The organism is Lysobacter sp. M15 (genome assembly GCF_022662515.1).
Lineage (GTDB): Bacteria > Pseudomonadota > Gammaproteobacteria > Xanthomonadales > Xanthomonadaceae > JAKPBU01.
In genome coordinates, this window is the sequence record NZ_JAKPBV010000013.1 from 1 (window position 1) to 113,976 (window position 113,976).

A 113,976-nucleotide genomic window follows, 5' to 3' on the forward strand; every position below is an offset into this window, starting at 1 on the left:
TCGGTGTAGGAGCGACGTCAGTCGCGAGCTTCTGCTTCGCCTGCCTCCACGGGAGAAGAGCTCGCGACTGACGTCGCTCCTACGGCTGGCTATCCGCCACCGCTGCCAACGCCTACGCTGTGTTCCGGGCCACGCCGGAAAACGCCATGACCATCGCCTACATCTGCATCCTGCTCGCCGCGCTGCTTCCGTACGTGTGGACGGTGATCGCCAAGACCTCGGCGCCGAAGTTCGACAACCGCGATCCGCGCCGCTGGCTTGCGCGCCAGGACAACCCGCGCGTGCAGCGCGCCAACAACGCCCAGCTCAACGCATTCGAGGCCTTCGCCCCGTTTGCCGCCGGCGTGCTGATGGCGCAACTGGCCGGCGTCGACCCGCAGCGCATCACCTGGCTGGCCATTGCCTTCGTCGCGCTGCGCCTGCTGCACGGCGTGTTCTACCTGACCGGCACCCATCGCGCCCGCAGCCTGGTCTGGTTCGCGGGCCTGGGCTGCGTGATCGCGTTGATGGTGCAGGCGGCACTGAGGATCGCCTGACCACGTGTCGTGTCAGCCGGGACGCGCCTTGTCCCGGCGCACTTCGAAGCGCTTCTCCGCCCACTTCAGCACCAGCAGCACTGCGAGCGTCAGCAGGGTCGCACCAAGTGCGAGCACGTGGACCCGCAGGCCCGCGGCGATGCCGATCGCCGCCACCATCAGCAGCGAGGCGGCGGTGGTCAGTCCCGACACGCTGTTCCCACCGCTGCGGCGGAAGATCGCGCCCGCGCCGAGGAAGCCGACCGCCGCCACGACCGCCTCGATCAGCCGGATCGGATCCACTCGCACCAGTTCGCGATAGTCCTCGGCGCTGAAGTGCACGGCGAGCAGGTCGCCGAGCCCGACCAGCATCGCGGCCGCACCGGCCACGAGCATGTGGGTGCGAAAGCCCGCCGGACGGTCCTTGAGCTCGCGCTCCCAGCCGATCAATCCGCCCAGCACCATGGCGTAGGCAGTGGTCAGCAGTACGGAAAGTTGTTGTGGCCAGTTCGCGAGCAGGTCGGACATCCGGGCATCCTGCCGCGCGCGGCGTCATGGCGACGTCGGCGCCGCTCGTCTGGCGTGGATGCACATCGCCGTGCGCGGCGCCAGCAGCCGGAAGACCGTGGTGCGGACGTGCGACGTGCGTCCGTCGGCGCGCCTGCGCAGCAGCCTGTGGCACTATTTCGTGGCTCGCTGAACGCTCGGGGGGACAATGCGATGGATGCCACGCCGACATTGATTTGGTCGACGCGGCGCCTCGTCAGCAAAGACTTCACTGCACTCGCCGTTCCCCGCAATCGCCGAAGCATCACCGCGAACGACACCCCGATCCCGACGCCACGCGGTCCGGTGGTGCGCTGATGGGCCGTGACGCTGGCGGCATGGGCGATGCGCGGCCCGCGAAACGCGGCGGGATGCTGGCCCTGGCGGGCCTGTCGGCAGCCTTGGTGGCAGCCTGGATGACCGCGTTCGAGCTGGCGCGGGTGCTGGAATACCAGCCGCATGCCAGCCTGTGGTTTCCACCGGTGGCAGTCACGGTAGCCGCGCTGATGGTGCTCGGCTGGCGCGGCGTCCCCGCGATCGCCATCTCGAGCGTGTTGGCCACATTGGTGGGATTCGAAAGGGGCGTGGGTACCGCCCTGGACGCGGCGGTCGCGCAGTACGCGGTGATCTTCGCCGTGCAGCAGCTCGGCGTCTGGGGCGGCCTGGCCTGGGTGCTGCGACGCGCTTCCCGTCACGGCCCTCCCGCCACCAGTCTGCCGCGGGCGGTGACGTTCTTCATCCTCGGGGGTGCGTTCGCCTCGCTGCTGTCGGCGTGCATCGGCAGCGCCGGGCTGCTCGCCACCGGCGCGATCGACGTGCCGACCATGATCGAGCAGGCGATCCCGTGGGCGATCGGCGATTACGCGGGCCTGCTTGCGCTCGGGCCATTGGCGATCGCCGGCGTGCTGCGCTTGGCTGATTGGCTGCGGGTCGCGCCCGAGCCCGGCGTGCCGCGCATGTCGGAGATGATCGCGCCGGCAGGGAGCGCTTCGGCCTATGCGGCCAAGCTCTCGCTCCTGCTCGGGTTCACGCTGGCGGTGATGCTGGCGGCGGCCGCGCTGCCGCAGCAACCTGCGGTGGTGTTCGCGCTGTTCGTCGTGGTGGTGGTCCAGCTGTGGATCGTGCATACCCACGGAACCTTGCATACGTTGGCTGCGATCGCGGCCTTCAGCCTGGTGATCGCCATCGCCACGCCGCTGCTGGGGCTGGGCTCGCAGGCGCTCGCCCTGCAGTTCGCGATGATCAGCCTGGCGGCGAACAGCTATTTCGGGTTGGCGGTCCCGGGGCTGTACGCGGACAACACCCGCTTGCGTCGTGCGCTGGTGCGCGATCCGGTCACCGGCGCGCTGTCCCGGGCCGGCTTCCTGGAGCAGGTGCGCAACGATCTGCGGCTGGCCGCGCCGCGCAATCACGCTGCGGCGCTGATCATCGCCGACATGGACAACCTCAAGGCGATCAACGACGAGCTCGGCCATGCCGCCGGCGACGCGGCGCTGCGCGCCTTCGTGGGGCGCTGTCGCCGCTGCCTGCAGCCCGGCCAGCTGATCGGCCGACTGGGCGGCGACGAATTCGCGCTGTACCTGCCCCACACGACCTCGAAGACGGCGCAGGCGCTGGTCGAAAAGCTCCGTCAGGCGCTCGCCCATCCGCGCGAGGGCGACGAGCTGCCGTTTCCGCTGTCGGCCAGCTTCGGCATCGCCGACTGCGCTCCAGACGATCTGGATCTCGATCGACTGCTCGAACGCGCGGACGCGGAAATGTACGCGGACAAGCGCCAGCGGCGCGCGTCGACGCCGGGACGGGCCTAGGGCCTGCCCTAACCCGCGATCAGCCGCACGCGCGCGAAGTTGCGCTTGCCCACCGCGAGCATCCCTTCGAAGCCGGGCGCGAAGACCTGCGCGGGATCCTCGACCACCGCACCATCCACCTTCACCGCACGCTCCCTGAGCTTGCGCATGGCCTCCGAGTTGCTGGGGGTCAGCCCGGCGGCGGTGAGCAGCGCGCCGATGCGCAGCCCCTCGGCCGGTACCGCCACCTGGCGCAGCGGCACCGCGGCCAGATCGCCCTCGCCGCGCACCGCCGCGTTCCAGCCGATCAGCGCATCGTCGGCCGCGCGCGCATCGTGGAAGCGCGCGGCCAGCTCGCGGGCCAGGCGCAGCTTGACGTCGCGCGGATTGAGCTGGCCCGCGGCGACCTCGGCCTGCAGCTGCCGGGCCTCGTCGACGCCGATGTCGAAGCTGAGCAGCTCGATCCATTTCCACATCAGCTCGTCGCCGATCTTCATGGTCTTGCTGACGATGTCGATGGCCGGCTCGGCGATGCCGATGTAATTGCCCAACGACTTGCTCATCTTCTGCACGCCGTCGATGCCTTCCAGCAACGGCATGGTCAGCACGATCTGCGGCGGCTGTCCGTGCGCCTCCTGCAGGCCGCGTCCCATCAGCAGGTTGAACTTTTGGTCGGTGCCGCCCAGTTCGACATCGGCCTTCAGCGCAACCGAGTCGTAGCCCTGCACCAGTGGATACAGGAACTCGTGGATGGCGATGGGCTGCTGCGCGGCATAGCGCTTGGCGAAGTCGTCGCGCTCGAGCATGCGCGCGACGGTGTGCTGGGCGGCGAGCCGGATCATGTCGGCCGCATCCATCTTCCCGAACCATTCGCTGTTGAAGCGCAGTTCGGTCCTGTCCCGGTCGAGCACCTTGAACACCTGCTCGGCATAGGTGCGCGCATTGGCCTTCACGTCTTCGCGGGTCAGCGGCTTGCGGGTAACGTTCTTGCCGGACGGATCGCCGATCATCCCGGTGAAGTCGCCGATCAGGAAGATCACCTGATGGCCCAGGTCCTGGAACTGGCGCATCTTGTTGAGCAGCACCGTGTGGCCGATATGCAGGTCGGGCGCGGTGGGATCGAACCCGGCCTTGATCCGCAGCGGCCGCCCCAGCGCCAGACGCGCTTCCAGCTCCTCGCGCTTGAGGATTTCGTCCGTGCCGCGGGCGATCGTCGCGAAGGCAGCGGGGTCGACGGAGGGGTGGGCGGGCATGGGTGGGGACTCTCGATGAAAGTGGCGCGGAAGTTCCGATCGCGCGTTGCGACCCAAAACATGAATACGGGAACGAGAACGTGACGAAAATCCCTAACTGTCTCAAGGGTTTGACGCAGGGTGCTCGCGTGATTATGTTACCGCCGTTACGTGCCCGTCACGCGGGGACAGAGGAACGGGACAGATGAGCGCATCCGGCATGGGCCAAGACCAAGGTCAGCGTCTGCATACGCCTTCCAGCCCTGCCCGGGAGCGCATCACACCCCGGATTCCCGCCGGTTTCAACGGCCGCTGGACCCGCAGGCAGTGGGCGCATGCGAGTCTGTTCGCGACCCTTGGTGCGCTGGTCGCCGCCATCGTGCCGGGCTTCGACAGCGCCATGCAGACTCCCGGCCGCCCCCAGACCACGTCGATGTCGCTCGCCCTGCCACAGCTGAGCCTCGGCAACCGCGGCCCCTCGACCGATCACTGGCAGTCGGTGCGGCTCAAGCCGGGCCAGACCCTGAGCGGCGTGTTTTCCGAGCTTGGCATCCCCTACAGCCAGCTCGAACGGGTCATGCAGCACCCGAAAATCAAGCCGGTACTGCGCCGCCTGCGGCCCGGCACCGAACTGGCATTCAACCTGCCGGCCGACGGCAGCGTGCGTGCGATGACCATCACCCTGGACGACCAGCCGATGGAGCTGGAGTTCGCCGCCGACGCATTGCGCGAGAAATCAGTGCCGCAGGAAGTCACCACCCGCACGGTGGTGCTGAGCGGCAACGTGGGCAAGTCGCTGTTCGCGTCCGCACGCAAGGTCGGGCTCGGCCATCGGCAGCTGGCGCAGCTGACCGACGAGATGTTCAAGTACGACATCGACTTCGATTCCGACCTGGACGAGGACGACCGCTTCAGCGTGGTCGTCGACCGGACCTGGAAGAACGGCCAGCTGGCCGAGACCGGCCCGGTACTCGCCGCCACCTTCACCGTCGATGGCAAGCTCAAGAGCGCGTTCCGCCATGTGCGCGCCGGCAAGCCGGAATACTTCACGCCGGATGGCCGCTCCCTGCGGCGCCCGTTCATCCGCATGCCGATCCCGTATGCGCGGCTGTCGTCGGGCTTTGGCGCGCGCCGCCATCCGGTGCTCGGACGCATGCGCATGCACAAGGGCGTGGATTACGCCGCCGGCACCGGCACGCCGATCATGGCGGCGGGCGATGCGCGGGTGCAGTTCGTCGGCTGGAAGGGTGGCTACGGACGCGCGGTGATCCTCGACCATGGGCGCGGCCACACCACGCTGTACGGCCACATGTCTGCGTTCGCCAAGATCCGTCCGGGCCAGCGCATCGCCCAGGGTACGGTCATCGGCCGCGTCGGCAGCACCGGCCTGGCCACCGGCCCGCACCTGCACTACGAGTTCCGGGTCAACGGCGTGCACCGCAATCCGCTGTCGATGACCATGCCGCCGCCCGAGCCGCTGCGCGGCGCGGCGCTGGTGGCGTTCAAGAACGAGACCCGACGTGCGCTCGACAAGATCCGCGAAGTCGAGAACGTCATCTACTACCCGGGCGAAGACAGCCGAGTCGCCAAGGCCGAGCCAGCGAAGAAGCCTGCCCGCAAGGGCTGACGGGCGCCGCGAGATCGTTCCCGTCGCGGCCGCTTCCGGGCCGCCGCAGCGGCCTTGGACAAGGATTCGGTCCGGAGCAGAGGCTTGGGCCTGGACCGTCCGGTCGCGCGGGAGCCGCACTCCTACAATGGGCCGATGGAACAGCTCTTCCTCGGCCTGATCTCCGGCACCAGTGCAGACGGCATCGACGCCGCCCTGGTCCGCTTCGCCAGCGATGCCCCGGATGCGCACTGCGAACTGGTGCTCGGCCGCACCTATGCCTGGCCAGAAACAATTCGCGCGCGACTGATCGAACTCGGCCAGGGGGGCGAGACCCGCTCGCTCGACGAACTGGGCATGCTCGATGTGCGGATCGCCCATGGCTTCGCCGATGCCGTGCTGGCGCTGCTGGAGGACGCCGGGCTTGGCCCGCGCGACGTGCAGGCGCTCGGCTCGCACGGCCAGACCGTGCGCCACCGGCCCGAATCCATCCCGCCTTTCACCTGGCAGATGGGCGACGGCAACGTGATCGCCGAGCGGACTGGCATCACCACGGTCGCCGACTTCCGCCGCCGCGATGTTGCCGCGGGTGGGCATGGCGCACCGCTGCTGCCTGCCCTGCACGCGGCATTGCTGCGCGCGCCGGACGAGGATCGCGCCGTGCTCAACCTGGGCGGCATCGCCAACCTGACCCTGCTGCCGGCCTCCGGCGCGGTGCGCGGCTTCGACACCGGCCCGGCCAACGCCCTGCTCGATGCCTGGTGCGAACGCCATACCGGCGCGGCGTTCGACGCCGACGGCGCCTTCGCCGCGCGTGGAACCGCCGATAGTGGCCTGCTGGCGCAGCTGCTCGACGATCCCTGGTTCGCGCTGCCGCCGCCCAAAAGCACCGGGCGCGAGCAGTTCCATCTCGGCTGGCTCGAGGCGCATCTCGGCGACGAAACGCGCAGGCCCGAGGACGTGCAGGCGACCCTGCTCGAGCTGACCGCGGCCAGCGTGGCCGATGCGCTGCGGGCGGCGCAACCGTCCACGCGGCGGGTGCTGGCCTGCGGCGGCGGCGTGCACAACCGGGCGCTGCTCGCGCGCATCGCCGCGCGCCTGTCCGAAGCCGTGCTCGAATCCACGGCAGTCCACGGCGTCGACCCGGACTTCATCGAGGCGATGGGCTTTGCCTGGCTGGCGCGCGAGGCCCTGGCTGGGCGCCCGGGCAATCTGCCCTCAGTGACCGGCGCGCAGGGGCCGCGGGTGCTGGGCGCGATCTATCCGGCCTAGACAGAACCGGCCGACCCTGTCCGGCCGATGAGGGCAAACCCCGGATCGTCGGGCATCCGCTCCATTGCGGCGATCGCCCCTACCAGCACGTCGGCTTCGCGGCCGTCCAGATCAGGGGCGAGCCCGGCCTCGACCGATTCCAGGCCGGTCTCGAGCAGCCGCGCCAGCGTCTCTGGCACGTCCCAGCCTCGTACCCTGGCCACGCGTTCGATCCGACCCTTCAGCGCAGGATCGATGTCCCTCAGCACGATGTCCGTCATTTTGTGTATCCCCCCGTCGGGAACAACGCAAGCCGTCCCGTGCTGCGGTCAGGCGGTTTGGCTGCTCGCGCCTGCAGCGCGATTGCGTCGGACCAGCAACAGGCACAGCAGCAGCGCGGGAATGCCGGCCAGCGCGGTGCCCAGGAAGAACAGCGCATAGCCTTCCACCAGCGTGCGTCCGACCGCGAGCTGTTCCACCGCCACCCCGGACAGCCCTTTCAGCACCTTGCCCAGCAACGCATAGAAGGAACTGAGCAGAGCGTACTGGGTGGCGGTGTAGCCGATGCTGGTGAGGCTCGACATATACGCCACCAGCGCGGTTCCGGCGAAACCGGTGGCGAAGCCGTCGATCGCCATCGCCGCGCTGAACACGGTCGGGTCGCCACCCGTATAGGCAACCCAGGTGAACGCCGCGTTCGAACCCGGCCCCAGCACCGCGCCGGCCAGCAACGTGGGCACGAAGCCGAAACGGACCGCGCTCAGTCCGGCCGCCGCGATACCGACCAGCGAGGCGATCAGGCCGATCGACGCCCGGATCTCGCCCACGAATTCCTTGGCGATCCCGATATCGGCATAGAAGGGGTTGTTCATCGGCCCCATCACGAAGTCCGGCAGCCGGTACAGGCTGATCGCGGCCAGCATCAGCAGCGCCCAGGTGCCATGGGTCCTGAAGAAGGCGATGAACGGGCCGGCGATGGCGTCAGCCAGCCCCGAGAACGTCCACAGCGGGGCATGCTGGGTGACTTCGGGCGCCTGCGACGCCGCCGGCTCGCGCGCCAGGAACAGCGCCGCCAGTACGCCCACGCCCATCAGCGCCGCCATCAGCCAGTACGAGGGGGACCAGCCGATATAGGCGGCCAGGATCAGGATCAATGCGTCGGTCACCAGCAGCGCGGTGCGGTAGCCGAACTGGGTCCCCGAGGTGAGCAGTCCCAGCTCGTCGCTGTTGTCGGCAATCTCGATCCGCCAGGCATCGATCACGATGTCCTGGGTGGCCGAGGCGAACGCGGCCACCAGCGCCAGCGCACCGAACAGCACCAGCCCGCCCTGCGGCTGCACGATCGCCATGCCCGCCAGTGCCGCCGCCACCACGATCTGCGACAGCAGCATCCAGCCGCGGCGATGGCCCAGGCGCCCGAGCAGCGGCACGTCGGTCTTGTCGATGATCGGCGCCCACAGGAACTTGAGCGAGTACGCCAGGCCCACCCATGACAGGAATCCGATCGCCGACAGCTCGCTGCCGCCCTCGCGCATCCAGTAACCCATGGTGTTGCCGACCAGGTACAGCGGCAGCCCGGACGAGAACCCCAGCAGCAGCATCGCCAGCACCTTCGGCTGGCGCAGCGCGCGCAGCACGTCGCGGGTGCCGGTCCTTCTCGTCGCCGTGCTGCTGTCTGCGGACATCGGATTCCTTGTAGGAGCGACGTGAGTCGCGAGCTTTGGCCTTTCCCTTTCCCTTCCCCTTCAATGGGAAGGCCGGGATGGGGATGGGGTTTGCGACAGTCGCGGAATGCGCGAGGGAACCCACCCCCTCCCAAATACTCCCCTTGAAGGGGAGTGCTTCAAAGCCTGGGATTCACAGATCGTAGTCCACCAGATACGGCGCGTGGTCGGAGAAACGTGGCTCGGGAAAGATGGTCGCGCCGCGGATACGGTCGGCGAGCTTTGGTGTCACCAGCTGGTAGTCGATCCGCCAGCCGACGTTGTTGGCGCGCGCCGCACCACGCTGCGACCACCAGCTGTATTCGACTGCGTCGGGCTTCACCACCCGGAAGCTGTCGCGCCAGCCGGGGTTCGCACGCTGCACCAGGCCATCGCCGCAATCGTCGTCGATCATCGCGTTCATCCACGCGCGTTCGTGCGGCAGGCAGCCGGAGTTCTTCTGGTTGCCGGTCCAGTTGCGGATGTCGTTGCGGCTGCGCACGATGTTCCAGTCGCCGCACAGCACATACTCGCGGCCGCTGGCCAGCCACTCGTCGAGGATCGGTCGCAGCCAGGCCATCACGTCTTCCTTGACCGCCTGCCGGACCTCGCCCGAGCTGCCGGACGGAATGTAGAAGGACACCACCGACAGGTTGCCGAAGCGGGCTTCGATGTAGCGGCCTTCCTCGTCGAAGTCGGCGCGGCCCAGCCCTGTGCGGACCTCGTCGGGTTCGCGGCGGCTGTAGATGGCCACGCCGCTGTAGCCCTTCTTGGTGGTGGCATCGCGGAAGAACGCGGTATAGCCCTCGGGCAGGAACGCGGGCAGCCGCAGCTGATGTTCCTGCGCCTTGGTTTCCTGCACGCACATCACGTCCACGTCCTGCGTCGGGAACCAGTCGAAGAATCCCTTGTTCGCGGCCGAGCGCAGGCCGTTGGCGTTGAAGCTGAGGATGCGCATGCGTGCTCCGCGGGGCGTTCGCGGCGATCATAGCAATCGCGCCAACCCGGTCGCGGACGGATACCGGGGCATGCACACGGCCTCACCGCCATCGGACTATGATCCGCGGATGCCACGATCGCCCGCTCCCGCCGTGGTCAGCGTCCAGCAGGTGACGCCCGAGATTGCCGCGGCGGTACGCGCGCTGCGCGCCGACCCGGCGCAATACGCCTTTGTCGGCGACGTGGCCAGCAACCTGATCGATACCGAGGCCGATCCCGACAGCGAGGCGATGGCCGTGCTCGCGGACGGCAAGGTGGTCGGTTTCTACCGCCTCGACCTGCGACCCGGCGCGGTGGCCGGCTGCGATTACGGCAATGCCTGCGCGGCGCTGCGCAGCCTGCTGATCGACCGCAGCTGGCAAGGTCGCGGGCTGGGCACGCGCGCGCTGAACGCCTGCTACGAGGATCTAGAGCGCAGGCACCCACGGGTGCGCCTGCTGGCGTTGACGGTGCACTGCGACAATCACATCGCCCTCCAGGCCTATCGCAATGCCGGCTTCATCGACAGCGGCCGCATGTATTTCGGCGAGCGGTCCGGCCCGCAGCATGTGCTGCTGCGCACGCTCGGCTCGGACGACGTGGGAAAATCGGCGGCATGACCGACCATCGCTGGCGTTTCCTCCAGCTCGCCCTGCGCGCCGATGCGCTGCGCTTCGGCGAGTTCACCCTCAAATCCGGGCGCACGAGTCCTTACTTTTTCAATGCCGGCCGCTTCGATTCGGGCGCGGTACTGGCGGATCTGGCCGGTTGCTACGCCGATGCATTGGAAGCAGCGCGGCTGGCCGGTTCCCTCGGGGATTTCGACCTGTTCTTCGGCCCCGCCTACAAGGGCATCCCGCTGGCCACTGCGCTGGCCTGCGAGTACGCGCGCCGCGGCCGCGACCTGCCGCTGGCCTTCAACCGCAAGGAGGCCAAGACGCACGGCGAGGGCGGCACCCTGATCGGCGCGCCACTGGCCGGACGCCGCGTGCTGGTCGTCGACGACGTGATCACCGCCGGCACCGCCATCCGTGAGGCGCTGGAGATCATCCGGCAGGGGGGCGGCACGCCGGCCGGCATCGTGATCGCGCTCGACCGCCAGGAGCGGGTGAGCGACACCGACCCCCGCTCGGCGGCGCAGGCGGTCGCGCAGGATCAGAACATACCTGTGATCGCGGTCGCAGGGCTGGAGGACCTGCTGGCGTTCGTCGGCGAAAGCGACACGCTGGCCGCCGAACGCGACCGCCTGCAGGCGTACCGCGTACGCTATGGCAGCACCACACCGGCCGGGGGGACCGGATGAAGACACAGCTCACTCTGGGAGGGGCGGCGCTGTCGCTGGCGATCATGCTCGCCGCGACGCCGCAGGCGTTGGCGCAGAAAGGCGCCACGCCGCAGAAAAAACTCTATTGCTGGACCGACAACGGCAAGAAGGTCTGCGGCGATGCACTGCCGCCGGAGCAGGCTGCCCGTGCGCGCAAGGAGTTCAGCGCCCGCAGCGGGCGCACGCTGAACGAGGTCGACCGTGCGCTGACCGCCGAAGAACGCGCCGCTGCGGCCGCCGCCGCCAGCCAGGCACAGCTCGCTGCCGATGCGCGGGCCGCGCGCGTGCGCCGCGACCTGGCGATGGTGGAGTCCTACGCCACCGAAGCCGACCTGCAGCGCGCGTTCAACGAACGCATCGTGCTGGTGGAGGAATCGATCAAGACCTCCACCCTGGGCCAGGCCAATCTGCGCCATGGGCTGGTCGCACTGCTCGGGCAGGCGGCGAACCTGGAACTCGGCGGCAAGCCGGTGCCCAAGCCGCTGCACGACAACATCCTCAAGCAGCATGCCGATCTCAACCGGCAATCGCAGGTCCTGCGCGACCAGCGCGCCGACCGCGCGATGCTCGACGGCGATCTCGCATCGGCGCTGCAGCGTTACCGCGACCTGAAGACCCCCCCGGGAGAAGCAACCCCGGACGCCGCGAGCAGCGACTAGACCGGACGCAGCAGGGCGCGTCCGCCGCGGCCGGCTACCGCCGGGCCGAGGGCCGTCAGAACGGGATCGGCAAGTCCGGCTGGAACCCGAGCAGCTGCTCGCGGAACACGTTCTGGATGCGCTGCAGGGCGTCCTCGTTGTCGGCATCGAAACGCAGCACCAGCACCGGCGTGGTGTTGGATGCGCGAATCAGGCCCCAGCCGTCCGGCCAATCGACGCGCACGCCATCGATCGTCGATATCCGTCCGCCTTCGAAGCTGGCGCGACTGCGGAAACCCTCGACGAAGGCGTGCGGATCGCCATTGGGGGCATCGATCTTGATCTCCGGTGTGGACACGCCGCCCGGCAGCGCGCCGAGCACCTCGCTGGGAGACTCCTCGCGCCCGGCCAGGATTTCGAGCAGGCGCGCCGCCGAATAGATGCCGTCGTCGAAGCCGAACCAGCGCTCGGCGAAAAAGAAATGCCCGCTCATCTCGCCGGCCAGCTCCGCACCGGTTTCGCGCATCTTGGCCTTGATCAGCGAATGCCCCGTCTTCCACATCAATGGGCTGCCGCCATGGCGCAGCACGTGCCCGGAGAGCTGCCCGGTGCACTTCACGTCGTACAGGATCACCGCGCCGGGATTGCGCTCGAGCACGTCGGCCGCGAACAACATCAGCAGGCGGTCGGGGAAGATGTTCACGCCTTCGCGCGTCACCACGCCCAGGCGGTCGCCGTCGCCGTCGAAGGCCAGGCCGAGGTCTGCGCCTTCGCGCTGCACCGTGGCGATGAGGTCCTCGAGGTTGTGCGGCTCGCTGGGGTCGGGATGGTGGTTGGGGAAGGTACCGTCCACCTCGCAGTACAGCGGCACCACGTCCGCACCGATCGCGCGGAGCACGCGCGGGCCGAGTTCGCCGGCCACGCCGTTGCCGGCATCGACCACCACCTTCAACGGGCGCTGCAGCTGCACGTCGTGGGCGATGCGCTCCAGGTAATCGTCGTCGATCCGGCGCTGCGACACGCTGCCCAGCTCGGCCGCGTTGTGCAGGCGACCGCCGGCGATCCGGTCGTACAGGTCGGTGATCGCATCGCCCGACAGTGTGTCGCCGCCGACCACGATCTTGAACCCGTTGTAGTCGGGCGGATTGTGGCTGCCGGTGACCGCGATGCAGCAGCCGGTGCGCAGGAAAAAGCTGCCGAAGTACACCAACGGGGTCGGCGCCAGGCCGATGTCGATCACGTTGCGCCCGGCCTTGCGCAGGCCTGCGATCAACCCGGCGACCATGTCGGGACCCGAGAGGCGGCCGTCGCGGCCGACCACGATGTCGGGCAGGTCCCTGTCGCGCATGAGCGAACCCACCGCCTGGCCGATGTGCTCGGCCACGCCAGCGTCCAGGCTCTGACCGATCACCCCGCGGATGTCGTAGGCGCGAAAGATGCCGGGATCGATCGATACGGCGGCGGGCTTGCTGTCTTCCACTGTTGTCGACTCCTTGGAAACGATCGGAACAGGCGCTGCTGCATCAGACGTCGGCGCCGGCGCCTGCTGCAGCGCCTGCACCAGGGTCGGCTCGGTGTGGGCGGCTGCTTCCGGCGTGCGCCGCGGGCCACGTTTCCACCCGACCAGCGCCAGCAGGGCCAGGACTGCCAGCACGCCCGCACCCACCAGGGCGGACATCGCACCCATGCCGAATGCGGCACCCGGGGTCGCGGGGGCGCCCGCGGACACCCGCAGCTCGGTTCCCGGGATCGCCGTGGCCAGCGCCTCGGCGGCACCGGCCAGTGCCCGGTCTCCGCGTTCCACCACGCTGAAGTCGCCCTGTCGCAACGCCAGGTAGCCGTCGCTGCCGACATCGACCGTTTCGAACGCACGCGCTACACGCGTGGCGGGCAGATGCACGATCGCGACCGCATCCGGCCGTCCCGGGGCGCTCGCCGGTGCCGCCACCAGCAAGCGCGCGCCGCCAGCCTCCTTGGCCATGCGCGCGACCGGCGCATCCGCCGCCAGCGCCGCCTCGGCCACGGCAATCCGGCCGAATCCGGATTTGGGCAGCTGCGCGTAGGCCTCATCCAGCCCGGCAGGCAGCACGTCGACCTGTCCGGCGTCGGGCCAAGCGCGCCGGATCGCCGCGGCGGCACCGGCCAGGTCGCCGGCGGCGAGGGCCGACCGGGTGGCGGGGGCGGCCAGCTGACGAGCCAGCCGGTCGGTTTCGGCCTTCAACGCGCGTGCGGTGTCCTGGACCATCTGGTCGCGCGCAGCCTGCACCTGCTGCCGCGCCTGCTCCCCTTGCCACTGGCGCCAGCCGCTCCAGGCCATCCACAGTGCCAGCAGACCCAGGACCGCCGCCGCGATCGGCAGCGCGGGCCGCAGCTGGGCAGCGGAGAGTTGCTGCGTCGGGGTCTGACTCATGTCATGGGTGTCCGTGCACTGCGGGATTCAGCGCAGCCCGGTATGGCCGAAACCGCCGGCTCCGCGCGCGCTGTCTGCGAAAGTATCCACCACCTGCAATGCGGCCCGCACGATCGGCAGCACCACCAGCTGCGCGATCCGGTCGCCGGGCGCGACGGTGAACGGCTCGCGCCCGCGGTTCCAGGTGCTGATCAGCAAGGGGCCCTGGTAGTCGGCATCGATCAACCCGGTGCCGTTGCCCAGCACGATCCCGTGCTTATGCCCCAGCCCGGAGCGCGGCAGGATCACCGCGCACAGCTGCGGATCGGCCAGGTGGATCGCCAGCCCCGATGGAATCAGGGTTGCGTCGCCCGGCATCAGGGTGAGGGGCTCGTCCAGCGCGGCACGCAGGTCCAGGCCGGCGCTGGCCTGGGTGGCGTAGGCAGGCAGCGGCCATTCACCGCCAAAGCGGGAATCGAGCAGCTTCACTTCCAGGGTGTGGTGGTCGGCCAGATTCACGTTTGGTCCGTTCGAGGGGAAGCCAGGGGCGTCATTGCGGCCAGCCGCTCGCCGATCAGGTCTAGCAGGGCATCGGCCAGGACCTGCTTGCTGGCCGGGCCGAGCGCACGTTCGCCCCCTGGCCAGAACAGCTGCAGCGCGTTGTCGTCGCTCTCGAAGCCCGAGCCCTCCACCCCCACCCGGTTGGCGGCGATCAGGTCGACGCGCTTGCGTTCGAGCTTGCCGCGCGCGTAGCGCTCGACCTCATCGGTCTCGGCGGCGAAGCCCAGCACCAGGCGCGGCCGCTGCGGATGCGCCGCCACGTCGGCCAGGATGTCGCGGGTGCGGACCAGTTGCAGGGTCAATCCCTCCTCGCCGGGCTGCTTCTTGATCTTGCTGCCGGCGAAGCTGCGCGGGGTGAAGTCGGCTACCGCCGCTGCGCCGATGTAGACATCGGCAGGCAACGCGGACAGCACGGCTGCGTGCATCTGCGCGGCGCTGCGCACGTCGGTGCGTTGCACGTCGCGCGGTGTGGGCTGATGCACTGGGCCAGCGATCAGCCGCACCTGCGCGCCGCGCTGCGCGGCGGCGGCGGCGATGGCGAAACCCATCTTGCCGCTGCTGCGGTTGCCGATGAACCGCACCGGGTCGATGTCCTCGTACGTGGGCCCCGCGCTGACGACGATGCGCAGCCCGGCCAGCGACGTGCTCATGCGCAGCTTCCCTGGCGCTGCGAACCCTTCATCCGGCATCCAGGGCAGCCACGATCTCGGCGGGCTCGGCCATGCGCCCGGGACCGGACTCGCCTTCGGCCAGCGGACCGTCGTTCGGACCGACGCTGCGCACCCCGCGTGCGTGCAGGGTCTGCAGGTTGGCCTGGGTCGCCGGATGCCGCCACATGCGGTGGTTCATCGCCGGCGCGATCAGGATCGGCGCCTCCGTGGCCAGGCACAGGGTGCTGACCAGGTCGTCGGCGAAGCCGTGCGCCAGCTTCGCCAGCATGTTGGCCGTTGCCGGCGCGACGACTACCTTCTCCGCCCAGCGCGCGAGTTCCAGATGGCCCATAGCCGCTTCGGCCTGCGCGTCCCATAAGGACGAGCGCACCGGATGACCCGACAGCGCCTGGAAGGTCTGCGCGCCGACGAAGCGCTGCGCGTTCTCGGTCATGGCGACCTGCACCTGCGCGCCGGCCTCGCGCAGCCGGCGCACCAGATCGGCCGCCTTGTAGGCGGCGATGCCGCCGCACACGCACAGCAGCACGCGCTGTCCACGGATCGTCATGACGCGCTCGGAAAATTCCTAGTCACGAATCGGAACTAGCTTACCCGATGACCGGACTTCGCCCGATCGTGCGAGCCGGCGGCACTGACTACGGTATCGACAGGCGCGGCGCTGCGGGAATGCAACTTGCACTCACAGCAATCTCCGGCTTCCCGCGGCGTCGCGCCACCACATCCCAACCTCAGGCTGACCGCCACCATGCATATCCGCGACTGGCCCTGCGGCGAACGCCCGCGCGAAAAACTGCTCGCGCGCGGCGCCGGTACGCTCTCGGACGCGGAACTGCTGGCGATCTTCCTGGGCTCGGGCCTGCGCGGCGAGGACGCCGTCGCCACCGCACGCGGCCTGCTGTCCAGCCACGGGCCGCTGCGTAGCCTGCTCGAACGCAGCCCGGACGAGCTCATCGGGCTACCCGGCCTCGGTCCGGCCCGTGCCTGCCGGCTGTCGGCGGCGCTGGAGCTGTGCAGCCGCTATCTGGCCGCCGGCCTGGAGCGTGGGGAAGCGCTCTCCGACCCGGCCGCCGCCGGGCGCTACTTCGCCCAGCGCCTGCGCGGCCATCCGCAGGAAGTCTTCGCGGCGCTGTTCCTGGACAGCCGCCATCGCGCGCTCGCATTCGAGGAACTGTTCACCGGCACCATCGACGGCGCCGAGGTGCATCCGCGCGAAGTGGTGCGACGCGCCCTGGCCCACAACGCCGCGGCAGTGATCGTGGGCCATAACCATCCCAGCGGCAGCGCCGAACCCAGCGCCGCCGACCGCGCGGTCACCGCACGACTCAAGCAATCCCTGGCGCTGGTGGATGTACGCCTGCTCGACCACTTCGTGATCGGCGACGGTACGCCGGTGTCGATGGCGGGTCGGGGTTGGCTATGAGCAGGCAGCGGCCATAGCGGCAGTGCAGCACCAACCTGCGGCAACGCGCATGACGGCAAGCAGTGCTTGCTGCCGCCACGTACAATGCGCAATCAGCCGAAAACCCTTGCTTCCCCAGTGAAACCCCAACTCCGCGCCCTGCTGGAGCAGGCCGTCGCCGCCTTGCAGGCCAACGGCACGCTGCCGGCCGACATCGATGTGCCCGACTTCATCGTTGAACGGCCGAAGGATCGCAGCCACGGCGATTTCTCGACCAATGCGGCGATGTTGCTGGTCAAGCATGCCGCACGTGACGGCGCAAAGCCCAATCCCCGCGTGCTGGCGCAGGCCCTGATCGACGCGCTGCCGGCGAGCGAGGATGTCGCGAAGGTCGAGATCGCCGGCCCCGGCTTTCTCAACTTCCGCATGGCGCCGCAGGCCTGGCAGGAACAGCTGCACGAGATCTGCGTGCGCGGCTGCGCCTATGGCCGCAACGAGTCCGGGCAGGGCCGGCGCGCGGGCGTCGAGTACGTGTCGGCCAATCCCACCGGCCCCCTGCACGTCGGCCATGGCCGCGCGGCGGTGATCGGCGACTGCATCGCGCGCGTGCTCGCCGCCAACGGCTGGGAGGTGGTGCGCGAGTTCTACTACAACGATGCCGGCGTGCAGATCGAGAACCTCGCGCGTTCGGTCCAGGCGCGCGCGCGCGGCGCGAAACCCGGCGATGCGGACTGGCCGGCAGATGCCTACAACGGCGACTACATCGCCGAGGTCGCCACCGCCTACCTGCGCGGCGACAGCGTCGACATTGAGGGTCATGTCGTCACCGGCAAGCACGACGCCGACGACTTCGACGCCATCCGCAGGTTCGCCGTGGCCTGGCTGCGCCGCGAGCAGAATGCCGACCTGGCCGCGTTCGGCGTGTCCTTCGACGTGTATTTCCTGGAATCCTCGCTCTACGCCGACGGCAAGGTGGAGGAAACCGTGCGCGAGCTGGTCGCCCACGGCCACACCTATGAGGAAGGCGGCGCGCTGTGGCTGCGCACCACCGACTTCGGCGACGACAAGGACCGGGTGATGCGCAAGTCGGATGGCACATACACCTATTTCGTGCCGGACATCGCCTACCACCGCAGCAAATGGCAGCGCGGCTACGAGCGCGCGATCACCGAACTGGGCGCCGATCACCACGGCTCACTGATGCGCGTGAAAGCCGGGCTGCAGGCGCTCGACGCCGGCATCCCGCCCGGCTACCCGGACTATGTGCTGCACCAGATGGTCACCGTGATGCGTGGCGGCGAGGAAGTGAAGCTCTCCAAGCGCGCCGGCAGCTACCTGACCCTGCGCGACCTGATCGAGGAAGCCGGCCGCGATGCGACCCGCTGGTTCCTGCTCGCACGCAAACCCGATTCGCAGCTCACCTTCGACATCGACCTGGCGCGCAGCCAGTCGCTCGACAATCCCGTGTATTACGTCCAGCTCTCGCACGCGCGCATTTGCGGAGTGTTCCGCCAGCTGGCCGAGCGTGGGCTGTCCTTCGGCCGCGAGAATGGCCTGGCGCAGGCACTCGACCTGGACAACCGCGCCACCCGCGACCTGCTCACCGACCTGTCGCGCTGGCCCGAGGTCGTGGCCGCCGCGGGCGCGGATCTGGAACCGCACCTGATCACGGCCTATCTGCTGGAGCTGGCGCAGGACTTCCAGTCGTACTACAACGACCACCAGTTCCTCGTGGACGATGCCAACCTGCGCGATGCGCGCCTGGTCCTCGCGTCGGCCACACGCCAGGTACTGAAGAATGGACTGGAACTGATTGGCGTCGAAGCGCCGGAGGCGATGTAAGTGGCAGCAAGACGGGGCAGATCCCAGGCGCGGCGCAACACCGGCAGCGGCAGCGGCTCGCTGCCCGGCTGGGCATGGATGGTGCTGGGCATCGTGCTGACGGTGGGGGTGATCCTGGCCGCGCCGCGATTCCTCAAGGGCAATGGCGAGGATGGATTCTTCCGGCCGCGCGCCAACCCGGATGCGCAGCCGGTGGGCTCGGACGCAGCCGACGAGGCGGACGTCGCAGGCACCGGAACCGAAGACACCCCGGGCAGCCCGGGCGCGAACACCGATGCGCCCGAACAGCCCGATTACGATTTCTACGACCTGCTCCCGGGCGAGGAAGTCGCCATGACCGACGCCCAGCTCGCGGCCGCGGCGCGGGAGGAGCAGGAGCGCGCGCAGCGGGAGCAACAGCGCCTCGCGCAGCAACAAGCCGCTGCGGCGCAGCCCCCGGGCAATGCGCCCCAGCCACAGCCGCTGGCCGAATCGCAGGCCCCGGCCACAGCGGTCGCCGCCGCTGGAGCAACCACCCCAGCTGCGGCCGTCGCCACGGGCACCGACACGCCCTACGTGCTGCAGGCCGGGGCCTTCGGCGCCTCGGGCGATGCGGAGGCAGTGAAAGCCAAGATCGCCCTGCTCGGGCTCAATGCCCGGGTCGAATCGGCGCAGATCAACGGCAAGACCGTCTACCGCGTACGCATGGGCCCCTACGGCACTGCGTCCGAGCTGGCCAGCGCCAAGGGCAAGCTCGCAAGTGGCGGCCTGCCGGCGCTGGCGATCAAGGCGAAGTAGTCGAGCGGGAGCCGGATGCGGGCACGCCTCCACCGGCGGGCCTGCGCGCTCCCGAGCCGATGCCGGAACGCCTCCCGTCGCTGCCTGTGAGAAGCCGATCCCGCACACTGTCTTCCCTGTAGAGGAAGCACCGCCATGGCCATCGAAGCCGCCCTGATCAAGCCTGTCGTCGATGCGCTGATGGCGCTGTTCCGCCAGAGCAACAACGTCAAGCTCAAGCGCAACGCGGAAGCCGCGGTACGCGAGGCGATCCGTGAGCTGCTGCTGGCCAATCCCGACGAGAACAAGGCCGAGGCGCGGATCGCGATCGCCAAGGCCGCCGGGATCCTGTCCGAGGACATCGTCCTGGCCGAGGACATGCTGGAAAAGCATCGGGCATCGAAGTCGCGCACCGCGGGCAAATCGTCCACCGGCCGCAAACGCAAGGCCGCTGCGTCCGCGGCGGCGGAGAAGCCGGCAAAGAAGGCCGGCAAGGGCTCAGCGGCAGCGAAACCGCTCGCGAAGAAGTCCTGATCTCCAGCGCGACATTCTTCATTCGGTTGTAGCGGCCGCGATCGGGAAGTGCGGCCGGATCGCGCGAATTGCTACGCTTGCCCGCCGTCCACAGCGCATCGCCTGTCATGCCCAAGACCGCCCTGATCACCGGCGCCACGTCCGGCTTCGGCCGTGCCACCGCACAGCGGTTCGCCGCGCAAGGGTGGAACGTCATCGCCACCGGACGTCGCGCCGAGCGGCTGCAGACCCTGCGGGACTCGCTCGGCAAGCGCGTGCACACGCTGGCGTTCGACATCCGCGACGCCGATGCCATGCAGGCGGCGCTCGCCACCCTTCCCGAGGCGCTCCAGGGTATCGACCTGCTGGTCAACAACGCAGGCCTTGCCCTGGGCACCGCGCCGGCGCAAAGCGCCGACCTGGGCCAATGGCGGCAGATGATCGACACCAATATCACCGCCCTGGTCGCGCTGACCCACGCCCTGCTCCCGGGCCTGATCGAACGCCGCGGTGCGATCGTCAACATCAGTTCGATCGCCGCGACCTACCCCTACGCCGGCGGCAACGTCTACGGCGGCACCAAGGCGTTCGTGAGCCAGTTCTCGCTCGGCCTGCGCAGCGACCTGCACGGCACCGGCGTGCGCGTGACATCCATCGAACCGGGTCTGGCCGAAACCGAATTCACCCTGGTCCGCACCAGCGGCAACCAGTCGGCTTCCGACCAGCTGTACGCAGGCGCGCAGCCGATCACCGACACCGACATCGCCGATGCGATCTGGTGGGTCGCCACCCTGCCGCCGCACCTCAACATCAACCGGCTGGAAGTGATGCCGGTAAACCAGTCGTTTGCGGGATTCCAGATCCATCGCGGGCAATGACTCGCGACAGGAGCGGCGTGTGAAGCGGCCTGTGGGAGCGAACTGTGGGAGCGGCCTTGGCCGCGATTGCCCTTGATGCTGCTGCAACCGGCAAAGCCAAAGGCATTCGCGGCTAGGGCCGCTTCCACCGCACCGCGTCTCAGGTCCTGATCGCCTCGCGTCGCTTCCAGGCCCAGCCGATCGCCAGCAGCACCGACAACAGCCCGATCCAGCCCAGCGCATCGAACACGCCGTCCCCCACCAGCCCGACCACCAGCCCGATCAGCGACGCCAACGCGATCAGCACCGGCAAGGTCCAGGTCGACTGCCGCAGGTTCATCGCGCCATCTCCATGCGCGCATCGATCCGCGCTTCGATCTGCGCGCGCGAACCCCGGCGGACGAACAGCACCAGGCCGCTGACCAGCACCACGATCGCCACCAGATCGAGCAGCGCCCACAGGATTTTCAGCGGCAAACCGGCGTAATCGCCGAAGTGCAGCGGCTGCGAGAGCAGCAGCGCCTGCATCCACACCGGCTGGGTCACGCTGCCGGCGAGCTTTCCGGTGGTGGCATGGGCAAACACCGGCGTCACCAGCCGCGCCGTCAGCGGCGTGTCGCCGCGCAGGAAGACGCCGTAATGCTGGCTGCCGCTGTAGCCGGCGCCAGGGAAGCCCACCCAGGAAGGAATCGCATCCGGATGGCGCGCATGCGCCGCTTCGATCGCCGCCTGCAGCGAAGCCGCTGGGCGCCGCGGCGCTGCGACTCCGGGCGGCTCCTGCAGCACCTGCGCCACGTGGCGCTGCTGCCACAGGCCCACCAGCGGCTGCTCCAGCGTGTTGATGACCCCGGTCAGACCCACCACCGAGAGCCAGGCCAGGGTGACGATGCCGGTGAGGTTGTGCCAGTCCAGCCACGCCAGCCGACGCTGGCCGCCACGCAGCACGCCGAACGGCAGCTTGCGCATGTAGGGCGCATACAGGACCACGCCTGAGACGACCGCCAGCACCAGCAGCATCCCCATCAGGCCCATGAACAGCAGTCCCGGCAGGCCCGCGTACAGGTCGGTGTGCAGGCGATAGAACACCCACATGATGCCCTCGTTGAACTGCGGCGCCGGGATCGCCACGCCGGTCAGCGCGTCGAAGGTGGACACGTGCATCTCGTCGTTGCTCGCGTCCGGGCGCGGGCCGGTGGTGACGTAGGTGACGCGCGGCTCGTCCTCCTCCCAGCTCACGAACAGCGGCACGTCGCCGGGGCGCGCCCGCAGCGCGCGCGACACCAGCGTGTCCACGCTCACCGGCGTTGCGTTCGCGCTCGCGGCCGGCAGCTCCGGTTCGCCACCGGTCAGGTGCGCGATCTCGTGCCAGAAGATCAACGGCAACCCGGTCACGCACAACAGCAGCAGGAACAGCGTGCACACCAGGCTGCTCCAGCGATGCACCTGGAACCACGCGCGCAAGGTATTGCGTTTCATCCGATGCCTCCGTGATCCGGACCTAGTAGCGCAACCCGAACTCGGCCATGACCGTGCGCGGCATGCCCGTGAAGCAGTCGCCAAGGGCACGGCAGGGCGCGAACACCTGACGGTCGGCGACGTTGTTCACGTTCAAGCGCGCGAAGTACGGCCCCTGCGCGTACTCGGCGCGCAGGTCGAACAGGGTGTAGTCGGGTGACTGGATGGTGACGTTCTCGCCATACGACGTGGTGCTGCCGACATAGCGCGCGCCCGCGCCCAGCGACAGCGCGCCTGCGCCGAGTCCGATCCGCTTGTCGACCCACAGCGAAGCGAGCCGGCGCGGCACGTCGTTGAGCTGGCGCCCCTCCTCGTAGTCGAAGCTGCTCTCGAGCACCTCGACGTCGGTGAAGCTGGCCGCGCCGGTCACGGTCCAGCCGTTGCCGCCGCTGTACAGCGCCTCGATCTCGCCACCCTGCGAGCGCACGCGCCCGGTCTGGATGGTGTTGCTGATGTTCTCCGGATCGTTGGTCAGGCGGTTCTGTTCTTCCATGCGGAAGGCGGCCACGGTCAGCGCGAATTGTCGCGAAGGCATCCACTTCACTCCGGCTTCGACCTGCTCGCCGCGCAGCGGGTCGAACGGGTCGCCGTAGAAGTCCACGCCCTGCACCGGGGTGAACGATTCGCTGTAGTTGGCGTACGGCGAGATTCCAGGCGCGATTTCGTACACCAGCCCGGTGCGCCAGGTGGTTTCGCTCAACCGCATTTCGGGCGCGCCTTCGGTTTCGACATTCACCTTGTCGTGGCGGCCACCGACCACCCAGGTCAACCGGTCGCCAAGGCGCATCTGATCCTGCGCGTAGATGCCGAGCTGGCGCGCGCGCTGGCCAGCGTCATCGACCAACGGCGGCGCGGTCACGCCCGAGGAGATCGGGTTGTCGAGATCGATGGGCGTGATGTAGCGGGGGGTATTCTCTGGGACGTTCGAACTGGCATAGGCACCACGACTGTCCTGCTTGAAGCGTGCGTAGTCCAAGCCGAACAGCACGGCATGCTCCACTGGGCCGGTGTCGAATTCGCGCTGCATCCCGGCGTCGATCTGCTGGCTAAACAGGTTCGGCTGGGTCCGGTAATAGAAGCGGTGCACTGTTCTGCCGGGCTGGTCCGAAATGAACGGATCGAGCGGACTTGTGAAACTGTCTGCATAAATCTGCACGAAGTCCGTATGCGCACGGCTGTCGCGTGCCTTCGCCGTCAGCGTCCAGCGCTCGCCAAGATCGTGTTCTAGCAACAAGGTATTGGTGTTCTGACGCGCATCGAGCCGGTCGTGCTGCCGATCGCCGATGAACAACCGAACATCGTCCAGTTTCTCGCCGCGCAGCCCCTTCACCGCCGCGTACGGCAGGAACTGCTGGGCCGAGGCGGAATCGTCGCGCTGGAACTGGCCCAGCCAGGTGATGCGCGTGGCATCGCCGAGGAACCAGGTCAGCGAAGGTGCCACCAGCAGCCGGTTGTTCGGCAGGTCGTGGGTGGGCAGCTCGGCATCGCGCGCGACCGTAACCAGCCGCGCGGCCACGGTGTCGCTGCCATTCAGGGATCCGGTCATGTCCATGCGCACTTCGGCATGGTCGAAGCTGCCGAAGCGCACGGACATCTCCGCGGCGTCGCGCAGGCTCGGCCGCTTGCTCACCGCGTTCACCAGGCCGCCGGTCGTGCCCTGTCCGTACAGCACCGAGGCCGGCCCGCGCAGGACCTCCACCCGGTCGATCGCGTACACGTCCACCCGCGGCATCGGGCTGTAGTTGTACAGCCGGCGGAAGCCATCGAGAGTCTGCTGCGCATCCAGTCCACGCACGAAGAAGCCGTCGGCGCGCGGATCCAGGCCGTAGGGTTCGGCGGTGACGCCCGCGGTGTAACGCAATGCATCCTGCAGGGTGTCGGCGCCACGCGACCTGGCTAGTTCGCCCGAAACCACGCTGACCGCCTGTGGAATCTCGTCCAGTTCGGTATCGGTCTTGGTCGCGACCTGGGTTTTCTCCGCGACTACCGTGATCCGGTCGAGGTCGCGGGCCTGGCCTTCGACCGGCTCCTGCGCGGCGAGCGCCGGTGGCAGCAATGCAGCGAGCAGCAGCGAATGACGGACGTTGGACCTTGCGCCGAAACGCGAACGGGACGATCGGGACATGCGATGCGTGCACTCACTGGGCGCATCATGCTATTGCGATCAATTCCTATTTGCAAATCATTCTCATTGACCAGCCACTGTGGTCGGCGCGCTTGCGCGCTGGCTCAGGCCTGCTGGGGCACTCCGGCCGGACCGAGGTTGCGCCTGTGCCATCGTTCGCGCAGCCGCAGGAATGGCCGTTCCACCGCGTAGTGCAGCAGCGCGCCGCCGGCCAGCGCCGCCACGCCATAGGCCACGAACGCGAGCACGCCCTTGTCCTGCAACTGCGGGCCGTAGGCCGATTCGAGCAGGTGGTACATCTGCTTGTGCATCAGGTACAGGCTGTAGGACACCGCGGCCAGCCACGCAGCACCCGGCACCCGCCAGCGCCCGATCAGGCTGCGGCGCTCGGCGCCTGCGAACACCAGCAGTGCCAGGCCCAGCGCTAGCACCGGCCAGCCGACGCTGTTGCCGAGCAGGCCGACACGGTCGCGGAACAGCCAGATCGCCAGGGCCAGCACTCCCAGTCCCAACACCAGCACGCCGTTCGCGTGCGCCTGGCCCCGCTCCCACAGTGTCGGTCGGAACTGGCGCAGCGCCGCCAGCGCCACGCCAGCCAGCAGACCGTCCAGCCGGCACCAGGTCGGGTAATAGAGTTCCTCGACGAACCAGTTGCGGTCCGGATCCGCTTCGGTGAAATGCAGCCAGATCGCGCTGCGCAGGAGAATGCCGCCGAGCACCAGCAACACCCCCAGCGTCACGAACCGCCAGCCCGCCGGCTTGCGCATCAGCGCCCACGCCAGCAGCGGAAACAGCAGGTAAAAGTGTTCCTCCACGCATAGCGACCACGCATGCGAAAACGCGGCGTTGCGACCGTAGTCGATCGACAGGTTCATGGTGAACGTGGCGAACTTCCACCACGGTTCCATCCCAGGCGCCTCGTGGAACCCGGGCCACAGCAGATAGATCGCCAGCACCGCCAAGAACGCCGGAAGGATGCGGAACGCACGGCGCAGATAGAAATCACCGAACGCCAGGCGTTCGCCGCGCGCCAGCGGTGCCAGCACCTGGCCACCGATCAGGAACCCGCTCAGCACGAAGAACAGGTCCACGCCCATCCAGCCGTAGCGCGACAGCCACGCCCAGTCGGGGCCGAGCCCCCCGACCAGGAAGGAGTGGAACAGCATGACCCAGGCGATGGCGATCGCGCGCAACAGGTCCAGCCCGGGCATCCGCATGGCTACGTCCTTGTGCGCCGTGCGCGCGATCAGGAAATCGGGAAGGGTGGAACGGATTACGCGATCGGCGAATCGTCGAGATAGGTGTACGCGGTCAGGCCGTTCTCCAGCGCCTCGTTGAGCCGCTGCGCCTCGGCCTTGGTCAGATCGGCGGCGCCGACCTTGGCCCGGTAGATCCGGCGCAGGTCGTCGAGCTTGTAGCCCACGTAGTCGAGCATCACGTCGGTGGTGTCGCCGCGGCGCTGCTGGCTGATCGCATAGCCTTCGCCGTCTACCTTCACCTCGATCGCATCGGTGTCGCCGAACAGGTTGTGGATGTCGCCCAGGATCTCCTGGTAGGCGCCGACCAGGAAGAAACCGAGCCGGTAGCTTTCGCCCTTGCGCAGCGCATGCAGCGGCAGCGAGCTGTCCAGGTCCTCGTTCTCGACGTAGGTATCGATCTTGCCGTCGGAATCGCAGGTCAGGTCGGCGATGATCCCGCGGCGCTCGGGCTGCTCGCCCAGGCGATCGATCGGCACGATCGGGAACACCTGGTCAATCGCCCACACGTCCGGCATCGATTCGAACACGCTGAAGTTGACGAAGTACTTGTCCACCAGGCGTTCGTTGAGCTCGTCGAGCAGGTCGCGATGGCTCTTCTCGTCGTAGGTCAGCCGCGCGCGCACCGCATGGGCGATCGCGTAGAACAGATCGTCGATGCGCGCGCGGTGCACCAGGTCCAGCTGGCCCAGGGCGTACAGCGACAAGCCCTCGGCATGCGCCTGCGCGGCTTCATGGAACAGCTCCACCGCCGGACGCGCGTCGAGCTCGCCATGGATCTCGCGCAGATGGCGGATCGGCGTGGGCTCGTCGTCGTGCGCCGGTGGAACCCGCCCTTCCGGCGCCTCCTCCACTTCCGAGACGTTGGTGACCAGCACCGCGTGGTGCGCGGTCATCGCACGACCGCATTCGGTCACCAGCCGCGGCGGGGTGATGCCATTAGCCTCGCAGGCCTCGGCCAGCGGCTGGATGATGCTGTTCGCATACTGCTGTAAACCGTAGTTGATCGAACAGAAGCTGCGTGAGCGCGTGCCTTCGTAATCGATGCCCAGGCCGCCGCCGACGTCCATATGGGTAATGTTCGCGCCCAGCTTGGACAGTTCCACGAAGTAGCGCGTCGCCTCGCGCATGCCGTTGGCGATATCGCGCACGTTGGAGATCTGCGAACCCATGTGGAAGTGGAGCAGGCCCAGCGTGTCGCTCATGCCCGCATCGCGCAGCTGCTTCCACAGATCGAGCAACTGACGCGGACTGAGCCCGAACTTGGCCTTGTCGCCACCGCTGTTCTGCCACTTGCCGGCGCCCAGTGAGGCCAGGCGCATGCGCACGCCGAGCCCTGGGGTCACCCCCAGCGCCTTGGCCTCTTCCATCACCAGCGGCAGTTCCGAAGGCTTCTCGATCACGATGAAGGTCTGCATGCCGAGCTTGCGGCCGATCAGCGCAAGGCGGATGTATTCGCGGTCCTTGTAACCGTTGCACACGATCAGCCCGCCCGGCCGTGACAGCGCCAGCACCGCCATCAGTTCCGGCTTGCTGCCCGCTTCCAGGCCGAAGCCGTCGCCATGGTGCGAGGCCAGCGTGCCGGCGACGCCCGCGTGCTGGTTGACCTTGATCGGGTACACGGCCGTGTAGCCGCCCGGGTAATCCCATTCTGATTGCGCCTGGGCGAAGGCCGCCTGCAGCTTGCGCAGGCGATCGCCGAGGATGTCGGGAAAGCGCACCAGCACCGGCAGGTTGCCGCCCTGCGCCAGCGACGTGTCTACCGCGTCGGCCAGGATGATGGACGGCCCCTCCGCGCCCTTGGGCCGCACGACGATGCGGCCGGCCTCGTCCACGTCGAAATAGCCCTCGGCCCAGTGCGGGATCGAATAGGTCTTGCGGGCGTGGTCGATCGACCAGGCAGTCATGGGCGGATCCGGGGCGAACAGGTGGACATTGTAGAGCGTGCGATGCGTCGTCGCGGCCGGCGTTCATGCAACGGGTTCGCAACCGCGCTTCGCTACAATCCGCATCCCGCTCCGGCGCTGGCTTTCATCGCACGCCCAGGCGCATCCCCACAGGCCGACCGATGACCGAACCACGCTGGCACTACGAACCCTTCGAACCCACCGGCTCGGCGATCGGTTTCCGCATCACCGGCAAGCTCGACGAGGTGCAATCCCCGTTCCAGAAGATCGAGATCTTCGGCTCCACCGACTGGGGCAACCTCATGCTGATCGACGGCGCGATGATGCTGACCGCGCGCGACAACTTCCTGTACCACGAGATGATCGCGCATCCGGCACTGTTCACCCACGCCGACCCGCAGCGCGTGGTGATCATCGGCGGCGGCGATTGCGGCACCCTGCGCGAGGTGCTCAAGCATCCGGGCGTGCGCAGCGCCACCCAGTGCGACATCGACGAGCAGGTCACGCGCATGGCGGAGAAATATTTTCCCGAGCTGTGCGAATCCAACGGCGACCCGCGCGCGGAGCTGCTGTTCGACGATGGCATCGCCTACATGGCCAACTGCGAACCGGGCAGCGTGGACGTGGTGATCGTGGATTCCACCGACCCGGTCGGCCCGGCCGAGGGCCTGTTCAACGCCGCGTTCTTCGCCAGCTGTCATCGCGCGCTGAAGGACGACGGCATCCTGGTGCAGCAGTCCGAATCGCCATTGATGCAACTGGAACTGATCAAGGCCATGCGCGCGGAAATGGGCAAGGCCGGCTTCGCCAGCTTCCAGACCATCCCGTTTCCGCAGCCCTGCTACCCGACCGGGTGGTGGAGCTGCACGATGGCGAAGAAAGCCGCCGGCGCGGGTTTCGGATTCCGCGAGGACGACGCGCGCAACAAAGCGTTCGACACGAAGTACTACACCGCCGACATCCACAAGGGCGCGGCTTCGCCGATCCCGTTCGTGGCGGCGGCGCTGGGCGGTTCTTGACCCGCCAATCCTGAAGGACCGTCCCCAAGGCCCGCGCCTACCGCGCGTGGGCGAAGAGGTACTTCTGCACATCCGGGTTGCCCTTGCGCCACATCACCGTGTCCAGGAAGTAGTGGTGCACGTTGATGAAGATCCAGAACAGGAAGAGGAAAAGCCCGGTTCCGAACAGCGCGTGATCGTAGGGAACGTGCCGGTTGAGGTAGCGCGGCAGCCACCAGAAGCCGAGGTAACCCAGGCCCAGGCCGATTGCGTAAAAGCCCGCCATGCGCAACTCGGGCAACATCTCATGCGGATGGATGGCGTGAATGCGGTTGCGCTCGTAGCGCCAGACCACCGCCAGGTACTGCAGCGAGTGGAACAGCGGGACCCAAAGCACCAGCACCGGATCGCGGATCAGCAGCCATACGTAGCCGCTGGCCGCGTACGCCAGCAGCCCGTTCCAGGCGATGGCGTCGCCACGCCGCTGTTTCCGCAGCAGGCGCCAGGCCAAGTCCAGGCCGCAGCCGATCGCGACCACGCAGGCCAGCCAGGCCAGCGGCGCGGGAATGGCGATGAACGCGTACTCGACACCCCAGTAGCTGCTCGCTACGCCGCCGAGCATGCGATTGAGCAGCAGCCATGAAAGCAACCAGACGGCGTAGGCGTTGCGCAGCAGTGCGCGCTTCTCGGCATCGGTAAACCAGGCCTGCTTGAACGCGGCATCCACCACCGCCATGCCGTAGCCCTGCTTGACGTAGTGCCATCCGACCAGGAAGAACATCAGATTGGTCATCAGACCGAGCGCGCGCGGCTGCCTTGCGGCGACGGCCCAGGCCATGACGGCAACCAGGACCACCGGCGCCACCACGCCGCAAAGCCAGTAACGCAGGCGCAGGTCGGGCGGATAGCTGGTCAACTTCGCACCGAACTCGCGGTAGAACAGTTGGTACGAATGCATGAAGTGCGGATTGTTGATGACGTGGGCCAGCGCCAGCGTGGTGCCGGCGGACCAGGCCCTTGCCCAGGCGGCATCGCCCATCGCCCAGCGAAGCGCGAGCAGCGCCAGCAGCGATCCGCCCCCCAACAGCAGGAAATCGGACACGGGCCCGTTGAGGTACCGGCGCGCAGCTGCCTTGTCGGGGGCAGCGGATCGCAGGATCGTGGACATCAATCGCCGAAGGGGAGAGCCCGGCTGGAGTGCGGCCACGCGATAGGTACCGACTCGTGTCCTTCAACCCGAAGCATCGGCGCGGTCACAGCGCATCCCCATCCAACTCCCCCGTGCGGATTCGCACCACCCGCTCCAGGTCCCAGACGAAGATCTTGCCGTCGCCGATCTTGCCGGTGCCGGCGGTTTTCATGATCGCCTCGACCACGGCGTCGACCTGGTCGTCGGTAATCGCGACCTCCAGCTTGATCTTGGGCAGGAAATCGACCACGTATTCCGCGCCGCGATAGAGCTCGGTATGGCCCTTCTGGCGGCCGAACCCCTTCACCTCGGTGGCGGTGATGCCGGCCACGCCGGCCTCGGCCAGCGCCTCGCGCACGTCATCGAGCTTGAACGGCTTGATGATGGCCATGACCATCTTCATGGGTCTGTCTCCTGCGTGGACCGGAACGCCGGGCCAGCATAAACGCTGACCGCCAGGGATTTTCGGATTTTTCCTAGGCCCCGACGCGGCATCGCCCGAGGGACGCGGCCCCGGCGCATACGCGAGGCTATGCCAAAGCCACTGCGATAGGATGACGCCATGATCGACCTGAGCCATATCGACGACCTCGCCCGCCGCCTGAGCAACCTGGTGCCGCCGGGCATGCGCGAAGGACGCGAGGAACTGCAGCAGAACTTCAAGGCCGTGCTCCAGGGCGGCCTGTCGAAGCTCGACCTGGTCACGCGCGAGGAATTCGACGTGCAGCGCGCGGTGCTGCTGCGCACGCGCGAGAAGCTCGAGCAACTGCAGCGCACGGTCGAGGCGCTCGAAGCGCAGCTCGGCGCCCAGCCGCCACAGCACTGACGCCGCCGCCATGGGTCTTGCGCTGGTGCACAGCCGTGCACGCGCCGGCGTGCGCGCGCCTGCGGTCACGGTGGAAGTGCACCTGGCCGGTGGACTGCCGCGGATGAATATCGTCGGCCTGCCCGAGGCGGCGGTACGCGAGGCCAAGGACCGGGTACGGTCTGCGATCGTTTGCGCGCAGTTCGAGTTTCCGGCCCGGGTCATCACCGTCAACCTGGCCCCGGCCGACCTGCCCAAGGACGGAGGCCGCTTCGACCTGCCCATCGCCTTGGGCGTGCTGGCCGCGAGCGGGCAGATCCCGCTCGAGGCATTGGCACGGTTCGAGTTCGTGGGCGAACTGGGCCTGACCGGCGAGTTGCGCCTTGTCGACGGCGCTTTGCCGGCTGCGCTCGAAGCCGCAAAGGCCGGTCGTACGCTGGTGGTGCCCGCACCCAACGGTGCCGAAGCCGCGCTCTCGCGCGACGGCGAGGTGCTGACCGCCCGCACCCTGCTGGAAGTCTGTGCCGCGCTCGTCGGCAGCCGTGCACTGCCGCACGCCGTCGCGCCCGCACCGGTGACTCCGCGCGGCCCCGACCTGGACGAAGTCCGTGGCCAGGCGCATGCACGACGCGCGCTCGAGATCGCCGCTGCCGGCAATCACCATCTGCTGCTGATCGGGCCACCCGGGTGCGGCAAGACACTCCTTGCCTCGCGCCTGCCCGGCATCCTGCCGCAGGCCGGCGAAGCCGAAGCGCTGGAAGCCGCGGCCATCGCTTCGGTCAGCGGTCGCGGCCTGGACCCGTCGCGCTGGCTGGAACGTCCCTATCGCGCACCCCACCACACCGCCAGCGCGGTCGCCCTGGTCGGTGGCGGCGCATTGCCGCGTCCGGGCGAGATCTCTCTGGCCCACCACGGCGTGCTGTTCCTGGACGAATTGCCCGAGTGGGACCGTCGCGCGCTGGAGGTGCTGCGCGAGCCGCTGGAATCGGGCGTGGTGACGATTTCGAGGGCGGCGCGGCAATGCGAGTTCCCGGCGCGGTTCCAGCTGGTGGCCGCCATGAATCCATGCCCCTGCGGCTGGGCCGGCGACCCCTCCGGCCGCTGCCGCTGCAGCGGCGAAGCGATCCAGCGCTATCGCGCGCGGATTTCCGGTCCGTTGCTGGACCGGATCGATCTGCAGATCGAAGTGCCGCGTCTGCCGCCGGCGGATCTGCGCCCGGGCGGCGTGCCGGCGGAATCGAGCGCAACCGTGCGCACGCGGGTCGAAGCGGCACGCGCCCTGCAGCTCGTACGCGCGGGCAAGGCCAACGCGCAGCTCGGCCAGGCGGAAACGATGCTTACGTGCACCCTGTCAGAACACGACCAGCGCCTGCTCGAACAGGCGGTCGAAGCGATGCAGCTGTCGGCGCGTTCGATGCACCGAATCCTGCGCGTGGCACGCACCATCGCCGATCTCGCGGGCAGCGAATCCATCGTCACCGCGCACCTGACTGAAGCGATCGGCTACCGCCGGCTGGAGCGCGGGCCGGGCCGGCTTGCCGCCTAGCTGCTCGCGCCGTCGCGGTTCCGGCCCGCGGGGTTCGTCGTGTCGCCGGGGTCGGCAGCGCCCTTCATCACCGGCGCATCGATCGCCGCGGATGCAACGCCGTAACCGTGCAGTGCCTATGATGGAACGATCCCCCGCACGGCATCGCCCGCCACTCTGGACAGTCTGCACGCCATCGACCAGCGCCTGCTTGCCGGTGCGCTGCTGATCCTCGCCGGCATCGCCTCGTCGTTGCTGGCGCGCCGGTTCGGCGCGCCGTTGCTGCTGGTGTTCCTGGTCCTTGGCCTGCTGCTGGGCGTGGACGGCCCGGGCGGCATCCGTTACGACGATGCGCATCTCACCTACCTGGTCGGCGCGCTCGCGCTGGCCATGATCCTGTTCGACGGCGGCCTGCGCACGCAGGCACGTCAGGTCAGAGGCGCGGTGGCGCCGTCGCTGGTCCTCGCATCGGTGGGCGTGCTGTTGACCGCCGCGCTGACCGCGGTGGCAGCGCACTACCTGCTCGATCTGTCGCCGCTGCGCGCGTTGCTGCTCGGCACCGTGCTCGCCTCCACCGACGCCGCCGCGGTGTTCTTCCTGCTGCGCGCGGGCGGCCTGCACCTGGAGCGACGGACCGGCAGCACGCTGGAGATCGAATCGGGCGCCAACGATCCGGTCGCCGTGTTCCTGACCATCGCCCTGACCGGCTGGCTTGCGGGGACACAGGCCGGCGGCGTCGGATGGGTCGTGGTCCAGGTGGCGTGGGCGCTGGTGGGCGGCGTGCTGTTCGGCTACGTCGGCGGGCGCCTGATCGTGTCCGCGCTCAATCACCTGTCGCTGCCGTCGGGTCTGCATCCCTGGTTGGCGATGGCGGGGGCACTGAGCGTGTTCGCGCTCGCCAACCTGGTCTACGCCAGCGGTTATCTCGCCGTGTATCTGGCCGGCGTCGTGGTCGCCAACCGGCCGGTGCGTGCGCGCAGCGAAGTGATGTCGGTGCAGGACGCCGCGACCTGGTTCGCGCAGCTGACCATGTTCCTGCTGCTGGGCCTGCTCGCAACGCCCAGCCGCCTGGTGGACTATCTCTGGCCTTCGCTGGGCGTGGCGGCGTTCCTGATGTTCGTGGCGCGTCCGCTCGTCGTCGCGCTATGCCTGGCTCCGTTCCGCTATCGCCTCGGCGAAATCGGATTCATTTCGTGGGTGGGTCTGCGCGGTGCGGTGGGGATCTTCCTGGCATCCATTCCGCTGCTGGCGAAGCTGCCCAATGCATGGCTGTTCTTCAACGTCGCCTTCGTGGTGGTGCTGGTATCGCTGATCGTGCAGGGCTGGAGCCTGGCTCGCGCCGCGCACTGGTTCGGCGTCGCGGTGCCGCGCAACGATCCCGATACGCGCCGGATCCAGCTCGACCTGCCCGGACAGCTGGATTACGACATGGTCGGGTACCGGATCACGCCCGGCAGCGCCGTGCTGCGCGGCCATGCGTTGCCGGCCAGCGTGCGTCTGGCGATGGTGGTGCGGGAGGGCAAGGTCCTGTTGCCCGAAACGGTCGGGGCGCTCGCATCGCAGGACTACGCCTACTTCCTCGCTCCGACCGGGCAGGCGCGGCGCCTGGACTGGCTGTTCGCTGAAGGCCGCGACGCCAGCGATGCCGAACGGGACATGTTCGGCATGTTCCAGCTGCCGGGCGACGTGCCCCTGGGGGAACTGGCGAAGTTCTACGGCCTGCGGATCCCCGAGCACTATCTCGCGCGGACCGCGGCGGACCTGTTCGACGAGCGCTTCGACGAAGCGCCGCAGGTCGGCGACCGGCTTGCATTGGGACGCGCACTGATGGTGGTGCGTGAACTCAAGGACGATCAGGTGACCCGGGTCGGGCTGAAATTCACCAGCGTCGGCGAACAGCTGCTGACCGGCGGCCCGAAGCGCTGAGCATTCCGTCCACCGGCGAGGGACGCCAGGCGCAGGCGTCTGGCGTCCCGCACCGCCGCAATCAGGCCGCGACGCGCTCGGACTGGAACTGCTCCTCCTCGGTCGAACCGGTCAACGCCACCGTGGACGACTTGCCTCCCTGGATCGTCTGGGTGACCGCGTCGAAGTAGCCGGTGCCGACTTCGCGCTGGTGCTTGACCGCGGTGAAGCCGCGTTCGGCTGCGGCGAACTCGGCCTCCTGCAGTTCGACGAACGCGCTCATCTGGCGGCGCGCATAGCCGTGCGCCAGGTGGAACATGCCGTAGTTGAGGCTGTGGAAACCGGCCAGGGTGATGAACTGGAAGCGATAGCCCATCGCAGCGAGCTCGGTCTGGAACTTCGCGATCGTCGCGTCGTCGAGGTTCTTCTTCCAGTTGAAGCTGGGCGAGCAGTTGTAGGCCAGCAGCTTGCCGGGGTACTTCGCATGGATGGCCTCGGCGAACCTGCGGGCGAACTCGAGGTCGGGCTTGCCGGTCTCGCACCACACCAGGTCGGCGTACGGCGCGTAGGCCAGGCCGCGCGAGATCGCCTGGTCCAGGCCATTGCGGGTCTTGTAGAAACCCTCGACCGTGCGTTCGCCGGTGCAGAACGTGCGGTCGTTGGGATCGATGTCGCTGGTGAGCAGGTCGGCGGCCTCGGCGTCGGTCCGCGCCACGATCAGGGTCGGCACGCCCATCACGTCGGCGGCCAGGCGCGCGGCCGTGAGCTTTTCGATCGCCTCGCGCGTGGGCACCAGCACCTTGCCGCCCATGTGTCCGCACTTCTTGACCGAGGCGAGCTGGTCCTCGAAGTGCACGCCGGCCGCGCCGGCCTCGATCATCGCCTTCATCAGTTCGAAGGCGTTGAGCACGCCGCCGAAGCCGGCTTCGGCATCGGCCACGATCGGCTGCAGGTAATCGATGCTGTCGTCGCCCTCGGCATGGCTGAGCTGGTCGGCGCGCAGCAGGGTGTTGTTGATGCGCTTGACCACCTGCGGCACCGAGTTGGCCGGATACAGCGACTGGTCGGGATACATCTCGCCGGCCAGGTTGGCATCGGCGGCGACCTGCCAGCCGCTGAGATAGATCGCCTTCAATCCGGCCTTGACCTGCTGCATCGCCTGGTTGCCGGTGAGCGCGCCGAGCGCGTTGACGAAGGTCTCGCCGTGCAGCGACTTCCACAGCTTTTCCGCGCCCTGGCGGGCGATGGAATGCTCGACTGCGATCGTGCCGCGCAGCCGCACCACTTCCTCGGCGGAGTAGCTGCGGGTAACGCCGGCCCAGCGTGGGTTGTTGGTCCAGTCCATGCGCAGCTGTTCGGCGGTGGGGAGCGTGGTTTTCATGGCATGAATCCTTGGTTGGCACAGCGATGGGTTTGTAGGAGCGCCGCTTCGGCGCGACAACGACTCGGCTCCATCCGATTCCAAGGCCGCTGCGGCGGCCTGGGAGCAGTCGCGACGGCAGTGGTGTCGCGGCGCGGTCAATCGATGAGGTCGTACGCGGGCAGGGTGAGGAAGTCCTCGAGGGTGTCGCTCACGGTCAGCCGTTCGAGCAAGGCGATCGCCTGCGGCACCTGGTCCGCGCCGGGCATCGCCTCGCCGGCCAGCTTCGAAGGCAGGTTCAGCAGCGCGCGATCGAGGAGCACGCCATCGATCGGCGTGCCGTCGTCCAGCTGCAGGCTCCCGTGGTGGAGCCATTGCCATAGCTGGGTGCGCGCGATCTCCGCGGTCGCCGCGTCCTCCATCAGCCAGTGGATCGGGACGCAGCCGTTGCCCGCCAGCCACGCGGCCAGGTAGCGCACGCAGACCTCGATGTTGTTCTCGAAACCGGCGCGGGTGATCGTGCCCAGCGACGGGCGCAGCAGGTCGTCGCGGGTGACCGACACGTCCTCGCGCAGCACCGCGTGCTGGTTCGGTTGCGGCATGTGCGCATCGAACACCTCGCGCGCGATCGGGATCAGCGCCGGATGCGCGACCCAGGTGCCGTCATGACCCGCACCGACTTCGCGCAGCTTGTCGGCACGGACGCGTTCGAGCGCCGCCGCGTTCGCTTCCGGGTCGCCCGCGATCGGGATCTGCGCGGCCATTCCACCCATCGCGTGCGCGCCGCGACGGTGGCAGGTGCGCACCAGCAGTTCCGAGTACGCCTTGAGAAACGGCTGGGTCATCGTCACCTGCCCGCGTTCGGGCAGCACCCGGTCGCGGTGCGTGCGCAGGGTCTTGAGGTAGGAAAAGATGTAGTCCCAGCGCCCGCAGTTGAGCCCCACGATGCGGGTACGCAGCGCGTGCAGGATCTCGTCCATCTCGAACGCGGCCGGCAGCGTCTCGATCAGCACGGTCACCTTGATCTGCCCGGCCGGCAGCCCCAGCGCCGCTTCGATGTGCCCCAGCACGTCCTGCCACAGCGCCGCCTCTTCCATCGACTGCAGCTTGGGCAGGTAGAAGTACGGTCCGCGATCCTTCGCCGCGAGCGCATGCGCATTGTGGAAACAGAACAGACCCGCATCGAACAGCGCGCCGGACAGGCGCTCGCCATCGACCAGCACGTGCTTCTCGTCCAGGTGCCAGCCGCGCGGGCGCACGATCAGCACCGCCTGCTCGGCCTCCGGGCGCAGCGCGTAATGCCTGTTTGAAGCCGGCTTGTTTGAAGCCGGCTTGCCCGCCTCGCTGGCGAAGGTGAGGGTTCCGGCGATGGCCTCGCGCAGCGCCTGCTGGCCGGCGACGAGGTTGGCCCAGGTCGGCGAGGTCGAATCCTCGAAGTCGGCCATGTAGCAGTTGGCGCCGGAGTTGAGCGCGTTGATGACCATCTTCGGGTCGACCGGCCCGGTGATCTCGACCCGGCGGTCCTGCAGCGCGGCCGGGATCGGGGCCACCCGCCACTCGCCCGCGCGGATGGCGGCGGTGTCGGCCCGGAAGTCGGGCAGCGCGCCGGCATCGAACGCCTGCTGCCGGCGACGGCGCTCGGCCAGCAGCTCACGCCGCCTGGCGTCGAAGGCCTGGTGCAGCGCGGCGAGGAAGCCGGTCGCGGCCGGGGTCAGGAGCGCAGCCTGGTCCGGGGCGATTCCCGAGACGGTGACCTGTGGCGCGGGCGTTTGCAGGACTGCCGACATTCCGTGCTGCTCCGTATTGTTGCGGAGCAGCACCATCCTCCCCAATGACAGTATTTGACAAGACAGAGTTATCAATACATATCATCAATTTACCAAATACAAACTGCTTAACATGGCCAAATCGCCCTCCCAGCCCCGTTTTTCCTACAAGGGGAGCCGTCTCAAGCCGCTGCGGGCGTTCTGCCAGGTGGCCCGCCTGGGGTCGGTTTCACGCGCGGCCGAGGCGCTGTACCTGAGCCAGCCGGCCGTGACTCTGCAGCTGCAGGCGCTGGAACGCGAGGTCGGCCAGCGACTGCTGGAACGCAACGGGCGGCGCCTGGCCCTGACCCGCGAGGGCGAAATCCTGTACGAGCTGGCGCGGCCGCTGGTCGAGGGCATGGACGGGCTGGAAGCCACGTTTCGCGAGCGCCTGCAGGGGCTCGACGCCGGCGATCTCAACGTCGCCGCCGGCAGCTCGACCATCCTCTACCTGCTGCCGCAGATCGTGGCCCGCTTCCGCCAGGCCCATGCCGACGTGCGCCTGTCGCTGCACAACGTCACCGGCGCGGGCGGCCTGGACCTGCTGCGCTCGGACGCGGTCGACCTGGCGGTGGGGTCGATGCTCGACGTCCCCAGCGATCTCGACTACCTGCCGGTCTATCGCTTCGAGCCGATGCTGATCATGCCGCCGGGGCATCCACTGGCGGACAAGGCGGAGATCGCGCTCGCCGACCTGTCGCCCTATGGCCTGATCCTGCCGCCGCAGCGCCTGACTACCTACCGGATGGTCGACCTGGTGTTCCAGCAGGCGCGCGTGCCCTACACCGTTGCGCTGGAAGTGGGCGGCTGGGAGGTGATCAAACAGTACGTCGCCATGGGCATGGGCATCTCCATCGTCACCGCGATCTGCCTGACCGAGGCCGATCGCGCGCGGCTGGTGTCGCGTTCGCTGGCGAATTTCTTCCCCGCCCGCAGCTACGGCGTGGTGATGCGCAAGGGCAAGTTCCTCTCGCCGCAGGCGCGCGCATTCGTCTCGCTGATCAAACCCGAGCTGTTCACCCCGCGCGATGCCTATGCCGGTGGTCCGTCGGAACGCTGAGGCGCCGCACTGAAGCACGGCCACGGCCGCTCAGGCGTCCGCGTTGCGTTGTTGGATGGAACAGGGGGATCACCGATGAAGAACCACAATCCGGCCGGCGGCCACATCAGGTTCGCCAGCCTTACGCAACGGCTGCTGTCAGGCGTAGTCCTGCTGACGCTGGCTGCACTGATCTGGCTCGCGTGGAGCGGGCGCTACGACCGCGAAGTCAACCGGCTGGCGGCCTGGATCAGCCAGCAATACCACGCGATCGTTCGCTGAGTACCCGGATCGCCGCCCTTATGGGCAGCGATCCGCGCGCAGTTCGCAGAAGCGGTAGCGCAGGGCCAGGCCGAAGTTGCGGCCCTCGTAGCGACCGAACTCGTTGAGCCGTTCGCTGTAGCCCGCGCGCGCCACCAGCTGCCAGCGGGTGAAGATGCCCAGGGTCAGCTCCGCGCTGACGTCGCTGGCGCGCTTCCAGCTGTCGAAGGTGTCGTCGCGCTGCACGCCCACCGCGGCGGCCAGATACAGGCCGGCTTCCTCCGAGAGCTTGATGTAGCTCGACGCCATCGGCGCCAGCCGCACGTAACGGTCGGGACTGTAGTAGCCGTTGCCGGTATCGCGGGAATTGCCCTGCCACTCCAGCTGCGCGCCCAGATCCAGATTGGCGCGCGGGCCGCGATGGAACGCGCGACGGTATTCGGCGTCCAGCGTATGGCGGCGGTTGCCGTCGTTGAAGTCGTCGAAACCCAGGCGCGTGGTGACCGCGTCGCGCAGGCTGGGCTGCCATTGCAGGTTGGCGGCGGCCCCCGTGCGCATCACGCCGAGCGAAAGCGCGCGCGGCGAGGCCGCGACACGATCGCGATCCACCGACAGCGCGTACCCGAAGGTATCGCTGGCCTGGTGGCTCAGGGCCAGCTGGCCGATGGTGTCGTCGTCGTCGAAGCCGTTGTCGCCGTCCAGCGCCGAACGCCCCAGCCACAGATCCACGGCCACGTCCGGCGTGGCCGAATAGCGCACACCGACCTGGGCACGGGTCTCGTCCAGCGAATCGCCGCCATTGACCGGCGCGAACGGGCCGGTCACCGGCGCGGAATGGTCGCGCCTGGCACCGGCGGCCATCACCCGCCAGGCATCGGACAGACGCAGGCTCCCTTCCAGGCCGACGCTGCGGATCTCGATGTCATCCGAATCCTCGTACACCGAGGCCGGCAGCCCGACCGACGAGAACAGCGGAAGCCGGACCGACTTGGTCAGCGACCGGCTGTCGGGCCCATCGGGCTGCAGACGGCGCACGGTCTCGAGCGGCGGCAGCGCGGATTCCGGCCGATGCCCCAGACGTTCGGCCAGCGCCTGGGTCCAGGCGTAGTCGTATTCGTCCGGCGCGGCTTCGTACAGGGGCGTGTTGAGTGCGAGCGCGGCGTCGCGACGCCCGGCCCAGGCCATCACCCGTGCCCGCACGGCGCGCGCGTCGTCGTCGTCGGCGCCCAGTGCATCGAGCGCCTCGATCGCCGCGGCGTAATCGCCGTTCCAGGACAGGTAACGCGCACGGTCCAGCCGCGCCGCGCGGTCGTCGGGATAGGCCGCAAGGTGCTGGTCCATCAGCCGCAATGCTTCGGTGGTGCGCCCGGCCCATGCGGCCTCGCGCGCCTGCTGCGCGATGTCGGCTTCCTGCGCGCCGGCGGGCGCCAGGCACAGGGCCAGTGCACAGGCGGTTGCGGAAACCAGAATGCGCCGGCGGAACGGGCTGCGTTGGAGCTGGCTTACTTGCGCCATTTGCGGTTCCCCGTGATCCACAGATCGATTGCGAAGCGGCTGATGGTGATGGTGTCGGCCAGGATCATCGCGTAGCGCACCGGGGTCATTACGATGCCCTTGAGCACCATCTCCAGGCGGCGACCCGTGCCGACCGTGAACAGCACGGCCAGCGACACGATGACCTCGGCGATGAGCGTCACCGCCAACGGTTCCCACATCCGCAGGATGGTCATGACGATCAGCGCGGTGGGAAAACCGATCTTCTCGATCGCCGACAGCAGCATCGCCCAGCCCACCGGACGGCCGTATTCCTTCGTGTACTGGTCGCCGAACGGCTGCCGGTACTGCTCCTTGATCAGCCGCAGCTCCTCGATCCCGCGCTGCTTGTCCTTGCGCCTCTTGCGCCAGCGCTTGAACGACTTGAACGGCGAGCGCAGCAGCGGATCGAAGTAGTAGCAGCTCTGCAGGAACGAGGACGACCACAGGTAGACCTGGCGCGGCAGCCGCTGCACTTCCGGCTCTTCCGAGCGGGCCTGCACGTCCTGCAGCTGGATGTTGCGGTAGCCCTCGTTGTTGAGGGCGAAGCCAATGAAGATGTCTTCGGAGTTGGTCAGGTCATCGCCGAAGATCGGTTCGTACCGATCGAACAGGTCCTTGATGTACTTGCGGCGATAGGCCACCGCGCAGCCCACCGGGTTGGTGATGCTGCCGAAGAACACCATCTGGCCCTTGTAGACGAACCTCTGCAGGAACATGTACAGGCATTCGCGGTAGGCGTTGGTGATCCACCACCACAACGAATGCAGCAGGCCGCGACGGCGGTGCGGGTCGTCGTAGGTCGGCGCGCCGTGCCAGCGCTGGAACTCCTCGCTCTGCGCCAGCTCGTGCCGGTCCTTCGGCCGCATCGGCAGCACGACGCCGCAGGCGCTGGCGATGCCGATGCCCTGGTAGAGCTCCTGCACGCAGCGCTCGATGTAGTCGGGCGATTCGAGGAAGGTGTCGCCGTCGAGGATGAACTCGACGTCGGAATCGAATTCGCGCGCCTGGCGCTTGATCGTGGGCGTCTTGCCGATGGACGAGTTGCGCTCGATCACGACCAGGTCCAGGCCTGCGGCCTGCGCGTATTCGCGCGCACGCGGCACCGTCTGGTCCTTGGAGCCGTCCTCGACCAGGATGATCTGGCGCGGGCGCACCGTCTGGCGCGCGAGCGACGCCAGGCAGTGGATGATGTTGTCTTCTTCCTTGTACGCAGGCACGACAACATCCACCACCGCCGTCCGCCAGTCCTCGGCGGGCGTCGGGATGGTCTTGTCGGGCCCGCGCAGCAGGCCGATCGCGCTAAGCAGCGCGTTCGGACTTAGTACGAACCAGGGTGCAGTGGCCATCTTTTTCCCCCGCCATGTTGCGGCGTTCTGTGGCGATCAAATCGTCGATCGTGTCTTCAAGCTTGTGGCGGTGATGGAACCCGGTGAGCGTGCGCAGCCGCGCCAGGTCGGGACGACGACGACGGATGTCTTCGAAATCTTCGCCATAGGCTTCGCGCAGCGGTACGTCCTTGATCACCGAGTTGCTTTGTGCGCGCTCGATCACCAGCTTGGCCAGGTCACGAATGCTGATCTCGCGGTCGTTGCCGACGTTGGCGGTGACCGTCTGCCGGCCGGCGTGGGTGGCCAGCGAATCGAGCGCGACCACGGTATCACGCACGTCGCAGAACGAGCGGGTCTGCAAGCCACCACCGAACACGGTGATCGGCTCGTTGCGCACCGCCTGGGCGACGAAGCGCGGCACGACCATGCCGTAACGCCCGACCTGGCGTGGACCGATGGTGTTGAAGAAGCGCGACACGACCGCGGGGATGCCGAAGCGCTGCGCATAGGACAGGCCCAGCGCCTCGTCGGCGATCTTGCTGACCGAATAGCCCCAGCGCGTGCCCGCGCGAGTGCTGACGGTCAGGTCCTGGTCTTCGTGCAGGATGTGTTCGTCGTTGTGGCCGTACACCTCGGAACTCGAGGCGATGACCACCTGCGGCTTCCAGCCACCGTCATGGGCGGCGCGCAGCAGGCGCTCGGTACCGGCGATGTTGGTCGCCAGGACCTTGGTCGGCTCGGCGATGACGCGATACACGCCCACGACCGCAGCCAGGTGATAGACACGGTCCGCCCAGCCCACGACGTGGCCCAGGCGGTCCCAGGTCAGCACGTCGGCCTGTTCGAACCGGAACAGCGGATTGTCTTCGTGCGCGATCAGGTTGGCGCGCACGCCAGTGGACAGGTCGTCCACGACCATGACCTGGTCGCCACGCGCCAGATGGAGGTCCACCAGGTGTGAACCGATGAAACCGGCGCCGCCGGTAATCAGGATATGCATTGCGCCCCCAAGGAAGGTGTGCCCGGGTCGCAGCGCGACCGGCCCGAGCAATGACGCAAGCTTTGTGCCAATCCGGTCACAGTCCCTGGATGGGCACATGGGCGCGGCCCGCGGCGGGCAGTCGCCTGGACCGCGAACCGGGGTTCTGCCGGGCGCTTGCGGGTGAACTGGGTCACAAATTGACCCTGGGCGACTAACGCTCGACCGCGATCTCGACGTTCCGGGCATCGACCCGGCCGTGGTCGTCGACCACCGAGAGCTTGAACCGCCCCTCGCGTTCAGGAATCCACTGGGCACTGCCGCCGCGCGTGGTCGTGGCGATATAGCTATTGCCGGCGAACCAGAACGCCCGCGACACGTCGGCATCGAGCGTGGCCCGCAACTCGATTGCCGATTCCCGCGGTCGCGAGAGCCGCAGCACGTAGCGCGTCGCGCGCAGCGGCGACTGGATACGCGGGGCGTCGCCGACGCCGACGTCGGCCACATCGGCGCAGTCCGCATTGACCGGCGGCGCACGGCGCGGAATGCCGGCCTGGGCGAAGGCCTGCATCAGGTCCGATGGCCAGAACTCGAACACCTGCATGCGCATCCGCGCCGGATCGAACGGGCCGCAGGCGGCCTGGCCGGTGACGCTGTCGACCGCGATCGCGCGGTGCACGGTGCTGGTGCGGATCGGCGACTTGCCCGGGATGAACCAGGTCCAGCCGCGCTGCGGGCACCAGGCATTCGGCAGGTCGCCGCTGGCCCGGCACACCTCGACCCGCTTCAGGTTCAGCGGCCAGCGTCGCGGCGGCTCGGCCAAGTCCACCCGCGCGGCGCGCAGCCCGTCGACGATCGAGAAGAACAGCGGCGCGGCCATGTCCACGCCGACCAGGGCCGGGTTCGGCGCGCCGTCGAAATTGCCCAGCCACACCGCCAGCACGTAAGGGCCGACCACGCCCACGCTCCAGGCGTCGCGGAATCCCCAGGAGGTTCCGGTCTTCCACGCGATCGGCTGCTCGCGCAGGCCGCTGGTCGCATGCGCGTCGGGGCGAGGACCGCGCCGCAGCATGTCGCGCACGATGTAGGCCGCCTCGGCGCTGAGCAGCGCGGTGCCGCCTGCCTGCGGATCTTCCTTGCGCAGGCGCAATGGCTTGAGCAGGCCGTCGTTGCCGAGCATGGCGTACAGCCGCGCGAGTTCTTCCATGGTCACCTCGCCGCCACCGAGCACCAGCGCAAGGCCGTAATGGCCCTCGCTGGCCATGCGCGCGATGCCGGCGTCGCGCAGGAACTGGTAGAAGCCGGGTTGCTGCAGCTGGGCGGCGACCGTCACCGCGGGGATGTTGCGGCTGCGCACCAGCGCGTCGGCCGCCGTGACCGGGCCGAGGAAGCGGCCATCGAAGTTCTCCGGCGTATACGGGCCGAATGCGCTGGGTACGTCGCGCAGCACCGTGGCCGGGTGCAGCACCCCTTGGTCCAGGGCGAGTGCATAGATGAAAGGCTTCAGCGTGGAACCCGGCGAGCGCTTGCCCGCCGCGCCGTTCACCTGGCCGTGGAGACTGTCGTCGAAGTAGTTGGCCGAGCCGACCAGCGCGCGCACGCCCATGTCGCGCGTGTCCACCAGCATCGCCACGGCATTGCGCACGCCGCGCGTGCGCGCGCGCTGGATATGGCTGCGCACGCGGCTTTCCAGCAGGCGCTGCAGGCGCAGGTCCAGGGTCGTATCGATGCGCGGGCCGGCCTGCGGGTGCAGGAAGCGCTCGCCCAGCACCTGCTCCACGAAATGCGGCGCAGCGAACGGCAGGCCGCGCGGCGTGCGCAGTGTGATCGGCAGGGCCATCGACGCGTCCTGGGCGGCGTCGCTGGCGTGCTTCGTCTTCCAGCGCGCATACAGCCGGGCCCGCGCGGCGGCCAGGCCGGCTCCGGCATAGCTGTCGCCGCGTTCGGCATCGCGTCGCAGCCGCCCGCGCCGGGTCGGCGCCTGCGGCATCACCGCCAGCGTCAGCGCCTCGGGCAGGGTCAGGGCGGCGGCGGGCTTGTCGAAATAGATCAGGCTGGCCGCGCCCACGCCCTCGATGTTGCCGCCGTACGGCGCCAGGTTGAGGTAGGCCTCGAGGATGTCGTCCTTCGAGTAGCCGGCCTCCAGCTGCAACGCCCGCGCGATCTGCACCAGCTTGCCGCCTGGCGAGCGGGTCTGCAGCCTCCAGCGCAGGCGCGCCAGCTGCATGGTGATGGTCGAGCCGCCCACGCGCGCGCCGCCGCCGGCATACGTGGTCCACGCCGCGCGCAGCAGGCTGGCCGGATTCACGCCCGGATGCCGGTAGAACCACGCGTCCTCGTGCAGCAGCACCGCATCGCGCAACGTCTGCGGCATCTCCTGCAAAGGCAGCCACAGCCGATAGCGCTGGTCGTCGGCCAGCACCAGACGCAGCAGCCGCCCATTGGCATCGTAGACAGCGGTGGACTGCGGCTGCGCATCGGAGAGCGGGGGCCGCGGCCAAAGGCGCACGGCCGCCAGCATGAGCAGCAGTGCGCCGGCCACCACGACAGTGATGCGCAGCCACCGCCTCCAGCGCGGAGGGCGGCCGGTGCGACGATCAGGCGTGGCGACGGAAGCGGGGTTTGACACCCGCGAATCTTAGGCGCAGCCCCGGACTTGCGTCCGCTGGGCGACGCGGGCATCCGGCGCATCGGCGGCCAGGCCCGAGATGGCCGCGCAATCAATCACTTATGAGTTATTTTCACTCATCGCCAAGTCCTTTTTGCTCAGCGCCGAGTGTTTTTGTCTCAACGCGGAGTGATTTTTGCTCACCGCCAAGTGTTTTCTACTCACCGCTGACTAAGTTTCACTCACGGGTGAGCAGTTTCCATTCACCGCCGGGTAAAAACTGGTCAACGTTGAATGCCAGAGAGTCACCCATCACTGGCAATCACTCACGCATGAATGGTGGGTGGTCACGGATGCGTGTGAATTGGTTGGCGATGAGTGGCAGAGACTCGACGGGCCAGCGAACCTGACCTCGTTGCCCGTTAGAAGTCCCTACCCAATAGCTTGCAGGAATCGCACCGCCTGGCCGGGTCAAGCTGCCGAGTCTGCGGCACTTGTGACGCGGACTGCGGTGCGGCCGCGGTTGGCTCAGCAGGAACGGGCTGCATCTGGGCTACTGGCTGCGCAGGCGATGCTTGGGGCTGGGACTGCCCTTCAGGCACATATATCGCGAGCGCAGTTCCCGCCTTGTTGAAAACGGGCGCGCTGAAGCCGGTTGCAAAGGCGCTGTTGCCGTAGAACGTAGCTGAGCCTGTCCCGACCGACCCCGCGTACTCGTTACCCATGCCCTGCATCAGGACGCCATTGGCGCCCAGAGCTGCGGCCTCAGCCTTCAGACGCGCGATGACCTTGTCCGTCTTCTGTTGACGCGTGAACGCGCCTGAGGCGGCGCTTGACGCCTCCAGCATGGCGATCTGTTCGAACTGCACCGGTGGTTGCAAATACACCCTGACTTCCGACGGATCGATGGGGGCCCGCCGGGCGCCCACAAGAACGTGGGATGACTGACACGCGGTCAGCAAGCACAGCAACAGGCTGCAGAACAGAAGTCTTTTCACCGCTTTCCCCTTGAACGTGCGCGGTCGCCCCTCCGGCGCCAAAGTTCCACGCAAGTTCCAAGCCAACTCGGCGACTATTTTTTGGACACGCTACAAACTTCTATAAGCCTCCCGCTGCTGTTGCGGGATTTCTTGCTGTTGCGCAAGCAGCTGCGACTGCTGCTGGACCTGGCTTTGCTCTTCGGCACGCCGGTAGTGGTCCTCGGCAGGCTGGGCGAGCGCTTCCCTGGTCGCGATCTGAGCGCGGTTCGCATACGGATCGGGAGATGCGGTACCGCCCTCGCGAAAAAGAAACGCGATTTCGCCGCTTTGCCGAGTTGCGGTCGGCTCGTTGAAGACGACCTTGAGCGTATCGCGATCGTCGAAGCCTCTCTCTTTGGCCAATCCATAGAGGCTGGCCGCCAGCCGCTCGCTGTTTTCGTCCCAGCTCTTCCCGATCGCCGTTTCGGCTCTGGCCAGTTCGCTCCTGATCCTGCGATCAAGATCGTGATCGGGATGTTCCCGATCGCGCGGGTCGGTGGTACGCATGCCCTGCGTTTCAACAGGCGCCGGAAAAGCAGGCAGGTCGCCGCCGGGTGGTAGACCTGTCGGGATCTCGTTGGTCGGTCGCCGATCACCTTCGATCAGGCGCTGCCGATCGACTTCGTCGGAAACCGGCGCTGCCCGACGATCATGACCAGGAAGCGCTTCCGGCACCACGCGATTCTGCTGCTCTTGGCGCGCCACGGCTTGCTGGATCGCCGCCAGCGTGTCCGGGTCCGCGCGCCCGGTGATCGCAAGATCCTCCTGCTCCTGAAATCGTCTGACGGCCTCTTCCGTGTCGCGGTTGAATGTTTCGTCGACGCTGATTTCCCTACCGCGAGCAGCTCGAATGCCGAGAACGCGCAGGTTCGTCTGGAGCTCCCCCACTTCCGTGCCAGACTCACCGCGGCGCAAGGTGCCGTCGGCCATCGCGTCCTGTCCGGTGAGCGGTGCCACCCGCGCACCTGGCTGGACGCGCCCTGCCGCGAGCTCGGCCATGAACTCCGGCGTCAACTGCGCATACCAGGCGTCGAAACGGTTGTAGCGATCGGCGAGCCCGTTTTCCCCGCCGTTGATCGCCCGGGTTGCCGCAGACACGTCGTCGCGGTCAGCCTCCGGTACCTCGCCCTGCCAATAGGACACCGCGATGCGTGACGCATGATCCGGATCGGCAGCAAGATCCGGGCTTCCGACAAGATCCACTCCGATCGCATTGCCTCTCGTGCGGTAGTTATCTTCGCCCGTCAGCATGACGAAGCCGCGGCCTCGGTACAGATAACCGTCGCCCGCATCATCGTTGCCCATCCGCCCGCCGTACATGAGTCGCGCAAGCTCTTGCGGACGGCCCGCCAATGCTTCCAGTCGAGCGGATTCGAGCGCCTCGCGACCTTCTCGGAACGCGGACTGCACCGGGATCGCATCGATGCCCCTGGTGTATCGGAAGCTCTCTTCGAGTGTCGAGAGCCCGCCGGACTCATGGCTGACCTGGGCCATGAAGTTGGCCAGCTCATCACGCGAAGTAATGCCGGCATTCCGCGCGGCGTTCAACATTGCGATTTCGTTGGCGGTTGGCATTCCTATCTCCTTCCTTGATGTGCTGCCTAGATCTCCGCATCAGCGTCCGTTATTGCTGCGTCGAATGCCTTGATGGATACCGGGTCGATGTCGCTGCTCGTTGCCTTGCTTTGCTGCTGCTCGCCGTTGATGCGATCGAGCGTACTGTTAACCACGCCCTCCAGAAGCCAATCATCCACTTCTCTCGTATACACAAAACGGTACTCGCGCGCCCATAGTTCACGCGAGCCACCTTCGAATCTCAGCGAGAACTCGCCCGCCTTCACAGAGATATCCGCAAGCGGGTCGCCCATCGTTCCGCCGCATGAGCGGCACAGAATGGCATCTGGATTATCGACCGCCTTCTCCAGGGTCCCGCTTCCGGCGCTGCGCAGCAGCACGAGCGACCGCGGGGCGGATTCGTCCGCGCTCTTGTTCTCCACCGCCAGGAGAACATCGATGTCGCCGTCGGCATCCAGATCTCCCCGTCTCTCGATACGGATTACTGCGCCCTCTGGGACAAACGCGAAAATGTCGCTGCCTTGGACTTCTTCGGATGCTGATTGCGTCGTAGCACCCTGTGCTTCTGTCGGTGACATAGCGGGACTTTGGCCGACTGCCGCGGGATCGGTCTGAACTGCATCGCGCTTTGAAACACTGTCCGAGTGGGATATTTGCTCGGCGAAAGCGGGTTCCTGCCGTGAACAGGCTGCGCCGAGGGCCATCAGCGAAATCGCCAGCAAGGCGGCTGGAATCGACGCTATCCGTCTATGCATGCACCTACGTGCAGCTCCCACCTTCCCACGACGCATCTTCTTCCTGAAGTTCATGCAATCTCCTGAACGCTTGCAGCGAATGTGACGAAAAGACCGGCAAAAACGTACTCTGACCTCGTTTCCGAGCGACTGCAACTGTTCCGCTTCCCGACAATCGGATCAACCTCCGCCGGTTCTGATTGACGGAGGAGTCCATACCCGAATTGTTGGGCCTCAGCTTGCACCCTTTGCTTGCGGCTTATTCATGTTGCGCGACTGCCAGGCCGCCGCACTCCACGTGGGCGCGGCCTCGGTGATGAGTTGGAGGATTTCAGGCGGCAGGTCTTCCGAGCCGGTCAATTGACGGATGTCCAGGATGTCGTCGTTTCCGAAACCGGACGGGGCGCGCAGGGCCCATTGGATCGCCTCGTCGAGCGAGTCCACTTCGATGAGGTAGAAGCCTCCCACCAGTTCCTTCGACTCGGCGAACGGGCCGTCGACAACGTAGCGCCTGCCTTCCGCAACCGCGATGCGCGCCCCTTTCGCCGCGGGGTTGAGGCCCTCGGATGCGACCAGCACTCCGGCCCGATGCATCTCCTCGTTGAAGCGCATGTACGCCTTGAAGAGTTCTGCATCGAATTCGGGCTGCTGGCCGGTCGCCGTCGTCTCCCCACTCGACTGCGCCGTGATGATGAATCGCATGGCTGCTCTCCGGATATAGGTTTGTCTGGGTGTACGACGAGCGAGGACCAGTCAAGTCGACAGGACCACGACCTTTAAAAGCAGGCCGCGCCGGGCGTGCCTCCTTCCTGGGGCCTGACGCCTATCAAGCAGACCCGCGAAGCGGATTCGGCTTGACTGAGTCGTTACGCCGCGAGCGCATACGCTGCCAGCGCGAACGCCAGGCCCGCGGTGGTGGCGGCGACGATGGCAACGGATCTGGCAACCACCAACTCCCGACGAAGTGCGACGGTGCCCGTCTGCAGCGCCTCGATGTACTTTTGCGTGTTCTCGGCGAATGCCGTGAGCGCCTCTGCATTCTTGGTGATCGCGTCCGCGTTGGTGCGCGATGCCTGCTGAAGCTCCGCCACGGACGCCGCGAGATCCAGGGCCTGGTCCGTAGGCTTCTTGGCGAAGTACGGCGTGGCGAGGCGGATCACTTCGGGAATGAGGGGTACTGCAGTCGCGATCCAGGTGGCCATGTTTCCTCCTGCGGCCCAACGCGTGAGTTAAGCCGCGCTGCGTCGTGCAGGCTGCAGGCATGGCAAGCGCCTTCTGCCATGCCTGTGGCCGGAGCGAAGCGGCGTTGGCTTGAATGAATGGTTATGTGCCCAGCTCGCCAGATACATTTTCGGCGAGCTCTTTTGTGTTTTTCACAAACTCCGCCTCTAGATCAATGCCGCACTTGTTTGCAAGAACAATGATCGACCATAAGCAATCCGACAGTTCATGACCGAGTTTCGCTTTGCAGTCGTCAATATCCCGGATACCGGCGTTTGCCTGGATCAGTTTTGCCAGATCGCCTACGTCCCCTACGAAACCAAGCGCAAGTTCTTCCGTGGTCCAGACGCGCCCATACCTCTTGATCTCCAGCTGTTCGTAGAGCTCGTTTAGCTGTAGTGCGGACTTCTCAAGATCACTGAGTTTCATGTTGATTGCACATAACGCCGGTTCGACCCCTCCACGGGGCGTGGCGCACAGTGTACGGCGCCGCCTCGCGTTGCTACGAAAGCTCCGACGCTCGCGCGCTACGTGCCGCAAGATCGAACGCTTCCTGCGCGCTTCCCGATATGTCCGCCGCTGCGGCTGCCGCGCCGGCGAGGTGAACGGAATAGCTCATGGAATCGCAGCGACGGATGACGGCCAGGGTGATGGACGCCTGCGGATGCATGCGGTACAGCTCCCACTCGTCCCGCACATAGTGGTAGTCGCGCATCGGGTTGCGCCAGCCGTGATCACTTGGCAGCAGGGGCAGGTCGGGCAGCTCGGGTGGCGCAATCACCAGCGGCTCCTTCGAACGCCGGAGCGCGTGGCGGTGGGCGCTTCTGGATGGCATGCGGCTCTCACCCTTGGCTGCGTGCCACCCATCGTAGGGCCGGGCGTCGCACGGGCTGGGACTGCGGCCCCGGGAGTTGTCCCTGACACCTTTTCTAATGAAGCCAACCCAGCCTACGGACCTGATACCGTGCTCTGAACCACCTGGCCGCTTCATCGGGAGGATTTGTGCGAACGTTGACATCCTGCCTGATCGTGTCGACCAGCCTGTTACTGGGCTGCTCGGCGTCGACGAGCGATCCAGGCGCATCGTCGAAGCATGAACCAGTGGAAATGCGCGACCCTGCGTCGGGCTCGACCATGGCAGCTTTGCGCAATGCGCCAAGGATTCGCGTTTGCAGTGAGGACGAACTTCTCGGACACGTGCCCAACAGGCGTCAGATCGAAGCCAATCGCCGAGCCCCCACTCCGACCATTTCCTACGCGTACGGCACGGAGCGCGAGATTTGGGGCTTCGACGCCACCGTTCGGGTCGACCGCGATGGGCGCGTGGTCTGCCACAGCGGCAAGGATGGGTTCGACCGTCCCCAAGCCCTGACTCCGGAGCGCAACGCTGCGCTCGCAAGCCTGCGGTACGACCCGTTCCTGCGCGACGGTGCATCGGTTTCCGCCATTGTGAGCGAAGCAATCCGCGAGCAGGAGCTGCCGGAGTCCTATCGGCCGTTGCCGAACGCGCCCCTAGGCGAGGTAGGCATCACGTTGCAGAGAACCGGATGCTACGGAACCTGCCCCAGCTATACGGTCGATGTGCGCGGGGATGGCCTGGTTAACTATCGGGGCGATGGTTATGTCGACATTACGGGTGTCCATCGCTATCGCATTCCGCCAGCCGATGTCGCGCGCCTCGTCGACAGCCTGCGCAAGAAGGACCTCTGGTCGCTGCGCCCGGCCTACCACGCGGGTATCACGGACAATCCTACCTATCAGCTGACCCTGAAACTCGGCGATCAGGTCCATCGCATCGTGGACTACGTCGGCGAACGGGTGGGCATGCCGCACGTCGTATCCGAGTTCGAGGACGAGGTCGACAAGGTGTCCGGCGCAGAGGGTTTCGTCCATCTTTCCGAAGACGCCGTTGAGCGTCTGCAGCGCGAAGGCTTCCGATTCGATTCGAAGGAAGGTGCCGAGCTGCTGGCACGTGCGACCGCGAACGAGGAATCGCGCGACAACAAGGCGATCGTTCGCTTGGTCGAACTGGGAGCACCGATCGCTGCATCGCCCCAAGCGCGCACGGAGGGATGGCTTGCAAGGGGAACGCTACTCGAAGAGGCCCTGCAGAATCGACGCAGGAAGCTGGTCGACCTGCTGATCGCGGAGGGCGCGCTCGAGACGAATGGCAAGCCCGACCAGGCCAAGCTCGATGCCGCATTCCGTGCCGCGATCCAAGGCGGCAGCCTCGATCTCGTCCAGACCCTGTGGCGTGCGGGAGAACCCGATTTGCGCCCGGCGTTGTACTTCGACAACGAATCGGACGAGGCGCAAGGGGTCCGTCAGCGATCACCTGTGACCCTGTTGCTATCCCATTACGGCAGCGACGAGGACGAGACATGGGATGGCATGCAGATCGCGGCCTGGCTGGCATCGCGCGGCTGCGATCTCAAAGCCGCGGGCGCCGATGGGAAGACGCTGTTGCACATTGCCGCCAAGGCGGATGATGCCGAGTTCGTGCACTACCTGCTCAGCCAGGGCTTCGATGCGTCGACCCTCGGCGAATACGACCTGCCGGCACTGGGCAGCACCAGCAACGAGGACGTTGCGATGCTGCTGCTCGAAGCCGGGACGGACCTGTCGAAGATGGACGACCAGAGCGGAGAGTTCCTGCGCTATGCGAGGTCGAACCATTGGCAGCGGGTCGTGGAATGGCTGAGGAAACATCCTTCTCGTACGACGAGCAAGTAATCCCTCTTCGTCATACCCGTAGGGCGGGCTCAAGCCCGGCACGCCACGCGATGTACCGCCGAGTCGCCCTTTTTTGCGGATGGCCACGTGCCGTCTGCCGGGCGGCGGGCCATGCCCCCCTACGCTGGCCAGGTCACTGCGCTGAGGCGACGGACCCAGGAACGGGGCACGCCAAGAACGCTGTCAAAGTGTCAACTAGCGGCGCCAGCTCAGCTTGGTGCTGCACAAACAGGTACTCGTGAATGTCGGCAAGCGTCGCCGCCCGCGTTTGTTGAACATAAACAAAAAAGTCTTTGGCCGAGGTGAACTTCTTTGGCACATATTTGAAAGGAAAGTCCTGATCGGCTAGCGAAAGTTCTAACAATGCCTTTTCGAGGTGATCCATGGGAATCAGGTGGACGCCAGCCCGCGACGCATGGCGTTTGCCCCGTTCATCACCGTCGAGGACTGCGATCACATCGCTTGAACGCGCAAGGAAGCCGTCCTTTGCATTACGGGTCATGAGATCGACGACCTGAGTGCCACCACCGACATATATGACTTTGCAAGAGAAGAAGGACCGCGGGCACTTGTAGTTGATGAGGAAGTCTAGAAAAGCTGCCAGGACTGCATCTTCCGTCAGGATATAGCGGTCCCACCCCTTGAATCCGAATAGTCGTGCCTTGGCGTAGCTGTATGACGCGGGTAACGCACTCGCAGTATTGCCGTCGTTGTCGAGATAGAAAAGCTCTGTAGGCGCTAGCGTGCGCATGATCGCCAAGGAATGTGTCGTAAACAGCATCGTGCATTCGTAGCGCTCACAAAATTGCCTAAGCCACTGCGCGAGCTTAGCTTGGGCTGCGGAATCGAGGGACAGATCAATCTCGTCGATGACGATCAGCCGTGCTTCCGATTTGATGCTGCGATATAGATTAATAAGAAAGTGCTCGCCTGAACTTAGGTAGTCCTCACGGATATAGGTATTGTCTGGTTTGGCAATGGCGTAATACTTCTGACCTTTGACGACAACTTCTATTAACGTGTCGTATTGAGTCGAATCGTAAATCGCAGAAAGAAATTCGATCAGCTCTTCGGGGCGGCGCGCCATACCAAGCGCAAGTGTTCGGCGTATTTCATCATCCGCAGCGGCGGCGCTTTTGGCGAAGCTGAATCTCGCGCCGTGGGGAATTGGCAGCTCAACCGACACGGCGTCGCGGACGAGCGATGGAATTGGCTGGCGGCAATTGAGAGATCGCAATCCTTGATCGTATTCGAAGACGATAGGCGTACCGTCGACGGTGTAAATGATCTTGCTCTTGTCCGAGAAGATCCTGGGGGGCGCGGTTTTAACGAACGTATCGGCGTTGGAAAGGTTTCGAAGCGCCCGAACAAGCGTCGTCTTCCCGACGCCATTTCGCCCGACAAGACATAGGAGTCCAGCTTTCGTGAGATCAATCGTAAACTGCAACGCGTGGATGTGCTGCACGCGTTCGATGGAAATCTCCAAGCACTTCACTGTGCGGACCGATGCAGAAAGCTGTCGATGACCGTCGCGCCGAATTTGCGCCGGAGCTTTTCGAGATAGAGCGGATCGGCCGAGTGTATATGGCCGATGTAGCCACTCAGTTTTTGCAAAGCCTCGTCGGGCTCTGCATCAATGATGCGCATAAGGCGTGCGCGATCGGTTAGATAGAAATGCAGCTGAGTTTCTACTTTGTCACGAATCTCGCGATCCACCGTAATCCGGCCAGAAGGCAGGATGTTGAGCCCCAAGATCTTCACCTTGCGGCCAACGCGGAGCATGCGGCTCTTAGCTGTGTTGATCTGGAAGGTCGGACCTAATGCCTTGTCCAGCAATTGGGCAATTAGGCGCTCAATCCCATCGAGTTTGTCAGGACTCTGACCGGAGACGACGATGTCGTCGGCGTAGCGCGAGTAGATCAATTGACGATCACGGCAGACATCTTCGAGCATGTTGTCGAATGCAATGAGGCAGCTATTGCTTAGAAGCGGAGACGTAGAAAATCCGATGGCAAGTCTTTCATCGATCGTCGTCAGCTCAACAATACGGTCGATGAACTGAGGCAGGTCCTCTGCGGGCGTTGACGCTCGGGCGAGCGCATCGTGGACCATCTGTGAGGTAATGCTGTCGAAGAATTTCGCCAGATCAGTCTGAAAGAACGCTCGACTCTCGGCATGGACAGCTACGGCATCGGTCAGTGTGGCGCCTTTGCGGTAGGCAAAGCACACCCGTTCGTTGACCGGCAAATAGCCGAGGACGAAGACGTTGAGGAAGCTGTGAAAGGCGCGAAGGGTCTTGGACGGCTTATAAATAGTGCGAGTGCGCCAATCGACTCGTTGGAAATGCTTGTCAACGGGAAGGCGTAAGAAATCATCAAACGAATGGCGGCCGTGATGCATCATCTCGAAGAGGTATTCGAGAGAGCGTGCCTTCACCGAAACGGAAGGATCTGTCATGGTGGATATTGGAGCACAAACGAAATGCCCGACCCGGCACGAGGCCTTGAGGTCGGGCATACGTAAGTTGCTAAAGCGCCATAGAGGCCAGACTGTTGACCGGAGCTACTCCTAGTCGCTGGCATGACAACAGGCTAGCGCACGCCACACGCATTGACAAGCCAGGGTCGCCTTATGGCCGGACTCGGGTTTAGGAAGAACGGGAACTGGTTTACTTCTCCGGGTCATCTTGTATTGCTGACTTCGAAACTGTTGCCACCCGCGCCCTGCGCATAAACCCCCCGCTCGTACATCGCTTCCGCATACACCGGCGGCACGGCGAACTTGCCTGCGTTGCCAGCGCGGATTTTGTACTTGAACTCCTGCATGCCGCTGCCGACGTTGCCGTAGAGCAGGACGCGGTCCTCGCGTGGTTCGACGTGTTCGGGGATGAAGGTGGTGCCGGATAGCGCCAGGGTGGGCGCGACGGGTTCGTCGCCGCAGTCTTCGCAGTCGGTGTCGTTGGCGGGCGCAGGGGTCTGCATCACGGTCTCGAAACCACCCGGCAGCAGATCGACGATGGCGACGTCGCTGTAGGCGCGGTTGCCGAGCGCACGCACGCGCAGGCGCACGGTGACCTCAGTGCCGATGGCCACGCTGGTGACCGGCTTGCCGGCGGCGTCGAGGTATTCGCGCACCAGCTCGATGCCCTGGTCCTGGACCGCCGGCGGCGCTTTGCGGTCGAAGCCGTTCTGGGTCAGCGCGTACCAGGCGGTGGTGCCCTGCGCAGGCAGTACGCGCAGCGCGCGATCATTGGCATTGAACGTGCCCGCGCGTAGCTGGCCGGAGGCTTCGCCGATCACGCGCGCTTTGCCGGCGGCGTCGATGGCCTGCAGCCCCGGCAACGCGGCCGAAGCATTGCCACCGCGCGCTTCCATCGCCAGCAGGATGAGCGCTGACGACAGGGTGTTGTAGCGGTCGTTGCGCAGCGGTTCGAGCAGGCGCGCGATGGCGGTGCCGGTGATGCGCGACGCGAGCCGCGGGAAATGCTTCTGCAGCAGGTACACCGACCAGCCCTGGGCGATGTCGGCGTCGTAGTACTCGACGAAGCCGCGCGCCACGGCCGACGCCTTCGCGTTCGCGCGTTTCAGCGCGGCCTCGGCCAGCGGTGCCGCGGCGGCGTCCTGCTGCAGCAGCTGGTAGCTGGCGGCGATGAACAGCGCGGTGGCATCGTCCTGCTTCCAGGTCTTGGGATGGCTGGCCTCTAGCTGTTCGCGCACGGCGCTGAGCAGGTTGCCGGCGCTGCGGCCCTGGCGGACCAACAGGTACACCGCCATGGCGCGCGCACGCAGCTGCGGCAGCGTGGTCAGCGCGCGGTCGCCAGCCAGCGATTGCAGCCAGGCGTTCGCCGCATCCAGCGTATTCGACGGCACCGCGACGCCGCGCTCGCGCGCTTCGACCAGGTACAGCGCGCCGTAGGCCGACACGAACGGATCGACCTCGGGCGTGGAGCTCCAGCTGCCGAAGCCGCCTTCGCCGTTCTGCCGCGTGCGCAGCGCGTCCAGCGCGCGCGCGCTGCCCTGGGCGCCAGCCCCACGCAGCAGCCCGAACTCGGGATGCGAGGCGTCGACCAGCGCCGGGATGCCGGCGCTCACCAGCTGCTCGGTGCACAGGTGCGGATAGTCGGCCAGATACGCCGCGATTCCGTCGATCGCCACCAGCGGCGAGGACGATGCGGCGATCCGGCGCTTGGCCAGTTCCGGGAACATCGCGCGCAGCGGCTCGATCGCGTATGGCTTCGACGTGAAGCCGACGCGCAGGTCCTGGCGCAGGTGCACGGCCGGGCGGATCGAAACCTCGATCCTGCGCTGCGCGGCGTAGCGGCCAGACCTGGCGCTGATGCCGACGGCGAATGCACCAAGCCGCTGGCCCGCCCGCAGGCGCAGGCGTGCGGTGGCTTCGCGCCCCGGTGCGAGCTGCAGCGTGGCGTTCGCCGGGCCGACCAGGCTCAACCCCCGCGGCAACGACAGCGCCACGGTCACCGGCAGCGTCGCCTTGCCGCCGGCTACCGTGTTGGCGACGCCGATCGGCAGCTCGAACTCGTCGCCCGGCGCCAGGTGCGTGGGCAACGTGGGCGTGAGCACGAAGTCGCCGCGCGCGATCGCCGTGGTCTGGGCGATGCCTACGCGCGCGGGCGTCACCGCGATCGCGACCACGCGATAGCTGCCGTTGAAGTGGTCGGGCAGGCGGAAGCGCACGGTGCGTTCGCCGTCGATGTCCATCGGCCCGGACCACCAGACCGCCGGCTTCTCTGCCTTGCGCTTGAACGGGTTGAGGTTCTTCGCAAGATCGCCGCTGCCGTCGCCGCCCGGCGCGGAGCGGCCGACCAGGCGGCTGAACTCGGGCAGGATCAGGTCGAGGATCTGCGCGGTGTCCACCTGCAGCATCTTCTTGGCGAAGAAGGTGTCCAGCGGATCGGCCACCTTGTAGCGCGCGACCTGCAGGATGCCCTCGTCCACCGCAAACGCGACCACGCGCGCCTTGCCCTGGGTGGTGATGGTGAGCGGGACCTCGGCACCGGGTTTTGAAACCTTCGGCAGGCGGATCGACAGCGGCTGCTTGCGCGCGCTGCGGTCGATCCAGAACGGCGCCACGCCGTAGGACAGCGGGCTCATGAACACTTCGTCCGAATCCGGGTTGCGGACGAACTGCACGTTGACGTAGGCGTTGCCTTCCAGGCCCTCGGGCACGCGGATCTTCTGCACCGAGCTGTTGCTGTCCGCCTTGAACCAGGCGTGGGCATAGACCTTGTCGCGCTCGATCGTGATCAGTCCGGCGCCCGGATACGGGGCGCGCACGCTGATCTCGATCTCCTCGCCCGGCTTGTAGTTGTCCTTCGACAGCGACAGGGTCAGTTCCGCGTTGCGTTCCAGGTCGCGGGTCAGGTTGGCCTGCCCGGCCACGCTGTAATCGACCCGGTTGAGTGCGAGGCCCTTGCCATCGCGGATTTCCAGGCGCCAGTCGCCGGGCTTGTCGGTCGGCAGCGTGTAGCTGCGCGGTTTACCGGCGAAGTCGAACGCGGTTTCGCTGCGGTCGTCCAGGCGCAATTGCGAGACGTATTTGTAAAGCCCGGAGTTCTGCTTGGTCAGCACCGACACGTGGCGCCGCTCCACCAGCACCGCGCGCAGCCCCTGCGTCCGGATCGGTCTGGCATCCGGACCGATGGCCACCAGCTGCGCGCTGCGACGGCTGCCGCGCTTGACGTAGCCCAGCTCATCGTCGCGCTTGATGCCGATCAGATAGGGGTTGTCGGACACCAGCGTGGTCGCGCTGGCGGCCACGTTGCGGCCGCTGCCCGGCTCGAACGTGCGCACCAACAGGCTGAGCTGGTAGGTGGCGCGGTCGTACTTCTCCAGGCCCAGCGGAATTTCGGCATCGCCCTGCGCATTGGTCTTGGCATCGGGCAGGCTGTCGTCGTAACCGTCCTTGGCGCGCTGCGGATCGTAGAAGTCCCAGCCCTTCCAGCTGGCGAAGTCGGGGAAGGCGGGGCGCAGCACCACGCTGGCTTCGACCTTGCGGTCCTGCGCGGGCGTGCCGAACAGGTTCTCGGCGTGGACCAACGCCTTCAGCCCGGCCGGCTTGACCCAGCCTTCGGCCACCTGCTGGGAGAAGCGCGCCTGCACGCGCATCGTATCGGGCGCGAACTCGCGCACCTGGATCGTGGTGCTGCCGATCTCGGTGCGTTCGTCGTTCTTGCCGATCAGGTACAGCTGCGCGGTCCAGGTGCCGCTGGGGGCGGCGTCGGAAGGCGTGTAATCGAAAGTCTCGAAGCCGACATCGCCCAGCGAGAGTCGCTCGCGCCGGGCGATGGTGCCGCGCGGGTCGGTGATCAGCAGTTCCAGCGGCAGGCCCGCCAGTGGACGGCTCCAGTCGGCGGCGCGCACGATCATGCCCAGGTGCACGGTGTCGCCGGGCCGGTACAGGCCGCGGTCGGAGAACAGCGAGGCCTTGAGCTCGCCGGATTCGAGCGCGTTGTCCTCGCCGCCGATGTCGAAGCGCGAGTAGTCGAGCACCCGGCCTTCGGCATCCAGCGGCAGGAACGACAGGTCGCCGCCCTGCTCCACGGTGAGCATCACCGCCTGCTTCTCGCGCTTGAACGGCTGCAGCGTGGGCAGGCGGGCGCGGCCGTCGGTGTCGGTGGTGGCGGTGACCAGGGTCGAGCCGTTGCGGCCCACCGCGCGCACCGTAGCGCCCGACACCGGCGTGCCCGCGGCGATGGACTGCACGAACACGTCGCGGCTGCCGTCCAGGGCGCGCTTGGCCAGCACGCCCAGGTCGGTGAGCACCACCAGGCGGCGGTCGTACTCGGAGCCCGCGTCGTCGGCAAGGGTTTCACTCGCGGGCTTGGCGGCATCGTAGTCGCTCAGATCGCGCAGGCTCAGCAGGAACACACCGCGCCGGCCCTCGGCCAGGAACGGGCCGAGGTCGATGCCTTCGTAGCGGGTCTTGGCCGGATCGCCCGGCGGGAAACGCAGCCGCGTTTCCTCGCGCTCGACCAGGCTGTCCTCGGACAGGTAATCGAAGCTGGGTTTGGCGTAGTCGCCACCATTGTTCTGCACCAACTGGTGCAGTGCGCCGGGCAGCACGCGCGCCACTTCCAGGCGCATGCCGGACACGTTGCGTGCGGCCACGCTGACCCGGCGCTCGCCGCGCAGCGACAGCAGCGCGCCTTCGCCGACGAAGCGCAGCAGCTCCGGATACGGCGGTACCCGCAGCACTTCGAACTTGTTCTGGCCGAGGATGAAACCGCCGAAGGACTTCAGCCCCTTGGCCACGCGCACGTGCACGAAGCGGTTCGGCGTTGCCTTGTAGCGGAAGCCGTGGGTCTCGATGAACTCGCGCTCGGACGGCACCGCCGTGAGCGGGAGCAGCGGCGATTGCGCGAGCACGGTCTCGTCCACGTCGGCCGTCGACCAGGTGTGGCCGGGGCGACGCTCGGCGGGCGGCTTGCGCGGGTCGGCGTCGGGCAGCAGGCGCACTTCGATCGCGCGCGCCACGTCGCTGTCGCGCATGGCCTGGTTGAAGCCGAACACCAGGACCTGCTCGGGTTCGTAGCGGTCGTTCTCGGCCAGCGTGGCCTCGATGCTGTCGACGCTGACGCTATAGAGCGTGGGCAGGGCGACCGTGGCGGTCAGCGGGTCCTGCGTGCCCTCGCCGCCAAGCGTGCTGCGCACCCCTTCGTCCACCTCCAGCACCAGCTTGCCGCCGTTCTCCGGCAGCTCGAGCGGGGCCGAATGGACCCAGGCCTTGAGCCGGTGCTCGTCGAAGGTGAGCGTCTTGCCCGGCGCCGGCAGCGCGCGGCCACCGCCGTCGGCATAGGCGAAGCCCAGCTGCGCTTCGAGCGATGCGGCGTCGACCGGATGCGAGAAGCCGAGCGCGTAGACTGCCTTCTTGAGATTGGGATCCTGCGGGTCCTGGTAGAACTCGGCGCTGGCGACTTCGGCCTTGAACGGCGCGGTGCTGAATTCGAATTCGTCCTGCGCCAGCTTCACCTTCGGCGCGACCGCGGCCCTGGCATCGAGCGCGATGGTGAACGCGGTGCCGATCGGCCAATCCTTGGCGGGCGTGAACACCAGGGTGCGGTCGTCGCTCCACAGCCACTGGCCCGGATGTGCCGGTGCGAGGGTGACGCCCTTCGGCGCCTTGCCCACCAGCGCGATCGGCGCGACCGGCCCGGCGAAACGCAGGCGCAGCGGCGAGAACACGGGCGGGGTCTTGGTGTAGTCGGTGATCTCCGGGGCCGAGACCTCGGCCGTGACCGCATCCGGATCGATCACCTTCGGCCGGTTGGCCCACCACAGGCCGAGCAACAGCAGCAGCGAGATCGCCAGCGCGCCGCCCCACCAGCGCATCGGTTGCGCCTGCACCCGCGTGCGCAGCGCGCCGGTCCATGCCGGCGGCTGCCAGTCGATGCTGCCGAAGACCGCATGCGCACCTGCGGACGCGCGCTGGCGCCAGCGGCGTGCGCCGGCCGAGTCGGATCCTTGTGACTCCCCGTGTTCCATTGCGTCCCCGCGCGATCCGGACCGAGCCCGCACCGCGGCCCCATGGGCCGTGATGCGCTCGCCAGCATCACGTCAAGCTTCGCACAAACCGGACACGGCAGTCGGCCGCCGGTCCGGGCCTAGACGTCGTGGTTGCGGCCCTGCGACACCTCGCGGTACCAAGCCTGGATGCGGGCGATGTCGGCCTGCATGTCGTCCCCGGCGTGGAACAGCGGGCCGATGCCGACCACGCGCTGGCCGTAGTGGAAGTAGGCGGGCAGGATCGGCACGTCAGCGGCCTTAGCGATCTTCCAGAACCCGGTCTTCCAGCGCTCGACCTGTTTGCGCGTGCCTTCCGGCGCCAGGCCGTACCAGAACCGGGGGTTGCTGCGGATCAGCGCGACCGACTGCTCGACCACGCCGCGCGCCTTGCTGCGGTCGACCGGGATGATGCCCATGCGCCGCAGCACCGTGCCCAGCAAGGGAATGCGGAACAGCGAGTCCTTGCCGAGGATGCGGATGTCGAGCCCCAGGGCGAGCTTCGCGCACAGCCCCCATACCCCATCCCAGTTGGACGAATGCGGCGCGCCGATCAGCACCAGTTTGGGGATGTCGGGGAAGCTGCCCACCATGCGCCAGCCGCCCAGGCGCAGGACCGTGCGCCCCAGCCAGCGCGTGAACGCATTCGGGCGCACGCGCGGTGCGTTGGGCGGCAACGGCAGTACCACGTCTGTTGCTTCGGCCATGCCGTGTCCTTCAGTCCCAGTCGCGGCTCGCGCGGCCGCGCTTGATCGTACTGCTGCGGCGCTTGGCATCCAGCCGGCGTTCCTTGGATGCGCGCGAGGGACGCGTCGCGACGCGCGGCTTGGGCGCGTGCAGGCCGGCTTCGATGAACGCATGCAGGCGCTCGCGCGCGTCCTGGCGGTTGCGCTCCTGGGTGCGGAAGCGCTGGGCGTTGATCACGAACACGCCATCGTCGGTCATGCGCCGGTCGCGCTTCGCCAGCAGCCGCTCGCGCACCGCCTCGGGCAGGGACGGCGAGCGCGCCACATCGAAGCGCAGCTCCACCGCGGTCGCGACCTTGTTCACGTTCTGCCCGCCCGGGCCGGAGGCACGCACGAAACGCTCGATCAGTTCGGCGTCGGGAATGGGCAGAATGGAGGGCTCGATTGTCATCGCGCGCATTCTATGGTGTGCTGCCATCGCGCGAATAATCAGGGGAGCCAAGCCGTGACGTTTGCCAAGGTATCGATGATCGCGACCATTTGCGCCGCCGGTCTTTTCACCACGACCGCCCGGGCTGCGGCTGGTCCCGGGTCGGGCTGGTACGCCGGCGCCGATCTCGGCCGCATGGAATACAAGTTCGACAACGGCTTCGATGCCTCCGACAACGCATTCGGCGTGCATGGCGGTTACCGCTTCTCACGTTACTTCGCGATCGAAGCGGGCTACGCCGACCTGGGCAGCTACGATTTCAGCGTGGCATGCCCCACCGGAACGTTCTGTGTACCCGAGGACTATCCGATCTACACCGAAGTTTCGTCGCAGCGGATTGAACTGAACGTGCTGGGCATCTTGCCGCTGGGTGAGCGTCTGGAAGCGTACGCCAAGGCTGGCTACGCGAGGACTAAATTCGATGTGTTCGTCCGCGAGGGCATACACGATGGCAGCAGCGATTCCATCCGTAGCTCGGATCCTGTGTACGGCATCGGGCTGCGCCTGAATTTCGATGCACCCTGGTCGCTGCGCCTGCAGTGGGAACGCACGCCGGACATGAACGATTCCGATGCAGACCTCAATGCGCTTTGGCTCGGGGCGGAGTATCGCTTCGGCGGCTGACCGCGCACCGCGCGTTCTCCGGTCGGCGCGGCAAATCGCAACGACCATTGCCGGTCGGCGAGTTGGCGACGTCGAAGCGCAGCTCCACCGCGGTGGCGACCTTGTTCACGTTCTGGCGGCCCGGACCGGAGGCACGGACGAAACGCTCGATCAGTTCGGCGTCGGGAATGGTGAGGGATGGGGGCATCGAAGACTCCTGATGCCAATGTACGGGCTGGATTGACGCTCCCGCTGGCGCGCGGGATCATGCCCGCTCTTCATGGAGGATGGTGTCATGCGCCCTGAGTTGGCCGCCCTTGCCTTGTGCTTGCTGTCCCTGCCGGTGTCCGCGCAGCAGGCCGATCCGGCTTACGTCGACAGCCTGGAAAACAAATCCATTCCGGATCCCGCACGGACCGATGGCCGGTCCCGATCCGGTGCCGGCGCACAGGTTGCCCAGCGCCATGCCGACGATCAGGCCATGGCCCGGCACCAGGCGGCGCAGGCCGCCGAGACCGAACGCCATATCCGCGAGCAGATGGACGAGTTCACCGCGGCGCATGTGGCCGCGATCGAGGGTCAAGAGCAGGCTGCCGCGAATGCCTATGCCGATCCCCCGGTCGGGGGTCACAGCATGCTCCGGCAACTGGAAGGAAGCACCGGCGCAGCTGGCTGGCCGGACGACCCTGGCACGAACCGCGCCCCCACACCGCAGACCGGCATTGGTGGCCAGATCGGCTCGGCGCTGCTGCAGGATGCGGCCGGCGCGGTCGACGCGGGTATCGAGCGCAAGGTGTACGGCCGCAACGGGCGCATCGTGCTGCCGGTGACTGCCTCGGACGACGCGCCGGGACTCTAGGGCCTGTTAACGCAATCGGAGTGCACCGCGTGCGTCGGTGCGTCGAACAGGCACAGCGCATGCTGGAACTGCGTGTCGGGCGGCGCGATCGCGCAAACCCGCGAGCCGGTCACCGGATGCACGAAGGCCAGCCGCTCGGCATGCAGCAGCATCCGATGGATCCCGAGCATGCGGAAACTGCGGTTATGGCGCCCGTCGCCGTGACTGGTATCGCCGATCAGATGGTGCGACATGTGCTTCAGGTGACGGCGGATCTGGCGGAAGCGGCCGGTGCGCGGACGCGCGCGCAGCAGGGCGTAGCGCGACGTCGCGAACCCCTGCGACGCGATCGCAAGCTCGGTCGTCGCCAGGCACTCGAACTCGGTGATCGCCGGTTTCTTGACCGGCTTGCCCGGGCCGCCGTCGAGCGGATGGTCGACGACGAATCGAGGTTCCGGCCATCCGCGGCAGACGGCCAGATAGTCCTTCTCGAAGATCCGCGCGGATTGCGCCTCTTCATCAACCCCCGAATCGAGGCCGTTGGCCATCACCATCCGCCCCAACGCGGACGCGGTGTCACGATCGAACGCCAGCAGCAGGCAGCCGCTGGTGGCGCGATCGAGGCGGTGGACGAGGAAGATCGGGCAGCCGAACTGTTCACGCAGACGGTCGGCGGCGAAATCGGTTTCGCCGCGCGCAAGCGCGCTGTCGTGGACCATCAGTCCTGCGGGCTTGTCGACAATGGCAAGGAACGCGTCGCGATAGAGGACCGACAGGTCCATGGCCTGCGTCCCACCAGCCGAACTGGCGGCTGGACTGCGATCGTTCTCGAACGGCCGGCCGCGCGTGTCCATGGCGCGCTGCGGCGCGGCGTGCATCATCGCCTGCGCGTTTTGTCGCGGCGCGGCCATGCCGCCAGCAGCGCCCACAGTCCACCGATGCCGGCGATCCAGGCCGAGACCGGCAGCGACAGCAGCCGGGGTCCGGCGGCTTCGAGCGCATACAGCACTGCCGCCGCGATCAGCAGCCCGGTGCCCAGCACCGCGGCGACCACGCGCTTCTGGCCTTCGCGCGCCACCCGCGCCAGCTCGGCCAGGTCGCGCGAACGCATCTGCAGTTCGTGCCGGCCTTCGACCTGCTGGGTGAGCCAGGCATGCAGCAGCCGCGGCATGTCCGGCGCATGCGTGATCAGTTCCGGCAGGCGCTTGCGGAACTCGGCGGCCAGGCGTTGCGGGCTGTAGCGCTCCACCAGGATGCGCTCGAGCACCGGCCGCGCCACCGCCCAGATGTCGAGCTTCGGATCCAGCTGCCGGCCCACGCCCTCGATGTTGAGCAGCGTCTTCTGCAGCAGGATCAGCTGCGGCTGCAGGGTCAGCTCGTAGCGCTGCGCCGTGCGGAACAATTTCATCAGCACTTCGGCCAGCGAGATCTCGCTAAGCGGCCGGGTGAAGTACGGCTCGCAGACGCCGCGCGTCGCCGCTTCGAGCTCGTCGATGCGGATGTGCGAGGGCATCCATCCCGCCTGCACGTGCAGTTCGGCGATGCGCCGGTAGTCGCGGTTGAAGATCGCCATGAAGTTCTCGGCGAGGTAGTACTGATCCTCGCTCGAGAGCTGGCCCATGATGCCGAAATCCAGGGCGATGAAGCGCGGATTGTCCTTGCGCGTCGCATCGACCCAGATGTTGCCGGCGTGGGCGTCGGCGTGGAAGAAATTGTCGCGGAACACCTGGGTGTAGAACACACGCACGCCCTTGGCCGCAAGCGCCTTGCGGTCGATCCCGGCGGCGTCCAGCGCCACGATGTCGTCGCTGGGGATGCCATGCACGCGCTCCATGGTCAGCGCGCGCTCGGCGGTATGCGACCAGATGACTTCTGGCACGTACAGATCGGGCGAGTCCAGCCAGAAACGCCGCAGCACCGAAGCGTTGGCGCCTTCGCGCTGCAGGTCGAGTTCGGCGGCCAGCGTGTGCCGGATCTCGGCCACGATCTCGCGCGGACGGATCTTGTCGGCGCTGGGATGGGTGCGATCGACGATGCCGGCGATGTTGCTCAGCAAGGCGATGTCGGCGGCGACCTGGCGCTCGATGCCGGGCCGCAGCACCTTGACCACGACCTCGCGTGCCGGCGCGCCGTCCGTCGCCGCCAACACCGCTGCGTGTACCTGTGCGATCGAGGCCGACGCCAGCGGCGTGGTGTCGAAGGCCGTGAACGCTTCGCTGACCGGACGCCCAAGCGCCTGTTCCACGATTCTGCGTGCGGCTTCGCCATCGAATGGGGCTACCCGATCCTGCAGCAGCGCGAGCTCGTCGGCCACGTCCGGCGGCACCAGGTCGCGCCGGGTGGACAGGATCTGGCCGAACTTGACGAAGATCGGGCCCAGTTCCTGCAGCGCCATGCGCAAGCGCACGCCGCGTGGCATCGCCTCGACCTCGGCCGAAGCGCGCGGCACGAACGGCCGCATCAGCCTCAGCCAGCGCTCGGCCGGCGTATCGTCCAGCAGCGCATCCAGCCGATACCGCAACAGCACCCGGCCGATGCGCGCTGCGCGCAGCAGGGAACTCACTTGCCAGCCCCGAGTCGGGCAACGCGTGCGGCCATGCGTTCGACATCGTCGCGAAGCGCGTCCACATCGTCGTGGAACGCTTCGAGCTCGGCCTTCGGCACGATGTCGCGCGATTCCTCGGTCAGGTATTCGGCCGCCACTTCGGCGCTGTTGCCGGCGAACGTCCTGGCCTGCCGCAACGCTGCGGCGAAGGCATTGGCGACCTGCACCCCGATCACGTCGCCGAGCACCGCCGCGAACGGCCGCTGCCAGTCGGGGTCGAAATTCGCGGCCAGCTTCTGCAGCCGCCGCGCGAGCTCCGCATCGCCTTCGATCCGCAGCTTGCCCACCGGCGGCGCGGCGTCGTTGCGAAAGAACGGCAGCTGCGAGAGCAGGCCGCCGAGCGTGCTGCGCACCGACAGGTCGGGTTCGCCTTGCGTGGCGACCGGGCCGACCGCCAGGCGTTCATCCTCGACCGTCACCTGCAGTGCCATCGCGGGCGATTCGAGCCGGATCGCGATCCGCTGCCCTTCCAGCGCAGCCACCGCGCGCTGCGCTTCCTCGTCCAGCGACACGGCCCGGTTGAGCGCGGCTTCCAGCGCGCGACCGGCAAGGGGCTTCCAGCTGAGTGGCGCGGTATTCATGCGGGCATTGTAGGGCGCCGCGATCGGCCCCGACTGCCGTGCCGCTCCAACGCGCCGCAGCGCGCCAGGAGACCCATCAACCGCGCGATGTTCTCCCCCGGAAAGTTTCCGCCAGGCGCCCCAGCCCCTCCGCCATCGACACCCACGGCACATAGCCGAAATCACGCGTTGCAGGGGCCATGTCGTACCAATGCGCAGTACTCAACTGCTCCGCCAGGAAGCGCGTCATCGGCGGTTCGCCGCGCAGGCGCAGCAGCGGCCACAGCGTTTCGCAGGCCGCCCCGATCGCGTAAGCCACACCGAAGGGCAGGGTCTTGTGCACCTCGGGTGCACCGGCGGCACGCAGCAGGGCGTTGAGCAGCTCGCGCATCGGCATCGGTTCGCCGTTGCTGATGAAGTAGGCACGGCCCGCACAGGATGCGCCGGGAGCAAGGTGCTCGAAGGCGTCGAAGTGGGCCTGCGCGGCATTGTCGATATAGGTGCAGTCGACCAGGTTGTCGCCGCTGCCGACGATCCGCAGCCGCCCGCTGCGCGCGCGCTCGACCAGGCGCGGCAGGATCTGGTTGTCGCCCGGACCCCAGATCAGGCGCGGGCGCAGCGCGATGGTCGCCAGCGACGCATCATTGGCGGCCAGCACCGCCTGCTCGGCGATCAGCTTGGTGATCGCATACGGCGCCTTGAACCCCGATCCGTAGGGCACGCTGTCGGCCGTGCCGCCTTCGACCGGATGGGTCGCGCGATGGGTCACGCTCGGCGTCGAGGTGTAGACGAGCCTGCCGATACGGCGTGCGCGGCAGGCATCGAGCACGTTCTGCGTGCCGAGCACATTGGCCCGGTGATAGTCCTCGTACGCGCCCCATGCGCCCGCCTTGGCGGCATTGTGGAAGACCGCTTCGGCGCCGTCCGTCGCCGTCATCACCGCGGCGCGATCGGCCAGATCGCCGCGCAGCTGGCGCACGCCCAGCGCCTCGAGTTCCGGGTAATGGCCGCGATTGAAGCTGGCGACTTCGTGGCCGCGCGCGACCAGCCCGCGACACAGGGCCTGGCCGAGGAAACCGCCTCCTCCGGTGACCAGGATCTTCAAGCGCCCTCCCCCCCGGCCAAGGACTGTTTCGCCGCCCATGCCGCCAGCTTCTCGCGGCCGATCTTGGCGTTGTGGCGGATATCGACGGGAAACGGCTTCGGATAGCGCAGGAAACGCGCGACCTTCGCGGTGTGTACCTGGCCGTCGGCGAGGTGCCGCAGCTCCGAGGCGATGCGCGGCCACTGCGCGGCATCGACGCCCGATTCCAGTTCGACGCACAGCACCGGCAGCTGCGCACCTGGTTGCCCCACGCCCACCAGCGCAGTACGCCGGACGTGCGGATGGGTGTTGAACACCGGCTCCACCTGCTCGGTGCACAGCGTCGTCGATCCATCCACGACCACGCGCTGCGACTTGCGTCCGCAGAACCACAGCCGGCCTTCGCCATCGATCCAGCCCAGGTCGCCCATGCGGTGGACGATGCGGCCGCCGCCATTGGAGCGCTCGCGGATCTTAGCCAGGCGCGTCTGCGCGTCGCGATGGAAGTAGCTGTCGGTCGCCGTCGGTCCGGCCACGGTGATCTCGCCGACCTGTCCAGGCTTCAACTCGACGGCGTCGCCCCAGGTTTCGATGGGGGCATCGGTGATCGCGATGATCCGCACCTCGTTCGGCGGCACCGGCCTGCCGACGCAGGTGCCGCGACCGCGCTCGGTGTCTTCGCGCGTCCGGCTCAACTCACGGCCCTCGATGACCGCGACCGGCAGGCATTCGGTCGCACCGTAGGGCGTCCAGAATTGCGCGTCGTCAGGCAGCAGCGACTGCATCCTTGCCACCACGTCGGCCGGTACCGGCGCGCCGGCGGAGGTGATGCGCCTGACCGTGGGCAACGGCGCGCCATGCTCGGCCAGCACCCGCATCAGCGCGGGCGAGCCGAACAGCTGATCCACGCCGAAACGGGCGATGGCCGCGTGCAGCTTGCGCGGATCGGCCTTCGCGGGTCGGGTGGGATCCATGTCGGGGATGATCGAAGTCAACCCCAGCGCTGGGTCGAACAGCGCGAACGGCGGGAAGGTCGGCAGGTCGACCCCGCCGGGCGCGAAGCCGAACGCGCTGCGCATCATGTCGATCTGGGCGACGAAATGGCGATGGCGATAGACCACGCCCTTGGGCACCCCGGTCGAGCCGCTGGTGAACAGGATCGCGGCCACTTCGTCCGGCGCGGTGTCGGCGAGCTGCGCCGTTGCGCCGGCGCCACTGCGCTCGACTTCGGCCAACGTGGTGTCGGCCAGCCAGGCGCGTGCGCCGGTGGTAACGCGGATCCGCGCCGAGCGCGCCCATCTCAAAAGCATGCGCGCGAGGTGCGCCAGCGGAATGCCGATGAACGCCTCCGGCTGCGCCTCGTCTAGGCACTGCTTGAGCGCCCGTTTGTCGATGCCCGGGTCCACCAGCACCGGCACCGCACCGGCCTTGAACAGCGCGAACATCAGCAGGAAGAACTCTGGCGTCGGCCGCACCATCACCACTGCGCGCGTGCCACGCACGATGCCGGATCTGATCAGGCCTGCGGCAATGGCGTCGCTGCGCGCATCCAGCTGCGCGTAGGTGAGCGCGATGTCGTAGCGCCCGCCGCGCCCTGGGCAGCGCATCGCCACCTGGTCGGGGCGTTCGCGCGCCAGCCGCGGCAGCGCGGCGGCGATGTTGCACGGCTCGCTCATGTATTCATTGTAGGTCGGGCCTACGTGGCTGACGCTTGATTGCCCCGCATGCGCGTCGGGGACGTAGCCCCCACCTACAGCGGATTCGCATCGAGGAATGCCCGGATCGCCGGCACCAGCACTGAGTGCTTGTCCTCCAGGACGTAATGGTTCGCGTCCTCGAACGCGTGGACTTCGGCGCGCGGCAAGGCACGGGCGAAACCTTCCAGGAAGTGCCGGTCGAACACGAAGTCGCGCAATCCCCAGCCGATGAAGGCCGGTCGGTCGGCGAATTCGGGCAGCCGGCGCCCCGCCTGCTCCACCAGATCCCACGCACGATCGCCGGCAGCCAGCGGGATGTCCTGCATGAAACGCAGGGTCGCGATCCGGTGCGCCCAGTTGTCGTATGGCGCCACGTAGGCGCGTCGCACGGCGCGCGGCATCCGCCGCTCCACGCCGACGAACGAAGCCCCCGACGAGAACGCATTGAACGCACGGATGATGAAGCCGCCGAACCTCGAATCGCGGCCCAGCGACAGCTGCCACGGCATCGGCTTCGCCGCCGGCAGGGGGAACGCGGCGGTATTGGTGATGACCAGTCGCCGCACCTGGGCGGCGTGCGCCAACGCCCAGCCGAAGCCGATCATCCCGCCCCAGTCGTGTACCGCCAGCGTCACCGGCGTTGCATCGTCGATGCCTGCGTGCCGCAGCAATGCTTCCAGGTCGTCGATCCGCGACTGCAGCGTGTAGTCGTAGCGCGGCGATGCGGTGTTCGCATCGTCCGGCTTGTCGCTCAATCCCATGCCGACATGGTCGGGCACGATGCATCGGTACCTGTCGGACAGTCCGGACACCAGATGCCGCCAGTAATAGCTCCACGACGGATTGCCATGCAGCATGACAACCACCTCACCCGCGCGCGGGCCTTCGTCGAGGTACGACATCGCAATGCCGGGCCGCACTTCGAAACGCCGCGGCGTGAATGGATAGTCGGGAAACGTCATCGGCATGCAGGAATGAAAAGGGCCGGACGAACCGGCCCTGCGTCGAGGCGGTCCAGGACCGCCTTACCAGACGACCTCGGCCATCGAACAGTTCAACCCCGAGCCGATGCCCAGCAGTGCGACGCGGTCGCCCTTCTTCAGGCGGCCCATCTCGCGCAGCTTGCTGAGCACGATCGGCACCGAGGCCGGGCCGATGTTGCCGTGCTCGCCGAAGATGGTCATCACCTTCTTCGGGTCGATGCCGAAGGCCTTGATGAAGGCCGCGGTGTGGGCCTTGCTGACCTGGTGGATCACGAACTCGTCCATTTCCTCCACCACCCAGCCGAGCGCGAGCTTGGCGGCGATGAAGGTCTTTTGCGCCAGCTTGAGGCCTTCGATCAGCAACATGCGGGTATCGGTGACCATGCGATCGAGGTTGCCGCGGCACAGCGAGTTCCACTCGGTCGCAGCGCGGGTCACGCCGCCGCGGTAGCGCGGGGCGCCCGGCGCCAGTTCGGCACGGGCCAGGACCATGCCCGCGGCGCCGCAGCCCAAGGTCAGCGTGGCCAGCTCGTTGCGGAACTGCTCTTCGGTGACTTCCGGCGAGAGCAGGCGTTCCATGGTCTTGTCGTAGGCCAGGTTGGCGGTCTCGCCGTCCACGACCAGGGCGTAGTCGATCTCGCCGCGCTCGATCATCCGGCTGGCGATGTCCATGCCGTTGAGGAAGGCCAGGCAGGCGTTGGCCACATCGAAGTTCTGGCAGGTGTCGGACAGGCCCAGGTTGCCGCTGACGATGCTGGCGGTGGACGGTTCGAGGAAGTCGCGGCTGACCGAAGTGTTCACCAGCAGGCCGATGCGTGCCGGGTCGATGCCGGCGTCGGCCAGCGCCTTGACGCCGGCCAGGGTGGCCGCATCGGAGGCCTGCACGTTGTCGTCCCACAGGCGCCGGGCATGGATGCCGGCGATGTCCTGGAGCACGTCGGTCTTGATGTTGAGCCGGTCCAGGGTGGGCTTGAGCCGGGCATTGATCTCATCGCTCGACAGACGGCGCGGGGCGTCGATATGGGCGAGACCGGCAATGGCGACGTGCTGGAAGAGCATGGGCGATCCGGGCCGTCGTGCGGCCATCACGGGACAAAAGGGCGCATAGCGTAGCGGCTTCCCCGCCCCCACGCATGAAAATCAGCGTCTTGACCAGATCGCTTCAGGTTCGGCCTTTCCGGGGGCGCGGCGCCGGAGGCAGACGCATTCGCAGGAACGGCTGGGACTGCCAGCTCGGGTGCCGCGGAATACGGCCGCGACGGCGCGGGTCGCGAACCGGCGGTCAGCGCCCGCCACACCGCCAGGCGGCATAGCGCTGGCTGCCGTTGCTGGGCGGGCCCAGTGGTTGCACGGTATCGGCATTGATCCCAGGGGCCTCGTTGCGGGCGAGGGTTTCCAGTTCGTCGCGCACCTTGCGCTGGTTGCGGTCGTAGAAGGCCAGGTTGTGCCTTACCGACACCTCGATCTCGCCGCGGTTCTCGCAGCCTGCAGGCGGACCTTCGACCACCCGCACCGCGCTGGCGCCGGGGGCCATGTGCACCCAGGTGCAGGAGGTGGCGAGGGTTAGGGCGACAAGAAGCATTGGGGTACGCATGTCCGATTCCTGGTGGTGGGTCGTGAAAAGGCGGCTGCCGGCCCGCACGACGCGGCGCACGGCCAACTTACCGCGGGCAAGCTGAAGGCCGCCGCCTGCTGCGATGGCGGCGGCCGGTGGTCGCCTACGGAGTGGCCGTCACCGACTTGCCATCGGCATCGACCACCGTCACCTCGCCCAGGTTCAGCGCGCGCACCGACGCTTCGATCTTGGACAGGTCACCGACGATCACCCAGGTGAGCTGGTCCGGATCCAGGCCCCTGGCCGCAGCATTGGCCCGTGCCGGGGTGAACGCGGCCACTTCGGCGTTGCGCACCTGCACCCAGTCATCCGGGCGTCCGTAGCGGACGATGCCACCTATCGTGCCCATGACCGCGGCCGCGGTTTCGTAGGCGCCGGGCTGGCTGCGCAGCTCATTGGCCACGACCTTGTCCACTTCGGCCTGCGTCGCGGGCGTCTGGCCAGTGGCGTACTCGGCGACCTCGCGCTGGATCTCGGCCACCGATTCGGCGGTCTTGTCGATCTGCACCGGCGCCACCGCCAGGAACGGCCGCTGACCGAGCGCGCCCATCAGCATGGTGCGGGCGCCGTACGACCAGTGCTTGGTCTCGCGCAGGTTCATGTTGAGGCGCGAGGTGAACGACCCGCCCAGCACTTCGTTGGCCATTTCCAGCTGGACCGCTCCCGGGTCCTTGCTCGACGGGACCAGCTCGCCGGCATAGATATTGGCCTGGACCGCGCCGGGCTGGTCAATCAGGAACACGCGCGGCTTGGCCGGACGCGCGACGGTCGGAACCGGCACGCCTGCCTTGGCGGTGCCCTCGCCCGTCCAGTCGCCGAAATGCCTGTCCAGCAGCGGCACGATTTCCGCCAGCGTGGTATCGCCGACCACGATCACCGTGGCCTGTTCGGGGCGCAGCCACTGCGCCTGGTAGGCCAGCAGCTGCTCGCGGGTCAGCGCGCCGATCGCAGCTTCGGTGCCGCTGCCGGTGAACGGGATGCCATAAGGATGGCCATCGCCGTACAACAGCGGCGGCAGCACCCGCAGCGCCGCGGTCTGGGGCCGCGCCTTTTCCTGCGCGATGCCTGCGATCCACTGCGCCTTGACCCGCTCGATTTCGGCCTGGTCGAAGCGCGGCTGGCGCAGCATGGTCGCGAACAGCGCGATCGATGGGTCGAGCGTTTCCTTAAGCGCCGAGAGCGATGCGCTGGCGCCGTCGAGCGACGCGCCCGCACCAAGCTCGGCACCCAGCTCTTCCTTGCGCGACGCGAACGTCAGCGCGTCCATCTGGCCCGCGCCTTCGTCGAGCATTTCGGTGGCGAAGCCGGCCGTGCCGGCCTGCGCTGCCGGATCGCTGGCGTATCCGCCGTCGAATTCATAGCTGATGTTCACCACCGGGACCGCATGGCGTTCGGCCAGCACCACGGTGCTGCCGTTCTTCAGCCTGCCCCGCTGCAGCGCCGGGAACTTGAGCGACGGGAAGGTTTCGACTTGTGGGACTCCGGCCTTGCGGTCGATGGTGCTGGCGCTGGTGGTGTATTTCGGATCGGCCTTGGGCAGCGCGAACGGCGCCGGCTTGCTTGAGGCTTGTTCTGCCAACTCCTTGCGCACGCCGGGCTTGACCAGGAAGGTATGGCTTGGATGACCCAGCCATTTCGCACCGGCGGCGCGGACCTGCTCCGGCGTCGCCTCCGCCACCGCGCGCAGCGAATCGCGGAAGCAACCAGGGTCTCCTTCGTAGATCGCGCACGCCGCCAGCGCGTCGGCCTTGCCGCCGAAGCCGCCGATCCGTTCGATGCCGCGAATGAAGCCGGCGCGGTAGCTGGTCTTGGCCCGCGCCAGTTCCTCGGCGGTCGGGCCTTCGGCGATCAGCCGCTGCAGCTCCTCGTCGATGATCGCCTCGACCCTGGCCGGATCCACACCCTGCTTGACCATGGCGTTGATCAGAAAATTGCCGGACAGCTGCGCGCCGTAGTTGGCGGTGCCGACGCTGTCGACCAGCCGGTCGCGGTGGACCAGACGGGTATCCAGGCGCGAGCTGGCGCTGCCGCCGAGCACGTCGGAGAACAGGTCCAGCATGTCCGCCTCGCGCGTGCCCGCCTGCGGCACGTTCCACATCCGCCGCACCAGCACCTGCGGCACCTTGTCCTCGAGTTCGGTGCGGCCGGATTCGCGCAGCACGGCCAGGTCCACCTGCGGCTGGGCCATCGTGGGCGTCGCGGGGATGTCGCCGAAGTATTTCGCGACCTTGTCCTTCGCGGTGGCCAGATCGATGTCGCCAGCCAGCACCAGCACCGCGTTGTTGGGCCCGTACCAGGTGCGGAACCAGGTCTTGACATCCTCGAGCGATGCGGCGTTGAGATCATTCATCGAGCCGATGGTGGTGTGGTGGTACGGATGCCCCTGCGGATACATCGTGGCACTGACCACTTCGCGCAGCTGCCCGTAGGGCTGGTTCATACCCTGGCGCTTTTCGTTCTGGACCACGCCGCGCTGCTCGTCGAGGGTCTTCTGGTCGATCGCGCCCAGCAGATGGCCCATGCGGTCGGATTCCATCCACAGCGCCATGTCCAGCGCCGTGGTCGGCACGTTCTGGAAATAATTGGTGCGATCGGTGTTGGTCGTGCCGTTCATGTCGGTGGCACCGGCCTGCTCGAACGGCGTGAAATATTCGCCCGGCGCGTTTTCCGAGCCGTTGAACATCAGATGCTCGAACAGATGGGCGAAGCCGCTGCGTCCGACCGGCTCGTCCTTGCTGCCCACGTGGTACCACAGGTTCACCGCCACGATCGGCGCCTTGCGGTCGGTATGCACGATGACGCGCAAGCCGTTGGGCAGGGTGAATTCCTCGTAGGGGATGTCGACCGCGGCGCGCGCAGCGTCTCCGGATCCAGTCCGGGGCAGCTTCTGGGCGTAGGCATCGAAGGCCGGCCCGCAGCTGGTTGCGAGGGCGAGCGTGAGCAGGACGACACGGGAACGAGCAAAGGACATGACACTCCTTGCGTAGCGATAGGGCAGACAGTCCCTCATGCTAGCCGGACATCGTGCGCCCTACACTTGCCAGAGGTCATCGCAAGGAGATTCACATGCCCAACGCCCTGGTCACCGGCGCCAATCGCGGTTTAGGTCTGGCCCTGGTGCGCGCGCTGCTCACCCGCGGCGATCGCGTCATTGCAGCCTGCCGCCATCCGGGCAAGGCAAACGATCTCAACCGATTGACGGGCGAGCATCCCGGGCGCCTGCACGTGCTGCCGCTGGACCTGACCGATCCCAAATCGCACCACGAACTGGCGCGCGAACTTCCGCTGGTGCTCGGGAACGATGCGGGCGAAGGCCGGATCGATCTGCTGATCAACAACGCCGGCGTGCTGCATTCGGGCGAGCGATTCGGCAAGGTCACGGCGGCGAACCTGGAGGACAGCTTCCGCACCAATGCGATGGGGCCGTTCCTGCTGACCCAGGCATTGGCGCCGCTGCTGGCCGACGACGCCAAGGTGGCCAACATCACCTCGGAGCTCGGCTCGATCGCCGGGGTGACCCGGTTCGGCACGCCCAGCTACAACATCAGCAAGGCGGCCTTGAACATGGCGAGCGTTTTGCTGAAGCACGCGCTGGCCGATCGCCGCGTCATGGTGCTGGCATTGCATCCGGGCTGGGTCCGCACCGAGATGGGCGGCAACGAGGCGACGCTGCCGCCGGCACAGTCCGCCGAGAGCCTGTTGCGCGTGATCGACGGCGCCTCACTCGCCGATTCCGGAAAGTACCTCGACTGGAACGGCGAGCCGTTGCCCTGGTAGCTGCTGGATCCGCCGAGGCCAATGCGCGTTGGCGAGGGCGCAATGCCCGTTTCCGCGAACGTTCATCGCGAAAAAGCCATGCTGTCGCGCGAATGCTGCGCGGTGACGCGTGCATGCTGTTCGAACCCACGTCGTCGTCCAGACCATGGAGATCGCATGAAATCCCGCCTGCTGCTGGCGGCCGCCATGTTGCTGTCGCTCCCCGCCCTTGCCGGCCGTCTCACCGATGCCGACAAGCTCAACCAGCTCAAGCCGGGCAAGACCACGGCCGCCCAGACAGTCGAACTGCTCGGCAAACCGAATCAGGAAAACCGCAGTCCGGACGGGCGCTACGCCTACATGTACGAATTCGACCTCCCCAACCAGGCCGATCCATCGCAGCCCAGCCTGCAGGGCGTGGCCGCACTGCTGTTCTCGACTGGCAACGTGCTGGAGGATGTGCAGATGTTCAAGAAGGCCGATGCCGCGAAGAAGTAGATTGCCGTGGGGATTGACCGCGGCTGCGCGCCGCGGCGCAATGCACGGATGTTCGACGTCATCCTCCACCAGCCGGAGATACCACCCAACACCGGCAACGTGATCCGGCTGTGCGCCAATACCGGCGCGCGCCTGCATCTGGTCAAACCATTGGGGTTCTCGCTGGAGGATCGCCTGCTGCGGCGCGCCGGCCTGGATTACCACGAATACGCCGCGCTGCAGGTGCACCGCTCGCTGGAGGAGGCGATTGCGGCGATCGCGCTGGCCAACGGCGCGACGCCGCGCCTGTTCGCGCTCAGCGCCCGCAATGCAGTGCGCTACGACGCACCGGCCTATGCGCGCAACGATGCGTTCCTGTTTGGAAGCGAAACCCGCGGGCTTCCGGACGAAGTGCTGGCGCAGATCCCCCCGCAACAGCGGCTGCGGCTGCCGATGCAGCCGGGAAATCGCAGCCTCAACCTGTCCAATGCGGTCGCGGTGACCGTGTTCGAGGCCTGGCGCCAGCTCGGTTTTTCGGGCGCGACCTGAACCGCGCGCAAAAGTTCCTGTACTTGATAGTTCAGGATTCAGCCCCAGTTGATCGCCGCGACGCAGAATCCGCCGCCGAGGGGTGCTGTTAACGCAACCCTTCGAAAAAACAATCAGAAAGGAACAACCCATGAAGCGTCATTTGCTTGCCCCTGCCCTGCTCGGTGCGACCCTGTTCGCCGCACTGCCTCTCGCCGCGTCGGCGCAGAACGCCAGCGGCCTGAACTACAACTATGTCGAAGGCGGCTATGTCGCCACCAACCTGGACAACGACAACGGCGACATCGATGCCGATGGTTTCGGCGTGAACGCCTCGGCCGCACTGTCCGACAACTTCCACATCTTCGGCGGCTACGCCTCGCAGGACACCGACACCTTCGAACTGGTCGATGGCGGCGAGCGGGTGAACACCGACGCCAACCAGTGGCGGATCGGCCTGGGCTACAACCTGCCGATCGCAGCCAGCACCGATCTGGTCGCACGCGCGGCCTATGAGAAGTTCGAGATCGACGACGTGACCGTGGATGGCGAGACCTTCGACATCAACGAAGGCGACGACGGCTACAGCGCCGAGGTCGGCGTGCGCACCGCGTTCACCGACAACCTGGAAGGTCACGCCTTCGCCGGCTACGAGGACTACGGCAACGACGCCGACGACTTCTACGGTAGGGTCGGCGCGCAGGTGAAGTTCAACCCCCGCTGGGGCATCAGCGGCGACGTGAAGTTCGCCGATGGCGATACCCAGTGGTTCGTCGGTCCGAGGTTCAGCTGGTAAAGGGACCCGCCCGCTACCGGGCACCGACGACAGCGTCATTCGCGACTGATTGTCTCTCTCCCCCTGACGTCGCGAGTTCACCCCGGCCTTTCGAGGCCGGGGTTTTTTATGCATGTGACGCAGAGCCGCGAACGTGGAAGCGGCCTTGGCCGCGATCGCCCTAACTTTCGACCCGGTGCGGCGCGAGAGACATTCGCGGCCAGGGCCGCTCCCACAGTGCGCCGGCGCGGTAAAACGTTCCGATGATGCGAGTGTCCCGGGCCGCTGCGGCGGCGCGTAGGCAACGGCTGCGGAACGTCAGTCGCGGCGCGGAAACAGTTCGACCGGATACTCGGCTTTCTGCTCGCGCGCGAGCAGCCGGGCCAGGCCCTCGGCCGGGGTGATATCGCCATGCAGCACGTCGCGGACATTGCTGGCGATGGGCAGTTCCACTCCGAACCGGTCGGCCAGCCGCATGACTTCATCGGCGGTCTGGATCGATTCGACCACCTGGCCGATCTCGCGCACCGCCTCGTCGATCGACTGCCCGCGTCCCAGCGCAAGGCCGAGCCGGCGATTGCGCGACAGGTCGCCGGTGCAGGTCAGCACCAGGTCGCCCAGCCCGGCCAGGCCCATCAGGGTTTCCGGGCGCCCGCCGATGGCGATATTCAGACGCAGCATCTCGTTGAGTCCGCGCGTGATCAGTCCGGCGCGCGCATTGAGGCCCAGGTCCATGCCATCCGCGACGCCGGTGGCGACCGCGAGCACGTTCTTCATCGCACCGCCGAGCTCGGCGCCGCGCATGTCGTTACCGGTATAGGCGCGGAATGCCGGGCCGTGCAGAGCATCGGCCACCGCCTGGCAGAAGCCCTCGTCCTCGCCATGCACCGTGAGCGCAGTAGGCAGGCCCGCCGCGACCTCCCTGGCGAAGGACGGGCCGGTGACCACGGCCAAGGGGACGTTCTCACCAAGCAGATCGCCGGCGACTTCGTGCAAAAAACGTCCGCTGCCGGGCTCGAAGCCCTTGGTCGCCCAGGCGACCCCGGCATGCGCCGGCCGCAGCGGTGCGAGCGCGCGCAAGGTCTCGGCAAACGCGTGCGAGGGCACGACCACGAGCACCAGGTCGCAACCGGCCAGCGCGGCGTGCAGGTCGGTGCTCGCGGCGAGCGCCTCGGGCAGCGCGATGCCGGGCAGGTAGCGCGGATTCTCCCGGCGCGCCCGGATCGCGTCGATCACGGTGGCATCCCGCCCCCACAGCACCACCTCGTAGCCGTGGCGCGCGATCAGTGCGGCGAGCGCGGTACCCCAGGAGCCCGCGCCAAGGACGGCGATCGCCGGTTTGTGCTCAGCATCCACGCGTGAGCGCCGATGCCGGTTCAGGCGTTGCCGGCGGGCTCGGACGTGGCGAGGTCGCCGTTGCCCTGGGCGGCGCGCTGGCGCAGGCCTTCGGCGTACAGCGCCTCGAAGTTGATCGGCTGCAGCAGGAACGGCGGGAAGCCACCGGCCTGGATCAGCTCGCTGATGGTCTGGCGCGCGTAGGGATACAGCACGTTCGGGCAGTGCGTGCCGAGCATGCCGTCCAGTGTCGCCTCGTCGAACCCGGCCAGACCGAAGATCCCGGCCTGTTGCACTTCGGCCAGGTACGCGGTCTTCTCACCCGCGGTGCAGGTCAGGGTGATCCCCAGCACCACCTCATAGGCGTTGTCGCCCACGCGCTGCACGCGCTGGTTCAGATTCATCTGCAGCTGCGGCTGGGCCGGCTCGCTGAACACCTGCGGGGCATTGGGCACCTCGAACGAGACGTCCTTGACGTAGATCTTTTCCACCGTGAACTGCGGGCCATTGGTCTCGGCCGGACCGGCGGCACCGTCATTCATGCCATTCAGGGCTTCATCGGACATCGTTCAACTCCAACGCTGTGCGTCTATGCGAAAAAGAGGGCGATTATGGCATGGGCCGGATACCCAGGCGGGCGCCCGCCATGCCGCGGGCGCGCCGGTCAGGGGCCAGGCAGCGCCTACACACAGCGCATCCCGATCGGTCAGGCGCGGCCCTTGACCAGGGGCAGATCGGCCTGTTGCCAGCCGGCGATGCCGCCGTCGAGCGCGTAGACATGTTCGAAGCCGGCCTTCTTCAGCCGCCGCGCGGCGCCGCTGGAAGCCTGCCCGTCCTTGCATACCACCACCACCGGTAGCGCCTTGGCGCCTGCGAGCTTCTTGTTCTCCGGATCGAACTGGCTCATCAGCACATTTTTCGCGCCTGGAATATGTCCCTTCTCGAAGTCGGCGGCCGGACGCAGGTCCACGACCAGCGCGTTCTCGCGATTGATCAGCGCGGTCAGCGCGGCCGGGCGCAGCAGCTTGAAACCGCGGAACAGCTGCGCGATCTCGTTGCCGATGATCGCCAGGGTGAGCACGGCCAGGCCGATGGACAGCAGGGGGTGACGGCCGGCGAAGGCCATCAATTCTTCAAGGTTCACAGGGGCCATGCGCTCCGGGTCGGGCCGGCATTGTCGCCTGCGCGCCCGAGGCTGGCAAAAAACTACATTCCGGCCCAGAAATCCGGCAGGCCGGAGGTGACCCACCAGGTCTTGGTCGCCGGATCAAAACGCCAGGCCTCGGTATAGCGGATGCTGCGTTCGGTCATGTTGTGCTTGTTGATCACGCCGATCTGGATCTCACGCCGCGCATGCAGCTTGTCCGCCGAGACCTCGGAGGCCAGGTCGGTGTAGGCCGACACCTGGATCTGTCCGTAGCGTTCGAACTCGAGCGCGGTCTTGGGGTGCTGCTCGCGGTACTCAGGGTCGACCGCCGCCCAGGCGCCCTCGAAATTGCCCCAACGGATCGCGGCGGAATAGTCGTACTGACGCTGCTCCAGCTCGTTGCGCTTGTCGCCGCCGGTCGCGCAGCCGGCCAGCGCCAGCACCAGCCATATCAGTACGCTCCACTTTGCCATCCGCATGTCCGCTCTCCCCGCAGTCGCGGCCATCCTACCCTTTGGCGATTGCCACGTAACGCGCCTCGGCGCGAACCGCGTCTCCGCCGGCGGGCATGAGCACGCAGGCGGCGATATTCACCGAGACGCGACCCTGGGCACGCAGCGCGGCGGCGATGTCGGGCCACGCTTGCCCGGTCGCCAGCCATGCGCGGGCTTCCAGATCGGCGTACAGCGGCGCGCGATAGCGCACCCGGGTGTCGGCGACGAAGACATCCGCGGAAAGCCCGGCTTCGCGCAGCTTGAGGGTGACCAGCCCCCAGCCTGCCAGGGTCATCAGCGACACCAGGCTCCCACCGAATGCGCAGTCCTTGTCGTTGACGTGCGCCGCCAGCGGCGCGCGCAGCCGCAGCGTCTCGCCGTCGCAGGCCGCCGGCTGCAGCTGCAGCGCGGCCACGGGGGGCATCGCGCGGTAGTGCGCGTCCAGCCAGCTCAAATCCGCTTGTGATTCCATCTATGCTCCTCGTATGCCACGCGCTCCGGGTCATCGCCTGCAAGGATGCCATGTCGTCTCTCTACGTCCGGTAGGCGACCACGAGGCATTGCGGCGCGCAGCCGCGCGCGAAGGCGCGCGGCTGCTGGCCCTGTCGCCATGGCGCATCGAGCCGCGTGACGACGCGACGACCCGCGACCAGCTTCGAAAGGCGCTGCAGGCATCGCGCGTGGTGTTCACCAGCCCATCCGCGGTGCGCGCCGCGCTTGTGCTGCGGCCGCTGCGCACCCGACGTGGCCAGCTTTGGTGCGCCGTCGGCGACGGGACCGCCCTGGCGTTGCGGCGTGCGGGAATCGCGCGGGTGGAAGCGCCGCGACGGATGGACAGCGAAGGCCTGCTGGACCTGCCCGTTCTGACCGACGTGCGCGGCACCGATATCGGCCTGATCACCGCACCGGGCGGGCGCGACCGCATCGCGACCGGCCTGCTCGGACGCGGTGCTCGGATCCTGCGCGCGGATGTATACACCCGCGTCCCGGTCGCGCCATCGGCTGCTGCGCAGGCCCGCCTGCGCGCGCTGCGACGGCGTCCGTGGCTGGCCTTGAGCAGCGGACAGGCGTTGCACCAGGTGCTGGCGCAGCTGCCAGCGGCAGCGTGCGATCGCCTGCTGCGCGCACGCGTGGCGGCTGCAAGCGATCGCCTGGCAGCGCTCGCGCGGGAAGCTGGCTTCGACGACATCCGCGTCGCTGCCAGTGCCCGCCCGCGCGATCTGATCGCAGCCATGGCAGGCACTACCGGCTGACCGCGACCTCGATGCCATGCCGATCTTCGGCGCGTAGCCTTGCTGGCCGCATTTCCGGAACCGGTCCCTGCGTGCAGCTGCGACCCTCGCTCCGGTTCCGTTCAGCCAGTTCGACACGAACGCAACGCCCGGCAGGCTAACGTCGGGGCGGACAAGGAGATCGACATGAAACTCTTCGGCAACGTGCTGTTCTGGATCGTGCTGGTGCTGCTCGGCGCCCTGGCCGCCCAGTTCGTGCTGCAGGATCCGGGTTACGTGCTGGTGCGCTACCGCGGCATGGACTACACAACCACGGTGGCCATGGCACTGGCCACGCTGCTCGGCGCCCTGATCGCGCTGGTCGTGCTATGGAAGCTCGTCACCTTGCCGTTTCGCGCGTGGCGCGAACACGGCGACCGTCGCAGTCGCGCGCGCCTGGGCGAAGGCCTCGATGCCCTGCATTACGGCCAGTACGATCGGGCCGAGAAGCTGCTCGCGCAGGCTGCCGCTGACGATGACAGCATCGCCGCAAGCGCAAGGATTGCTGCCGCGCGCGCGGCCATGCGTCGTGGCGACCCGGATGCGGCCCGCGCGCAGCTTGATGCGCTGGGAGAACGCCATGCCGCTGCACGCGCGATCGCGATAGCGGAACAGGCGCTACGCGAGCAGCGCCCCACCGATGCGCTGGTGGCGCTGGATGCGCCCGCTGCGCAGCCGCTCCCGCCGCGCGGTCTCGTCTTGCGCGCAGAAGCGCTCGCCGCGTCCGGCCAGTCGGCCGAGGCCTATGGGCTGCTCGGTTCGCTGCGCAAGCAGAACGCAATGCCCACCGCGCGGCTGGACGAATACCAGGAACGCTGGGCCGCGGCATCGTTGCGCGAGGCGCCCGACACCAATGCGCTGGCCGATCGCTGGCAAGCGCTGCCGAAACCGTTGAAGACCGATCCGGCCGTAGTCTCGGCTTACGCGGATCGGGCACACGCGCTCGGCTGGGACGATGCTGCGATCAAGGCGGTCGAACAGGCGCTGGATGCGCGCTGGGACGAAGGCCTGGCCGCGCGCTACGGCGGTCTGCCACCGGCACATGCGCAAGCCAGACAGATCGTGCTCGAGCGCTGGCTGCGCGCGCATCCTGCCAGCCCCACGCTGCTGCTGTCGCTCGCACGTTCGCATCGCGAACAGGGCCGATGGGCCGAATCGGAGGATTACCTGCAGCGCGCTCTGGCCCAAGGCGCCGGCAGCGCTGCCTGGGAAGAGCTGGGACATGGTTATGCGTCCGCCGGCGACCAAGCGCGCGCTCGCATCGCCTATGCGAACGCGTTGCGTACCGCGCGCGGCGAAAGCGCAGCAGAACTACCAAGCGACAACAGGTTCCGGGCGGTCGCGCCGGTCGTTGCCGAAGAACGCGACGAACATGGGATGCCGCGCCTGCGTCAGTAGCCGATCCGCGCAGGGGCGGTCGCGGTCGACGCATCGAGCGCGCCGCAGCGCATGGTTTCTTCCGCGTATGCCGCGCGCGCAGTCCGCGCGCAGTCAGCGTTCCAGGATCGCCACCACGCCCATTCCGCCGGCGGTGCAGATCGATACCAGACAGCGGCCGCTGCCGCGTTCGGCGAGCTGTTTGGCGGCGGTGGCCACGATCCGCGCGCCGGTGGCGGCGAACGGGTGCCCGGCCGCGAGCGACGAGCCGAGCGGGTTGATTCTGGCGGGGTCGATCCGACCCAAGGGCGCATCCAGATCAAGGCGCGTGCGGCAGTAGTCCTCGCTCTCCCAGGCGCGCAGCGTGCACAGCACCTGCGCCGCGAAGGCTTCGTGGATCTCGTAGATGTCGAAGTCCTGCAATGCGAGGCTGTTGCGCTTCAACATTTCCGAAACCGCCACGGTCGGCGCCATCAGCAGGCCCTCGCCGTGGACGAAATCGACCGCGGACACATGCGCGTCGCGGATCCGGCACAGCACTTCGTGGCCGTGCGCGCTGGCCCAGTCCTCGGACGCCACGAGGCAGGCCGAGGCACCGTCGGTCAGCGGGGTCGAATTGCCCGCGGTGAGGGTGCCGCGACCGGAGGTCCTGTCGAACGCGGGCTTGAGGGTGGCCAGCTTTTCGATGCTGGTGTCGGGCCGCAGGATGTTGTCGCGCGAAACGCCGCGGAAACTGACCACCAGATCCTCGAAGAAGCCGCGCTCGTAGGCGGCGGCCAACTTGTGGTGCGAAGCGGCAGCGAGCTCATCCTGCGAGTCGCGCGAGATGTTCCACTGCTTGGCCATGTCCTCGCAGTGGTCGCCCATCGATTTGCCGGTGCGCGGCTCGGCCACACCGGGGAAGTCCGGCTTCAACTCGCGCAACGAGAAACCTTTGAACGCGGCAATCTTGTCCCTGGTCGATTTCGCCGCCGCGGCTGCGAGCAGGCGCTGGCGCAGCGCCTTGCCATAGACGATCGGCACATCCGAGGTGGTGTCCGAGCCACCCCCGATGCCGACCTCGATCTGACCGACGGCGATCTTGTTGGCGATGGTAATGATGCTGTCCAGACCGGTGCCGCAGGCCCGCTGCAGGGTGATGCCGGGGGTCAGCGGCGACAGGCCGGAGGAGAGCGTGGCTTCGCGCGCGAGATTCCAGTCCGACGAGTGCTTGATCACCGCGCCCATCGCCACTTCGCCCAGCTGCTGGCCGTGCAGTCCGAACTTCTCGACCAGCGCGCCCAGCGTACGCACCGACATGCCCAGGTTGCCGACGTCGGAGTACGCGGTGTTCTGGCGGCAGAACGGGATGCGGACGCCGCCGAGGACGGCGACAGGACGGCCTTGCAGCATCGTGCGGATTCCTTGTGCGAAGCGTGTAGCGAGCGGCCTGTCGGGCCGCTCCGGGCATAATCGCAGTGTAGCGCCAATCAACCGACCCTTCTCTCACGATGCAGTCTCCAGACGCCCGGCTTTTCCAGGCATTCACGCAGGCGCGCGGCGTACTGGCGCTGGAGCTTTCGCCTGGCAGCACGATCGCGCACGAAGCGCTGCAGCAGGCAGATGCCGGCCGCCTCGCCGGCCTGGTGGGTCGTGACGTGGGTACGCTGGTGCCGGAGGCGAGGGAGCTCGACCTGGTCTTCGCCGCCGCGCATTTCGATCCGGCGGAAGTACTGCGGCCGGGCTGGCCCTTGCATCGGCGGCTGGACGAATTGCACCAGCGCGCGCCGAAAGCCGGCCACGGTCCGCGCGTCATCGCTTTCGGCGCCGATCGCGACGGGCAGATCCCGCAGCCGTTGCGCGCAGAGGACGAACTGCGCGGCGGCAGTCTGCGGGTGCTTCCGTTCCTGTTCGCCGGCGAAGCCGCCGTGGCTGGCGCGGCCGCCGAACGCATGGAGACGCTGCTGATGGATCGCGGCATGGCCCAGGCCGACACCGCCCTGTGCGCGCAGGAGGCCTTCGGCGCGCGCATCGAACACGCGCGCTACCTCACCGTGCACGACCTGGCGGCGATGACCGCCCTGCAGTACCACAATCTGGGTCTGGACGCGCTATGGCGCGTTGTCGAAGCCGCGCTGCTCACGCCCGACCGGGAAGCCGTACTCGACGCGGCGCCAGAGCCGCTGCTGCGCTATGCCGGCGGCGAAGCGCGCATCGCCCTGTTTTCGCCCGACGCGTGGCGACGACGCTACATGCCGGAAAGCGAGGACGATGCGACCAGGCTCGAACGCCGCTTCGAACTGTTCCAGGCGCGCCAGCGCCAGTTCGCCGCGGTCCTGCAGGCGCATGGCATCGACGTGACGTTCGCGCATTGCGACGAAGCCGGCGAACTGTAGGAGCGTCGCCCGGCGCGAGCCCGCCGCGATCATCGTTCCGCTGCGACCGCTTGCAAGCCGCCGCAGCGGCCTTGGACATGGGTTCGGTCCGGAGAATCCTGGATCGCTGGCTGCTTCTGTCGCGCCGAAGCGATGTGCCTACAGAAGTGCTTCGTAGATCTCGTACCCGGCATCGCGCATGCCCAGCGCGGTGTAGGTCGCCCGTGCCGCGGCATTGTCGCGTTCCATGTACAGACGCAGGCCGATCGCGCCCGGCGTGGTGCGCGCCAGCGCCTCGACGTGGCGATACAGCGCTGCGAATACGCCCCGGCGTCGAAACCGGGGCAGGACATAGACGCTCTGGATCCACCACCAGTCGCCATTGCGCCAGTCGCTCCACTCGTGGGTGAGCATCAGCGTGCCCGCGGGCGCGCCGATGGTGTCGCTGCCGGCCAGGTCGTCATGCATCGCCACGAAGTAGCGGGCCTTGGCGGGATCGGACAGGCCGGCCTCGATCCCGGCCCGCACTGTGGGCGGATCGAGCGCCTTGCCTTCGGTTTCCTGCGCCATGGCGATGGCGCACTCGGCCAGCCAGGCGGCGTCGGCCGCGACCGCGGCGCGCACGCGCAGCGGCTGCACGCTCGCCATGCCTTGCTTCATCGCGGGATCTCAGCCGGCGTTGATCACGCCGCAGGCGATGCGCGAACCCGCATTGCCCGCCGGCTGGCTGGTGTAGTCGTCCGGATCGGCGTGCACGACCACGGCCTTGCCGACCACGTCATTCGCACCGCCGCCGCCGAGCACCACGCCGGAGAAATGCGCGTTGACCGTCGCGACGCCTTCGGCGTTGGCGACCAGGTTGTCGTTGTCGCCCGCATGATGCTGCGGATTGGTCATGCGTCCGTGAGGTTTGGCGGCGGGATTGAAATGGCCGCCTGCGCTGGAGGCGTCGACCGCGCTGCAATCGCCCTTCTCGTGGATGTGGAAGCCGTGGGTGCCATTGGGCTTGAGTCCGCCGATGGTGCCGGTGACGTGCACTCCGTCGCTCATGGGCATCAGCTTGAGCTGACCGCTGGCCAGGCTGCCCGACGCGGCGGCCAGATTGACGCTGGCCGATGCAACGGTGCTGGTGCTGGTGCTGGTGCTGGCTGGCGCCGGTGCGTCCTGCGCGGCGACCGGCGAACCCGTGCGGTGCTCGCCGGTTCCTGCGCAACCTGCAAGCACGAGCATCGTGGCGATGGTGGAAAGCGAAAAGGTTTTGCGCATCTGGATCTCCGTGTCGACCGGTGGATGCCGACCCTATCCGAAATCAAGTTGAAACCCCATGAAGCCGCTGCGATAACCCTGTCAGCGACGCTTGCGACCCGGCCCCAACTTGCGGGTCAGGGTATTGCGACCCATGCCCAGGCGCGCGGCGGCTTCGCCGCGGTGGCCTGCGGTCTGTTCCAGCGCCGCATCCAGCAGGATCCGGTCCAGCGCCGCGCGCGCCTGTGCATGCAGCCCCGTATCGCCTTCGGACAGGCGGACCCGCGCCCAGTCGGCCAATGCCAGCTCCCAGGCATCGGCGGACGCGGCTGCGCCTGCTTCGTGCAGCGACGACACCGCCTGCAGGTCCGCGATGCCGATCGCATCGCCCGGCGCCAATGCGGCCAGGCGCCAGCACAGATTTTCGAGTTCGCGCACGTTGCCAGGCCAGTCGTGCGCCTGCATCCGGGCGATCGCCGGCCGGGTCAGGGTCTTGGGCACGGTGCCCAGCCGGCGTGCCGCGGCGGCAAGGAAGCGCGCGGCGAGCAGCGGAATGTCTTCGCTGCGCTCGCGTAGGGGCGGCAACATCAGCCGCACCACGTCGAGCCGGTGCAGCAGATCGGCGCGGAAGCGGCCCTCGGCCACCAGGGATTCGAGCGGCTGGTGGGTGGCGGCCACGACCCGCACGTTCACGCGGATCAGTTCGCGACCGCCGACCCGGAAGAACTCGCCTTCGGCCAGCACCCGCAACAGCCGGGTCTGCAGGGCGAGCGGCATATCGCCGATTTCGTCCAGGAACAGGGTGCCGTGGTCGGATTGCTCGAAGCGTCCGACGTGACGTTTGCTGGCGCCGGTGAACGCCCCGGCTTCATGGCCGAACAGCTCGCTTTCGAGCAGCTCGGAAGGAATCGCGGCGGTATTGAGCGCGATGAAGGGCGCGCGGGCGCGTGGCGATTCCCGGTGCAGGGCGCGCGCGACCAGTTCCTTGCCGGTCCCGGTCTCGCCGGTGATCAGCACATTCAACGGCGCCTGTGCAACCCGGCCGATGTTGCGGAACAACGCCTGCATCCGCGCCGATTCGCCGACCAGAACCGCCTCCTGCAGGACTTCGCTCGCCTGTGCAGGTATCGGGGCGGGGAGTGCATCGCGCTCGCGCGATGCCGGCAGCGCGCGCGCCGCGAGCGCCACGGCCGCGTCCAGATCGAAGGGCTTGGACAGGAATTCGTAGGCGCCGCCGCGGAAGGCGCCTGCGGTGCTGGCGATGTCGGTGTAGGCGCTCATCACGATCACTGGCAGATCCGGATGTGCCGCCTTGAGTTTGTCCAGCAGCACCAGGCCGTCGTCGCCGGGCATGCGCACGTCGGTGAACAACAGGTCGGGCGGGTGATCGCCCAGCGCGGCAAGCGCATCGGCGGCGTTCTCGAAGCCCTCCACCGCATGACCCGCCTCGCGCAGTGCGGTGGCCAGGACGAAACGCACCGCGCGCTCGTCGTCCACCACCCAGATGCGCGCGCTCATGGCGCGGCCTCACGCAGGGTTGCCCGCGGTGTCGCCACACGGGCAGCGGCGTTCATGTTTGCACCTCCGCCATCGGCAGCAGCAGCGTGAACACGGTATGTCCTGGCCGCGAGCGGTAGGCGAGCGAACCGCGGTGCTCGCGCGCCACCTGCTGCGCCAGCGCCAGACCAAGGCCACTGCCCTCCGCACGCCCGGATACCAGCGGCAGGAACAGACGTTCGGTCAGGTCCTCGGGCACGCCGCGGCCGTCGTCGATGATGTCCAGGCGCAGCGCCAGGGCGTGCAGTTCATCGCCGATGCGTACGCTGTATTCGGCACGGGTGCGCAGTTGCACGCTGGCGGCGCCGGCTTCGATCGCGTTGCGCACCAGGTTCCAGGTCGCCTGGGTCAGGCGGTCGACATCGCCCAGCACGTCCGGCAGGCTCGGGTCGTAATCGCGCACCAGCTTCACCGCCCAGCCCGCATCGGTCTCGGCCAGCCGCAGCACGCGCTCGAGCACGACGTGGACGTTGAGCGCCGCGTGCGGCTGCGCCGGGCGCGGCGAAAGCAGGCGATCGAGCAGCAGGGTCAGGCGTCCGACCTCGGCTTCGATCAGGCTGGTGAGTTCGGCCGACTCGGGATCGTCGCGATGGCGTCTTGCGAGCAGCTGCGCCGCGCCCTTGAGCCCGGCCAGGGGATTGCGCAGTTCGTGCGCCAGCCCCCTGAGCGCGGCCGACAGCGCCGAAGGCAGGGCGAGCGCGGGGTCCTCGCCGGGGAACTCGTCGACCGGGTGCGCCTCCAGCAGCCAGCCGCCGAACTCGGTCCGGGTGAGCCAGGCGTCGGCGAAGCGCGCCTCGCCGCCCAGGTAGGCCAGCGAAACCCGGCGCAACCGGAGCGGGTCGTCGCCTCCGGAACCGGAAATCGCGCGGCGCAGCAGTTCGCCGCCGTGCTCCAGCGCGGCCAAGGGCTGGCCGGGCAGCCGGCGCGGGCTGACCCCGAGCCAGCGTGCGAAGGCGGTATTGCTCCCCTCGATATGGCCATGGGCATCCGCCCACACCACAGGGGTGGTCAGCTGGTCGAGTTCCGGGAGGCGATCCATGGTCATTGCACCAAATTAGTGCAATCCCCGTGCCGTCGCCAGCTCAACGGCCATCGGGATCGGTCAGTGCATGCAGGACCCGCAGGTCCTGCGCATCGAAGGCCGCCTGCGGATCGTCGCCGTCATCGCGCCCGCGGTAGTGGCGATGGAAGGCGCGCACGGCCGCCGCCCGGTCGTCCAGCGGGTAGCCCAGCGCGCGCATGGCGAGCCAGGGATCGAATCCGGCCGGCGGGTCGATAGTCGCCTCCGCGGGCCAGCGGCCGAAGCCGGCGTCGGCCAGGCGCTTCCAGGGAAAGCGCGCGCCCGGATCGCGTTTGCGCGTCGGCGCCAGGTCGGCATGGGCGATGACCTGGGTCTTCGGGACGTCCAGCCGTTCGCACAGGTCCTGCAGCAGCACCAGCAACGCGGCGAGCTGCGGCTCGGTGAACGGCTCGACGCCATCGTTGTCGAGCTCGATGCCGATCGACGCGGAATTCAGATCGGTGATCGCGCCCCAGCGACCACCGCCCGCATGCCAGGCGCGCTCTGCATCGGCGACCAGTTGGTAGAGACGGCCATCTTCGCCGATCAGATAGTGCGCGCTGACCTTGCCGCCGCTGTTCCGGGTGCGCAATGTGTCCAGGCTTTCCTGTGCCGACTCCTGCTCGGTCGCATGCAGCACGATGATCACCGGCCTGCGCGTGTCGTAATTCGGCGATGGCACCCAGGCGGCCAGTGGATTGCGCACCGGCGCCTGCGCGCAGGCGGCAAGCAGCAGACATGCCAGCACGAGGTTTGGACGGAGCTTGACGAGGTGCGGGCGCACGCCGGGATTATGCCGAATCGCGCAGCAGCAGCTGCCAGTACGCGACGTCGACCCACTGCCCGAACTTGTATCCGGTTTCGCGGAAATGCGCGACCTGTTCGAAGCCGAGCGCCGCGTGCAGGGCCACGCTCGCCGGATTGGGCAATGCCGCGCCGCCAATCACCGCATGCACATCGAGCCCGCGCAATTCGGCGATCAGGCCTGCGTAAAGCGCGCGCCCGACCCCGCGACCGACGACGTCCGGCGCCAGGTAGATCGACGATTCGACGCTGTGCCGGTAGGCGGCCCGCGCGCGCCACTGGCTCGCATAGGCATAGCCGACCACCGCATTGTCCGATTCCGCCACCAGCCATGGCAGTCCCTGCGCGTTGATCTCGGCGACACGCGCCGCCATCTCCTCGACCGGCACCGGGTCGAGTTCGAAGGTGATCACCGTGTCGGCGACGTAATGGTTGTAGATGGCCGCGATGCGCGCGGCGTCTTCGGTGCCGGCGCGCCGCAGTTGCAGCGGCGTCAGGGAATTCATCGGACAGGCCTTCGGTAAAAAAGGACGCCGACGCGCATGCGAACATGCGCGCCGGCATCTGGCATCGCGCGGCGGACGTGGGGAGGGACAGCACCCGCCGCGGCGCCTCAAGCTTCGTATGCAGTTTCTCCGTGCGAAGTGATGTCCAGTCCTTCCCGTTCGGCATCCTCGGCAACGCGCAGGCCGACGGTGTACTTGACGATCAGGAACGCGATCAGCGCTACCACGCCCGACAGCACCAGCGTGACCAGCACGCCCTGCGCCTGGATCCAGACCTGGCTGGCGATGCTGTAGTCGGGCAGCGCGGTCTCGGTGACGTAGTCCCAGATCCCTGCGCCGCCCAGCGAGGGCGCGGCGAATACGCCGGTCAGCAGTGCGCCGGTGATGCCGCCGATTCCGTGTACGCCGAACACATCCAGGCTGTCATCCGCGCGCAGCAGCTTCTTCAGGCCGCTCACGCCCCACAGGCACAGCACGCCGGCGATCGCGCCGATCGCGAGCGCGCCGTTGAGCCCGACGAAGCCCGCTGCCGGGGTGATCGCCACCAAGCCGGCCACCGCGCCGGAAGCCGCCCCCAGCAACGAAGGCTTGCCCTTGATCAGCCACTCGGCCACGGTCCAGGCCACCACCGCCGCCGCCGTAGCGAGGAAGGTATTGACGAAGGCGATCGCCGCCACGCCGCCGGCTTCGAGCGCCGAGCCTGCGTTGAAGCCGAACCAGCCGACCCACAGGATCGAGGCGCCGACCATGGTCAGGGTCAGGTTGTGCGGCTTGATCGCCTCACGCCCGTAGCCGGTGCGCTTGCCGATCACATACGCACCCACCAGGCCGGCGATCGCCGCATTGATGTGCACCACCGTGCCACCGGCGAAATCCAGCGCGCCCTTGGCGAACAGGAATCCGGATTTTGCGAGCACGCCGTCGACCGCGTCGGTATCGGTGAACGCATCCGGGCCGGGGAAGAACCAGACCATGTGCGCCATCGGCAGGTAGGCGAAGGTGAACCACAGCACCGTGAACAGCAGGACCCCGGCGAACTTCACGCGCTCGGCGAACGCGCCCAGGATCAGCGCGCAGGTGATGCATGCAAATGCGCCCTGGAACACGAAGAACGCCAGCTCCGGGATGTACACGCCCTTGGTGAACGTGGCACCGATGGAGGCGGCGTCGAGTCCGTTGGCGAACAGGCGATCGGTGCCGCCGATGAAGGCGCTGCCTTCGGTGAAGGCGAAGCTGTATCCATACAGCGCCCACAGCACCGCCACCAGCGAGAACACCACCAGGTTCTGGATCAGGATCGACAGCACGTTCTTCGAGCGCACCAGGCCGCCGTAGAACAGCGCCAGTCCCGGCAGGGTCATGAAGATCACCAGGGCCGTGGATACCAGTACCCAGACCGTGTCCGGTTTGCTGATGGCCGGCGCCGGCGCGGCTTCCTCCGCAGGCGCGGCGGCCGCAGCCTCCGCGGGCGCCGTTTCCGACGCGGACGGCGGCGCAGCGTCGGCCGGCGCTTCCGCCACTGGAGTTGCGGGCGTTTCCGTCGCCGGATCCTGGGCCAGAGCCTGGCCTGTCAGCATCAAGCCGCACAGCGCCGCCAAGCAGAGCGCGTGTACGCGGGTACGCCACCCGGAAAGCAATCGCGTGTTCATGGGGACCTCCGAGGACGGGTTAGAGCGCATCGGCGTCGATCTCGCCGGTGCGGATGCGGACGACCTGTTCGATCGCGCTGACGAAGATCTTTCCGTCGCCGACCTTGCCGGTGGCGGCGGACTTCTGCACGGCTTCGAGCGCCGCCTCGAGCATGTCGTCGGTGACGGCGCATTCGATCTTCAGTTTCGGCAGGAAGTCGACGACGTATTCCGCGCCGCGATACAGCTCGGTGTGGCCCTTCTGGCGACCGAAGCCCTTGACTTCGGTCACGGTGACCCCGGACACGCCGACTTCGGTGAGCGCCTCGCGCACCTCGTCGAGCTTGAACGGGCGGATGATGGCGGTGATCAGTTTCATCTGCTTCCTCCGTTGTGGTGCGATGCGGTCGCGGCCATCAGAACGCCTTGGCGAGGGTGAGCGCGAAGCGTCCGTCGGCGATGCGGGTGCCAAGCGCGTTGGTGTACAACGCCTCCTCGGCGTCGGTGTCGGTATAGGCTGCGGCCACCGAGAAGCCGTTCTCGAAGGCCTTGGTGACGCCGAGCTTCCAGTCGGTGTACTCGAAGTCCTCGTTGTCCTCGATCCACTGCTTGCCGCCGTGCACGTTTAGCGTCCAGCCGGGGGTGAAGGTCCAGTTGAGCGAAGCGTCGAGATAGCCGCTGCCTTCCGAACCGACATAACCGAACAGTTCGGTGAGGGCGTGGGAATACTTCAGGCCCAAGGACAGGGTTTCGATCGGGGCGACGGTCGCACCGACATAGATTTCCGTGGTGTCTGCACGGCTGAAGCCGTCGGGGAAATCGCCGGGGTAGTAGTAGGTCAGCACACCGACGTCATAGCCAAAGATGTCGCCTGCCTTGCCGCGGTAGCCGACATAGCCGTCGAGCTCCAGGCTGCTGGAGATGTCGCCGGGAATATCCGACAGCCAGCTGATGTTGCTGCCCCAGGCACCGGCATAGAAGCCGCTGTCGTGGGCGTACTCGACGCCGGCCTGCACGGCCGGATCCTCGTTGGTCTGCGATACGCCGCGGAAGACGTAGTCGCTGGTCAATGCAGCCGAACCGGAAACACCGGCCTGTGCGGCGCCCGCGGCAGCGAGGCCGAGCATCGCGGCGAGGGCGGTGGCGATCTTTTTGTTGCTGAACGACATGATGGGCTCCACTGCAAGGGAAGCCCTCCCCGGATGTTGCGTGTTGTTGCGTGCGGGCACTCTGTCGGCGCCCTGCACGTACTGCCTGCTCCTGTCGTGGATCGTTCCGATCCGTGGGCCCGATATCGCCGGACCCCGTCCCTGCCTTCGTGCGAATCCTGCTTCGGTCGAGCGGGGCTTGCCCCGCCCGACCAGGCCGGGCCGCGACGGAACACCCTCCGCCGCGACCGTACTGATCAAATCGCGTAATACATCTGGTTTTCGAGCTGCGGCGCGCCGGACATCCGCCCTTCCGAAGCTGCAGCAACTCGCATCCGGTCCTCCATCAGATGGTGTAGTACATCTGGTATTCGAGCGGGTGCGGAGTGGGCGTTTGCGCGGCACTGCCGCGCGCCCGCTCCGAACGCCCGCCGCGCTGCGGCGGGCCGGACATCCGCCAGCCCGAAGCCTGCGACCTTGGTGTCCTCATGCAGCATCAGATGGTGTAGTACATCTGGTATTCCAGCGGATGCGTCGCCGCGCGGAAGCGGGTGACCTCCTGCATCTTCAACGCGATGTAGCCGTCGATGAAGTCGTCGCTGAACACGCCGCCGGCCTTGAGGAACTCGCGATCCTTGTCCAGCGCCTCCAGTGCCTGGTCGAGCGAGTGGCACACGGTCGGGATGTTCTTCTCTTCCTCCGGCGGCAGGTCGTACAGGTCCTTGTCGCTGGGGCCGCCCGGATCGATCTGGTTCTTGATGCCGTCCAGTCCGGCCATCAGCAGCGCGGCGAAGGTCAGGTAGCCGGAGTTCATCGGATCGGGGAAGCGGATCTCGATGCGGCGCGCCTTCGGGTTGGCAACGTACGGAATGCGGCACGACGCCGAACGGTTGCGCGCCGAATAGGCGAGCATGACCGGCGCCTCGAAGCCCGGCACCAGGCGCTTGTAGGAATTGGTGGTCGAGTTGGCGAACGCGTTGATCGCACGCGCGTGCTTGAAGATGCCGCCGATGTACCACAGCGCGGTCTGCGACAGGCCGCCATAGCCGTCGCCGCTGAACAGGTTCTGCCCGCCCTTGGCCAGCGACTGGTGCACGTGCATGCCGCTGCCGTTGTCGCCGACGATCGGCTTGGGCATGAAGGTCGCGGTCTTGCCGTTGCGGTGGGCGACGTTCTTGATGATGTACTTCATGGTCAGCAGTTCGTCGCCCTTCTGCACCAGGGTGTTGAACTTGGTGCCGATCTCGCACTGGCCGGCGTTGGCGACCTCGTGGTGGTGCACTTCGACCTCGATGCCGACCTGCTCGAGCGTCTTGCACATCTCAGCGCGCAGGTCGTGCAGCGAATCCAGCGGCGCGACCGGGAAATAGCCGCCCTTGATCATCGGCCGGTAGCCGGTGTTGCCGCCTTCGTACTCGCGTCCGGAGTTCCAGTGCGCTTCCTCCGAGTCGATGTGGAAGAAGGTGTGCCCCATGTCGTTGGCGAAGCGGACGGCATCGAAGATGAAGAATTCCGGCTCCGGGCCGAAGAAGGCCTGGTCGGCGATGCCGCTGGACTTGAGATGCGCCTCGGCGCGCTTGGCCACGCCGCGCGGATCGCGCGAATAGGCCTGCATCGTGGCCGGATCCAGGATGTCGCAGGTCAGGATCAGGGTCGGATCGGCGGTGAACGGGTCGATGAACGCGGTGCCCGGATCGGGCAGCAGCACCATGTCCGACTCGTTGATGCCCTTCCAGCCGCTGATCGACGAACCGTCGAACATCTTGCCGTCCTCGAACAGCCCGGGCTCGACGATCGACTTGGGAAAGGTGACGTGATGCTGCACGCCACGCATATCGGCGAAGCGCAGGTCGACGAATTCGACCTTGTGGTCCTTGATCAGCTTTTCGACGTGTTCGATGGACATCGGGGTGGTTCCGTGATGATGGGCAGGGTTGCGGGGTATCCAGCAAGGGGTGTGCCAACCCGGAACGCACGCCAACTAGTTGATTTTCATGCAATGTTGCGAGCAGGTATCGCCTGTATGCACCAAGATGGACGTGCTCGATTTAGCGTTTGCACTGGTATGGTGCATAAGTCCGCGCCGCCCGCCCTCCGTGCAGCGCCCTTGCCGATCGGCACCCGAGCAGGGCCAGGGCCGGCTTCCGGTACCCTGCCTCGTTTTTACCCGTCCCCCGACCAGACCTCCGGCCCATGACCGATCTGCTCGCCGCGCTGCTGCTCGGCATCATCGAAGGCATCACCGAATTCCTGCCCATTTCCAGCACCGGGCATCTGCTGATCGCCGAGCGCTGGCTGGGCCACCGCAGCGACCTGTTCAACATCTCGATCCAGGCCGGGGCGATCCTGGCGGTGGTCCTGATCTACCGGCAACGCCTGTGGGATCTGGCGATGGGCTTCATCGGCCGCGGCGCACCAGCCGGTCACGATCCGGCCGGTCTTGCGCTGACGCCGGCGCAAGCGCGCGATTACGCGTTCAAGCTGCTGGTCGCCTTCGCGGTAACGGCGATCGGCGGACTGCTGGTCAAGGCGCTGGGATGGGAGCTGCCGGAACGGATCACGCCAATCGCCTGGGCCCTGATCCTCGGTGGCGTGTGGATGATCGCAGCCGAGCAGCTGGCGGCCAGACGCGCGGCGGCCCTGGGCGAACGAGTGCAGATCTCCTGGCTGGCCGCGATCCTGGTCGGGATCGCGCAGGTGGTGGCCGGTGTGTTTCCCGGCACCTCGCGCTCGGGCGCCACGATCTTCGTCGCGCTGCTTGCAGGCACGACCAATCGCGCGGCCGCCACCGAGTTCGCCTTTCTGGTCGGCATTCCGACCATGTTCGCCGCCACCGCCTACGAGCTGCTCGACGTGATCGGGAGCGGCGCGGCCGCGCACGAGGACTGGAGCGCATTGGCGATCGCGTTCACAGCCTCGGCGATCACCGCCTTCGTCGCGGTGAAGTGGCTGCTGCGCTACATCCAGAGCCACCGCTTCACGCTGTTCGCGGTGTATCGCTTCGTGATCGGTGCGGCGCTGCTGCTGCTCATTCCCAACGGCGCGTGACGGTTGGTTTCGCGCATCGCGCTAGCGCAGCCACCACCACCACACGCCCAGGCCCAGCAGCAGTACCCACAGCAGCACGATCGCGGCCGCCGCCATGCGGCTGGTGGGCAGCTGCGCGGCGCGTTCGGCCCGCGCGCGGGCGCGTTCGACGATCTCGGGCGGCGTGAGCCGGATCAGCAGGGCGATGGCCAGCGGGATCAGGACCAGATCGTCGAGCAGGCCCAGCACCGGAATGAAGTCCGGGATCAGGTCGATCGGGCTGAACGCGTAGGCAGCGACCGCCAGCGCGAGCACGCGCTGTGGCCACGGCAGCGCCGGATCGCGCGCGGCGAACCACACCGTCAGCGCCTGCCGCTTCAGCGCGCGGGCACGGGCGCGCCAGTGGCTAATGGGGCAGATGCAGCGAATAGGTGCCGTAGGTCGATGCCTCGCCCAGCACGTGACCGTGCATGGCGCGGAACACGTCCGCAGCCGTGAACCGGTCCGCAACGTCGAGCCGCTCCACGTCCAGCGCGAACACGCGGAAGAAATACCGGTGTTCGCGCAGGTCGTTGGGCGGTGGGTACGGACCGTCGTAACCGAAGTAGTCGCCCGCCATGTCGGCATCGCCGGCGAACCATCCGGTGTAGTCGTTCAGGCCCTGGCGTGCGCCGGCCGGGCCGTGCGGCGCGGCCTTGCCCCTCTTGTCGATGCCGTCGCTGCAGCTGCCCGCGTGGATCTCGTGTACGTCGCCTGGAATGTCGACCATCGCCCAGTGCACGAAGTCTCCGCGCGGATGTGCGACCGGGATTTCCACACCCGCCTGGCCCACCAGGGCGGCGTCGGTAGGCGCATCGGTATCGATGCACAGCAGCGCGAACGAACGCGTGCCCTCGGGTACGTCGTTCCATGCGAGCTGCGGATTGCGGTTGCCGCCGAAGCCGTCCTGCGCGCCCATGGCGAACTCGGGCGGGATGCGGTGGCCGTGTTCGAAGCTGTCGCTGCGGATCTTCATTGTCTGCTCCTGTGCCGGCGAGTATCGCCTAGGGCCTGTTAACCCTAGACCTGCGTCAACGCCTGTGACAGGCGATCGCTCACCCAGCCTTCGGCGAATCCGTCCAGGCGCGCGTTCTGCAGAAAGCCGCAATGTCCGCCCCATCGCGCGATATCCAGGTGCGCGGTGGCGGGCAGGCGCAGGGCGCGGAATTCGGCCACCGGGATCACCGGATCGTCCTCGGCCATGAGGATGTCGGCCGGCACGGTCAGCGCGGACAGCCGTTCGCCGGCGATGGAATAGCCTTCGAAGTAGCGGTCCAGGGTGCCGAAGTCCGTATGCCGCTCCACCATCCAGGTGGTCAGCTCGCGCATGCCCAGCTTCAGAGTGGCATCGTCGAAATCGTGGTACTGCGGAAACAGTGCGCGTTTGCGCACCAGTGAAGCGCGCCACTTGCGTTCGAAATAGCGCAGGTACAACCACAGGCCGCGTTCCATCTGTTCCATCGTCAGGGCCGGATCGAGCACCGGGCACACTGCGGCAACGCGCGCCAGCGGCAACCCGGCTGCAGGCGCGCGCAGGGCGACGCGCAGGATGAAGTTTCCGCCCAGCGAGTAGCCCGCACCCACCATCGGCAGGCCCGGCGCCAGGAAACGCCGCGCGATGTCGGCAGCGGCATGCACGACCTCATCGATCCGGTTGGAATGGAACAACGCCTCGTTGAGGTGGTGGCTGTCGCCGTGGTCGCGGAAATTGAGCCGAAACGTTGCGAAGCCTTTGGCCAGCAGCCTCGCCGCGGTGAGGCGCATGTAGCTGGATTCGGCGCTGCCCTCCCAGCCGTGCAGTAGCAGTGCCAGCCCGCGCGGCTCGACTCCGGGAACATGGCTGTAGAGTCCGTGCAGGCGCACACCGTCGCCGCCGTCCACCAGTTGCTCGACCGAGATCGCGCCACTGCCCTGGATCGCCTTCGCCCCGCGTCGGCGGCGCAGCGGGCTGGAGCCCAGCACCGATTGCACGTGCGGACTGCGCAGCCAGTGCGGTGGTCGGTAGTCGGCTGCGCTGAGCATCTGCTGACGCCTCGGAAAGTCTCCGCTAGTCACGCGTGCCTTCGGTCATCGCCGCCACGATCCGCTCGCGCGCGAGTTCTGCGATCCGCCGTCGCCCTTCGCCGCCATCGGAGGGGATGGGTTCCAGGAAGATCGCCTGCGCGTCGCGCATCGGCTCGCCGAGCAGGCGCAGGAAATTGGCGAAGAAGCTTTCGTTCGGCGCAAACGCGATGACGGTCTGCGCGCTGCCGTGCTCGCCGTAGCGCAGCGCCACCGGCTGCACCGGCACGCCGGCTTCCACCGCGGCCAGGAAGATGCGGGCGTGGAACGGGCCAACCGCGTGCCCATCGCGGGTGCGCCCTTCCGGAAAGACTCCGACCGAGCGCCCGGCGCGCAGCCGCGCCAGCATCTCGTGCAGCACCCCGCCCAGCGATTCGGTGCTGCCACGCTGGTGGAAGATGGTCTCGCCGCGCGTGGCCAGCCAACCCACGAACGGCCAGCCCGCGATCTCGCGCTTGGCCACGAATCCCATCATCCGCTGGCTGTGCAGGGCGACGATGTCGATCCAGCTGACATGGTTGGCGACGAAGACGGTTGCTCCCGGAAGCGGCGCGCCGACCCTGCGCATGCGCAGCCCGAACACGCGCATGAGCCCGGACTGCCAGGCCCGGATCAGTCGGTAATCCAGGCGCTCGCCGTCGCGCAGGCGGACGTGATGGATAGGCAGGGCAGTCGCCAGCAGGGTGAGCGGCAGGTCGATCAGCAGATGCCATACCAGCAAGGGCACGCGGTAGAGGTAGCGCAGCTGGCGCAGGGGATCGGAGGCCGGGTTCACCTGCGCACGATACCGAAGCCGAATGGAGCCGGGCACCCAATCGCGCCGCGACCTGCGTTCCGACGCGATCGGGCCCGGGCCGCCGCGGCGGGCCAGGGCGCGCGCCGACCCGGAACGAAGGCTCACGCGCGTTGCGTCCCATCCGCAAGGCCGCCGGTTTACGTCCGCTACGGGGACGGGATCGAAAGATGGTCAGGGCAAGGGTTTGCCTGGCAGGGCGATCACCGCCACGGTCAGGCGCGAAATGCACACCAGCTTGCCGGCCGGATCCTCGATCCGGATTTCCCAGACCTGGGTGCTGCGCCCGGTATGCAGCGCACGCACGGTGCCGGTGACCAGGCCCTCATGCACGCCGCGCAGGTGATTGGCATTGATCTCGATCCCCACCACGCCCTGGCCTTCGTCGACACTGAGCATGCCGGCGGTGCTGCCGAGGGTTTCGGCCAGCAGTACCGAAGCTCCGCCGTGCAGCAGTCCATAGGGCTGGTGGGTGCGCGCATCGACCGGCATGGTCGCGCGCAGGAAGTCGGGGCCGATCTCGGTGAAGACGATGCCCAGCGGCTCCATCGCGGTGCCATGGGACATGGCGTTGAGGGCTTCGAGCGAGGTGGTGCGCCGGAAGGCGCCGGTGCGAAGCTGATTCATGCCGGCACCATAGCGGCCGGCGTCCCTCCATAAAAGTCAGCCGCCCGGGGAAGGCGGCTGCAAAAACCGGCGGCGGCGACGCAGAGGGGAGAGAGGAGGGACTGCGCCGGCCGCGCCGGGGGAGCTCGAGATTACGCGCAGCGGAAGCGGGTCAGGCCCCAGTCGTTCACGTAGCGACGGTCGCTGGCATAGCCGCTGCTGCTGCCGTAGCCGATGCCGAAATCGCGCTCGCGGCGCTCACGGCGGGCCGGCAGGGCCTCCACTGGAGTGGCGGGACGGCGGTTCGGGGTTGGGGCGGTCATCAGGGCGTTCATGGCGGTTTTCCTGGGTGGCTTGGTAAGCCGAGGTGAATCAGGTGACGTGGGAGAGGCGAGGTGGGTCAGGCGCAACGGAAGCGGGTCAGGCCCCAGTCGTTCACGTAGCGCTTGGCGCTGGCGTAGCCGCTGCTGCTGCCGTAGCCGATGCCGAAATCGCGCTCGCGGCGCTCACGGCGGGCCTGCAGAGCCACCACGTTGTCGGCGTGGTCGCGGTTCGGGGTCGGGGTACGGGGGGTCGGGGCGTTCATGGCAAGGGTCCGTGGTGGTCCAGCGGGGGCTGGTGGTGCGAATGGAGGGGTCAGGCGCAACGGAAGCGGGTCAGGCCCCAGTCGTTGGTGTAGCGCTTGGAACTGGCATAGCCGCTGCTGTTGCCGTAGCCGATGCCGAAGTCGCGTTCGCGGCGCTCACGGCGGGCATTCAGGGCGATGACGTTGGAAGAAGCGTTGGCGGGGGTCTGGGTCTTGGCGTTCATGGTGGTCTCCGTGGGTGTCTTGCTGTCTTGGTGAAATGGTGTGTTGGTAAAGTACAACACCAGTTCCTCAGTTGTATGTGCCAGAAGTCATGGGTCTGACGTCATGGGTCTTGCGGGGGGTGTGCCGGCCGGCGATGTCGCGCCGCGCCGGCTCCCTCATTGAGATGGGCGGACGGCGCAAACCGTTGCCATGACTGACGACCTAGACCCAGGCCTGGCCTCGCAACGGTTGCCGTTAGCCAGTGGGACTTTCCAGGGGGATCCGTGAATGAAGCGACTGGTCTGCAGCTTGCTGTTCTCCATTCCGCTGGCGGGCGTCGCCGCTGGACGGCCCGCCGTGCAGCCCGTGATCGACATGCATCTGCATGCCTACCCGATGGACGAACTGCCGCCCGGCACCCCGGCCTGCCCTGGCGACCAGCAGGTATTGATCCCGACCATCGATCCGGGCGAAGCGCTGGACTTCGCCAAGTTCATGACCTGCGACAAGCCGATATTCGCGGCCGCGGACGATGCGGGCCTGCGCGACGGCACCATTGCCGCGCTGCGTCGGCACGACGTGCGGCGTGCGATGACCGAAGGACCGGTCGAACTGGTCGCCGATTGGCGCAAGGCCGCGCCGGACCTGATCCTCCCCGGCGTCGCCTTCGGGAAGCGCAAGGAAAAATCGATCGCCGAGTTGCGCGCGCTGCATGCGGCCGGCCAGCTGTCGGTGCTGGGCGAGGTCTACATCCAGTACCGCGGGCATCGGCCCGACGATCCGCGCTACGCACCCTACTTCGCGCTGGCCGAGGAGCTGGACATTCCGGTCGGCATCCACCTGGGCGAGGGTCCCCCGGCGGCGGCGCGTTTCCCAGGTTACGAGGACTATCGCGCCAGCATGGGCTCACCGTTCCTGCTGGAAGATGTGCTGCGCAAGCATCCGAAGCTGCGCATCTACGTGATGCATTACGGCTCGCCGCTGGTGGACGAGATGGTCGCGATGATGTTCACCCACCCCAACCTGTACGTGGACGTGTCCTGCAACAACTGGAGCCTGCCACGCGCGCAGTTCCACGATGCGCTCAGGCGCATGGTCGATGCGGGGCTGGAGAAGCGGATCATGTTCGGCTCCGACCAGATGTACTGGCCCGACGCGATCGGCGAGGCGATCAAGACAATCGAGACCGCGCCGTTCCTGGACGCGGAGCAGAAGCGCGACATCCTCTACAACAACGCTGCGCGGTTCCTGCGCCTGAGCGAGGCGCAGATCGCGGCGGACCATGCGCCGCTGCGCGACTAGCGCCAAGGCAGGCCCGGGCCCGCCCTACAGGATCGGAGCCAGTCCCGCCCCGAATGCGGTGAAGATGCGCGTGAGCAGGCTCTTGAACCCGAGCGCGACCTCGGGGAAATCGCCTACCGGTTCGTAGCACAGGCGGAAACGTGGATCATCCGGCGGCAACGGCATCGGGCACTCGGGTCCCGGCTTGAACTCGTAGCTGGTGGCGTAGCGCATCGGCCACAGGTCGAACACCGGCAGGTGCTCGGACACCTTGGCCAGCGAATACTCCAGGCCTGAGAACACCAGTGGCTTGTCGCGCCGGGCGATGGTCCAGGCATTCTGCGGGGCCATGTCGCGGCGGATGCTGGCGGCCAGCTGCTGCGCGAACGCAGGGTCGTCGATCACCACCGCGCTCTCGGTGTTGTAACTGTCGCCGCGCGGGTCGAAGTTGTGGGTGCCGACCACGCCGATCCGCTCGTCGATCACCATCGACTTCGCATGCAGGCCCACGCGCACGCCGGCGCGCTTGAGCGGCACCCGGTCGTTGACGTTGTAGCCGGCAAAGCGCAGCGCCGAATACTCGCGCGTGAGCGGACGCGGCGCGCCGTTGGCATCGCCATTGGGCCCATGGCGCCGCTCGCTCTCCAGCACCGGCGCGCCGTCGATGAGCGGGGTGCCGTCGTCCTGCCAGCCGATGTCCACCGCGCCGGTGGCATCGACGTCGATCGGCGCGTCCTCGGGAAATGGCTTGAATTCGTAGATGTCGAAGCCGAAATCGCGCAGGTAGCGCCGCTTGTACTTGTACGAGAGCGCGTAGGTGATGAACGAATCGGTCGCAGCCAGGCTGTTGGTCGACACCCTGACCTTGGGCGCAGCCGCGCGATCGTGCAGGTCGCGGAACATCTGCTGCGCGGGCTTCGACAGCACCAGGTACGGCGTCTGCAACAGCACTTCGTCCTGCGCCGATTCGATCAGCTCGCGCAGTCCGCCGGTGGAAGGCGCGAGCGCGTCCTGTTCGTCGCGTCCATGCTTTTCCGGCAGGTCGCCGAGGAACTGGACGTCGCCGACCGGCAATGCCGCCCCGGTCAGGCGCTCGGTGATCAGCGCCGCGTCGTCGGCCTCGCGCGACACCGCCGCCACGCGCGCGGGGTCTTCGTACTCCGGCGCGTTCCACTCGCGCACGCCATTGCGTAGCAGGAAAGTGCCGACGTCCGCCAGTTGCTCGATCGGCACGCTGCGCCGGCTGCCCCAGAACGTGTCGAAGTTCGCCTGCATCGCCGCGACTTCGGGACCGGCCAGCAGCAGGTCGCGGTCGCGGAAGTTGTACTCGTCACTCCAGTCGTAGTAATCGTCCTGGTAGTTGCGGCCGCCGGTGATCGCGACCTGGCCGTCGATCACCAGCAGCTTGCTGTGCATGCGCTGGTTCAGGCGGCGCCAGCAGCAGGCCGCAGCCAGCAGGTACTGCGGGTAGTTGATGCGTGCGCGCCCCAGCACCGGGTTGTAGATGCGTACCTCGAAATTGCGGTGCACGCCGGCCAAGGCCGCAAGCGTGTCGACCTTCTTCAGTGCCGACAGCTGGTCGATCAGCACCCGCACCTGTACGCCGCGGCGCGCGGCTGCGAGCAGTTCCTCCAGCGCCAGCCGGCCGGCGTCGTCCTCGTCGAAGATGTAGGTCTGCAGATCGATCCGGGTGCGCGCCGCGCGCAACAGATTGATCCGCGAGATCAGGGCATCCTGTCCGTAATCCAGGATCAGCGCATAGTGTCGCGGCGCCGCCGGGCCGCTCTCGGTCAGCGCGCGCGCGCCAAGATCGCGCAGCGATGAATCCTGGGCGCAGGCGTCGGCCTGCGCGCAGGTGAGCTCGCTCGATCGCGCGGCGTGCGCCACCTGCGCAGCACGCGCGCGTTCGACCGGGGAGAGCGTGGCACAGGCGCCGGATGCCGCCGCCAACAGCAGCACTGCCGCGCGCAACCAGCGCGGCATCGCCCCTTGCCGGGTCACGGCAAGGCCCCGGATTGCAGCCGCAACCGCAGTTCGAAACTCACCCGCGCACGCACGGCCACCTTCCAGTCGTCCATGCCGTAGTCCTCCCGGCGCACGCTGCCGCGTGCCACCAGGTCGCAGCCGATGCCCGGCTGCGCGCACACTGCCGGCTCCACGGTGAAGATCTCCTGCTGGGCCACCCCATGGATGTGCAGGGTGCCGGTGAGCCTGCCACCCTCCCTGAGCAGGCTGGGCAGGTAGGGATCGGAGGTGAAGCTGACCCAGGGATACCGCTGGGAGTCGAAGAATTTGCGGCCGCGCGCGAATTCGGTGTAGCGCGGATAGCCGACGATTTCCACGTCGGCGGTGGCCAGGCGCATCGTCACCTGCTGATAGCCGTCGGGCAGGGCACGCACGGCACCCTCGTATCGCGGGAACCGGCCTTCCAGCTGCTGGCCCCAGCGCGTGTGCAGCACGAAGCCGATGTGGGTATGCGCGGAGTCGAACGCCTGCGCAGCTGCCGCGAACGGGAGGCAGGCGAGGCAGGCCGCACCGATCGCGCGCAGGACGCGCGTCCGGGCTGGATTCATGGCCACCAGAAGGCGACGAGGCTTGCGATGCCCGGTTCGATCGCCGCGTCCACCGGCAGCCGCAGGACCGCGATCCCGCCGGGCGGCATGCCGCGATAATCGCCGGACTGGCCGCTGTGCATCAGCGCGGCCAGCTGCTCGAACCCGGGGTTGTGGCCGACCATCAGCAGCCGGATCGCATCGCGGTTCTGGTCGGCCAGCCCCGCCAGGTCGCCTGGCGAGGCCTCGTAGATCGCGGCTTCTTCCCGGGTCGGGACCGGACCCAATTCGGCAACGACGGCCTCGGCCGTCTCGCGGGCGCGTTGCGTGGGCGACACCAGCATCCGGTCCGGCACCAGGTCCTGCGCCTTCAGCCAGCGCGCCGCGGCCTGGGCCTCGCTCCGTCCTTCGTCGGAAAGCGGTCTGTCGGCGTCGATCTGCCCGGTCGCGACCGCATCGGCATGGGCGTGACGCAGCAGGATCAGTTCGCGCATGACGCAACTCGACTGTCGGGGGAGGACGACAAGCGTAGCCGACCGCACGCACGGGGGCGTGAGCCGGCGATGAAGCCTCTCACCGCGTTGCGTTGCCGCTCAGGCCTTGCGTACCCAGCGCAGCAGCGGCTGCCAGTCTTCCTGGTGTTCGCGCACCTGCTGCGAGTGATAGTCGAACAGGCTTTTGCCCAGGCCGGTGAGCATCACGTAGGCCTGGCTGTCGCGCAGCTGCGCCACCAGTGGATAGGGCCACGCCTTGAACAGGTCCAGCGCCTGCTGCGAGGCGTTGGTCCACGGCTTGAGCCGGTTGCCCACCAGACCGACGCGCAGATCGCCCCTGCGCACCCGCGGCAGCTTGGCCAGCGTATTGAGGAAGGGCACGGTGGCTTCGATATCCAGCGCCGAAGGCAGCACCGGCACCACCACTGCGTCCACCTTGTCGAGGAACCGCTCCAGATCGCCGGCCATCGCGCCGGCCGGGGCATCGATCACCACCTGCTGGGTGTCGTCAGGGACCTTCTTGCGCCAATCCTTGCGGCCGCCGTCGAGCGGCAGCACCGCGCTCTCCAGCCCGGCCCGGCGCTCGGCCCAGCGGGTCGAGGAGCCTTGCGGATCGGCATCGACCAGCACCGTGCGCTGCCCGGCCAGCGCCGCCTGCGCGGCAAGATGGGTCGCGATGGTGGTCTTGCCCACCCCACCCTTGGAACTGGCCACCAGAACCGTCTTCATCGACACCTCCGACCGGGCACAAGAGCGGCGAGGGTACACCGGCGCGGCGTCGGCATGGGCCCGCAATGCGTGGAGCTGCGCCCCGCAGCCGCTGGTCGCAGCCAACCGGGGCTAGTGCGACCCCGCCACCGGGGCAACGCCCAGGTTGGCCCGCAGGAAGGCAGCCACGGCTTCCCACAGTTTTTTCTGGTTTGCCTGGTCTTCCACACCGTGGGCCTCGCCCTCCAGGGTTACCAGGACGGGCGGGCGACCGGCGCTGCCCAGCATCCGCGCCAGCCGGCGCGTGTGCTCGTAGTCGACGCGGAAATCTTCGGTGCCATGTGCCAGCAATACCGGCACCGTGAGGTCGCGATAGCGATACAGGGGCGAATACGCCTGCATGGATTCGGTTTCGGTGTGGGGGTCGCCAATGGCTTCCTCCAGCTCCTTGCGGCCTTCCTTGCTGCGCCCGGAATCGCTGGCGGTGAAGAACAGCGTCCGGTCGCTGACTCCGGCCATCGATACCACGCAGCGGAACCGCTCTGGCCAGCGGATGGCGGACACCAGCGCCGAATAGCCGCCATAGCTCGATCCCATCGCGCACATGCGCTCGCGGTCGAGGGCGTGGGCGGCAAGCGCCGCGGCAAGCGCGGCATCAATGTCATCCTCTATCAGGGTGCCGTAGCTGCGCTTGCCAGCCGCCCGGAACTTGCTGCCGTAACCCTCCGAACCGCGGAAGTTGACCTGCAGCACCGCATAGCCCAACGCGGCGAGGAACTGCACTTCGGGATCGAAGTAGCGCGAATCGCGCACGCCGATCGGACCGCCGTGCGCCAGTACCACCAGCGGCACGGGCTCCTGCGCCTTGGGGAGTGTGAGGTAGGCCTCGATCGGGAATCCGTCTTTACTTGTGGCACGGACGATGCGGGACGGCGCGAAACTGCGCCCATTCAACCAGGGCCGCGTCTGCAGCAGCAGCGCCGCACGCTTCGCGTCTGCGTCGAGGTGGTAGATCTCGCTCGGCTGATCGCTGCTGCCAACCAGCAGCAGAAACTGGCGGGATGCGGCATCGCGGTCGAGTATGCGTACGGTCCTACCCGGAAAGGCGCGTTGCAGCCGTTCGTCCAGTGCCTTGCTGGCCGCGTCGAAATATTCGCTGACCAGCTGGCCGTCCTCGTAGTAGGTCGCGCCTATCAGGTTGCGCTGACCGTCGAACAGCGCACCCTGCACGTCCACCCCGCGGCGCGAGAACAACGTGCGTCCGATCCTGCCGGTCGCCGGATCGACTTCAACCAGATCGCGCTGCTCGCGATCCTTTTCGCTCCATCCATAGATCAGGTTACCGTCGGTTGAAAGCCCAAAAGGAGAGAACGTCTCTCCGTCGTCGAGCGTCATCACGTCGCGGAACTGGCCATCGCGCCCGTGCACCAGCACCCGGCTCTCTTCGCGTACAACGATGGCGGCGCGCAGATTGCCGGCCGCATCCGTGAACCACTGCCGGTCGTCCTTGAGGCCCCTGTCCAACGCGCTGGTGCGGCCGTACTCGAACCGGTTGAGAAAGTATTGCGTCGAGACGTCGAGCCGATGCACCTGGACGTCCGCACCTAGCGGGCCAATGTAGAGGCTGGCGAACAGGATGTGGTCCGGATCGTTAGGCAACGGATCCACCAGCAAGCCCTTCACCGGCACCTTCACCCGCTCGTAGGTACGTTGAGCCGCTTCTCCCCGGACATGCAGCACAAACACCGCGTCGATCTGATGCTGCTCGCCGCAACTGACGATCAGTGCGCGGTTGCCTGACCAGTCGATACGCGAAATCTCCACCGGGGATTCGAGCGCCAACACCGACATCTCACTGCGCAAATCGATCATCCTGATCGTCCAATGCCACTTCGCGCCCCTCTTCTCGCGATCAACCACGGCAACCAGATCACCGCCCGGATTGATGCTGATCAGGTCTACAGCGGTGGGCTTCCACAGATTTTCGACTGTTTCCGGCAAGGGCGTCGTGGTGGCCTCTGCGGGCGCGGCAGCACGCTCGCCATCGGCATCAGTGCCGCCGCCGTGTTGGCGGTAGAACGCAGGAAACGGATCGGGGTAATGCCCCATGTAGGTCAATACGTGCCGCTCCGACAGCTCCGGATACGTCTGATCCATCCAGTCCATCGCCAGCAGGCCGCGGTTGGCGACATGGACCATGGCGTTGAACTCGTCGATATCCCGGTAGATGAGGTCACCCGGATAATTGAGGATCCCCTGCTTCACCTCAAAGGAATATTCCTCGTTCTCCCCGAGTTCGAAGCTTCGCAGGGGCTTCCTCACGGTATCCCAGCGATATCTCCCGGCAGGCACCACGTACAGGCGCGTAGTTCTGCCCTTCCCGATATCCTTGATCGATTCGGCATCGAAAAGTGTACCGTTGCGCTTGATCCGCAAAGCCTGCAGCGGAATGTCGGTGTCCACCGCGACCAGCAGCAAGCCGCTGCCGGCCGGCAACTGGAGATCCTCGCCCGGGCGCACTTCGCGCACTTCGGCGTGCAAGGGCCAGACCAGGCTCACGGCCAGCCACAACAAGGCCGAGCCGAACCGCTTGCGAAAGCGGCGATCGTGACGCTGCATGTAGTCCCCATCCCCGCGCGGCGGCCCGCGTCGCACCCCGGCGCGCGATCGCCGCCGGCCCTCGCGACCGAGCATAGCCGGTTCGGCTGCGGCGCGGACCGTGTCCGGTGCTCAGTACCCCGCCGCCTGACCGTCCTTGCGCGATTCGCTGGCGCCGATGTAGCCGCCGTGCTGGTTGACCCGGATCGCCTGGTAGCCGCCGTAGGGGCCGTCGGCGAAGCGCACGCTGTGGCCCTTGCGCATCAGTGCGCGCACGGTCTCATAGGGGAAGCCGGATTCCAGGTCGACCTCGCCGCTCCCCTCGGGGGTAGCGTTCTGGCCGGTGGGTTCGGTATCGCCATCGTGCTGGATGCGCGGCGCGTCGCCGGCTTCCTGCAGGTTCATGCCGAAGTCGATCAGGTTCATCACGATCTGGGCATGGCCCTGCGGCTGCATCGCCCCGCCCATCACGCCGAAGCTCATCCACGGCTTGCCGTCCTTGGTGATGAAGGCCGGGATGATGGTCTGGAACGGCCGCTTGCCCGGGGCATAGCTGTTGGGATGGCCTTCCTTGAGCACGAACATCTCGCCGCGATCCTGGAAGATGAAGCCCAGCCCCGGCGGCGCCATGCCGCTGCCCATGCCGCGGTAGTTGGACTGGATCAGCGACACCATCATCCCGTCGGCGTCGGCGACGGTGAGATAGATGGTGTCGCCCTGGTTGAGTTCGGGGATCACACCCGCCTCGACTGCGCTCGCGGCGCGCTCCATCGAGATCGCCTTGCCGCGCTGCTTCGCGTACGCCTTGGACACCAGCCTGGACACCGGCGTCTTGTAGAAATCCGGATCCGCGTACAGCGCGGCGCGGTCGGCGAAGGCGAGCTTCTTGGCTTCCACGAACAGATGCACGTGCTCGGGGCTGCCGAAGCCGTAACGCTTCAGGTCGTAGGGCTCGAGCAGGTTGAGGATCTGCAGCGCGGCGATGCCCTGGCTGTTGGGCGGCAGTTCCCACACATCGAAGCCGCGGTAGTTGGTGCTGACCGGTTCGACCCATTCGCCCTGGTGCGCGGCCAGGTCGTCGTAGCTGAGGAAGCCGTCGTTGGCCTTGAAGTAGGCGTCGATGGTGCGCGCGATCTCGCCCTTGTAGAACGCATCGCGCCCGCCCTGCGCGATCTGCTCCAGGGTGCCGGCGAGATTGGGGTTCTTCCAGGTCTCGCCGGTGCGCGGCGCGCGGCGTTCACCTTTGCCGTCGACGACGGTGAATTGCTCGGCGTAGCCGGGCCATTTCGACAGGCGGGGGACCGAGAGACTCCAGTAGTGGGCGATCGTCTCGTGCACCGGATGGCCCTCGCGCGCGTAGCGGATTGCCGGCGCCAGGTTTTCGGCCATGGGTTTGCGGCCGAACTTGCCGTGCAGGGCAAACCAGGCATCGACCGTCCCGGGCACGCTTACCGGCAGCGGGCCGTGCGGCGGAACGTCGGTGAGGCCGCGCCTGCGGAATTCGGCCAGGGTCAGCGACTTCGGCGAACGACCCGAGCCGTTGTAGCCGTGCAGCTTGCCGGTCTGCGGATCCCAGACGATCGCGAACAGGTCGCCGCCGATGCCGTTGCCGGTCGGCTCCATCAGCCCCAGCGCGGCATTGGCCGCGATCGCCGCATCCATCGCACTACCGCCGGACTGCATCACGTCCAGCGCGATCTGGGTGGCGAGCGGATGCGAGGTCGCCGCCATCGCATGCGGGGCGTAGACCTCGCTGCGGGTGGCGAACTCGCGGCCGGTGATGCGGTCGGCGGCCAGCGCCGCGGGAATGCTCGCAAGGCAGACGATGCTCAGGCACAGGCGGAAGCGGGACATGAACACTCCGGTGGCGAGGGACGAAGTTGGGGAGGGACGGATCACGCTGGCGACTCCGCCCCTAAGGTAACCCCTGGCGTTGCGGCGGCAGAGCGCCTCGAAGCGCGGCTGGCGTAGCGCCAATGCCTGCCCGGCCTTCGATCTGCTGCGGCGGGCGCCAATCACCGGTACAACGACGGCAGCCTGTCGTCATCGCCATCGAGCGGCCGCGGCCCTCTCCCCTCTAGGGCGCGCCCTAGCTGTTCCCGGCCCCGCATCGCGCTAGGGTCGCCATGCGAACCGGTATGGAGCGGGCCATGGGCGGCAGCGTTGTTTCTCCCTCGAGCGATTCCAGCCTGAGCAGCTGGTACCGGCCCGAGCCGGTCCTGCCTGCGACGACGACACAGTTGCCGGCCACCACCGGCTACCGGCCCGAGCCGACCTACCATCCGCAGCTGGCCGGGCTGACCTCGGGCGCCGAACCGCAGGGCGGGCCTTCCGGCCCATACGCCCTGCCCGCCGGCAGCACCCTGGCCCAGACCGCCGGCGGCACCCAGGCGCAGCCCTTCGACGTGACCCTGTCGCAGCTGGCCACCGCCGTCTACGGCACCCGCGGCGATCCGCCGCCGGGCTGGAGCGCGATCAGTGACCAGATGCTGGCCGAACGCGGCATCGCCGATCCCACCGCCTGGCGCGAGCAGTTCCTGGGCGGCGGCACCCAGACCACGGAGCAGGAATTCAAGGCCGAGATCTATACCGACGGCAACGGCAACTTCGTGCTGTCCTACCGGGGTACCGCCGAGGGCGCGGCGGACTGGGAGAACAACTTCGAGCAGGGCCTGGGCTTCCAGACCGATCCGGTCGACAAGTTCAGCGGCACCGCGGTCAACACGGCGATGGAATTCGCGCGGGTGTTCGGCGACCCCGACGGCGATCCGACCAACCTCGCCCTGACCGGCCATTCCCAGGGCGGCGGCCTGGCCTCGGTGGGCTCGCTGGCGTCGGGCATCCCAGCGGTCACGTTCGATGCCTCGGGCATCCATCCCAACACGCTCGATCGCATGGGCTTCGCCCCGGATCAGGCGCGCAGCTACGCCGAGAACGGCGGCATCCGCGCCTATTCGCTCGACAGCGACATGCTCAGCCAGGCCCAGGAGAGCTGGGTCACCGGGCTGGTCGCGCCCGACGCGCTGGGCACCCGGATCGTGGTCTCGCCGGGCCCGGTCGCCGAACACACCCTGTTCGGCCGCGGTGCGGCGGACGAATTCCCGGACATGTCGGCCGGGGAGCGTGCGGTCTGGAACAGCGTGGTCGAGGCCGCGCGCCATAGCGGCATTCCGCTGGTCGACGGCGTCGGCGACCTGGCCTACGCGGCCATGAGCCACAACCCGAACGTGCTGACCGCGGCGATGATCGAACGCGAGCCCTGGCAAGCCGGTTACGAGAATCCGTCCGACCTCGGCCGCGACCTGCAGGACCTGCTGCCCGAACCGCTGAAGGACGATTACGCGCGCAATACCCACGATTTCGTGTCCGACATCGGCGAGGTGGTCGACACCGACTTCCGCAACGGCGACTACGTGCAGGGCGGGTTCCGGATCCTGGGCGACCTGAGCGAAGGCGTGTTCAATTCCACCGGCGACACCGTCAACCGCGGCACCGAAAGCGCGGCCAGCTTCGTCGACGAGCATGTCCGTGGCCTGCCCGGCGATCTGCTTGCCGGGGCGATCACCGGCAGCGGCGACCTGACCCAGGGTGCGATCGACCTGGCCGGCCAGGGGACCGAGCTGCTGGCCGATGGGGCCGGGGCCGTCGCCCAGGGCGCCAGCGATTTCGTCGGCTGGCTCAGCGGGCGCTGAGCCCCCTACGCTATCCCGGATGCGCTTGCGCCGCGGTCGCGGCAGCGCCGACACTGCCCGCATGCGCCTGAAAGTGGCCGCCATTCTCATCGCTTCCGCCTGTAGCGCCCCGGGGTGCGCGCGCCCGCCCATGAGCAACGACCGCTTCACCAACCCCGATATCGCGCCGCTGGCCGACGCGGTGGCCCGCGGCGATGCCACGGAAATCCGTCGCCAGGCCGCGAACGTCGACCCCGATACGCCAGGCACGGACGGCGCGAGCCTGCTGGTCGAGGCCATCGGTCAGGGACGCCTGGAAAGCGTGCAGGCACTGCTGGAGGCGGGCGCCGACCCGAACCGCCCCGGCATGGGCGGCGAAACCCCGGTGCATGCCGCCGCGTTCGCGAAGGATCCGCAACTGCTGCGCGCGGTGCTGAGCCACGGCGGCGACCCGGACGTGCGCAACCCGCAGACGGGCGCGACGCCGCTGATGCAGGCGCTGCTGGCCGGCAATCCGCAGCAGCTGCATCTGCTGCTGGATGCCGGCGCCGATCCCAATCTGCCCGACCGCAACGACGACGCGCCATTGCACGTGGCCGCGCGCACCAATGCCGGCGCGGCGATCCTGCAGCTGCTCGACAAGGGCGCTCAGCCGCAGGCCCGGAACTCGGGTGGGGCGACGTTCCAGGACTACTACTTCGCCTTCCAGCGCGGGGTGCTCAACGAGCGTGCGTTGGCCGAGCGCCGCGAGATCGTGGCCTGGCTCAAGGCGCACAACGTGCCGCTGGGGCCGAAGGTCGAGGCGGTTTACTAGGACGCAGACCGGCGCCGCCCGCCGGCGTTCGGGCCTGCGCGGCGCCCGCGGTCGGCCCACGGCAACCGAAGGGAATTCCCGCCAGCCTGGCCGGCCGGAAGCCCACTGCTACACTTTTTGGCTCACTTCCGCCTCCGCTGCCGCCTCCCGGCGGCGCGCCGCCGTGCCAGCCAGCGATCCTCGCGTCGCCTGCCAGAGACGTCCATGACCAGCACCGCCGAACTTACCTCGCCGGCTTCGGCCAATACCGCGCTCACCCATTCCGGGGTCCAGGCCGGCACCGTGGACCGCGACTACACGCTCGAGGACAAGTTCACCCGTACCCGCGGGCGCATCTACCTCAGCGGCGTGCAGGCCCTGGTCCGGCTGCCGCTGATGCAGCGGCTGCGCGATGCACGCGACGGGCTGAACACGGGCGGCTTCATCTCTGGCTATCGCGGCTCGCCGCTGGGCGGTTTCGACCTGGAACTGTGGCGGGCGAAGAAACACCTGGCCGAAGCGGGCGTGAAGTTCCAGCCCGGTCTCAATGAGGACCTGGGCGCGACCATGGTCTGGGGCACGCAGCAGACCAACCTGTTTCCCGGCGCCAAGGTCGATGGCGTGTACGCGATGTGGTACGGCAAGGGCCCGGGCGTGGATCGCTGCGGCGACGTGTTCAAGCACGGCAACGCCGCGGGGACCAGCCGCCACGGCGGCGTGCTGGCGCTCGCGGCCGACGACCATGCCTGCCGTTCCTCGACCCTGCCGCACGGCTCCGAGGGCGAGTTCACCAGCGCGATGATGCCGATCCTCAACCCGGCCGGGGTGCAGGACATCCTCGACCTGGGGCTGGTGGGCTGGGCGATGTCGCGCTTCACCGGACGCTGGGTGGGCTTCAAGACCATCGCCGAGACCGTGGAATCCTCCGCCTCGGTCGACGTCGATCCGTTCGCGCTGCAGATCGTCACGCCTGAGGATTTCGAGCTGCCGCCGGGCGGGCTCAACATCCGTTGGCCGGACCCGCCGCTGGACCAGGAAATGCGTCTGCATCGCTACGCGGTGCGGGCGGCGCAGGCGTTCGCCCGCGCCAACGGCATCGACCGCACGGTGCTCGATTCGCCCAACGCGCGCTTAGGCATCGTCACCACGGGCAAGAGCTATCTCGACGTGCTGCAGGCGCTGGAAGTGCTGGGGCTGGACGCGCATGCCTGCGCCGAGATCGGCATCCGCGTCTACAAGGTCGGCATGACCTGGCCGCTGGAGCCGGTCGGCATCGCGAACTTCGCGCGCGGGCTCGAGGACATCCTCGTGGTGGAGGAGAAGCACGCCTTCATCGAGAGCCAGATGAAGGAGCAGTTCTACAACTTCGACGGCGGGCGCGACGGCAGCCGTCCCTCGATCGTCGGCAAGTACGACGAATCGGGCGAATG

105 protein-coding genes and 2 pseudogenes (1 of these 107 only partly in view) are annotated in these 113,976 nt (G+C 67.6%); 33 read left to right on the top strand and 74 right to left on the bottom strand.

All coding sequences use genetic code 11. The features are described 5' to 3' along the window. The first annotated feature begins 146 nt into the window (after window positions 1–146). Window positions 147–536, top strand: a complete 390-nt coding sequence (locus MC380_RS13475; protein WP_242165369.1) for an MAPEG family protein — start codon at window positions 147–149, stop codon at window positions 534–536. Window positions 537–548: 12 nt separating this feature from the next. Here the strand turns inward: MC380_RS13475 and MC380_RS13480 are convergent, their stop codons facing one another. Next, window positions 549–1,043 (bottom strand): MgtC/SapB family protein, encoded by a 495-nt coding sequence (locus tag MC380_RS13480; RefSeq protein WP_242165372.1) that lies wholly within the window; start codon window positions 1,041–1,043, stop codon window positions 549–551. Window positions 1,044–1,378: 335 nt separating this feature from the next. Between MC380_RS13480 and MC380_RS13485 the strand changes: the two genes are divergently transcribed. After that, complete coding sequence (locus tag MC380_RS13485) at window positions 1,379–2,869, top strand: diguanylate cyclase (RefSeq protein WP_242165373.1); 1,491 nt, start codon at window positions 1,379–1,381, stop codon at window positions 2,867–2,869. Between the two features lie 8 nt (window positions 2,870–2,877). Here the strand turns inward: MC380_RS13485 and tyrS are convergent, their stop codons facing one another. Continuing rightward, window positions 2,878–4,101 (bottom strand): tyrosine--tRNA ligase, encoded by a 1,224-nt coding sequence (gene tyrS / locus MC380_RS13490; RefSeq protein WP_242101888.1) that lies wholly within the window; start codon window positions 4,099–4,101, stop codon window positions 2,878–2,880. A gap of 184 nt (window positions 4,102–4,285) precedes the next feature. Between tyrS and MC380_RS13495 the strand changes: the two genes are divergently transcribed. After that, window positions 4,286–5,707, top strand: a complete 1,422-nt coding sequence (locus tag MC380_RS13495) for a M23 family metallopeptidase (protein WP_343223582.1) — start codon at window positions 4,286–4,288, stop codon at window positions 5,705–5,707. Between the two features lie 135 nt (window positions 5,708–5,842). Next, the gene (locus MC380_RS13500) at window positions 5,843–6,958 is read left to right on the top strand and encodes an anhydro-N-acetylmuramic acid kinase (RefSeq protein ID WP_242165375.1); all 1,116 of its coding nucleotides are present in this window, start codon (window positions 5,843–5,845) and stop codon (window positions 6,956–6,958) included. Here the strand turns inward: MC380_RS13500 and MC380_RS13505 are convergent. From MC380_RS13505 to MC380_RS13515, 3 genes are all read right to left on the bottom strand, one after another. Then, complete coding sequence (locus MC380_RS13505) at window positions 6,955–7,218, bottom strand: hypothetical protein (protein WP_242165377.1); 264 nt, start codon at window positions 7,216–7,218, stop codon at window positions 6,955–6,957. The genes MC380_RS13500 and MC380_RS13505 overlap by 4 nt on opposite strands. A 48-nt stretch (window positions 7,219–7,266) precedes the next feature. Beyond that, on the bottom strand, window positions 7,267–8,622 hold the full coding sequence (locus MC380_RS13510; RefSeq protein ID WP_242101900.1) for an MFS transporter: 1,356 nt from the start codon (window positions 8,620–8,622) through the stop codon (window positions 7,267–7,269). A gap of 172 nt (window positions 8,623–8,794) precedes the next feature. Beyond that, window positions 8,795–9,598: an exodeoxyribonuclease III gene (locus MC380_RS13515; RefSeq protein ID WP_242165379.1), complete on the bottom strand. Its 804-nt coding sequence runs from the start codon at window positions 9,596–9,598 to the stop codon at window positions 8,795–8,797. A 109-nt stretch (window positions 9,599–9,707) separates the two neighbouring features. On the opposite strand from MC380_RS13515, the gene MC380_RS13520 reads away from it, so the two are divergent. The 3 genes from MC380_RS13520 to MC380_RS13530 are packed head-to-tail and all read left to right on the top strand — an operon-like array spanning window position 9,708 to window position 11,601. Then, window positions 9,708–10,238, top strand: a complete 531-nt coding sequence (locus MC380_RS13520; RefSeq protein ID WP_242101902.1) for a GNAT family N-acetyltransferase — start codon at window positions 9,708–9,710, stop codon at window positions 10,236–10,238. Then, a complete protein-coding gene (gene pyrE, locus MC380_RS13525; protein WP_242165381.1) occupies window positions 10,235–10,921 on the top strand; it encodes an orotate phosphoribosyltransferase in 687 nt (228 codons plus the stop codon). The genes MC380_RS13520 and pyrE overlap by 4 nt, the downstream gene beginning before the upstream one ends. Next, on the top strand, window positions 10,918–11,601 hold the full coding sequence (locus MC380_RS13530; protein WP_242165383.1) for a hypothetical protein: 684 nt from the start codon (window positions 10,918–10,920) through the stop codon (window positions 11,599–11,601). Before pyrE ends, MC380_RS13530 begins: the two co-directional genes overlap by 4 nt. A gap of 55 nt (window positions 11,602–11,656) precedes the next feature. On the opposite strand, the gene MC380_RS13535 is transcribed toward MC380_RS13530, so the two are convergent. The 3 genes and pseudogenes from MC380_RS13535 to coaBC all read right to left on the bottom strand — a co-directional run bounded on the left by MC380_RS13535 (window position 11,657) and on the right by coaBC (window position 15,748). Beyond that, a complete protein-coding gene (locus MC380_RS13535; RefSeq protein ID WP_242165385.1) occupies window positions 11,657–13,990 on the bottom strand; it encodes a phosphomannomutase/phosphoglucomutase in 2,334 nt (777 codons plus the stop codon). A 27-nt stretch (window positions 13,991–14,017) separates the two neighbouring features. Then, on the bottom strand, window positions 14,018–14,482 hold the full coding sequence (gene dut / locus MC380_RS13540; protein WP_242165514.1) for a dUTP diphosphatase: 465 nt from the start codon (window positions 14,480–14,482) through the stop codon (window positions 14,018–14,020). Window positions 14,483–14,484: 2 nt separating this feature from the next. Further along, window positions 14,485–15,748: pseudogene (coaBC, locus tag MC380_RS13545) on the bottom strand (bifunctional phosphopantothenoylcysteine decarboxylase/phosphopantothenate--cysteine ligase CoaBC). Between the two features lie 198 nt (window positions 15,749–15,946). Between coaBC and radC the strand changes: the two are divergent. The 5 genes from radC (at window position 15,947) to MC380_RS13570 (ending at window position 20,589) form a co-directional block, all read left to right on the top strand. Further along, window positions 15,947–16,621, top strand: a complete 675-nt coding sequence (gene radC / locus MC380_RS13550; RefSeq protein WP_242101906.1) for a DNA repair protein RadC — start codon at window positions 15,947–15,949, stop codon at window positions 16,619–16,621. A 117-nt stretch (window positions 16,622–16,738) separates the two neighbouring features. Next, window positions 16,739–18,442, top strand: a complete 1,704-nt coding sequence (gene argS / locus MC380_RS13555; RefSeq protein WP_242101907.1) for an arginine--tRNA ligase — start codon at window positions 16,739–16,741, stop codon at window positions 18,440–18,442. Beyond that, on the top strand, window positions 18,443–19,219 hold the full coding sequence (locus tag MC380_RS13560; RefSeq protein ID WP_242165387.1) for an SPOR domain-containing protein: 777 nt from the start codon (window positions 18,443–18,445) through the stop codon (window positions 19,217–19,219). 135 nt (window positions 19,220–19,354) lie between these two features. After that, window positions 19,355–19,732 (top strand): hypothetical protein, encoded by a 378-nt coding sequence (locus tag MC380_RS13565; RefSeq protein WP_242165388.1) that lies wholly within the window; start codon window positions 19,355–19,357, stop codon window positions 19,730–19,732. A 107-nt stretch (window positions 19,733–19,839) separates the two neighbouring features. Next, complete coding sequence (locus MC380_RS13570) at window positions 19,840–20,589, top strand: SDR family NAD(P)-dependent oxidoreductase (RefSeq protein WP_242165389.1); 750 nt, start codon at window positions 19,840–19,842, stop codon at window positions 20,587–20,589. A 139-nt stretch (window positions 20,590–20,728) separates the two neighbouring features. Here MC380_RS13570 and MC380_RS13575 read toward each other — a convergent pair whose 3' ends face one another. The 5 genes from MC380_RS13575 to speA all read right to left on the bottom strand — a co-directional run bounded on the left by MC380_RS13575 (window position 20,729) and on the right by speA (window position 27,371). Then, window positions 20,729–20,908: a hypothetical protein gene (locus MC380_RS13575; protein ID WP_242101911.1), complete on the bottom strand. Its 180-nt coding sequence runs from the start codon at window positions 20,906–20,908 to the stop codon at window positions 20,729–20,731. Then, a complete protein-coding gene (locus MC380_RS13580) occupies window positions 20,905–22,044 on the bottom strand; it encodes a PepSY-associated TM helix domain-containing protein (RefSeq protein WP_242165391.1) in 1,140 nt (379 codons plus the stop codon). Before MC380_RS13580 ends, MC380_RS13575 begins: the two co-directional genes overlap by 4 nt. A gap of 22 nt (window positions 22,045–22,066) precedes the next feature. After that, window positions 22,067–24,208: a TonB-dependent siderophore receptor gene (locus tag MC380_RS13585; protein ID WP_242165392.1), complete on the bottom strand. Its 2,142-nt coding sequence runs from the start codon at window positions 24,206–24,208 to the stop codon at window positions 22,067–22,069. 104 nt (window positions 24,209–24,312) lie between these two features. Then, window positions 24,313–25,425 (bottom strand): acyltransferase, encoded by a 1,113-nt coding sequence (locus MC380_RS13590; RefSeq protein WP_242165394.1) that lies wholly within the window; start codon window positions 25,423–25,425, stop codon window positions 24,313–24,315. A 56-nt stretch (window positions 25,426–25,481) separates the two neighbouring features. Beyond that, window positions 25,482–27,371, bottom strand: coding sequence for an arginine decarboxylase (gene speA, locus MC380_RS13595; RefSeq protein WP_242101915.1), 1,890 nt, complete (start codon window positions 27,369–27,371; stop codon window positions 25,482–25,484). Between the two features lie 161 nt (window positions 27,372–27,532). On the opposite strand from speA, the gene speE reads away from it, so the two are divergent. Further along, window positions 27,533–28,390: a polyamine aminopropyltransferase gene (speE, locus tag MC380_RS13600; protein ID WP_242165395.1), complete on the top strand. Its 858-nt coding sequence runs from the start codon at window positions 27,533–27,535 to the stop codon at window positions 28,388–28,390. Between the two features lie 37 nt (window positions 28,391–28,427). Here speE and MC380_RS13605 read toward each other — a convergent pair whose 3' ends face one another. Then, complete coding sequence (locus MC380_RS13605; RefSeq protein ID WP_242165397.1) at window positions 28,428–29,537, bottom strand: hypothetical protein; 1,110 nt, start codon at window positions 29,535–29,537, stop codon at window positions 28,428–28,430. Window positions 29,538–29,622: 85 nt separating this feature from the next. Further along, entirely contained in the window at window positions 29,623–29,961 is a 339-nt protein-coding gene (locus MC380_RS13610) for a P-II family nitrogen regulator (protein ID WP_242101918.1), read from the bottom strand. Between the two features lie 159 nt (window positions 29,962–30,120). Between MC380_RS13610 and MC380_RS13615 the strand changes: the two genes are divergently transcribed. The 3 genes from MC380_RS13615 to MC380_RS13625 all read left to right on the top strand — a co-directional run bounded on the left by MC380_RS13615 (window position 30,121) and on the right by MC380_RS13625 (window position 33,814). Beyond that, window positions 30,121–30,384, top strand: coding sequence for an accessory factor UbiK family protein (locus MC380_RS13615; RefSeq protein WP_242165398.1), 264 nt, complete (start codon window positions 30,121–30,123; stop codon window positions 30,382–30,384). Window positions 30,385–30,394: 10 nt separating this feature from the next. After that, window positions 30,395–31,909: a YifB family Mg chelatase-like AAA ATPase gene (locus MC380_RS13620; RefSeq protein WP_242101920.1), complete on the top strand. Its 1,515-nt coding sequence runs from the start codon at window positions 30,395–30,397 to the stop codon at window positions 31,907–31,909. 174 nt (window positions 31,910–32,083) lie between these two features. After that, complete coding sequence (locus MC380_RS13625) at window positions 32,084–33,814, top strand: potassium/proton antiporter (RefSeq protein WP_343223585.1); 1,731 nt, start codon at window positions 32,084–32,086, stop codon at window positions 33,812–33,814. 61 nt (window positions 33,815–33,875) lie between these two features. Here the strand turns inward: MC380_RS13625 and aceA are convergent, their stop codons facing one another. Continuing rightward, window positions 33,876–35,174 carry an isocitrate lyase gene (gene aceA, locus MC380_RS13630; RefSeq protein ID WP_242101922.1) on the bottom strand — a complete coding sequence of 433 codons (1,299 nt, stop codon included), beginning with the start codon at window positions 35,172–35,174 and terminating at the stop codon, window positions 33,876–33,878. 137 nt (window positions 35,175–35,311) lie between these two features. Continuing rightward, a complete protein-coding gene (gene aceB, locus MC380_RS13635; protein ID WP_242165400.1) occupies window positions 35,312–36,940 on the bottom strand; it encodes a malate synthase A in 1,629 nt (542 codons plus the stop codon). A gap of 112 nt (window positions 36,941–37,052) precedes the next feature. Between aceB and MC380_RS13640 the strand changes: the two genes are divergently transcribed. After that, entirely contained in the window at window positions 37,053–38,018 is a 966-nt protein-coding gene (locus MC380_RS13640) for a LysR family transcriptional regulator (protein WP_242165401.1), read from the top strand. Between the two features lie 75 nt (window positions 38,019–38,093). Continuing rightward, a complete protein-coding gene (locus MC380_RS13645) occupies window positions 38,094–38,279 on the top strand; it encodes a hypothetical protein (protein WP_242101925.1) in 186 nt (61 codons plus the stop codon). Window positions 38,280–38,297: 18 nt separating this feature from the next. On the opposite strand, the gene MC380_RS13650 is transcribed toward MC380_RS13645, so the two are convergent. The 11 genes from MC380_RS13650 to MC380_RS13700 all read right to left on the bottom strand — a co-directional run bounded on the left by MC380_RS13650 (window position 38,298) and on the right by MC380_RS13700 (window position 50,039). Then, window positions 38,298–39,773 (bottom strand): tetratricopeptide repeat protein, encoded by a 1,476-nt coding sequence (locus tag MC380_RS13650; RefSeq protein WP_242165403.1) that lies wholly within the window; start codon window positions 39,771–39,773, stop codon window positions 38,298–38,300. Further along, entirely contained in the window at window positions 39,761–41,140 is a 1,380-nt protein-coding gene (locus tag MC380_RS13655) for a glycosyltransferase family 2 protein (protein ID WP_242101927.1), read from the bottom strand. The genes MC380_RS13650 and MC380_RS13655 overlap by 13 nt, the downstream gene beginning before the upstream one ends. Then, window positions 41,094–42,122, bottom strand: a complete 1,029-nt coding sequence (locus tag MC380_RS13660; RefSeq protein ID WP_242101928.1) for an NAD-dependent epimerase/dehydratase family protein — start codon at window positions 42,120–42,122, stop codon at window positions 41,094–41,096. Before MC380_RS13660 ends, MC380_RS13655 begins: the two co-directional genes overlap by 47 nt. 193 nt (window positions 42,123–42,315) lie before the next feature. Beyond that, window positions 42,316–44,643, bottom strand: coding sequence for a penicillin-binding protein 1C (gene pbpC / locus MC380_RS13665; RefSeq protein WP_242165405.1), 2,328 nt, complete (start codon window positions 44,641–44,643; stop codon window positions 42,316–42,318). Window positions 44,644–45,131: 488 nt separating this feature from the next. Continuing rightward, on the bottom strand, window positions 45,132–45,707 hold the full coding sequence (locus MC380_RS13670) for a hypothetical protein (protein ID WP_242165407.1): 576 nt from the start codon (window positions 45,705–45,707) through the stop codon (window positions 45,132–45,134). Window positions 45,708–45,797: 90 nt separating this feature from the next. Continuing rightward, window positions 45,798–47,303, bottom strand: a complete 1,506-nt coding sequence (locus tag MC380_RS13675) for an XVIPCD domain-containing protein (protein ID WP_242165409.1) — start codon at window positions 47,301–47,303, stop codon at window positions 45,798–45,800. Window positions 47,304–47,329: 26 nt separating this feature from the next. Continuing rightward, window positions 47,330–48,112 carry a hypothetical protein gene (locus MC380_RS13680; protein WP_242165410.1) on the bottom strand — a complete coding sequence of 261 codons (783 nt, stop codon included), beginning with the start codon at window positions 48,110–48,112 and terminating at the stop codon, window positions 47,330–47,332. Window positions 48,113–48,271: 159 nt separating this feature from the next. Further along, window positions 48,272–48,739, bottom strand: a complete 468-nt coding sequence (locus MC380_RS13685; RefSeq protein WP_242165412.1) for a YciI family protein — start codon at window positions 48,737–48,739, stop codon at window positions 48,272–48,274. Between the two features lie 164 nt (window positions 48,740–48,903). Then, window positions 48,904–49,239 (bottom strand): hypothetical protein, encoded by a 336-nt coding sequence (locus MC380_RS13690; RefSeq protein ID WP_242165414.1) that lies wholly within the window; start codon window positions 49,237–49,239, stop codon window positions 48,904–48,906. A gap of 121 nt (window positions 49,240–49,360) precedes the next feature. Further along, window positions 49,361–49,687 (bottom strand): nucleotide pyrophosphohydrolase, encoded by a 327-nt coding sequence (locus MC380_RS13695; protein WP_242165415.1) that lies wholly within the window; start codon window positions 49,685–49,687, stop codon window positions 49,361–49,363. Window positions 49,688–49,760: 73 nt separating this feature from the next. Then, a complete protein-coding gene (locus MC380_RS13700; RefSeq protein ID WP_242165417.1) occupies window positions 49,761–50,039 on the bottom strand; it encodes a hypothetical protein in 279 nt (92 codons plus the stop codon). Between the two features lie 248 nt (window positions 50,040–50,287). Between MC380_RS13700 and MC380_RS13705 the strand changes: the two genes are divergently transcribed. Continuing rightward, window positions 50,288–51,991 (top strand): ankyrin repeat domain-containing protein, encoded by a 1,704-nt coding sequence (locus MC380_RS13705; protein ID WP_242165419.1) that lies wholly within the window; start codon window positions 50,288–50,290, stop codon window positions 51,989–51,991. A gap of 133 nt (window positions 51,992–52,124) precedes the next feature. On the opposite strand, the gene MC380_RS13710 is transcribed toward MC380_RS13705, so the two are convergent. The 5 genes from MC380_RS13710 to arfB form a co-directional block, all read right to left on the bottom strand. Further along, a complete protein-coding gene (locus MC380_RS13710) occupies window positions 52,125–53,477 on the bottom strand; it encodes an AAA family ATPase (RefSeq protein ID WP_242165420.1) in 1,353 nt (450 codons plus the stop codon). A gap of 5 nt (window positions 53,478–53,482) precedes the next feature. Then, entirely contained in the window at window positions 53,483–54,508 is a 1,026-nt protein-coding gene (locus MC380_RS13715) for a reverse transcriptase domain-containing protein (protein ID WP_242165422.1), read from the bottom strand. A 164-nt stretch (window positions 54,509–54,672) separates the two neighbouring features. Beyond that, window positions 54,673–60,492 carry an alpha-2-macroglobulin gene (locus MC380_RS13720; RefSeq protein WP_242165425.1) on the bottom strand — a complete coding sequence of 1,940 codons (5,820 nt, stop codon included), beginning with the start codon at window positions 60,490–60,492 and terminating at the stop codon, window positions 54,673–54,675. A gap of 119 nt (window positions 60,493–60,611) precedes the next feature. After that, a complete protein-coding gene (locus MC380_RS13725; protein WP_242165426.1) occupies window positions 60,612–61,217 on the bottom strand; it encodes a lysophospholipid acyltransferase family protein in 606 nt (201 codons plus the stop codon). Between the two features lie 10 nt (window positions 61,218–61,227). Continuing rightward, window positions 61,228–61,656, bottom strand: a complete 429-nt coding sequence (gene arfB, locus MC380_RS13730) for an alternative ribosome rescue aminoacyl-tRNA hydrolase ArfB (RefSeq protein ID WP_242165428.1) — start codon at window positions 61,654–61,656, stop codon at window positions 61,228–61,230. Window positions 61,657–61,701: 45 nt separating this feature from the next. Here arfB and MC380_RS13735 point away from each other — a divergent pair, with 45 nt between their 5' ends. After that, window positions 61,702–62,310, top strand: a complete 609-nt coding sequence (locus tag MC380_RS13735; RefSeq protein WP_242165430.1) for a porin family protein — start codon at window positions 61,702–61,704, stop codon at window positions 62,308–62,310. A 52-nt stretch (window positions 62,311–62,362) separates the two neighbouring features. On the opposite strand, the pseudogene MC380_RS13740 reads toward MC380_RS13735, so the two are convergent. Continuing rightward, window positions 62,363–62,497 (bottom strand): annotated as a pseudogene (locus MC380_RS13740) (peptide chain release factor-like protein); the annotation flags it as partial. Between the two features lie 87 nt (window positions 62,498–62,584). Here MC380_RS13740 and MC380_RS13745 point away from each other — a divergent pair. After that, complete coding sequence (locus tag MC380_RS13745) at window positions 62,585–63,148, top strand: hypothetical protein (RefSeq protein WP_242165432.1); 564 nt, start codon at window positions 62,585–62,587, stop codon at window positions 63,146–63,148. Here the strand turns inward: MC380_RS13745 and MC380_RS13750 are convergent. The 9 genes from MC380_RS13750 to MC380_RS13790 form a co-directional block, all read right to left on the bottom strand. Next, window positions 63,145–63,909, bottom strand: a complete 765-nt coding sequence (locus MC380_RS13750) for a pseudouridine synthase (protein ID WP_242165517.1) — start codon at window positions 63,907–63,909, stop codon at window positions 63,145–63,147. The two genes, MC380_RS13745 and MC380_RS13750, sit on opposite strands and share 4 nt — an antisense overlap. A 95-nt stretch (window positions 63,910–64,004) precedes the next feature. Beyond that, window positions 64,005–65,690: a ubiquinone biosynthesis regulatory protein kinase UbiB gene (gene ubiB / locus MC380_RS13755; RefSeq protein WP_242101937.1), complete on the bottom strand. Its 1,686-nt coding sequence runs from the start codon at window positions 65,688–65,690 to the stop codon at window positions 64,005–64,007. Beyond that, window positions 65,687–66,313, bottom strand: a complete 627-nt coding sequence (locus MC380_RS13760; RefSeq protein WP_242101938.1) for an SCP2 sterol-binding domain-containing protein — start codon at window positions 66,311–66,313, stop codon at window positions 65,687–65,689. The genes ubiB and MC380_RS13760 overlap by 4 nt, the downstream gene beginning before the upstream one ends. Before the next feature lie 76 nt (window positions 66,314–66,389). After that, on the bottom strand, window positions 66,390–67,397 hold the full coding sequence (gene oleD / locus MC380_RS13765; protein WP_242165434.1) for a 2-alkyl-3-oxoalkanoate reductase: 1,008 nt from the start codon (window positions 67,395–67,397) through the stop codon (window positions 66,390–66,392). Next, window positions 67,394–69,052 carry an olefin beta-lactone synthetase gene (gene oleC / locus MC380_RS13770; RefSeq protein WP_242165436.1) on the bottom strand — a complete coding sequence of 553 codons (1,659 nt, stop codon included), beginning with the start codon at window positions 69,050–69,052 and terminating at the stop codon, window positions 67,394–67,396. Before oleC ends, oleD begins: the two co-directional genes overlap by 4 nt. Window positions 69,053–69,126: 74 nt before the next feature. After that, entirely contained in the window at window positions 69,127–70,035 is a 909-nt protein-coding gene (locus MC380_RS13775; protein ID WP_242165519.1) for an alpha/beta fold hydrolase, read from the bottom strand. A 63-nt stretch (window positions 70,036–70,098) separates the two neighbouring features. Beyond that, the gene (locus MC380_RS13780) at window positions 70,099–71,115 is read right to left on the bottom strand and encodes a 3-oxoacyl-ACP synthase III (RefSeq protein WP_242101949.1); all 1,017 of its coding nucleotides are present in this window, start codon (window positions 71,113–71,115) and stop codon (window positions 70,099–70,101) included. 223 nt (window positions 71,116–71,338) lie between these two features. Beyond that, a complete protein-coding gene (locus tag MC380_RS13785; RefSeq protein WP_242165438.1) occupies window positions 71,339–71,650 on the bottom strand; it encodes a DUF4156 domain-containing protein in 312 nt (103 codons plus the stop codon). Window positions 71,651–71,774: 124 nt separating this feature from the next. Continuing rightward, window positions 71,775–74,642 (bottom strand): pitrilysin family protein, encoded by a 2,868-nt coding sequence (locus tag MC380_RS13790; RefSeq protein ID WP_242165440.1) that lies wholly within the window; start codon window positions 74,640–74,642, stop codon window positions 71,775–71,777. 95 nt (window positions 74,643–74,737) lie between these two features. Here MC380_RS13790 and MC380_RS13795 point away from each other — a divergent pair, with 95 nt between their 5' ends. From MC380_RS13795 to MC380_RS13810, 4 genes are all read left to right on the top strand, one after another. Next, entirely contained in the window at window positions 74,738–75,448 is a 711-nt protein-coding gene (locus tag MC380_RS13795) for an SDR family oxidoreductase (protein WP_242165442.1), read from the top strand. 156 nt (window positions 75,449–75,604) lie between these two features. Next, a complete protein-coding gene (gene bamE / locus MC380_RS13800; protein ID WP_242165444.1) occupies window positions 75,605–75,925 on the top strand; it encodes an outer membrane protein assembly factor BamE in 321 nt (106 codons plus the stop codon). Window positions 75,926–75,973: 48 nt separating this feature from the next. Then, a complete protein-coding gene (locus MC380_RS13805; RefSeq protein ID WP_242165446.1) occupies window positions 75,974–76,453 on the top strand; it encodes a tRNA (cytidine(34)-2'-O)-methyltransferase in 480 nt (159 codons plus the stop codon). Between the two features lie 130 nt (window positions 76,454–76,583). After that, window positions 76,584–77,228 carry a diffusible signal factor-reguated Ax21 faimly protein gene (locus MC380_RS13810; protein ID WP_242165447.1) on the top strand — a complete coding sequence of 215 codons (645 nt, stop codon included), beginning with the start codon at window positions 76,584–76,586 and terminating at the stop codon, window positions 77,226–77,228. A 297-nt stretch (window positions 77,229–77,525) separates the two neighbouring features. On the opposite strand, the gene MC380_RS13815 is transcribed toward MC380_RS13810, so the two are convergent. The 5 genes from MC380_RS13815 to MC380_RS13835 form a co-directional block, all read right to left on the bottom strand. Next, on the bottom strand, window positions 77,526–78,563 hold the full coding sequence (locus tag MC380_RS13815; protein WP_242165449.1) for an NAD(P)H-dependent glycerol-3-phosphate dehydrogenase: 1,038 nt from the start codon (window positions 78,561–78,563) through the stop codon (window positions 77,526–77,528). A 20-nt stretch (window positions 78,564–78,583) separates the two neighbouring features. After that, window positions 78,584–79,108 (bottom strand): protein-export chaperone SecB, encoded by a 525-nt coding sequence (gene secB / locus MC380_RS13820; protein ID WP_242101957.1) that lies wholly within the window; start codon window positions 79,106–79,108, stop codon window positions 78,584–78,586. 140 nt (window positions 79,109–79,248) lie between these two features. After that, complete coding sequence (locus MC380_RS13825) at window positions 79,249–79,686, bottom strand: rhodanese-like domain-containing protein (RefSeq protein WP_242165521.1); 438 nt, start codon at window positions 79,684–79,686, stop codon at window positions 79,249–79,251. 62 nt (window positions 79,687–79,748) lie between these two features. After that, entirely contained in the window at window positions 79,749–80,168 is a 420-nt protein-coding gene (locus tag MC380_RS13830) for a hypothetical protein (RefSeq protein WP_242165451.1), read from the bottom strand. Window positions 80,169–80,196: 28 nt separating this feature from the next. Beyond that, window positions 80,197–80,655 carry a YiiD C-terminal domain-containing protein gene (locus tag MC380_RS13835; RefSeq protein WP_242165453.1) on the bottom strand — a complete coding sequence of 153 codons (459 nt, stop codon included), beginning with the start codon at window positions 80,653–80,655 and terminating at the stop codon, window positions 80,197–80,199. Between the two features lie 13 nt (window positions 80,656–80,668). On the opposite strand from MC380_RS13835, the gene MC380_RS13840 reads away from it, so the two are divergent. Both MC380_RS13840 and MC380_RS13845 read left to right on the top strand, forming a co-directional pair. Continuing rightward, on the top strand, window positions 80,669–81,436 hold the full coding sequence (locus MC380_RS13840; RefSeq protein WP_242165455.1) for a uroporphyrinogen-III synthase: 768 nt from the start codon (window positions 80,669–80,671) through the stop codon (window positions 81,434–81,436). Between the two features lie 165 nt (window positions 81,437–81,601). Further along, entirely contained in the window at window positions 81,602–82,852 is a 1,251-nt protein-coding gene (locus MC380_RS13845) for a heme biosynthesis HemY N-terminal domain-containing protein (protein ID WP_242101962.1), read from the top strand. 93 nt (window positions 82,853–82,945) lie between these two features. On the opposite strand, the gene MC380_RS13850 is transcribed toward MC380_RS13845, so the two are convergent. Beyond that, window positions 82,946–84,223: an acetyl-CoA C-acetyltransferase gene (locus tag MC380_RS13850; RefSeq protein WP_242165457.1), complete on the bottom strand. Its 1,278-nt coding sequence runs from the start codon at window positions 84,221–84,223 to the stop codon at window positions 82,946–82,948. 98 nt (window positions 84,224–84,321) lie between these two features. On the opposite strand from MC380_RS13850, the gene MC380_RS13855 reads away from it, so the two are divergent. After that, window positions 84,322–85,206, top strand: a complete 885-nt coding sequence (locus tag MC380_RS13855) for a hypothetical protein (RefSeq protein ID WP_242165459.1) — start codon at window positions 84,322–84,324, stop codon at window positions 85,204–85,206. Between the two features lie 138 nt (window positions 85,207–85,344). Here MC380_RS13855 and MC380_RS13860 read toward each other — a convergent pair whose 3' ends face one another. The 11 genes from MC380_RS13860 to glnA all read right to left on the bottom strand — a co-directional run bounded on the left by MC380_RS13860 (window position 85,345) and on the right by glnA (window position 95,039). Further along, window positions 85,345–85,845, bottom strand: coding sequence for a GNAT family N-acetyltransferase (locus MC380_RS13860; RefSeq protein ID WP_242101965.1), 501 nt, complete (start codon window positions 85,843–85,845; stop codon window positions 85,345–85,347). A gap of 9 nt (window positions 85,846–85,854) precedes the next feature. Beyond that, the gene (locus MC380_RS13865; protein ID WP_343223583.1) at window positions 85,855–86,451 is read right to left on the bottom strand and encodes a superoxide dismutase family protein; all 597 of its coding nucleotides are present in this window, start codon (window positions 86,449–86,451) and stop codon (window positions 85,855–85,857) included. Between the two features lie 81 nt (window positions 86,452–86,532). Beyond that, window positions 86,533–87,948 (bottom strand): nitrogen regulation protein NR(I), encoded by a 1,416-nt coding sequence (gene ntrC / locus MC380_RS13870; protein WP_242165461.1) that lies wholly within the window; start codon window positions 87,946–87,948, stop codon window positions 86,533–86,535. Window positions 87,949–88,000: 52 nt separating this feature from the next. Further along, window positions 88,001–89,032 carry an ATP-binding protein gene (locus MC380_RS13875; protein WP_242165463.1) on the bottom strand — a complete coding sequence of 344 codons (1,032 nt, stop codon included), beginning with the start codon at window positions 89,030–89,032 and terminating at the stop codon, window positions 88,001–88,003. Window positions 89,033–89,069: 37 nt separating this feature from the next. After that, window positions 89,070–89,831: an N-acetylmuramoyl-L-alanine amidase gene (locus MC380_RS13880; protein WP_242165465.1), complete on the bottom strand. Its 762-nt coding sequence runs from the start codon at window positions 89,829–89,831 to the stop codon at window positions 89,070–89,072. Between the two features lie 7 nt (window positions 89,832–89,838). Next, on the bottom strand, window positions 89,839–90,357 hold the full coding sequence (locus MC380_RS13885; protein WP_242101969.1) for an arsinothricin resistance N-acetyltransferase ArsN1 family B: 519 nt from the start codon (window positions 90,355–90,357) through the stop codon (window positions 89,839–89,841). Window positions 90,358–90,464: 107 nt separating this feature from the next. Then, a complete protein-coding gene (gene amt, locus MC380_RS13890; RefSeq protein WP_242101970.1) occupies window positions 90,465–92,006 on the bottom strand; it encodes an ammonium transporter in 1,542 nt (513 codons plus the stop codon). Between the two features lie 19 nt (window positions 92,007–92,025). Next, on the bottom strand, window positions 92,026–92,364 hold the full coding sequence (locus MC380_RS13895) for a P-II family nitrogen regulator (RefSeq protein WP_242101971.1): 339 nt from the start codon (window positions 92,362–92,364) through the stop codon (window positions 92,026–92,028). A gap of 37 nt (window positions 92,365–92,401) precedes the next feature. Then, a complete protein-coding gene (locus MC380_RS13900; RefSeq protein WP_242101972.1) occupies window positions 92,402–93,154 on the bottom strand; it encodes a TorF family putative porin in 753 nt (250 codons plus the stop codon). A 325-nt stretch (window positions 93,155–93,479) separates the two neighbouring features. Then, window positions 93,480–93,623 (bottom strand): hypothetical protein, encoded by a 144-nt coding sequence (locus MC380_RS13905; RefSeq protein ID WP_242101973.1) that lies wholly within the window; start codon window positions 93,621–93,623, stop codon window positions 93,480–93,482. 6 nt (window positions 93,624–93,629) lie between these two features. Further along, on the bottom strand, window positions 93,630–95,039 hold the full coding sequence (gene glnA / locus MC380_RS13910) for a type I glutamate--ammonia ligase (RefSeq protein WP_242101974.1): 1,410 nt from the start codon (window positions 95,037–95,039) through the stop codon (window positions 93,630–93,632). 287 nt (window positions 95,040–95,326) lie between these two features. Between glnA and MC380_RS13915 the strand changes: the two genes are divergently transcribed. Next, the gene (locus MC380_RS13915) at window positions 95,327–96,181 is read left to right on the top strand and encodes an undecaprenyl-diphosphate phosphatase (RefSeq protein WP_242101975.1); all 855 of its coding nucleotides are present in this window, start codon (window positions 95,327–95,329) and stop codon (window positions 96,179–96,181) included. A 21-nt stretch (window positions 96,182–96,202) separates the two neighbouring features. Here the strand turns inward: MC380_RS13915 and MC380_RS13920 are convergent, their stop codons facing one another. From MC380_RS13920 to MC380_RS13955, 8 genes are all read right to left on the bottom strand, one after another. Further along, a complete protein-coding gene (locus tag MC380_RS13920) occupies window positions 96,203–96,520 on the bottom strand; it encodes a DUF1232 domain-containing protein (protein ID WP_242101976.1) in 318 nt (105 codons plus the stop codon). 46 nt (window positions 96,521–96,566) lie between these two features. After that, a complete protein-coding gene (locus MC380_RS13925; protein ID WP_242165467.1) occupies window positions 96,567–97,175 on the bottom strand; it encodes a YbhB/YbcL family Raf kinase inhibitor-like protein in 609 nt (202 codons plus the stop codon). 44 nt (window positions 97,176–97,219) lie between these two features. After that, window positions 97,220–98,221 carry an alpha/beta fold hydrolase gene (locus MC380_RS13930; RefSeq protein WP_242101978.1) on the bottom strand — a complete coding sequence of 334 codons (1,002 nt, stop codon included), beginning with the start codon at window positions 98,219–98,221 and terminating at the stop codon, window positions 97,220–97,222. A gap of 25 nt (window positions 98,222–98,246) precedes the next feature. Next, window positions 98,247–99,059 (bottom strand): lysophospholipid acyltransferase family protein, encoded by an 813-nt coding sequence (locus MC380_RS13935; RefSeq protein WP_242165522.1) that lies wholly within the window; start codon window positions 99,057–99,059, stop codon window positions 98,247–98,249. A 168-nt stretch (window positions 99,060–99,227) separates the two neighbouring features. Beyond that, complete coding sequence (locus MC380_RS13940) at window positions 99,228–99,680, bottom strand: hotdog fold thioesterase (RefSeq protein WP_242101980.1); 453 nt, start codon at window positions 99,678–99,680, stop codon at window positions 99,228–99,230. A gap of 131 nt (window positions 99,681–99,811) precedes the next feature. Further along, window positions 99,812–99,994 (bottom strand): hypothetical protein, encoded by a 183-nt coding sequence (locus tag MC380_RS13945; RefSeq protein ID WP_242101981.1) that lies wholly within the window; start codon window positions 99,992–99,994, stop codon window positions 99,812–99,814. 65 nt (window positions 99,995–100,059) lie between these two features. Next, window positions 100,060–100,245: a hypothetical protein gene (locus MC380_RS13950; protein ID WP_242101982.1), complete on the bottom strand. Its 186-nt coding sequence runs from the start codon at window positions 100,243–100,245 to the stop codon at window positions 100,060–100,062. Window positions 100,246–100,295: 50 nt separating this feature from the next. Then, entirely contained in the window at window positions 100,296–100,469 is a 174-nt protein-coding gene (locus MC380_RS13955) for a hypothetical protein (RefSeq protein ID WP_242101983.1), read from the bottom strand. Window positions 100,470–100,737: 268 nt separating this feature from the next. On the opposite strand from MC380_RS13955, the gene MC380_RS13960 reads away from it, so the two are divergent. Then, on the top strand, window positions 100,738–101,751 hold the full coding sequence (locus MC380_RS13960) for an amidohydrolase family protein (RefSeq protein WP_242165469.1): 1,014 nt from the start codon (window positions 100,738–100,740) through the stop codon (window positions 101,749–101,751). 24 nt (window positions 101,752–101,775) lie between these two features. On the opposite strand, the gene MC380_RS13965 is transcribed toward MC380_RS13960, so the two are convergent. The 6 genes from MC380_RS13965 to ggt form a co-directional block, all read right to left on the bottom strand. Further along, window positions 101,776–103,713 carry a phospholipase D family protein gene (locus MC380_RS13965; protein WP_242165471.1) on the bottom strand — a complete coding sequence of 646 codons (1,938 nt, stop codon included), beginning with the start codon at window positions 103,711–103,713 and terminating at the stop codon, window positions 101,776–101,778. A gap of 14 nt (window positions 103,714–103,727) precedes the next feature. Next, complete coding sequence (locus tag MC380_RS13970) at window positions 103,728–104,303, bottom strand: YceI family protein (RefSeq protein ID WP_242101986.1); 576 nt, start codon at window positions 104,301–104,303, stop codon at window positions 103,728–103,730. Further along, window positions 104,300–104,776 carry a histidine phosphatase family protein gene (locus MC380_RS13975; protein WP_242165473.1) on the bottom strand — a complete coding sequence of 159 codons (477 nt, stop codon included), beginning with the start codon at window positions 104,774–104,776 and terminating at the stop codon, window positions 104,300–104,302. The genes MC380_RS13970 and MC380_RS13975 overlap by 4 nt, the downstream gene beginning before the upstream one ends. Window positions 104,777–104,875: 99 nt before the next feature. Continuing rightward, complete coding sequence (locus MC380_RS13980) at window positions 104,876–105,505, bottom strand: ParA family protein (RefSeq protein ID WP_242101988.1); 630 nt, start codon at window positions 105,503–105,505, stop codon at window positions 104,876–104,878. Between the two features lie 111 nt (window positions 105,506–105,616). After that, window positions 105,617–107,962 carry a prolyl oligopeptidase family serine peptidase gene (locus tag MC380_RS13985; protein WP_242165474.1) on the bottom strand — a complete coding sequence of 782 codons (2,346 nt, stop codon included), beginning with the start codon at window positions 107,960–107,962 and terminating at the stop codon, window positions 105,617–105,619. 252 nt (window positions 107,963–108,214) lie between these two features. Next, window positions 108,215–109,936, bottom strand: coding sequence for a gamma-glutamyltransferase (gene ggt / locus MC380_RS13990; protein ID WP_242165476.1), 1,722 nt, complete (start codon window positions 109,934–109,936; stop codon window positions 108,215–108,217). Window positions 109,937–110,232: 296 nt separating this feature from the next. Between ggt and MC380_RS13995 the strand changes: the two genes are divergently transcribed. From MC380_RS13995 to MC380_RS14005, 3 genes are all read left to right on the top strand, one after another. Next, entirely contained in the window at window positions 110,233–111,774 is a 1,542-nt protein-coding gene (locus MC380_RS13995) for an Mbeg1-like protein (RefSeq protein WP_242165478.1), read from the top strand. Between the two features lie 130 nt (window positions 111,775–111,904). Further along, a complete protein-coding gene (locus tag MC380_RS14000) occupies window positions 111,905–112,567 on the top strand; it encodes an ankyrin repeat domain-containing protein (protein WP_242165480.1) in 663 nt (220 codons plus the stop codon). 204 nt (window positions 112,568–112,771) lie between these two features. Beyond that, a protein-coding gene (locus MC380_RS14005; protein ID WP_242165482.1) for an indolepyruvate ferredoxin oxidoreductase family protein crosses the window boundary here: on the top strand, window positions 112,772–113,976 show its beginning. The gene runs 2,530 nt beyond the window's last position; 1,205 of the gene's 3,735 nt are visible here — the first part of the coding sequence; the start codon lies at window positions 112,772–112,774; its stop codon lies beyond the right edge, outside the window.

Excerpts from the sequence above, each read along its gene's own strand:
- MC380_RS13475 (WP_242165369.1), top strand. The coding sequence starts at position 147 with ATGACCATCGCCTACATCTGCATCCTGCTCGCCGCGCTGCTTCCGTAC.
- MC380_RS13480 (WP_242165372.1), bottom strand. The coding sequence starts at position 1,043 with ATGTCCGACCTGCTCGCGAACTGGCCACAACAACTTTCCGTACTGCTG.
- MC380_RS13485 (WP_242165373.1), top strand. The coding sequence starts at position 1,379 with ATGGGCCGTGACGCTGGCGGCATGGGCGATGCGCGGCCCGCGAAACGC.
- tyrS (WP_242101888.1), bottom strand. The coding sequence starts at position 4,101 with ATGCCCGCCCACCCCTCCGTCGACCCCGCTGCCTTCGCGACGATCGCC.
- MC380_RS13495 (WP_343223582.1), top strand. The coding sequence starts at position 4,286 with ATGAGCGCATCCGGCATGGGCCAAGACCAAGGTCAGCGTCTGCATACG.
- MC380_RS13500 (WP_242165375.1), top strand. The coding sequence starts at position 5,843 with ATGGAACAGCTCTTCCTCGGCCTGATCTCCGGCACCAGTGCAGACGGC.
- MC380_RS13505 (WP_242165377.1), bottom strand. The coding sequence starts at position 7,218 with ATGACGGACATCGTGCTGAGGGACATCGATCCTGCGCTGAAGGGTCGG.
- MC380_RS13510 (WP_242101900.1), bottom strand. The coding sequence starts at position 8,622 with ATGTCCGCAGACAGCAGCACGGCGACGAGAAGGACCGGCACCCGCGAC.
- MC380_RS13515 (WP_242165379.1), bottom strand. The coding sequence starts at position 9,598 with ATGCGCATCCTCAGCTTCAACGCCAACGGCCTGCGCTCGGCCGCGAAC.
- MC380_RS13520 (WP_242101902.1), top strand. The coding sequence starts at position 9,708 with ATGCCACGATCGCCCGCTCCCGCCGTGGTCAGCGTCCAGCAGGTGACG.
- pyrE (WP_242165381.1), top strand. The coding sequence starts at position 10,235 with ATGACCGACCATCGCTGGCGTTTCCTCCAGCTCGCCCTGCGCGCCGAT.
- MC380_RS13530 (WP_242165383.1), top strand. The coding sequence starts at position 10,918 with ATGAAGACACAGCTCACTCTGGGAGGGGCGGCGCTGTCGCTGGCGATC.
- MC380_RS13535 (WP_242165385.1), bottom strand. The coding sequence starts at position 13,990 with ATGAGTCAGACCCCGACGCAGCAACTCTCCGCTGCCCAGCTGCGGCCC.
- radC (WP_242101906.1), top strand. The coding sequence starts at position 15,947 with ATGCATATCCGCGACTGGCCCTGCGGCGAACGCCCGCGCGAAAAACTG.
- MC380_RS13565 (WP_242165388.1), top strand. The coding sequence starts at position 19,355 with ATGGCCATCGAAGCCGCCCTGATCAAGCCTGTCGTCGATGCGCTGATG.
- MC380_RS13570 (WP_242165389.1), top strand. The coding sequence starts at position 19,840 with ATGCCCAAGACCGCCCTGATCACCGGCGCCACGTCCGGCTTCGGCCGT.
- MC380_RS13575 (WP_242101911.1), bottom strand. The coding sequence starts at position 20,908 with ATGAACCTGCGGCAGTCGACCTGGACCTTGCCGGTGCTGATCGCGTTG.
- MC380_RS13580 (WP_242165391.1), bottom strand. The coding sequence starts at position 22,044 with ATGAAACGCAATACCTTGCGCGCGTGGTTCCAGGTGCATCGCTGGAGC.
- MC380_RS13585 (WP_242165392.1), bottom strand. The coding sequence starts at position 24,208 with ATGTCCCGATCGTCCCGTTCGCGTTTCGGCGCAAGGTCCAACGTCCGT.
- MC380_RS13590 (WP_242165394.1), bottom strand. The coding sequence starts at position 25,425 with ATGCGGATGCCCGGGCTGGACCTGTTGCGCGCGATCGCCATCGCCTGG.
- speA (WP_242101915.1), bottom strand. The coding sequence starts at position 27,371 with ATGACTGCCTGGTCGATCGACCACGCCCGCAAGACCTATTCGATCCCG.
- speE (WP_242165395.1), top strand. The coding sequence starts at position 27,533 with ATGACCGAACCACGCTGGCACTACGAACCCTTCGAACCCACCGGCTCG.
- MC380_RS13605 (WP_242165397.1), bottom strand. The coding sequence starts at position 29,537 with ATGTCCACGATCCTGCGATCCGCTGCCCCCGACAAGGCAGCTGCGCGC.
- MC380_RS13610 (WP_242101918.1), bottom strand. The coding sequence starts at position 29,961 with ATGAAGATGGTCATGGCCATCATCAAGCCGTTCAAGCTCGATGACGTG.
- MC380_RS13615 (WP_242165398.1), top strand. The coding sequence starts at position 30,121 with ATGATCGACCTGAGCCATATCGACGACCTCGCCCGCCGCCTGAGCAAC.
- MC380_RS13620 (WP_242101920.1), top strand. The coding sequence starts at position 30,395 with ATGGGTCTTGCGCTGGTGCACAGCCGTGCACGCGCCGGCGTGCGCGCG.
- aceA (WP_242101922.1), bottom strand. The coding sequence starts at position 35,174 with ATGAAAACCACGCTCCCCACCGCCGAACAGCTGCGCATGGACTGGACC.
- aceB (WP_242165400.1), bottom strand. The coding sequence starts at position 36,940 with ATGTCGGCAGTCCTGCAAACGCCCGCGCCACAGGTCACCGTCTCGGGA.
- MC380_RS13640 (WP_242165401.1), top strand. The coding sequence starts at position 37,053 with ATGGCCAAATCGCCCTCCCAGCCCCGTTTTTCCTACAAGGGGAGCCGT.
- MC380_RS13645 (WP_242101925.1), top strand. The coding sequence starts at position 38,094 with ATGAAGAACCACAATCCGGCCGGCGGCCACATCAGGTTCGCCAGCCTT.
- MC380_RS13650 (WP_242165403.1), bottom strand. The coding sequence starts at position 39,773 with ATGGCGCAAGTAAGCCAGCTCCAACGCAGCCCGTTCCGCCGGCGCATT.
- MC380_RS13655 (WP_242101927.1), bottom strand. The coding sequence starts at position 41,140 with ATGGCCACTGCACCCTGGTTCGTACTAAGTCCGAACGCGCTGCTTAGC.
- MC380_RS13660 (WP_242101928.1), bottom strand. The coding sequence starts at position 42,122 with ATGCATATCCTGATTACCGGCGGCGCCGGTTTCATCGGTTCACACCTG.
- MC380_RS13675 (WP_242165409.1), bottom strand. The coding sequence starts at position 47,303 with ATGCCAACCGCCAACGAAATCGCAATGTTGAACGCCGCGCGGAATGCC.
- MC380_RS13680 (WP_242165410.1), bottom strand. The coding sequence starts at position 48,112 with ATGAACTTCAGGAAGAAGATGCGTCGTGGGAAGGTGGGAGCTGCACGT.
- MC380_RS13685 (WP_242165412.1), bottom strand. The coding sequence starts at position 48,739 with ATGCGATTCATCATCACGGCGCAGTCGAGTGGGGAGACGACGGCGACC.
- MC380_RS13690 (WP_242165414.1), bottom strand. The coding sequence starts at position 49,239 with ATGGCCACCTGGATCGCGACTGCAGTACCCCTCATTCCCGAAGTGATC.
- MC380_RS13695 (WP_242165415.1), bottom strand. The coding sequence starts at position 49,687 with ATGAAACTCAGTGATCTTGAGAAGTCCGCACTACAGCTAAACGAGCTC.
- MC380_RS13715 (WP_242165422.1), bottom strand. The coding sequence starts at position 54,508 with ATGCCCGACCTCAAGGCCTCGTGCCGGGTCGGGCATTTCGTTTGTGCT.
- MC380_RS13720 (WP_242165425.1), bottom strand. The coding sequence starts at position 60,492 with ATGGAACACGGGGAGTCACAAGGATCCGACTCGGCCGGCGCACGCCGC.
- MC380_RS13725 (WP_242165426.1), bottom strand. The coding sequence starts at position 61,217 with ATGGCCGAAGCAACAGACGTGGTACTGCCGTTGCCGCCCAACGCACCG.
- arfB (WP_242165428.1), bottom strand. The coding sequence starts at position 61,656 with ATGCGCGCGATGACAATCGAGCCCTCCATTCTGCCCATTCCCGACGCC.
- MC380_RS13745 (WP_242165432.1), top strand. The coding sequence starts at position 62,585 with ATGCGCCCTGAGTTGGCCGCCCTTGCCTTGTGCTTGCTGTCCCTGCCG.
- MC380_RS13750 (WP_242165517.1), bottom strand. The coding sequence starts at position 63,909 with ATGGACCTGTCGGTCCTCTATCGCGACGCGTTCCTTGCCATTGTCGAC.
- MC380_RS13760 (WP_242101938.1), bottom strand. The coding sequence starts at position 66,313 with ATGAATACCGCGCCACTCAGCTGGAAGCCCCTTGCCGGTCGCGCGCTG.
- oleC (WP_242165436.1), bottom strand. The coding sequence starts at position 69,052 with ATGAGCGAGCCGTGCAACATCGCCGCCGCGCTGCCGCGGCTGGCGCGC.
- MC380_RS13775 (WP_242165519.1), bottom strand. The coding sequence starts at position 70,035 with ATGACGTTTCCCGACTATCCATTCACGCCGCGGCGTTTCGAAGTGCGG.
- MC380_RS13780 (WP_242101949.1), bottom strand. The coding sequence starts at position 71,115 with ATGCTCTTCCAGCACGTCGCCATTGCCGGTCTCGCCCATATCGACGCC.
- MC380_RS13785 (WP_242165438.1), bottom strand. The coding sequence starts at position 71,650 with ATGCGTACCCCAATGCTTCTTGTCGCCCTAACCCTCGCCACCTCCTGC.
- MC380_RS13790 (WP_242165440.1), bottom strand. The coding sequence starts at position 74,642 with ATGTCCTTTGCTCGTTCCCGTGTCGTCCTGCTCACGCTCGCCCTCGCA.
- MC380_RS13795 (WP_242165442.1), top strand. The coding sequence starts at position 74,738 with ATGCCCAACGCCCTGGTCACCGGCGCCAATCGCGGTTTAGGTCTGGCC.
- bamE (WP_242165444.1), top strand. The coding sequence starts at position 75,605 with ATGAAATCCCGCCTGCTGCTGGCGGCCGCCATGTTGCTGTCGCTCCCC.
- MC380_RS13805 (WP_242165446.1), top strand. The coding sequence starts at position 75,974 with ATGTTCGACGTCATCCTCCACCAGCCGGAGATACCACCCAACACCGGC.
- MC380_RS13810 (WP_242165447.1), top strand. The coding sequence starts at position 76,584 with ATGAAGCGTCATTTGCTTGCCCCTGCCCTGCTCGGTGCGACCCTGTTC.
- secB (WP_242101957.1), bottom strand. The coding sequence starts at position 79,108 with ATGTCCGATGAAGCCCTGAATGGCATGAATGACGGTGCCGCCGGTCCG.
- MC380_RS13830 (WP_242165451.1), bottom strand. The coding sequence starts at position 80,168 with ATGCGGATGGCAAAGTGGAGCGTACTGATATGGCTGGTGCTGGCGCTG.
- MC380_RS13835 (WP_242165453.1), bottom strand. The coding sequence starts at position 80,655 with ATGGAATCACAAGCGGATTTGAGCTGGCTGGACGCGCACTACCGCGCG.
- MC380_RS13840 (WP_242165455.1), top strand. The coding sequence starts at position 80,669 with ATGCCACGCGCTCCGGGTCATCGCCTGCAAGGATGCCATGTCGTCTCT.
- MC380_RS13845 (WP_242101962.1), top strand. The coding sequence starts at position 81,602 with ATGAAACTCTTCGGCAACGTGCTGTTCTGGATCGTGCTGGTGCTGCTC.
- MC380_RS13850 (WP_242165457.1), bottom strand. The coding sequence starts at position 84,223 with ATGCTGCAAGGCCGTCCTGTCGCCGTCCTCGGCGGCGTCCGCATCCCG.
- MC380_RS13855 (WP_242165459.1), top strand. The coding sequence starts at position 84,322 with ATGCAGTCTCCAGACGCCCGGCTTTTCCAGGCATTCACGCAGGCGCGC.
- MC380_RS13860 (WP_242101965.1), bottom strand. The coding sequence starts at position 85,845 with ATGAAGCAAGGCATGGCGAGCGTGCAGCCGCTGCGCGTGCGCGCCGCG.
- MC380_RS13865 (WP_343223583.1), bottom strand. The coding sequence starts at position 86,451 with ATGCGCAAAACCTTTTCGCTTTCCACCATCGCCACGATGCTCGTGCTT.
- ntrC (WP_242165461.1), bottom strand. The coding sequence starts at position 87,948 with ATGAGCGCGCGCATCTGGGTGGTGGACGACGAGCGCGCGGTGCGTTTC.
- MC380_RS13875 (WP_242165463.1), bottom strand. The coding sequence starts at position 89,032 with ATGACCATGGATCGCCTCCCGGAACTCGACCAGCTGACCACCCCTGTG.
- MC380_RS13885 (WP_242101969.1), bottom strand. The coding sequence starts at position 90,357 with ATGAATTCCCTGACGCCGCTGCAACTGCGGCGCGCCGGCACCGAAGAC.
- amt (WP_242101970.1), bottom strand. The coding sequence starts at position 92,006 with ATGAACACGCGATTGCTTTCCGGGTGGCGTACCCGCGTACACGCGCTC.
- MC380_RS13895 (WP_242101971.1), bottom strand. The coding sequence starts at position 92,364 with ATGAAACTGATCACCGCCATCATCCGCCCGTTCAAGCTCGACGAGGTG.
- MC380_RS13900 (WP_242101972.1), bottom strand. The coding sequence starts at position 93,154 with ATGTCGTTCAGCAACAAAAAGATCGCCACCGCCCTCGCCGCGATGCTC.
- MC380_RS13905 (WP_242101973.1), bottom strand. The coding sequence starts at position 93,623 with ATGAGGACACCAAGGTCGCAGGCTTCGGGCTGGCGGATGTCCGGCCCG.
- glnA (WP_242101974.1), bottom strand. The coding sequence starts at position 95,039 with ATGTCCATCGAACACGTCGAAAAGCTGATCAAGGACCACAAGGTCGAA.
- MC380_RS13915 (WP_242101975.1), top strand. The coding sequence starts at position 95,327 with ATGACCGATCTGCTCGCCGCGCTGCTGCTCGGCATCATCGAAGGCATC.
- MC380_RS13925 (WP_242165467.1), bottom strand. The coding sequence starts at position 97,175 with ATGAAGATCCGCAGCGACAGCTTCGAACACGGCCACCGCATCCCGCCC.
- MC380_RS13930 (WP_242101978.1), bottom strand. The coding sequence starts at position 98,221 with ATGCTCAGCGCAGCCGACTACCGACCACCGCACTGGCTGCGCAGTCCG.
- MC380_RS13940 (WP_242101980.1), bottom strand. The coding sequence starts at position 99,680 with ATGAATCAGCTTCGCACCGGCGCCTTCCGGCGCACCACCTCGCTCGAA.
- MC380_RS13945 (WP_242101981.1), bottom strand. The coding sequence starts at position 99,994 with ATGAACGCCCTGATGACCGCCCCAACCCCGAACCGCCGTCCCGCCACT.
- MC380_RS13950 (WP_242101982.1), bottom strand. The coding sequence starts at position 100,245 with ATGAACGCCCCGACCCCCCGTACCCCGACCCCGAACCGCGACCACGCC.
- MC380_RS13955 (WP_242101983.1), bottom strand. The coding sequence starts at position 100,469 with ATGAACGCCAAGACCCAGACCCCCGCCAACGCTTCTTCCAACGTCATC.
- MC380_RS13960 (WP_242165469.1), top strand. The coding sequence starts at position 100,738 with ATGAAGCGACTGGTCTGCAGCTTGCTGTTCTCCATTCCGCTGGCGGGC.
- MC380_RS13965 (WP_242165471.1), bottom strand. The coding sequence starts at position 103,713 with ATGCCGCGCTGGTTGCGCGCGGCAGTGCTGCTGTTGGCGGCGGCATCC.
- MC380_RS13970 (WP_242101986.1), bottom strand. The coding sequence starts at position 104,303 with ATGAATCCAGCCCGGACGCGCGTCCTGCGCGCGATCGGTGCGGCCTGC.
- MC380_RS13975 (WP_242165473.1), bottom strand. The coding sequence starts at position 104,776 with ATGCGCGAACTGATCCTGCTGCGTCACGCCCATGCCGATGCGGTCGCG.
- MC380_RS13980 (WP_242101988.1), bottom strand. The coding sequence starts at position 105,505 with ATGAAGACGGTTCTGGTGGCCAGTTCCAAGGGTGGGGTGGGCAAGACC.
- ggt (WP_242165476.1), bottom strand. The coding sequence starts at position 109,936 with ATGTCCCGCTTCCGCCTGTGCCTGAGCATCGTCTGCCTTGCGAGCATT.
- MC380_RS13995 (WP_242165478.1), top strand. The coding sequence starts at position 110,233 with ATGGGCGGCAGCGTTGTTTCTCCCTCGAGCGATTCCAGCCTGAGCAGC.
- MC380_RS14000 (WP_242165480.1), top strand. The coding sequence starts at position 111,905 with ATGAGCAACGACCGCTTCACCAACCCCGATATCGCGCCGCTGGCCGAC.